Source organism: Akkermansia sp. RCC_12PD, from assembly GCF_036417355.1.
Lineage (GTDB): Bacteria > Verrucomicrobiota > Verrucomicrobiia > Verrucomicrobiales > Akkermansiaceae > Akkermansia.
In genome coordinates, this window is sequence record NZ_CP143889.1 from 634,386 (window position 1) to 749,728 (window position 115,343).

Consider the following 115,343-nt stretch of genomic DNA (forward strand, 5'->3'; position numbering starts at 1 on the left):
CCCTCCGCTACATGCTCGTCACGGTGCATGTCCACGCCGCAGACATCGCATAGGGCCTCCCTGGTCACATCGTCGCTCGTCGGTCCCAAGCCCCCGCTCACAATCACGATATCCGCCCTGCGGGCACTCTCCCTCATCGCCTCGCTAATGGCATAGCCGTCGGGAACCACAGTCTCCCTCTCCACGCGGAAGCCCGCTTCAAACAGCCTGTTCCCCAGCCATGCCGCATTGGTATTCACAATGCTTCCCAGCAAAATTTCCGTACCGGTATTAATCAGCTCAACCCTCACACTCTTCATGTCTCCATTATGCGCCCGTCCCCCCCACTCTGGCATGCAACAATCCTGCCATGTACTACAAAAAACTTCATTTGAACGCTCCGTAGGATAAAGTAGGGGCACTGACATAGACCATGAGTACGCCTCCCAGGCTTCGCGCCACAAAAATCATCTGCACCATTGGACCGGCAACGGATACCTCCGACATGCTGGGCAGCCTTATCCAGGCCGGAGCCAACGTCTTCCGGCTCAACATGAGCCATTCCAAGCACGACTGGGTCCGGGAAGTCGTCTTCCGCATCCGCCGGAAGGCCGCGGAACTCCAGGCAAACGTAGCCATTCTCTTCGACCTCCAGGGACCGTCCATCCGCACTGGTGATCTTTCTGAGCCCTATAACCTGAAAGCCGGAGACATCATGGAAATCCGCCTCAGCACAGCGGAACCGGAACTGCCCTTCTCCACCACGGTCAACTATGACGGCCTTCTTCAGGACGTCCAGGCAGGCCATACCATGGTCGTGGACAATGGCGGCATTCTGATGCGCATTGAAGAAGTACGCCCGGACCGGCTCATCTGCAAGGTGCTTACGGAAGGCGTATTCGGCTCCCGCCGCCACATCAACCTGCCGGGCGTGGCCCTGCGGCTCCCGGCCCTGACGGAAAAAGACCTGAAGGACCTGAAAGTAGCCGTGGAATGTGAAACGGACTACGTCGCCATGTCCTTCGTTCGTGACGCCGCCCATATCGCGGAACTCCGGGAACATATAGACAACCTGGGAGGGCGCGCCCAGATCATCGCTAAAATTGAAGACCAGCAGGCCATCCGCCATATCGATGATATCATTCTGGCGGCGGACGTCATTATGGTGGCCCGCGGCGACCTGGGCATTGAAGTCAGCATTGAGGAACTGCCCATCATCCAGCGCCGCATCATCCGTCACTGCCACAGGCTGGGCCGCCGCTGCATCGTCGCCACGCACATGCTGGAATCCATGATCACCCAACCTACCCCCACCCGTGCGGAAGTAACGGATGTATCCAACGCCATCTTTGAACAGGCGGACGCCGTCATGCTCTCCGGAGAAACCTCCGTAGGCCACTACCCCGTACGCTGCGTGGAAGTCCTAGACTCCATCGCCCAGCGCATGGAACGCTCCGGAAACCTCAACTTTGCGGCGGCGGCTATCCTGAACGGTGACCGGCAAAAAGCCACGAAAGCGGCCATCTCCCTGGCGGACTCCGTGGAAAACGCCTGCCTCATCGTCTTCACCCGCCGCGGGCTGGCGGCCACACAGGCGGCCGTGCTCCGTCCGGAGCGGGCCCCCATCTACGCTTTCAGCAATGATCCCGTCGTCGTCCGCCAATTGGCCCTGGCCCGCGATGTCACCGCCTTTGAATCCCCCTTCCTCAAGGACCCGTCACGCATGATATCCACGGCTCTGGATCTGTTGAAGGAAAAGGGGCTGGTCGCTTCCGGGCAGCCTGTCGTCATCCAGGGGGACAGCCTTCAGGGAGAACTCCTGGCGGACTCCATCATCTTCATGCGTACCGAATGAGCCCCGAGCAGATTCAGATATCACGAGAGGCGGGGGACTATCCTCCGTCCCCATCCATTCTCGCCCTGCTGCTGGACGCTGACCCGGACGAACGCCAGGTGGCCGCCCACCTGGCGCATGGAGAACTCCATGTAGCCCGCAAAAATGGAATCCCCGTAGGGGTTGCCGTCATCTGCCAGACGGCGGCGGACACCTGGGAAATCATGAACTGCTCCGTCTCTCCGGACTGCAGGCGCCAGGGATATGGAATGGCCCTGGTCCGCCACGTTCTGGACGTGATCGGCAGCAAGGGGGCGCGGTATGCGGAACTGGGAACGTCGGATACTTCTCCCGGCCCGATGGCATTGTACCGCAGCTGCGGGTTTTACGTTACGGGCACCATTAAAAACCACTTCACGGACAACTATCCGGAACCGGTTTGGGATAACGGAGTCCAGTGCATTGACATGATCCGCATGCGGGCGGATACTCCCCATAGGGATCAGAAAGAATAAACCAGGCTGACTCCGGTCACCCAGCGGTTGCCTTTCACCAAAATTTTTCCATACGCACGGTTCACTCCATGCGCCCCTCTCCCCAGCCAGTGCAATCCCACAAAGGGCTCCACAAACACGTCCCCGAAAAGGCGGTAACTGGCCGTTACCCTGAAATATAGAGACTGCCAGCCATTGCTGCCGGACGGCCAGTAGGAGGAACTCAGCACGGCTCCGAACTTGAACCCCATGTACAAATTCTCCGTCAGCCGGGAATCGGAGCCCGTGCACATGTCAAACCACCATCCGGTAATGCCGTAAAAGGAATAGGCGGAGCTGCCCTGCACATAAAAGCCGGGAAGGATGTCCAGATCCCGGCGCAGAACAAGCGCGGCCTCGTAAGTCGTGCCGCTGTTGCCAAAGAGGCGTTCCGCAGCAAAGCCGGCAAGGCCTCCGTCATTGGCCCGTAGGGAAAACGCAGCGTACGCAGCCTTCCCCAGCTTGCGCTGAAAGCCCATATCCACCACCGTTTCATCATCAAAATCAATGGCCGGCCTCCCCAGAAACAACTCCTCCTTCAATGCAAGAATGAAGGAATAATGCTCATTCACATCACTTCGCCAATCCAGACGAAGAGGAGCCGTCTGGTTGCAGCCGGCGGGAATCAGGCCGCGGAACTCATAATTGGTGGAATACCCCGCTTTCAGTCTGCCGCTTGCCGGCCTGAGGGAAGTATCGGAAGGATGGTTCGGAATGCGGGACTCAGCCAGTGAAACGGAAAAGGAAACAGCCAGAGCCGCCACGGGGGCAAAAAGAAAGGAATAATTCATGGACAGGGAATTTCTGTGCGGTTCATTCTGAATCAAAACATCCACACTGGCAACAAACAAAAAAGTGCGGCGGATTCCTCCGCCGCACTGAAAACATGATTCAATCTCAAGCCGTCAGCTTAGAAGGAATAAACAAGGTTGGCCCCGGCTACCACGCCGAAGTTCTTGTAGGGCTTCCAGCCTTCCACGAACTGCTTGTTGGCCTTCAGAGCGCCATTGCCAGCCCAGTTGAAGCTGACAAAAGGCACCACGGTGAGGTTTTCCACGCCCACCTTGATCGGCAATTCGGCCTTCACCCACCAGGCTTGGGAGCCGTTGGCCATGAAAGCGGACTTGCTGTCAAAGTACCCTGCAGTGGCGGACATCCCGGCAGTAAGCACAATGTCCGTAGCGGGGCAGATGGTGGCCTTGTAGCCGACATACGGCTGGAACCACCATCCGGTCATTCCCTGAAAGCCGTAGCTTGTGGTAACGCCTGCGAACCAATTCTTGCACACGTCGTAGTTCAGGTTCACATAGAATTCCTGGGCTACGGAATGAGCATGACGCTTCCCGACGAAATCATTAGTGAAAACACCGCTGTAATCATACTTGGCAAAGTTGCCGAGCAGGCCGCCGTGAATCAGATTCCAACCGACGGTGGTGGACAGATTCTTCAGAAGGCCGTCCTGGTTTTTCCAGCCGAGGTTGAAATTGGTTTCATTATGGAATGCGATATCCTTTTCACCAAGCAATTCATGGCCGGAAGTCAGGGAGGTGTAGGAAGCGGCTCCGACGATGGAATTGGCGTCGTTCAGCTTGTAATTCAAATTAACACCGGCAGGGATAACGCTATCCCCTCCCACCAAGGCGTGGGATGCCACGATGCCGCGGCTGGTGTAATTGGAGGCGTAGCCGGCATAAAGATCGCCGGACCATGGGCTGACAGTCGGCACGGGCGGTACCGGTGTCGGAGCAACAACCTTGACGGGAGTTCCCGCAAAAGCGGCGCCGGCAAAGGATGCCACAACCGCCGCAACACTGATGATGTTCTTGGTTTGCATGACTATTATTTGGTTAGGGTATTAATTGTTGATTTGCTAACAAAGGTTTAAAGTATTCTTTTCCCCCTTGTTAGGTTTAGTGAAACATTTTCGTCACAAAAGTAAAGACTTTTCTCCTAAAATCACCATTACATGCTGATTATTCATCACTTAACCTAATCATCCCCATGACAAATAAAGCAATTTCCCATTTTTTCTCCAGCGAGTTTCTCCAGGGCGTGGAGGGATACAGGCATTCAGCTCCGTCCAATCTGGGATTCGTCTTCAATTTCCGGGATGGATTTACCAATACCTGGCGTCGGCAGGCAAGCAGCATGGGAATATCCGCGGTGCTGTCGCTGTAGGCAATGGAATCTTCCGGGATGCCATTCTCCGGCAGAATGCCCATGTTCCGCAAACGCTCCACCTTGACCTTCCCCTTGTTGTTTCCCAATGGAAGTTCTGGCATCAAGGGCATGCGGTCATCGAGCACCACGTCCGTTCCCAGAACGGCATCAAAACCCAGAAACCTCCCCAGGGGCTCCGCATAAAAGGATGGAGACGCGGATACCATAATGCATGCATCTCCCCTGTCCCGGTGCCTCTGGAGCCGTTCACGCAATTCGGGATAAACCCATGCATCCGCCAGCTCCGCGAATTCCCGTCCGTATTGGAGAACCGTTTCCGGGGGCAGCCTCCACAAATAACAAAGGAAGGCCCTCTTCATCCGGGTTTCATCCCATATCCCCAGAAAAAACAGCGGAAGACAGGCCAGATAAAACAGCAGCAGAAGCCGCCTCCAGGGATGCCGCTGAACCACAAAGCAGGAAAACACATACTGCGTATCCCACGGCAGGAGTGTGCCGTCCATGTCAAACAGGGCAAGCCCTCCTTTCTTCCTTCCATCCGTCATGCCACCATCCTATACTCTCAACTCTCAACTCTCAACTCTCAACTCTCAACTCTCAACTCCCCTGAACGCCTAAAACCCCGGCCGCCTTTCGGCACCCGGGGTTTTAAAGCAAATCCAGAAGAGACGGGATTAACGGGAATAGAATTCCACGATAAGCTGCTCGTTGACGATGGGAGCGATCTCTTCCTTGGAAGGCACGCGGGCAATTTTGCCCGTGAGCTTGTCGCGGTCGCATTCGAGCCAGTCCGGCACCACCGTGGCCTGGGTCAGGTCAAGGGAGCGGGTAACAAGCTGCTGGGAGGAGGGCTTGCCTCCTACAGCAACCACGTCTCCGGGGCGGCAGGAGAAGGAAGCAACGTTAGTTTTCTTGCCGTTCACGGTAATATGACCGTGGGAAACGAGCTGGCGGGCGCCGGCGCGGGTATTGCTGAACCCGAGACGGTACACGACGTTATCCAAACGGAGTTCAAGGAGCTGAAGCAGGATGTCGCCGGTAATGCCGCGGCGGCGGGCGGCTTCTGCATAATACTTGCGGAACTGGCCTTCAAGCACGCCGTACTGGAAGCGCAGCTTCTGCTTTTCAGCAAGCATCACGCCATAGTCGGACTTCTTTTTGCGGCCTGCACGCATCCCGTGCTGGCCGGGAGGGAAGGGGCGCTTTTCAAGAGCCTTGGTGGAACCGAAAAGGGCAACGCCGAAACGGCGGGACACTTTATCGCGGGGACCGGTATAACGAGCCATGATATATTAGATCTATAGGTAAAAAAGTTCAATTAGACGCGGCGGGCCTTCGGAGGACGGCAACCGTTGTGGGGGATGGGGGTCACATCCTTGATGGAGGTGATTTCAATACCGATCGACTGCACGGCACGTACCGCGGATTCACGACCGGAACCCGGACCTTTCACGCGCACTTCCACTTCACGCAGACCGTGGCCCATGGCCTGGCGGCAGGCGTCCTGGCATACCACCTGGCCGGCGTATGCAGTGCTCTTGCGGGACCCCTTGAAGCCCATCTTGCCGGCGGAAGACCAGCCGATCACGTTGCCGCGCTGATCCGTCACAGTCACAACGGTGTTGTTGAACGTGGAGGAAACATGAACCACGCCAGAGGAAACGTTCTTGCTGCCCTTGGCCTTCAGGATTTTGGGCTTGTCGTCATCACCGCCCAAGCCGAGTTCCGCGAAGATATCCTTGCGGGGTTCGTGCTTCTTGGTTTCTTCAGGAGCAGGTGCAGCGGCGACCGGAGCTTCAGCGGCGGGAGCGGGAGCAGGAGCGACGGCTTCCACGGGCTGTTCAGCGGTTTCGTTGGTAATTTCTTCGCTAGCCATAATAAAGCTATATAATAAGTTCAGGTTGGCGGATTACTTCTTCTTGGCCTGTGCGCCAACAGTCTTCTTCTTGCCTTTACGGGTGCGGGCATTCGTGCGGGTACGCTGACCGCGAACGGGAAGGCCGCGGCGGTGGCGCTGACCACGATAGCAGTTGATGGAGGTCAGACGCTTGAGAATGGATTGCTTTTCACGACGAAGGTCACCTTCAATCAAAATGCCGTCGGTGGTGATTACTTGAACAATCTTCGTCAGTTGTTCGTCGGTAAGCTGTCCCGTACGGATGTCGGGATTGATGCCTGCTTGTTCCAGGATTCTCTTAGAAGTCGAGTGGCCGATTCCGTAAATATACGGAAGGGAAGCCTCGATGCGCTTCTCGTTGGGTATTTCTGTACCGAAAAGGCGTGCCATAATGGATTGGATTTGCTAGCTGTTATTTTTCTCTGCCTCGCGCAGAGCTATTGCTTGGGGCAAGATGGATACCATAAATTGAGGTTTTGACAAGACCAAAACTTCATTTTTTCTATTTTTCATCTTCCGCGCCGTCGGGGCATCCCCCTGCCGCGTGCCTGTGCAGAATGCGCTCCATGGCCCATTCCGCATGCTCCGCTACCAGCGAGGACTCCCTGCAAAGTCTCTTCAGCAAACCAAAATCATCCGGTGTTCCGGCATTCCCCAGCACAATGCATCCGTTGCGTAAAAGGCCCTCCCTCCTGATTCTTTTCAACGGGGAATTCCGGAACATGGCGGTAAAACCGGCATCATCCAGGGAAAGAAGGTCCCGCAAGGAAATAGAGGCAAGCCGGAGAGGCATGCGGAAGCGTTCGTCCGCGTCCGGCAGAGGCTTTTTATTCCAGGGGCATGCGGTCACGCAGGTGTCGCACCCGTACAGGCGCGTGCCGATCAGGGGGCGGATATCCTCCGGAATGGCGCCCCGGTGTTCAATCGTCCAATAGGAAAGGCACCGGTTGGCATCCACCAGGCCATTCTCCATAATGGCCCCTGCCGGGCATGCCTCCACGCAGCGGCGGCAGCTTCCGCACGTACCGGAAGCCGGGGCGTCCGGTTCCAGCTCCAGCGTCGTCAGCAGCGTGGCAATAAAAAAACGGGAACCTCCCCTGCGGCGTACGATCAGGCCGCTGCGGCCGCGCCATCCCAGGCCGCACGCCTCCGCGTGATCCCTCTCCATGACCGGACCGGCGTCTACATACCCCTTCTGCTCCCCTCCGTAGATGGAAAGCAATTCTGAAAGATCGGCCAGCTTCTCTTCCAAAATGCCGTGATAATCCCTGCCGTGGGCGTACAGGCAGATGGAACCGCTCCCGGAAGGACGGCTCACGGAACTGTCATAATCATAGGACAGGCAGATCACGGAACGGCATCCGGGGAGTACCTCGACCGGATTCACCCGGCGTTCCGGAGAACGGGCCATCCATTCCATGCCTGCATGCCAGCCTCTCTCCAGCCAAAGAAACAACTCCTCCGCATAAAGGGCCCTCCCGGCACGGGCCACCCTGCAATCGGAAAAGCCCAAACTCCGTGAAACGGAGGACAGAGAATCTTTAATAAGTGAGGAATCCGGATTCGGCACGCCGCCATCATGGCGAAGAGCGCTCCTGGCACCAAGAATTTTCTTCGCTCCCGCGGAAATTGGATTGCCTGAACATCCTTGCCGTCCCATAATAGACACATATGAACATCCGGATTCTGAGCGACGGCAAACAGGGCCACCTCAACCAGTCTTTGGGGCTGGCTCAGGCCCTTGTCGCCAAAGCGGGAGGCGCTGTGGAAATTGTGGAGCTGCAGGGGCTCTCCACCCTCGGCAAAATCCGCAAGGTCGTCTCCGGGAACGACAAGCCGCGGCCCGATCTGTTCATTGCCGCCGGGCACGCCACGCATCTTCCGCTCATCTGCGCACGCCAGCACTTCAAAACAAAAACCGTGCTGTGCATGAAACCCACCCTCCCCTGCTCCTTCTTCGACCTCTGCCTCATTCCGCGCCACGATCTCCGCGCGGACCGCGACTATGCGGACACCAACATCTTCCCGACCTGGGGGGCTCTTCATCCCATGAGGCCGGACTTCTCCATACCCAAGAACATCACCCTCATCCTCCTCGGCGGCCCCAGCAAGGACTTTGACTGGGATGACGAATCCCTGCTCAACCAGCTCTCGGACATCAGCATCCATACGCCCGGCGACGTCGTCCTGACCACGTCGCGCCGTACGCCGCAGGGCTTTGCGGAAAAAATCAGAAAAGCCGTGCCGGAAATCATCGTCGTTCCCGTGGAGGAAACGGGCCCCGGCTGGGTAGCCAGACATCTGGCGCACGCCTCCGGCGCATGGGTGAGCCAGGACAGCGTCTCCATGGTATATGAAGCGCTGGGCTCAGGCGCTCCCGTAGGCATCATCACCGTCCCCCGCCGCCGCAACGGCGGGAAATCCCGCATCCTGGCCGGCCTGGAAATGCTGGAACGGGACGGACTCGTCACCAGCTACCGGGAATGGAAAAAACAGGGCTTCCGCCTCACCGCCCCCGGTACTCCTCTCCTTGAGGCGGACCGCGCCGCGGACCACATCCTTTCAAGACTCTTCCCCCAGCTCACAACCTTATGAAAGTAGTGCATCTCGTCCCCTCCATGGAATCCGGAGGCGTGGAACAAGTCGTTCTGGAGCTCGGCAGGGGATTCTCCGCCCAGGGTGTGGAAAACATTGTCATTTCCGGCGGAGGACGCATGGTAGAACAGCTGGAAAAGGAAGGTTCCCGCCATATCCTGATGCCAATCGGCAAAAAAAGCCTCTCCACCTTCTTCCGCATAGGGGCGCTCCGCGCTCTTCTGCAAGCCATCAGGCCGGACATCCTCCACCTCCATTCCCGCGTGCCCGCGTGGGCCGGCTACCTGGCCTGGAAAAAACTGCCGCCGGAAGACAGGCCCGGCCTGGTCACCAGCGTGCACGGCTTTTACTCCGTCAACTGGTACTCCGCCATCATGTGCAGGGGTGAGCGGATCATCGCCGTCTCCAACTGCATCCGGGACTACATCCTCAGGCATTATCCCTCCACGCCGGAGGAACATATCAGGATCATCCCCAACGCCATTTCCCCGGAACTGCACCATTCCGGATACTCCCCGGCCCGCGAATGGCTCACGGGCTGGTACATGGCCTATCCGGAACTCAGAAACAAATTCACCCTCTGCCTGCCGGGCCGCATCACGCGCCTGAAAGGCCAGCTGGACATGATACCTATTATCCGTGACCTTCTGGCCCAGGGAATCCCGGCCCACGCCGTCATTGTAGGAGAAGTAAAAAAGGGCAAGGACGAATATAAAAATGAAATTCTCCAAGAAATTGAACAGGCCGGCCTTGCCCATGCCTTCACGTGGACTGGCCACCGCAAGGACCTCCGGGAAATCCTCTCCGCCTGTTCCGTCACGCTCTCCCTGACTCAAAGCCCGGAAGCCTTCGGAAAATCCACGCTGGAAGCCCTGGCCCTGGGAAAACCCGTAGCCGGATACGCCCATGGCGGGGTCAAGGAACAGCTGGACATCTTCCTGCCGGAGGGAAACATCCCCGTTGGAGACACCGCCGCCATGACCGCCCTGCTCGCCCGCTGGCATGCCCAGCCTCCCCCCATTCCCCGGCAAATCCCCTCCCCTTATAAAATGAGCGACATGATCCAGGCCCACCTGGACGTATACCGGGAAATCAGTCCTTCGCCATGACACCGCAGGAAACCGCCGTCACCCTGAACCTGATACCGGGACTTGGCCCTGTCAGGATCATGCGCCTGATGCGCACCTTCGCCTCTCCGGAACTTGTTCTGGAAGCCCCCGCCGCCATGCTGGCGGCCGTGCCGGGCATCGGGCCGGAACTGGCCCGGTGCATCTCCTCATGGAAAAGCATCGTCAACCCGCACCGGGAACTGGAACTGGCGGCCAGGGCGGGCGTTTCCGTAACCACTCTGTTTGACGGGAATTACCCGGAATCCCTGCGGGAACTGCCGGACGCGCCGGTGGTTCTTTATTCCCGAGGAAGCTGGACCCCAGCGGACTCGGAACGTTCCATCGCCGTGGTGGGTTCGCGCATGGCCACCCATTACGGCAGGCTCTGCGCAAAAACCATATCCCATGACCTGGCGGAAGCGGGCGTCACCGTCATCTCCGGCCTGGCGCGCGGCGTGGACACGGAAGCCCATGCAGGCGCGCTGGATGCGGGCGGGCGCACCATTGCGGTCATCGGAGCCGGCCTCAACAAACTCTACCCCCGGGAAAACAGCGGACTTGCCCGCCGCATTGCAGACGGACACGGCGCCGTGGTTTCAGAACTTCCGATGGATATGCCCCCGTCCCGCACCACCTTTCCCATGCGCAACCGCATTGTCAGCGGCTGGAGCCGCGCCACGCTCGTCGTGGAAGCCCCCGCGCATAGCGGCGCCCTCATCACGGCCCGCATGGCGGGAGAACAGGGACGGGACGTTTTTTGCGTGCCGGGACCGGTCAACAGGCATTCTTCCGACGGCTGCCATGCCCTCATCCGGGACGGAGCCATACTTGCCACCAGTGCCGCAGACATCCTGCAGGACATGAAATGGCAAGCGCCGGAAGCGGGTCTTCCCCTCTTCTCGCCGTCCCCCAGCCCCGTTCCTGCGGACACCTTCCCCATCACCCGGGAAGAAGAAGACGTCCTGTACGCCATCAGGCAGGGATTCAACACCATTGACTCCCTATGTTCCTCTCTCGGGCTGCCGGCCCACGCCGTTACGGTCCACCTGGCCAGGCTCCAAATCGCCGGCAGGGTAACCCCGGACTCCGGAGGCTATTTCTCCATCAGCTGAACCATGAAAAACCGCCCCCGATAATGGGAACCGGCCGCAGTCTCCCCCCAGCAGCACACATTTCCCGGCCGCCCGAAAAACCAATGGTGCGGACCTATTGCTTAACTTCCTTCCGCAAGGAATCAATCCAGGCGGAGATGGTTTCCGCCTGCTCCCACTTGACTGGAGAAGCAAGTTTTTTCTTGGACACAGGATCGGAAATCTCGAAAATCACTCCATACACAAACTTGATGTCGCCCGGATTCCTCTTTTTTTGAAAGCGGCCTTCCTCTTGTGCCTTGAAATCAATTTTCTCATAAGACCCCAGACACAAATTAAGAACCATCCCGTCTTCCCCCTTCAGCACACCAAGCGGTACTACTGGACAAACCGCTTCCTTACCGCGGATGATGCTCTTCACAAGCCTGGGTTCCACTTTTTTCAGAACCTCCATTTTCTTGGAAATATTATCTCTGGCAAACGCCTTTTCAAAAACGGCAAGATTGCTGTAATGGTTCTTGTCGCGGAAAGGAATACTTATCTCCATCTTTTCCTCGCCGTCCTCCAGCGTCACATCCACGCTCGCCTCCTTCTGCTCCATGGAAAGGGAAGACTTCGCCTTGTCCGTACATCTCTTGGTATCGAAACACGGTGTTTTGAGCGGAAGAACTTCGGCACACGCCATGCAGGCAGCCGCGAGAGACAGAAATAAAACAGGTACCTTCATGATGTGTAAAATTTATAATAAAAAATCACAATAACCTATCCACTGCAATGACTATTTTCTTCCCTTTCATCTTCTCTTCCCCTTGAAAACCCTTTATCCACGACGCAAAAGAAACACTATCAACCACTTCAACCACCCCAAAGAGTCCATCTAACAAATTTCCGCATATCAGGATGCCCGAGCCAGTAAACCGGAATACGTTCATTCCACCCTCATGGCAGCATTTTCCGGGCCTGTCGGAATAAGAAGCGTGAAGGAAAATACATTCTTTCCTAATCAGTTAAAATAAATGAAACCATTTAAAAAATCATTAAAAAAAGTTTATTCTTGGACATACTTTGAACGATTTTTTCCGGGTCAAAGTCACACCTGCACGAGATCTATCCGGCGCATGAAGAAAATACCTTCAATACCGTCGAGGGTGGTTCTGGTTCCATAGGTAGTTAATAGAGAAAAAAGGCCGCGGACAGCCATCCCGCGGCCTTTTTTTATCCAACTCCCTGCCCAATACTGAGTTTGGGCTTGATGAAATAAACAACTTACTGTAGCAAAAGACATGCGTTTGTTCGCCATTCTCGCAGGAATTGCCCTTTGCCTGAGCTCCACGAGCTGCCAGTCATACGGAGACTCGAACGATTACATCCCCCTGGCGACGCCTGTCCCCCCCCAGCTCTCCCAGTCCGTATCCAACGCCCTCCCGCGCCCGGCCAACTTTCCCACCCGCCCCCTTGCCATCCCGCCCAGTGCTCCGCGTACCCCGCGCTGCGCGAGTGCCTGCGTCATGGACGCTCTTACGGGAAAAGTTCTCTTCTCGCACAACGGCATGCAGCGCCGCCAGGTGGCCAGCACCCAGAAACTTGTCACGGCCATGGTCGTGCTTGACCACGGCAACCTGGACAGGAAGGTAGTCATCCAGCCGTCCGATACCAAGGCGGATCCCACCAAGCTGGGCTTCCGTTCCGGGGAAGTCTACTCCCGCCGTGAACTGCTGAATGCCCTGATGATACGCAGTTTCAATGACGTGGCCCTCGCCCTGGCACGGGACACGGCGGGGTCCGTGCCCAGATTCGCCCAGATGATGAATGCCAAGGCCCGCCAAATGGGCATGTACAACTCCCGTTTCGTCAATCCCAACGGACTGCCTGCGGACCAGTACTCCACGGCCATTGACATGGCGCGCTGCGCCTATTACGTTTACCGGAACCCGGAACTGCGCAACATTATCTGCAAACGCCAATACGCCTTCACCCGCGCCAACGGCAAGACGCTTCTCCTGCGGAACACGAACAAACTGCTGGAACAGCACTCCTGGGTCACCGGCATGAAAACCGGCTATACGAATGCCGCCGGGCGCTGCCTGGTCTCTTCCGCCGGATTTAATGGACGCCACGTCATCGTGGTCGTGCTCGGCTGCCATCCATCCCGCATCTGGACAGAATCGGAAAATCTGCTCAAATGGGCTCTGAGCGGTGCGGCCTGAAGCTTCCCCGGAATTGGGGTTTGACTTTCACGGCCTGACCCGCTATCAGTCCTGCCTATGTTACAGGCAGGTATTGTAGGTCTCCCCAACGTGGGCAAATCCACCCTCTTCAACGCGGTCACCAGGACCCGCAAGGCCCAGGCGGCCAACTACCCCTTCTGCACCATTGACCCCAACGTGGGTATGGTCACCGTGCCGGACCCGCGCCTGCAGGTACTCTCCAACATCTCCGGCTCTGAAAAAATCATCCCTACGCTCATTGAATTCGTGGACATCGCCGGACTGGTCAAGGGAGCCTCGGAAGGAGCCGGACTGGGCAACCAATTCCTGGCGAACATTCGTGAAGTGGATGCCATCGTTCAAGTGGTGCGCTGCTTTGACAATGACGACATCATCCATGAACTGGGTTCCGTGGATCCTCTGCGCGACATTGAAATCATCAACTCGGAACTCATCCTGGCGGACATAGCCACCATGGACAAGCGGCTTTCCTCCCGGGAGCGCAAGGCCCGTAGCGGAGACAAGGAAGCCAAGGCGGAAGTAGCCCTCATCACCAAACTCCTTCCCCACTTGAACGAGGGACTCCCCGCCATCACCTTTGAAGAAAAGCTGGATGACGACGAACGCAAACTGCTCCGTTCCTTCCAGCTCCTTTCAGACAAAAAAAGCATCTTCGCCTGCAACGTCAATGAAGACGAACTGGCGGCCGCCATCAATGACCCGGATTCCCATCCTTACGTCTCCCAGGTAAGAAAATACGTGGCGGAACACCACAATGCGGAAGCCATCGTCATCTCCGCCAGAATTGAGGAGGAACTTATCGACGTATCGGAAGAAGAAGCCGCCGAATTCCTGGAATCCCTCGGCGTGCAGGACTCCGGCGTCTCCGACCTCATCCGCGCCGTGTACCATCTGCTGGGCCTGCGCACCTACCTGACCACCGGCGTCAAGGAAACACGCGCCTGGACCATCCCGGACGGAGCCAAGGCCCCCCAGGCGGCGGGCGTCATCCATACGGACTTTGAGCGCGGATTCATTGCCGCGGAAGTCGTCCATTATGACGATCTCGTTACGTGCGGCAGCAAGGCCGGAGCGCGCGAACACGGAAAGCTGCGCATTGAAGGCAAGGAATACATCGTGAAGGATGGGGACGTCATCGAATTCCGCTTTAACGTCTAGCCCTGAAGTCCCCGGAATTCCATTGACTTTTCAGAACGCAAAGAGCAGATTGCTCATAACTTCACATCACCTTATGCCTGATTCCGACGTCAAATCCACACCCCTGGCAACCAAACACATTGAACTTGGAGCTAAAATGGTTCCCTTCGCCGGCTGGAACATGCCCGTGCAGTACACCGGCATTCTGGACGAACACAAAGCGGTGCGCGAGACCTGCGGCATCTTTGACATCTCCCATATGGGCCAGTTCACGGTATCCGGCCCGAACGCGGCGGCATGGCTGAACTCCATGCTCACCAACGACATCAACAAGCTGGACATCGGCCAGGGCCAATACTCCATCATGCTTAACGAACAGGCTGGAGTCATCGACGATCTGATCCTGTACCGCATGGAACCGGAAACCTTCTTCGTGGTGGTGAACGCCTCCAAGATTGGTGAAGACTTCGCCTGGCTCTCCGCGCACAAACCCGCAGACGTAACGTTGGAAAACCATTCCGACGAATACGTGGGCCTGGCCGTTCAGGGACCTCTTTGCGGGGCAATCTTCGCCAAAGTCATTCCCGGAGTGGAACTCCCGCCCCGCAACGGCATCGCCCGCATCACGGTGGACGGCGCGGACCTCATCGTCTGCCGTACCGGCTACACCGGGGAAGACGGCTTCGAATTCTTCTGCCCTGCTACGGAAGGCGTCAAATGGTTTGAAGCCTTTCTGTCCGCCGGAGCCAAACCCTGCGGACTCGGCGCCCGCGACAGCCTGCGCCTGGAAATGTGTTATCCGCTGAACGGCTCCGACCTGGCGCCGGACAAAACTCCGCTGGAAGCCGGACTGGGCTTCTTCTGCGCGCTGGACACGGAATTCATCGGCTCCGGCATTCTCCGCGAACAAAAGGCCAATGGCCTCGCCCAGCGTCTGGCAGCCATTGAATACACGGGCAAGGGAGCGCCGCCCCGCGCCCATTACAAAGTTCATCTCCCCGGCGGCGAAGCCATTGGAGAACTCACCAGCGGCGTACTCTCACCCTCCCTGATGACAGGCATCGCTCTGGCGTACCTTCCTGCCGCCCATGCCAAGGTCGGCACAGAGCTGGAAATAGATGTCAGGGGGAAAAAATTCCCCGCCCTTGTGGTCAAAAAACCCTTTTATAAAAAAGGCTGACACTACAACGCAAAAATAAACTGACAAATCCTGTAAATTACTACACTCTTACCTCATACAACCAAATCTTATGCACGACGTACCAGAAAACCTGCTGTATTCCAAAGATCATGAATGGATCGAAATTGACGGAGACATCGGCACCATCGGTATTTCCGACCATGCCCAGGCGGAGCTCTCCGATGTAGTCTTTGTAGACCTCCCCGAAGTAGGAGCCACGGTCGCCGCCGGGGACCCCGTGGCCGTCGTTGAATCCGTCAAGGCCGCCAGCGACGTGTACACTCCCGTCTCCGGTGAAATCCTGGAAATCAATGAGGAACTTTCCAATGATCCCTCCCTCATCAACTCCGATCCCTACGGCGCGGGCTGGCTCTACAAGATCCGCCTGGACGTTCCTACGGAAACGGAAGACATGATGAACGCAACCGACTACGAGGAATACTGCTCCTGAACAGTTCCTCCTCTTCCGCCCCGGTGATTCCGTCCCGGGGCTTTTTGCTTTAGCCCGGCCCCTTCGGACCGGACGCCACACTGCCAAACACCACATGAACACCCACACAGACTTTGCCAGCCGGCACATTGGCCCCCAGGGGGAAAAACGCCGGGAAATGCTTGGAAGCCTCGGCTATGAAACGCTTGAAGAACTCATTGCGGACATCGTCCCTGCAGACATCCGCATGAAAGCCCCTCTGGACCTTCCTGCCGCCAAATCGGAAACGGAAGCATTGGAGGAACTCCGTTCCATCCTTGGAAAAAACAAGATCCTAAAATCCTTCATTGGCCAGGGATATTACGGCACCATTACTCCGTCCGTCATCCTGCGCAACGTTCTGGAAAACCCAGGCTGGTACACGGCCTATACGCCCTATCAGCCGGAAATCGCCCAGGGACGGCTGGAAATGCTTATGAACTTCCAGACTATGGTAGCCTCCCTGACGGGGTTGCCGGTCGCCAATGCCTCCCTGCTGGATGAAGGAACGGCTGCGGCAGAAGCCGTCTCCATGTGCCGGAACACCCGCCCCAAGGCCAACACCTTCTTTGTGGCGGACACCTGCCATCCCCAAACCATCAGTGTCATCCGTACCCGTGCCGCATGGCAGGGCGTCAACATCGTAGTAGGGGACTGGACCTCTTTTGATCCTGCTTCCGTCGGAGCAGACCTTGCCGGCGTCCTGGTCCAGTATCCGGACACCTTGGGCCGCATCAATGACTACACGGACTTCTTCTCCCGCGTACATGCTGCCGGAGCCCTCTGCGTCGTGGCTGCCGACCTGATGGCGCTCACTGTCATCAGGGAACCCGGCTCCTTCGGAGCGGACATCTGCGTGGGCAACACGCAGCGCTTCGGCGTCCCGATGGGCTTCGGGGGGCCGCACGCAGCCTACATGTCCTGCACGGACACCCTGAAGCGCCGCATGCCCGGCCGTCTCATCGGCATGTCCATAGACTCCCAGGGACGGCCGGCCTACCGCCTGGCACTCCAGACGCGGGAACAGCACATTCGCCGGGACAAGGCCACTTCCAACATCTGCACCGCCCAGGTCCTTCTGGCCGTCATGGCCGCCTTCTACGCCGTGTACCACGGACAGGAAGGCCTCAAGTGCATCGGCACGGAAATCCACCGGAAAACGAAAAGCCTGTACAAAGCTCTCACGGAAGCCGGCATCTCCATAGAAAACAAAAACTTCTTCGACACCCTGCTCCTGACGGTGCCGGGCCGGGCGGACGCACTCGTCAAACAGGCTTTGGATGCGGGATACAACATCCGCAAGGTGGATGCCGACCATGTCGCCATCTCACTGGATGAAACGGCTTCCTGCACGGACGTGGCCTCCGTGGCCTCCGCCCTCACAGGTACGGAGACTTCCGCCCCGTGCTGCTGTGAATCTCCGGCATGGACGCCCATCCATACGCGCAGGACCCCTTTCTGCACGGAAACGGCCTTCAACTCCTACCACTCGGAAACGGAAATGATGCGCTACATCCGCCGCCTGGAATCCCGCGACCTGGCTCTCAACGAAGCCATGATCCCGCTGGGTTCCTGCACGATGAAGCTCAATGCCGCCTCCGAAATGATCCCCATCACCTGGCCGGAAACCTGCTCCCTGCATCCCTTCGTCCCTGCAGAGCAGTCTGAAGGCATCCGGGAAATGCTCTCCATTCTGGCGAACCGTCTGGCTAAAATCACGGGTTTTGCCGCCGTCTCCCTCCAGCCCAACGCGGGCGCGGCAGGAGAATACGCAGGGCTTCTGGCCATCCGCCGCTACCAGCAGCATGCGGGAGAAGGCCACCGGAACGTCTGTCTCATCCCCACCTCCGCCCACGGCACGAACCCCGCCTCCTCCGCAATGGCCGGTCTCAAGGTAGTCCCCGTCAAATGTGACGAAGCGGGCAACATCGACATGGACGACCTGAAAACCCAGGCAGAAACCCACCGGGACAACCTCTCCTGCATCATGGTCACCTACCCCTCCACACACGGCGTCTATGAGCAAACCATCAAGGAACTCTGCGACATCGTGCACGCCAACGGCGGCCAGGTGTACATGGACGGTGCCAACATGAATGCCCAGGTGGGCCTCACCTGCCCCGGCTGCATCGGCGCGGACGTCTGCCACCTGAACCTTCATAAAACCTTTGCCATGCCCCATGGCGGAGGCGGACCCGGCATCGGCCCCATTGGCGTGGCGGAACATCTCGTGCCCTTCCTGCCCGGCCATCTCAGCCTGGACAGTGAAGAAGGAGCCGTAGCCTCCGCAGCATGGGGAAGCGCCTCCATCGCCGCCATCTGCTGGATGTACCTCTCCATGATGGGGCCGGACGGCCTCAAGGAAGCAACGGAAGTAGCCATCCTGAGCGCCAACTACATTGCCAAAAAACTTGACGGCCTCTTCCCGGTTCTCTACTCCGGCAACAAGGGTCTGGTGGCCCATGAATGCATCCTGGACCCGCGCCAGCTCACCCATGACGCCGGCCTCACCGTGGACGATATCGCCAAGCGGCTCATGGACTACGGATTCCACGGCCCCACCATGTCCTTCCCCGTACCCGGCACCCTGATGGTGGAGCCCACCGAATCGGAACCCAAGGAGGAACTGGACCGTTTCATTGAAGCCATGGAACACATTCATGCGGAAATCACGGCCATTATCAACGGAACAGCGGACAAGGAAGACAACATCCTTAAAAATGCCCCGCACACGGCGGAAATGGTCTCTGCCGACGAATGGAAGCATCCCTATTCCCGCAGCCAGGCGGCCTATCCGGTATCCGGACTGCGCGTCCACAAATTCTGGCCGTACATTGGCCGCGTGGACAACGTGTATGGAGACCGCAACCTGATCTGCACCTGTGACACGGTGGAGGAATTCTCCAAGGCTGTGGAAGCATAAAGTAAATACACCCTTAACCGCGAAAAGCCGTCCCCTGATCCGGGACGGCTTTTTTATTCTTCTCCGGCAGAATGAATTCGATCAGGCTGCATCTCCCTTCATGGGATATCAGCCCACAAAGGAACCATCCGGGGTTCCTTCAAATTGCTCCCACGGCAGGAATAATCACTTTTTCCAACTCATGCTGTTATTGATCGCATGAAACCTGCTTTCTACAAAAAACGATTAATCTAATGAATATATTACTTCTTCCCTGTGAATCGGATTATAAATTCGAAGTCAATATAAAAAGCCAGAATTTTCTTTTTCTCATGTTCATTTCCAAGGCATTATTTATAGCCTGCCTAGAAAGGAGGACCAGTCTATTACTGCTGCTTCTCAAGTTGCTGCAGATGTTATATAAAAAATGAAATGATTGATTATAAAAGATATATGATTTTTTTACATTAAAATGGATTTATCGAATTTTCAGCGAATTTATAATCCGCTATTGGCAAATGGAGTGGCGGCTAACTCGCGCCACCATTAACCCCATATTTTAGTCTGTCTATGAAGAAAACCTTATTCCTGGCGGCCCTCATCACACTCTCCTCCATCGCGGTTCAAGCGGCCACGGTGGTGATAACATTCGGCGTAAATTCCCTGGCTCAAGGTACATCCTCCATGGATGGCACCTATCTTGGGGAACAGGGCAAAGTAAATCTGATCAAAACCGGAAGTTCAGGGGGCAATTATACAAGCGGCGCCCTCAAAAACTTCGATGGTTCATCTACGGGTATCACTCTGGTAACAGGAGCAGGGGCCTGCGGTGCCCAAGGCGTCCTGACAGCGGACAACATCCAAAATTCCTACAATCCCGACAACTCCAACAAATTTTTTGACGTATTCGGTTCCGACATCACAACGGGCAACAATGGAGGAGGATGCATCAATAAAAATCCCGGCCCGTACACCATGCAAATGCGGGGGCTCTCCGCCGGAAGCTATACGCTGACCATGCTTGTAGGGCGCGGCAACTCTTTTGGAACCGCCTCTTCAACCTATGATTTGACCGGGAATATAGAAGGTCTCTCCGCCACCCTGCTTGACTACTCGGCCGGTTCCAATGCCTCACTTTCCAGCACGACGTTATTCTCGGAATCTGGAGCAGGAGAATGGGCTCTGGTGGAATACACCTTTACGGTCACGGAGGACAACACCACGCTGAGTCTGACCTCAAACGGTACCGGCAACATCAACGCTCTTGCATTATCCAGCATCCCGGAACCCGCCACGGCCTCTCTCGGCTTGCTGGGTCTCGCAGTCCTGGCGATGCGCCGCCGCCGGGCTTAATGCGACTCAAGCTCTCTCATCAATGGAGGCCGCAACAATGACGGTCTCCATTGATTTCTTTTTACGGAATCATCCGGTCGGAGGGATTCCCCATTGAGAATATACATTTTTTTGTTAGAATAAGGAATATGGAACGCAGGCGCTCCTTGAATCTCATGAAATTCCTCCGCGGCATATCGGCAACTCTCCTTCTATTCCTGGCCGGTACGGGCTCCCTGAATGCGGAAGAAATAGGTATCGGCGTCCTGAACGGAACCGTGGCTACGGAAGCGGCGTTTCTGAATGCCCAGCCCGGAACACTGGCGCAGGAAGGGGAAACATGGAACTTCATCACTCCGACGACGGCGGCCAAAACCTCGGCAACAGGCCTGAAAACTGTTCGTGGAACAGCCACACAGGCCTCCATATCCTTCAACAATCCCGGCTACTGCTTCAGCAACGGCACGTTTGCCGCCGACAAAAACCGTGACTACCTGCTCATGGACTCCTGGGCCGGAATCCGGGGCATGGAAAATGTAGTCATCTCCCAGCTCCCCGACTCCATGGCGGAATACTGCCATGTGGAAATCTACGGGGATTGCAACACCACAGACCGCGACATGCTCTATACGGTCAACGGCATGGTGAAAACCATCCAGGACAGGGAAAACTTCTCCGGCACATTTAACGAAGGAGCCAACAAGGTCACCCTGCGGTATGTTCCGGTCGTGAACGGCGTCATCACCATCACGGGCAACGGAGCGGACTCCACCCGCTCCGCCATCAACGCCGTGCGCCTGATCTCCCCTGCTCCCGGCATCATCTCCTTCACCGCTACACCGCCTGAAATCATGGAAGGAAGCGCCGCGGGCGCGGAACTAAGCTGGAAAACCTGGAAATGCGGAGAAGTCACCTTAAGCACAAAAGACGGTGAAAACATTCCCGTCACCACGGAAAACGGCACGGGAGCGATTACGGTCAATCCTGAACAAACAACTACCTATGTACTGAACGCTCGGGGAGAGGACGGAACGGAATCTGCGGCGGAAGTAATGGTAACCATCAAGAAGCAAGAACCGGAAATCCTTATATTTGAATCGGATAAAAAGAGGATTGTCCCCGGAGCGGATGAAGAAGCCACCTTGACCTGGAGCACCGTCAAGGCACAAAATCTGGAACTGACGGCCAACGGAAAAAACATCGCCATCACCAGTGAAAACGGAGCCGGCACTCTCCGGGTCAAACCGACGGAGACGACTCTCTACACATTGACGTTGACCGCTGCCGATGGAACACAGAAAAGCAAATCACTCATCATCTCCGTTCTGTCGGAAAATACGCCCAATGTCCTTCTATTTCTGGTAGACGACATGGGCTGGCAGGATACCTCCGTTCCTTTCTATTATCAAAACGGCCAGCCCGTTAAAACGGCCCTGAACAACTTCTACAAAACCCCATCTATGGAAAGGCTGGCGGCACAGGGCCTGAAATTCACGAACGCCTATTCATGCCCCGTATGTTCCCCGGGCCGTACGTCCCTGATGACGGGAAAAAATGCCGCCCGTCACCGGGTTACCAACTGGACATCTCCGAACAGCCCTGTGCTCAATGATTCCAACCCGCATGTGCTCATGCAGGCTCCGCAATGGAACATGGGCGGGATGAGCCAGCAGGAAATTCCGTTGCCACGCGTGCTACAGGAAGCCGGCTACCGGACTATCATGGTAGGGAAAGCCCACTTCGCCCCGGCCACAGAGCGTTATGCCAACCCCATCAACCTCGGGTTTGACGTCAATATCGGCGGGAGCTCCGCCGGACAGCCCGGTTCTTACACTCCCCAGTTCGGGTCCGGCGTCTACCACGTTGCCGGTCTGGAGGAATATTACAAATATACCACGACGGAAGAGAGGAAGAGGAACTTCCTGACCAATGCCCTGACTCAGGAAATGAAGAAACAGATCAAGGCGGCCGTGGATGAACAGAAGCCCTTCTTTGCGTACATGGCCCATTATGCCGTTCACCAGCGGCACGACCAGCCGGACCCCAATGGGGACACAGAATACTACCAGGCCCTCCAGCCCGGGCGTACCGATTTTGAAGGCAATGTAAACATCAATCAGAACATAGGCAACTTCGCCACCTTGATCCAAGGCATGGACAAATCCCTGGGCGATCTTATGGATTACCTCCAGGAACTGGGCGTTGCTGACAAAACGCTGGTCATCTTTATGTCCGACAACGGCGGGGACTCTCCCATCCAGCAAGGATCCAGCCGCAATATGCCCATGGTGGAGAAGGTCAGCGCTATCGCGCCGCTCAGGGGCCGCAAAGGCAACCGCTATGAAGGGGGCACCCGGATACCGATGATCGTGGGCTGGGCGAAGGTGAACGCCTCCGCCCCCATCCAACAGGAATACCCCATTCCGCAAAATGTCGCCAATCATGACATCGTAGCCATCTGGGACATCTATCCCACCCTTTTGAGCATGCTGAAGCTTCAGGTTCCGGTGGACCAGCAGGTGGACGGGGAGGACATCAGTCCCTACTTCAAGGGGGAAGCTTCCTTCCACCGCACTCAGAAGATCTACCACCATTACCCCCACTACCATGGCTACGGCCACTTCTATTCCACCTACCGGGAGGGAGACTGGAAAGTCATTTACGACTATCTGGACCAGTACCCTAATACGGATCTCTGGACCACCTATAACGAAGGGTATAAAACGGCGGGCCGCTTTCCATGGAAACTTTTCAACTTGAAGGACGATATCAGCGAAAGCAAGGACCAGGCCCGGGATCCGGCGCAGCAAGAACGCCTGATGCGCATGGCGCGCGCCCTGATGAGGGAACTCCACGGAGCCGACGCCCAATATCCCCTCCTTAAAAGAAACGGAAAAATCATCGGTACGGCCTATATCCGCATGCCGGACCTCCCGGATGTGGATTCTGACGGGGACGGCGTACCGGATCTAATTGAAGACGCCAATGGAAACGGGCTCATCGACCCCGGGGAAACGGACCCGGACGATCCTTCGTCCGTCGTGCCCATTCAGGAATAAACACTCCGACCAACAGGACAAGAATCATGAAGCAACCACGCCATTATTCCGCCGTTCCTGCCCGCATGCGGCTTGGCAGGCTGGTCATCTGCACTGGAATGTTCCTTTCAGGGGCTCTCCTCATGGGCGACACCGTCATCAATGCCGGAGGAGGCGTCAGTAATGTAAAAAAAACGGGCAATGGAGGAGGCACGCTGGACTACGGCCAAGTCACCATTTCCGGAACGGCCGTCTATGAAAACAACACGGTCAGCGGATTTTCCCAGGGCGGTGCGGTTTACGCCGGCTCCGTCATCCAGAATGAGGCCGTTTCCTTCTCCGGCAACCGGGCGGAATCCGGCAGCGGCGGCGCGCTCTACTGCCGCGGAAACGTAAAAATTGCGGCTGGCTCCTCTTTTTCCGGCAACATGGCATCCCACAACGGAGGAGCCCTGTGCCTGGATGCCAATGACGGAGAAGTTCTCCGCACCGCAAACATTGAAAGCGGCAGTACCTTCGCGAACAACAGTGCGGGCAAACTGGGGGGAGCCATCTACGCAGCCGGTAAAGGCGCCGCCTGCCAAACGGAACTGACGCTTCACTCCGCAGACTCCTCCCGCCCCATCTCCTTCAGCGGCAACTACCGTGGAAGGGCCGTCGGAACCTCTGCGGGCGGAAGCGCCAACTCCATTACGGTCATGGGCAACGTCAGCATGGTCATGCAGGCGGAGCAGGACTGCCTGATCAGCATGGAGGACCCCATCCACTCCTTTGAGGGATACTCCTCCACCTCAAGCCTGCGGAAAACGGGGCCCGGTACCCTCGGATTCGGTGGAGGCATTTCCCGGTGCCATTTTCCGGTAAGCGTGGAAGCCGGCACGGTGAAGCTGGGCGCGACAGCCTCCCTGCAGGGGATGACGGAACTGAGCATAGCCGGAGGAACACGGCTGGGCTTCACGCTGCCCGCAGAACCGGCGGCGGATGCCAAATGGAGCGCTCAAGGGCCTGTTGCCCTGAACGGAGCGGCGGAACTCCACGTGACCCTGCCGGAAATAACGGACACAAAACAAGGCAAAACATGGAAACTCGTGGAAGGCAGTGCCCTGTCCATGACGAGCCAGCCCTCCGTCTCCTATGACCCGGCAACAGCCGCTCCGTGGCAGCAGGCGGGCAGCTTCTCCCTGCACCGGGAGGAAACAATAGGAAAAAGCGCGCTGGTCTTAAGCTGGACTCCCACTCCTTCTCCCTATGAAAAATGGAAGAATGACCATTTTACAGACGACACTCCGGAAGACCAAACCGCTCCGGAAGCCGCCCCCGCCGGGGACGGCATCACCAACCTGATGAAATACGCCACGGGGCTGCCGCCCCTTCAACCCTGCGGCACCGTCACTACGCTGACGGTCAGGAATGTGGATGGCATGCCGCACCTGGTGCTGGAATGGCCGGTGAATCCGGATGCCACAGACGTCGTCTTCAATGTGGAAAGCTCAACAGACCTGAAAAAATGGAATGATGAAGGCGTGGTAACTCCGACGGGTTCACGGGGAGAGTATCAAGACCCGGCGGCGATTGACAGCAATGCGCCGGAACGCCGCTTTCTGCGTCTGAAAGTGACGCGGGAATAAAAGGAAAAGGCAGGAAAAACTCTCTCCCCGGTCTTAAAAATCCTCTTCTCTGCGTTTTGTGAAAGCAAGCCGACCCCGAAAGGAAGTAGCTCTCCATATTCCGGCTTTTCATGGATAAACCTTATCTGGAACAAATCGAAAACATTCCCGCCTGCACCTTATATCTTCCTCTCCGGAGAAACCCTTTCCTGACCCTAAGACGCCTCTCCCCATGAATAGACGTCTTAAACATGGGAACACATCAATTCCACGGAGGATCTCCGTACTTATTCTCACCCAGCTGGCTCTCCCCATAGGACAAATACCACAGCAGCAGCCATCCCAGCGCGGGCAGCCCCAGGCACACCAGCCAAATACCGCTTCTCCCCACATCATGCAGACGGCGTACCATGGTAGCCGCCAGCGGAATGGCCAGGAGGGACAAAACCAGATAAAACAGCCCCAAAAAGACGCTTTCCATCCACGGTGCCGGATAGGAGAAAAAACCGTACTTTTCCAGGGCCGGAAGACAGGCCGCAGCCAACCACACCGACCCCAGAGTGGCATATACCTCCCGCATCTCACCCTTGCCTGCACGCCCCCGGAAACTGCACCATTCCCTGGCCACCCTGCGCCAATACTTCTGCCGTGACCAGTCGGGAGCAAGAGACCTTTCGCAGGTATCTGCCTCTCCTTCCGCCACCTCCATGTCCCCATCCTCGTCCAAGACAGTCATGGGCGGAATATAGGAAGACAAAGGCCTCCAAGCCCCGTCGGGCAACTTTCTCACCAGAGCCTGGTTGGACAACCGCCCCTGGTTCCTGGCCTGCAACAGAAGCACCAGGGCAACTGGTCCTTTGGAAGAACCGTCAATTGCCTGGTACTCGTAAAGATCGCTCATGGATTGGCTTTACTTGCCATCCGGGGAATGGCTGAATGCGGAAACGGGAATCTCCTGCTTGGGCAGATTGGGCCCTTTCCACTTCAGAGTCACTGCGGAACCGGAACCGGCCGTCCCCACATAGCCGATGCGGATGGGATGCTGGCCCGCCTTCAAATACACGGGATTGTTTTCTTCCCCCAGGTCGGAGGATACTTCCGTTCCGGGATGATACACCTTGTCCGCATCAATCAGCTCCATCCCGTGCAGGCGCACAAAAGCCTTGCTCCCCTTGTTGGCGTCCGTAGTCAGATAAAAGGTATAGGCGCCGTCTGCGGGAACATTCACGTAACCCGTCAGTTCCACGCCCCGCTTCCTGGGACCGTTCATCTTGACGGACGGGGCTTGCGTCACGCCGTGGGAGACAGCCGGAGCCTTCATCTGGCGGAAATCGGGCACCCAGGGGAATTCCCCTTCATACAGGGACCACTTCAGGCCGGGAACTCCCTTGGCTTCCACGGCAGGCACCAGAGCCGTATCAAACACCGTCTTGGAAGGATGGGATGCCCGGCGATTGGACAATGCGGCAGCCTTCATGCGAGCCTGCAGTTCCGGTTTGGACGCGGCCAGATCCTTGCTTTCCTGCGGGTCCTTCAAGGTATCGAAAATCATGAAATCCTTGTCCGCATCCTTCACCCCCATGCGCAGCCCCTTCAAACCGTCCACAAAGACGATCTGCTGCTGGCCGCGCTGGGCACCCTTGTGCTCACCCAGGAAATCCTTGTAACCGGGGGTTTTGCTTCCGTGGTTGTACTCGGTGTAAACAATGCCCGGCTTCTGCTTGTCCGCGTGCCCTGTCAGCGTCGGCATCAGGGAAACACCGTCGCTGCGGGCCGGAACAGGCACGCCGGCGGCATCCGCCAGGGTAGCCAGCCAGTCATGGAATTGACCGGGCTGAAGACTGACCTGACCCTTGGGAATGCGGGCAGGCCAGCGTACCAGCGTGGGAACACGCATGCCGCCTTCCCAGCAATCCCGCTTGATCCCGTCCATCATCCCGTAACTCTTGAAAAACTGCGGATTCTGCGCTCCGTGCTGATGCTTCATATCGGCGCCGCCTTCATTGTGGGGGCCATTGTCGGACGTGAAAACAATCATCGTATTGTTGTCTATCTTCAAATCCTTCAGCAAATGAATCAAATCCGCCACTACATCATCCACTCGGCGGATCATGGTGGAATGACGCTTGGCCACCTCATTCGGAAAACGGGAATTGTCCGGATAAATATAAGTATCCTTGTCCTTCTCCGCCTTGGGGCCAAAAGCCGTATTGGCGGATTCCGTGCCGTTCTTCTTTACCCATTGCAGGCCGCCTTTCACACCGCCGCCGGAAGGATAGGGCGTACCGGGAACCGTCAGGCTCCCGTGGGGAGCCGGAAAAGCCAGATACAGGAAAAACGGCTTGCCGGTCTTGCGGGCGGACTTGCGCTGGTCCATGATCCACTGCTTGGCACGGGCGCCAAACAAATCCGTGGAATAGGCGGTCAGGGGAACCTGCTCCTTGATATTCTTCCATTCCGGATTCGGGGCGTAACCGTTGTATTCAAAAAGATCGCGGGATTCGGAAGGATAGTGGAAATGTCCGGCCAAATGGTCCAGAATGCCGTAAAAATAATTGAATCCGCGCTGGTGGGGGCCGCCCGTCACCGGGCCATGGCTCTGCCCGCCCCCGCCTACGCCCCATTTGCCGATGGCGGCGGTATCATATCCGGCTTCCTTCAAGACGGAACCCAGCGTATGGGAATCTTCAATGGGATGGTCAAACCGGTTGTTCCTCACCACACGGGAAGTTCCCTGGTGCACGCCCAGCAGCAGGGAGGCGCGTGCCGGAGCACACACGGGCGCGGCGGAATAATGGCGGCGCAGCTGAATCCCTTCACGGGCCATGGCTGACAAGGCCGGAGTTTTAAACTCGTTCTTCCTGCCCACCGTGCGTCCATTCAAATTCTCCTGGCTCCAGTTGGAATCCAGATCGCCCCACCCCATGTCATCCACCAGAATGAAAATGATATTGGGCCGCGCAGTTTTTCCCGGTTTGGCGGAAGGGTTCACGGCGTTTCCAGGAACGGCCATGCAGGGAATGGCGGCAGTTAGCAAAACGGTCAGGAAAGGCAGCAATTTCATCTTGAAAATGGAAATGTGATTAACATGTAAACGTTGCAGGGACGATCAATCTTACAGAAAACCTGACTCCCCTCAAGCAAATTAAACAGCGCCGCCGAATTGACCATGGAGCCACACGAATTATTGTGGAGAGTGTCATGAAACCTCCTCCCTGTTCTCATTGGCATTCTCCTCCTCCGTTCAGCCCTTCTTTATCACATACAAGAGGAATCCCTGAAATCCTGGACAATACGGTACTCCGAAAGCATGTTTGCATGTGAAAGCGTCAAAGAATACTTGAAGAACCATTTTATCCTGCTGATTCAGGACAGCCCCCGATATATTCGGAAAAACAATTGTTTTCTTTCACCCCCTTGAGGAAGAGGAGAACCGGCGGACGGAAAGACCAGTACCGGCTGCGGTACCGCAAAAGATCACCCCGTACCGATCGTTCCGGTGCGCCGCAGCCCACCCTCCGCCCCGTCAGGGCTTCTCTTCCGGTCCATCGGAAAGAAATTGGCGGGCAGAAGGAATAAATGGATATTTTCTTCATTTGGAGAACATTGCGTAGAAAAAAAAGAAGAAAAAATCATGTTTGTGCACGGCCCAGCGGCGGATTGCAAATCCGCGCTTACTCTCCTCTTTTTTTATATGACCGGATAACTGATTCATAGTCAGCAGGAAACACATTTCAGCGAAAGACCAGAGCAAACGTAGTTTTCTAAAAAAGAATAACTTGAGGTCAATTAAGGATTTGTTCTCCAATATTCGGCATTGTTTGCGGATTTGCAATCCGGTAAAGAACCCATATCGCTGTCCGTACAGCCTTTCCAACCCTCACATATTATACTGCATGAAGATTAAATCTATATCCGCCCTGCTTGCCGTCCTGGGATGTTCCGTCTCCCTGGGGGCAACCACCACCATTACGGATTTCTCCGGCCTTCTCGGCGGAACCCGCCAGGACGGTATTTCCCTGAGCGGAACAAATGCCACCGCAACAGGTACCGGAGGCCTTTCCCTGAACAACGGTTCCCTGGACTTTACCATGACCGGAGCAACGAATCGCCCGAATGTTAATGCAGGCCAGTCTTTCAGCGTAGCCCTGACCTTCGATCTCTCCACTCTTGATTCTGCAACAGGCTCCACGCTGTTTTCCGCCCAATTTGGAACTGGCGCTGACGCCTTCGCCGGCCTTTTCGGAGCCCAGTACAAGGACGGGGGAGTTCATTTCGGCTATTGGGGTACCAGCCAAACCAACGGGAAATACGGGACAACAGATCCCACCATCTCCGTAACGGGAAATACGGGCAATCTGTCTGTTGTATGGACAAAAACCTCTGATAACAATGTCAATCTGGATGTCTACCTGGACAGTGGTAAAATTGGAAGCATCACATCCAATGGCGGAGGAATCAACTTCAGCAGACAATTGGAACATCTTTTCGTAGGAGGCAAAGGAACAACCAACAGCGGAAGCATCACCAACAGCTTCACTACCTCCAGCGACCTGACCCTCGAAGGCATGCAAATCGTGACGGGCGGAGTCATGGATGAAGAAGCCTTCAAGAATTACTATAACCAGCTGGTCCCTGAACCGGCCACGGCATCCCTTAGCCTGCTGGGCTTGAGCGTGCTGATGCTGCGCCGCCGCAGATCCTGACCGGAATTCATCCCTGACAACCTTTCACGGCCATCCGGCCCGACCCGGATGGCCGTTCTTTACCTGAAATTCAAATACCCGTTTCATTCTCTTCTCCATTTCCATGAAAACCAGGCTTCCCCTTTCCCTGCTCGCCGCGCTGCTGGCGGTCGCCGCCCCCTCAACCACCATCGCCTCGGGAACGGATTTGGGCAATGTCATGTTCGTGGGGGATTCCATCACCCACGGCGTCAATAGCGGGTCCTACCGCTGGGCCTTGCACAAGATCTTTGCGGACAATGGCATTTCCTGCAACGCGGAAGGCGTGAACACCGGCAACAACTCCGGCGGCGTCACGGCTGGAACTTCCTATGGGGGTCAGGTTTTCAACAACAAGCACTCCTCCCAGTCCAGCGCCAGGGCATGGGAAATTTCAGGACAAAGATACGGAGGCCGCTTTAACGGCTCCAACATCGACAACTGGCTGGGCCATTCCGGCACCAAGACAAACGGAGCCGCCTATACGGGGCCGACTTTTACCGGAGCCGACACGCCGGACACTTTTTTCCTGATGATCGGCACCAATGACCTTTTGTCCGACGGGAACAACGCAACCCTGGGCGACCGCATCGAGAACGCCACGAACGCATTGCTGGGCAACATGGATTCCATCGTGAACAGCATGCTCACTGCCAACAGAAGTGCGAACGTCATCGTGATGACTCTTCCCTGCTGGACGACACACGGCAATGCCAACTCCGACGCCACCCACGCGGCCGTGAACACCTATAATGATTCCCTGAAATCCTGGGGACAGAACAAGCAGGGAGTCTCCGTCATCGACGTCAACAAGGGGATGATCGACGTGGCTTCCAAAACCCCGTTCTACGGCGTCGGCTCCATGTTCAACGCCCCCGGAAAAGACGGCCTGCACCCCAACGCGCAGGGAGACCTCATCATGGCGGGCAACATCGCCAAGGCCATGGGCTACGCAGGGCGTTCCGCGGGACAACAGAGAAAAGCCGTCTCCGATCTGGCCGTCAATTTCCACCAGGGAGGCCAGGCCCCCGCATGGACCGGGGTGCAGGATCTGACGGATGTCGGCTTTGCCGTGTCCAACGTCACGGTGTCTTCCGCCGGCATCAGCCTGGGACAGCCCGGTAGCAGCATGATCAGCCATACATGGACGGAAGGGACCGACCTGTCCGGCGGATTCACCTTTGACTTCACGCTGAGCCTGGGAGACGGAGCGGCCAGCGGCTGGAACGTCTCCGACCAGTTCAGCGTCAGCCTGGGCAACGGCTCCTTTTACGGAACGCTCAATATTTGCGAGGCCTACATCAAATGGGGGGACACCATCCTGTATTCCATGGACATGTCCGCCAACACGGACAGCCTGCGCATGGCCTATGTGAACGGCAATGAACAGGAAGGCCTGAAGGGAGGCTATTACATCTGGCTTGGGGACATGCTGATCGGGGAGGCCCTTTCCGTCACCTCCGGTTCCGGCCTCAACGGCGTCATCATTCAGTATGACGGCAGCGGAAACGCCATTCTGAAAGATATGGCCCTGGACGGGACCGGCTCCTACGCCCCCACCACCTCCGGTCTGGTCAACAAGGACAACGCGTTCATCTCCTCCGGTTCCGGCAACGCGGCCAGCCCGCCTCAAGGAAACATCGTCTGGCCGGAAAAAGGCTTCACCCACGTCAAGGACGGCCTGGCCTGCTCCGGGGGCTTCAACGCGCGCTCCATGGCGGATTCTTCCACCGGGAAGGCGGGAAACTCCGTCTCCGCAACCATCACTTCCGGCAGCGCCTCCTATATTTTCGCGAATAAAGGCAATTACACGGGCGACGTCTGGCTAACCATCTCCGGAGAAGGGGAGGCCTCATCCTGGTACGGAGCCCACGGCGCCGAATACGGGCAGAACGGAGGCACGCTCGACGGCAGCGCCTATCTGCGCTTCACGGGTTCAGCCAAGGGAGGAAGCACCGTCTTCGGCGCCGTGAATTCCACCCGGGTGGCCGGAAACGTTTATCTGGAATTCTCCGCGGAAAAGGCATTCTTCGGCACCTTCACAACCACCAACGCTTCTTCCGTGGCAGGTTCCTACGGCTCCGACATTGGGGGAAATGTGGACATCGTGATCAATTCAGGCACGTTTTCCAGCCAGGTCATGGGCGGCATTTTCTCCGGAAACGATAAAACCATCGGCGGGGGCGTGCACGTCTACGTCAACGGCGGCAGCGTGAACGGGGACGTAATGGGCGGCGGCCTGACCGGAACCATTGACGGCGGCACGAACGCCACGGTTACGGGCGGCGACATCTCCGGCTCCGTGTACGGGGCGGGTAAAGGGGGCAGCATCATGCAGGGAAGTTCCGTGAACGTGACGGGCGGCCTCATCAGGGGGAACGTTTACGCGGGAGGGACCAGCGGCGCCGTACGGGGCAATACGTCCGTCACCGTGACGGGCAACTCCGCCGTGCTTCACAACGGTTCTTCCTGGGGCTCCATCTCCGGGGGAGGCTCCGGAGGCACCGTCGGCGGGAATTCCGAGGTCCGCATCAAAGACCTCGCTTCCGGCACGGCGGCCTACGGCTTTGACAAATACGCGGGAGCCATCAGCGGCGGCACGAACGTCAGCGGCAACCGGACCCTGGTTCTGGACCACGTAACCGTGAACAGCTTCCAGGCCTCCCTGAGTGATTTTACCCACGTCTCCGTGGTCAACCGCACCAATACCGCGCTGGATTCCCTGGGCGGTGCCCTCACCCTGACCATTGAATCCGGAAGCGCCCTGACGCTGGCCGGAGCTTCGGACCTGACATCCCTGGTGCTGGGGGAAAACGCGGCCTTGACGCTTCAGGCGCTTACTGCGGGCTCCGTCATCGTGGACATCACCGGAACAAGCAGCTACACGCTTTCCCTGACGGAAATTCCCGCCAACCTGGCCAATATCAAATTCCTGAGCAACGGCGTCCTCTATGACGCGCAGATGACGACGGACCCCCAGGCCAACACCGCCATGATCTTCGCCCAGGTTCCGGAACCGGGAACCGCAACCCTCAGCCTGCTGGGACTGGCTGCCCTGCTGTGGAGAAGGAGCAGAACAATTCCCCATTGACGGCCCTTTGTTTTCTTCAGGCTTCAATGGGAACTGAAGGGGCTGTCCCGCCAGACGCGGAACAGCCCCGATTTTTTTCAGATACGGCGTCAGGCAACAAGACAGCCGGGCTTCATGACCATGCGATTCAAACGGCAGCATTCCGTGCCGGAAAAACGGATGATTTAACCGCCACGAAGGCGGCCCATGGCGATCGTGAAGGGGGGAAAACACTCTTCCTTGCAGAAAGGGAACAGGCGTCAGAACCTCTTCTTCCTGTCATCCCTGCGGGGCCGGTCGCCCCAGCGCTCTCCCCGGTCACTGCGGAACCCGCCGCGGGGTCCTCTGAAGCCCCCGCGGTCATTGCGGTCCCGGTCACCACGGTAGCCACCGCGGAACCCGCCGTTTCTGCGCGGGGGACGCGGACCATCGGAATATTCCGGCGTGCCCTTGTCCTCGCGAACATTGACCTCATAGCCGCAAATCGTAGCGTTCGCCAGAGCGTTCAGAAGCTGGGGAGCCACGGAGGCGTCCACTTCAATCAGGGAATGCTTGGCAAAAATTCGTATATCGCCCACGGCGCCTTTCTCCATCTCCACCGTATTGTAAAACAGCCCGGCAATATCCTTGGGCCGCAGGCCAATCATACGGCCGCCATTCATGAACAGCGTAACCGTATCATCCTTGTTCATCCAGGAATCCCCTTTCTGTGGGCTTTCCCCATCCTCTCCGGACTGCTGCGTATGGCGCGGCCGGCGAGCGGGCTTATCTTCCGGAATAGGCTGCACTTCCCGGTGGGTACGCTCCCTGAGCAAATCAAACAAGGCCGCCGCCAGGGATTCCGGGGCCGCTTCCACATCCTTCAATTCTTCCGGGAGAATAGCATCCGGTTTCAGGCGTTCCAGAATATCATCCACCAGGGATTCCGTCCGCAGCTGGTCCACCTGGACGGCGGTCATCACCGGTTCTGGAGTCAGCTTGACGCCTATGAACCGTTCAATCCGGCTCATCAGCGAAAAATCGCGGCGCCCTACAAACGTAATGGCTTTTCCCTTGCGCCCGGCGCGCGCAGTGCGGCCGATGCGGTGCACGTAATCCTCAGGATCGCGCGGCAATTCAAAATTCACCACGGCATCCACATCGTCCACGTCCAGGCCCCGGGCGGCAATATCCGTAGCCACCAGCAGGCGGAGGCTCCCCTTGCGGAAAGAGTCCATCACACGCTCCCGCATGATCTGGGGCATGTCACCGTGAAGACGGTCAACGGCATACCCCCGGGCCGTCAGGCCGTCCACGATGTCATCCACCACTTTCTTGGTATTGGCGAACACCAGCCCCATCTTGATCTTTCCCGTATCCAGCAGGCGGCTGAGCACCTCAATCCTGGAAGAAAACACCACCTCGTAATAAAGCTGCTCGATCGTGGGTACCGTCAGCGTAGGCCGTTCAATCGTAATCTGAACGGGATCCTTCATAAAACGGCTCACCAGCCGGTTGATCTCCGGAGACATGGTGGCGGAGAAAAACAGGGTCTGCTTCGTTTCCGGCATGGCCTCCGCAATGCGCTCAATATCCTCCAGGAATCCCATGTCCAGCATCTCGTCCGCTTCATCCAGGATCAGCATGCGGAGATGGTCCAGACGCAGGGCGCCGGACTCCATCAGGTCCATCACGCGGCCCGGGGTGCCTACCACGAACTGCACGCCGCGGCGCAGGGCGTCCAACTGGGGGCGGAAGGAAGAGCCGCCGTAAATGGGTACCGCGGAAACGCCGTCCATGAACAGGGCCAGCTTGTCCACCTCCCGGCAAATCTGCACGGCCAGTTCCCGCGTGGGGCACAGGGCCAGCACCTGGACGGCGCGTTCATCCGGATCAATGCATTCCAACGCCGGAATGGCAAACGCAAGCGTCTTGCCGGAACCCGTATGGGAAAGTCCCACGATATCAGACCCTCCTATGGCTGCGGGAATGGCTTGCTCCTGAATGGCGGACGGCGTGTCGAAGCCGAGAACCTCGATGGCCTCCAGAACTTCCGGTGAAATACCAAGCGTCGAAAATGAAGATGTCTGAGTCATGGGGAAAAAGGCTCTTTCAGGGCCACGGGAGAAGCTGAACGTTATTACCCGCCGTGTCCAGACAAAAGAACGAAACATACAGCCACATGCCACGATTTCCGCAGAGCGCCATTCTCCCGGAAAAAGGCCGCTTCTGCCTCTTCTGGTCTTTACGTTCGCACACGGGCTTGCAACTTGCGGGGAAACCTGTACGTATGTTACGAACTTATATCGCTCAATTCATGGATAAAACGCAATCCGGCTCCCGTTCCTCCCTTCTCGGCATCTTCATCAATATCCTTCTTCCGGTGTTGATCCTGGACTACTGCAGCGCAGGCCCCGCCAACCCCCTCGAACGGGCCGCCGGAGAAAGCTTCTGGCATATCGGCCCGGTCTGGGCTCTCGTAATTGCTCTGTCTCTTCCGTTAGTGTACGGAATCCGTTCCCTGGTCGTCACCAAAAAATTCGACCTCATGTCCGGCGTGGGCATGGCCGGCGTGCTTCTCACCGGCATCATCAGCATCTTCGTCATCGGGCCGGGAGGCCGCATCCACGGCGCCACTCCCTGGCTCTTTGCCGGCAAGGAAGCGCTGATCCCCCTCATTTTGGCGGCGGCCGTCATCGTCTCCCGCTCCACAAGCGTCCCCCTGCTCAACATGTTCATTTACACACCGGAGCTGTTCGACGTCCCCAGAATAGAACAGGCAGTGGCGTCCAGCGGCAGGGAACGGGACTATCAGCGCCTGCTGGCCGGCTCCTCCTGGATTCTGGCGGGAACGCTCGTGGCGTCCTCCATAGGCAATTTCTTCCTGAGTCTCTCCTTCATGTCCTCCGTCATGCGCCTGCCCGCAGAAGAACAGCAGGTGGCCTACAACGTAGCCATCGGCAGCATTACCTGGTGGGGTTTCCTGATCATCGGGGTGCCCATCCTGGTCGCCCTCGTCTTGATCATGATACGCCTCATCAAACGGCTCGGACAGTTGACCGGTCTCACACGGGACGAACTTCTTCTTAAATAACTCCAAACCATGCACATCCATACTCCATGCATCCTGGCTGCCGTCATTGCTCTGAATGCGGCGTGGGCAGCCGCTCCGCAATTCGACCGCATCTACGGTTCCCACATGGTTATTCCCCATGGAAAAAACGTGCCCGTCTCCGGCACGGCTGATCCCAACAAGGAAGTAACCGTCACCTTCGGCAGCGTCACCCTGAAAACAAAAGCTGATCCCCAGGGAAAATGGAGCGTCACACTGCCTCCCATGCAGCCTAATGCCACGGGCCGGACCCTGACAGCCTCCCAAAACGGAGACTCCTCTCAACTGGACGACCTGCTAGTGGGCGAAGTGTGGCTGGCTTCCGGGCAATCCAACATGCTGTTTCGCCTGAACCAGACCTCCACGGCCAAAGAAGACATAGCCGCCTCCGGCGACGAACAGCTCCGGCTGCTCAACAACGTTCCCCAGGCCCATACGAATAACGCCCCCTATTCCGACAAAGACTTTAATGCCGTCACCACGGACAAGTTCTACCAAGGAAAATGGGTCGTCAGCTCGCCCTCCACCTCCGGTCCGATGGCGGCCGTCGGCTACTACTTCGGCAAAAAACTCCGCGAGGGCCTGAGCATCCCGGTAGGCATCATCCACTCATCCCTGGGCGGCTCGGAAATAGCGGCGTGGATTCCCCAGCAGGTTATCAACACCAACAGCAGCTTCCGCACCCTGCGCGGCAACAACTGGCTGGATTCCCCTCTCATCTCCGGCTGGGTGAAGGGACGCGCCAGAAAGAACATCTCCCCGCGGCTCAACCAGGGTTCCCCGAACCACCCCTACAAGCCAGCGTTCCTGTATGAATCCGGCATCGCGTGGACAACGGCCCTCCCCATCACGGGTGTCCTCTGGTATCAGGGGGAATCCGATGCGGAGATCATTGACAACGAACAAAACGGCAAGCTGCTGAAAACCATGATCTCTTCCTGGAGAAAGGCCTTCCGGAATCCGGACATGCCGTTTGTGATGATTCAGCTCCCCCGCATCAACGATCCGTCAAAAACCCGGGCCGGATGGCCCGAATTCCGTGAAATGCAGGATGCGGTAGCCAAAACCGTCCCGCACGTCTATAGCGTCAATACCATTGACCTGGGATCCACCAACGCAGACGTGCATCCCCCGTTCAAGCGTCCCGTAGGGGAACGCGCGGGCAACACGGCTCTGAACAAGATCTACGGCAAAAAGGTTCCCTGTGAAGGCCCCGCCCTCAGGACCTTCAAGCCCTCTGGCTCCAGCATCCTGATCCAAATGGAACATGCCGCCGGACTGACCACGACGGACGGCAGGGAACCGGCCCAGTTTGAAATTGCCGGAGCGGACGGCGTCTACCATCCCGCCTCGGCGGAAATCACGAACAGGAAAGGCCATACCGCCGTCATCCGCCTCACCTCCCCGGAAGTCAAATCCCCAAAGCATGCCCGGTACTGCTGGAATCGTTTTGTAACGCCCAACCTGGTCAACGGCGACCAGCTCCCCGCCCGCCCTTTCCGGACGGATACACCTTCCTCTAAAAAATAACCCGCCTTACTCCTTCACACCATGAACCTTCATCTTCTCTTCGCCTCCCTCGCAGCAACCCTTTCCCTGGGATTCGCGGTGCAGGCCGCCCCCACCAAAATAGCCTGTGTAGGGGACAGCATCACCTTCGGTTCCGGCCTCAAGCCGGGAGATGCCCGCTATCCCGAGGTGCTCGCCACCCTGATGGGGCCGGGCTATGACGTCAAAGGATTCGGCAATCCGGGAAAAACGGCGGGAGACTACCCGGGGCAGGCAGGCCGCTGGTTCGGAAGCACCCCCCAGCACAAGCAGGCCCTGGACTTCAAGGCTGACATTTATATCAGCAACCTGGGCATCAACGATACGGGCCGCTGGTGGAACTCCGGCCTGTTCGTCAAGGGCTATGAGGACCTGTTCAAAGCTTGGAAATCCGCCAGCCCGAAAGCTAAATTCTTTGCCTGGGGCATGCTGGGACCTGACTACCGCGGACCTCTCGGCAAAAAAGCCTTTCCCGGCAACTGCTATCCGGACGTACGCAAATACGCATTATCGGACAACGGTTCCGCCGCCAACCGGCCGGAAGCGGAAAAACTGATCGCCTCCGTGGCACGCAAACACAAAATCGCCCTCTTTGATGCCCTCACTCCCCTTTCCGGCCATCCGGAATGGTATGTGGACGGTCTGCACCCCACGGCGGAAGGCGCCAGGCGCATTGCGGAAATCACCTTCGCCAAGCTAATGAAAAGCATGAAAATCAAACAGCCGGTTCCCCAGTTGGAAGAAGGTGCGGACAGTCTCATCATCAACAACAAGGGAGACTCCGGCATCCTGCTGGACGGATGGAGGCTCACGGATGGAGCCGGCACGCTTGTCTTTGAAAACGCCACGGTCGTTCATCCCGGAGACAGGATCATCATCAGCATTGGAACGGAAACGCAGACGGACCCGACCAAGCCCCTGACAATCAAATCCTCCAAATCCCCTTCCGTATTTAGATTGCTGCCGCCAAAAAAATAACGTCTTTCATCCTCTTTTTCCAAGGCCATTCCCAAGGGGAACGGTCTTTTTCTTTGCCAGACGGCACTGGCCGTCAAAGGAAATGGAGGAGTGGAAATTATATTGCGTTTTATTTGAGCATTTTTGCTTCCGGCAAGGTCATATAGTGCATGGAACAGAATCAATGCAAATCTTCCGCATGCTGCCTGCTGGGATCTCTTGCCACAAACACCAGCATGGACTTCGGCATTCTGCTGTTGCGTCTGGGCGTGGGCGCGATGATGCTGGTGCACGGCATCCCGAAGCTGAACATGCTCCTCAGCGGAAACTGGGCCATGTTTGAAGATCCGCTGGGCATCGGCTCCTTTCTTTCTCTGCTGCTCTGCGTAAGCGCGGAAGTAGGGTGCTCCGTCCTCCTGTTCTTCGGCTTCCTGACGCGCCTGTCTTCCCTCATCCTCATCATCAACATGTGCGTGGCGCTATTCCTTTACCTTGGCCTGTCCGGATGGGGCGCCCAGGAACTGGCGGCCATCTACCTCCTGATTTACCTGACCCTCTTTTATACGGGACCCGGCAAATTCTCCTTGGATGCATGGTGGCTCCGGAAGGACTGCAAAATAGAGGTGGAATAAACGCCCCTTAAAAGCCTCCGGCCCGCGCGGCCTCATGGCAAAAATACTTCTTTTTTCACTCGCCGCGGCAGGAGCCTTCCTTTAGGATGTGGCCACACCCAGTCCATCCGTTCATGTCCGGCAAATTAACCTATAAGCAATCGGGGGTCGATACCAAGGAAGCGGCAGCTTTTGTATCCGACATTAGTTCTCACGTTAAAAGAACACAGAAAAAACGCTCTCTGCATCAAGCTTTCGGTCTCTTTGCCGCCGCTTATGACCTGAGTTCCTATCAAGAACCCGTCATCGTCACCGGATGCGACGGCGTTGGCACCAAGACGGAAATCCTTTTTGAACTGGACATGGTGGAAACCGCCGGCAAGGACCTCGTGGCCATGAACGTCAACGACATCCTTACTACCGGAGGCGATCCCCTTCTCTTCCTGGACTATCTGGGCATCTCCAATCTGGAAGCGGAACGCACGCGCATCACGCGCCTGGTCGCCGGCATGTGCGACTATCTGGAATCCTGCAACTGCATCCTGGCCGGCGGAGAAACGGCTGAAATGCCCGGAGTCGTTCCGGAATCCATCGTGGAGCTTTCCGGCTTCTGCATCGGGTGTTGTGAAAAAAGCAAGATGATCGATCCCACGACCGTGTGCTCCGGAGATATCTTCATCGGCTACAAATCCGACAGTTTCCACGCCAACGGCTGGAGCCTCATCCGCCGCGTTCTGGAAGAAAACCCGGATGTCGTCAACGAAGAGGAACTCCGCTCCCTGCTGCTACCCACCCGCCTGTACCACGACGTGGTGGAAGACATGCGGCGTTCCAACGTCATACCCAAGGCATACGCCCACATCACCGGAGGCGGCCTTCCGGAAAACCTGGAACGCTTCCTGGGAGACTATGGCGCGGACCTGTCCATTCCGTACTGGGACAATGAGGCGGCCCAGAAAATACTGAAGCACGTGGACGCAGCAGACCGCTTCAACACGTTCAACATGGGCATCGGCTGGGTAGCTATCGTAAAACCGGAAGACGTGGAGGCCGCACTCAAGGCAGGCCCGGGCGGCGTAGTGATCGGCACATTGAGAGAAGGCCGCGGGATCCATGTAAAAGTAGAGGGCGAATAGAGAACATCATTTTTCCGCGTCGGTTACGCCACACTTGCAGGACAATCCTTTCATATCAATCCCATGAGCGATTTTCTTAAACACGAGTGCGGCGTAGCCGCCATTCGCCTGCTTAAGCCTCTCTCTTATTTTCAGGACAAATACGGCAGCACCCTCTGGGCGTTCAACAAACTGCTCATCCTGATGGAAAAGCAGCACAACCGCGGCCAGGACGGCGCGGGCATCGGCTGCGTAAAGCTCAACATGCCCCTGGGCCAGCCCTACCTGTTCCGTACCCGGGACGCCAGCAAGGACGCCCTTACTACCATCTTCAACGGCCAGATCAAGAAGCTCAACAAGAAAATCCGCCGCGGCCAGGTCAACCTGAAAGATGCGGAAGACATCAAAAACAACTTTGACTACGGCGGAGAAATCCTGATGGGGCATCTGCGCTACGGCACCTCCGGCCTCTTTGACGAAGGCTCCTGCCATCCCTACCTGCGCCGCACCAACTGGCCCACGCGCACGCTGATGGTGCTGGGCAACTTCAACATGACCAATACGCCGGAACTCAACCAGCGCATGATTGAACGCGGCCAGCATCCCGTCTTCGGCACGGACACGCAAACCGTTCTGGAAGAAATCGGCTACCATCTGGATGAAGCCCACACGGACCTTTACCGCGCTTTGCGTGACAGCGGCATGCCTGGCCCGGAAATTCCCCACGCCATCTCCTCCCGTCTCAACATTCAGGAAATCATCCATAACTCCGCCCAGCGCTGGGACGGCGGCTATGCCATCATGGGAGCCATTGGCAACGGAGACTACTTCTGCCTGCGCGACCCCCACGGTATCCGTCCCTGCCACTACCTGATTACGGACGAATTCATCGCCGTGGCCTCCGAACGCGTCCCCCTGATGACCGTATTTGAAGTGGAAAGCGAACAAGTGCATGAGCTTCCTCCCGCCAACATGCTTTCCATCAAGGCGGACGGCACGCACGCCATCACGGAATTCACCACGCCGCTGGCCCCCACTCCCTGCTCCTTTGAAAAAATCTACTTCTCCCGCGGCAACGACCCCATCGTTTACCGGGAACGCAAGGCTCTTGGCGCAGCCCTGACACCGCAAATTGTGGACTCCCTGGAAGACCGTTTTGACAAATCCGCCATCACCTACATCCCCAACACGGCGGAAACCGCCTACTACGGACTGCTGGAAGGATTGCGGGTGTACCGCCGCAAGCGCGTTCACGCCCAGCTACTGGAAGCCCTCCGGAACGGGACGCTGGATGAAAAAATGCTGGACAGCGCCATCCTGAAACGCTGGCCGCGCGGTGAAAAAATCGCGCACAAGGACATCAAGATGCGTACCTTTATCACGCAGGAAAAAAGCCGCGCCCAGCTCGTCTCCCACGTATACGACCTTACGTACGGAGCCGTAGGGCCGGAAGACGTCCTCGTCGCCATTGACGACTCCATCGTCCGCGGTACCACGCTGAAAAGGTCCATCCTGCGCATCCTGGGACGCACCAATCCCCGGAAAATCGTCGTCGCTTCCACTGCTCCGCAAATCCGGTATCCGGACTGCTATGGAATCGACATGTCTGAACTGGGCAACTTCATCGCCTTCCAGGCCGCAGTCTCCCTGATCAAGCAGCACGGAAAAGCCCGCCTGCTGGAAGAAGTGTTCCAGGCATGCAAGGCGGAACTGGCCAAACCCAGGGAAGAACGCCGCAACTGCGTCAAAGCCATTTACGACGGCCTGACGGATGCGGAAATCTCACGGGAAATCACCCGCCTGGTTACGCCGCACGACGCACCGTGCCCGGTGGAAGTCATCTTCCAGACCATCGAAAACCTCCATGCCTCCATTGAAGGCCCTTGCGGAGACTGGTATTTCACGGGCGACTATCCCACGCCGGGCGGCTACACCACAGTTAATGTGGCATACATGCGCTGGTTTGAGGGTAAAGGGGGCCGTGCATACGATTTGCCCTTGTAGGCCCCCCCGATTTTTAGGTAATCTACGCCTAATATGTCGGGCCCCATTGATTATACGACCCTGGAAGACACTGAACTGGTCGCCAGAGCTCGGGAAGGAGATTCTCGTGCTTTTGACGAGCTTGTGATCCGCCACAGCCGTAAGCTTCATGCCACGCTGTACCAAATGACGGATAACTACGACGATGCCTATGACATCGCGCAAGAAGCGTTTTCCAAAGCCTACAGGGCCTTGCGCTACTTCAACGGTCAAAGCGCGTTTTACACATGGCTTCATTCCATTGCCGTCAACCACGCCAGGAACTTCCTGAAAAAGCGCAACCGCAGAATGACCTACAGTCTGGACGACGACGAATACGGCGACCATACGGAAAAGGATATGAACATGGCGGATGAAACGGACGGGGCGGACCCCGAACGCCGCACTCATTTAAACGAACTTCAGCTCAAGATCAATGAAGCACTCAAAAAGCTCTCCACGAAACACCGTGAAGTTGTGGTTCTGCACGATGTCAAAGGCCTTAATCATACGGAGATTTCCGCCCTTCTCGGCATCTCGGAAGGAACACTCAGATCCCGATTGCATTACGCCCACAAGGAACTCCAGGGATTGCTGGCGGAATATCTGAGCTAATGCGTTAAAAAATATTGAACACTGCATCCTGCTGGCCTGTCAAACGCTTAGTCCTAGAATCAGGACCAAACACCCTAACCCATATCATACACAAAATCAACGACGATGGATAAACAATCCACAGAACAAAAAGAGGAAACTCTGGTTGCCATGCTGGCGTCCTTCCGTAAGGAAGCTTGTTATCATGACAATTTTGAAGAAGATTTCCTCCGCAATTTTCATCTGAGAAAGGAAACCGATCAGGCTACTCAATCTACTTGGAAATTGTTGCTCGAACGCCTGGACAACTATCTGCAAAACTTTAGAGGTTGGCAGTGGATATACGCGTCCATGTCCATCGTGACATTGGCGGCCGTAGGCGTTATCATAGCGTCTGGGGACATGGAACCGGCGGACGCTTACGTATCTGCCCCCCGTATCCCCGACGGGAAACTTCAACCCGTTAGCGAGGAAGAAGTAGAAACAACCTCAACTGACGGAGCGGCCGGAGCGACAACAACGCTCACCACGGAGGTCCCGTCTAACGAAACATCGATCAAAGAAAATCAGCTACAGACTGATTCCAATACCGATGACAAACCGGTATCCCGAGTTCTCATTGAGATGTAATGCTCATTATGAACTTGGTGGTTCCCATATTAGCAGGCATAGCCGTCGCAGGCATTATTCAGCAAGCGGCGGCCGTGCCTGCTCCTTTTAAAGTAACGGCTGTTCCGCAGCAGGCAAACGGGGAATCATACACGACCCTGGCCGCACAGACAAGCAACGGCTTTATTGCCGCCCTGATCCCTTACAGGGTTTTTAAAAACGGAGCTGTAACCTATCACCTGGACGGCAAGGAGACACCGCCCCTCCAAGTATGGGCGCAGGAAAAGCTTACGGGATTGACGCTGTTCAAGGTAAATCCCTCCCTTCTCTCCGGCACATCCCCTTCCATCGCCGCAAACGCCACCCTCAGACGGGGAGCCAGGCTTGCCTTCACCAACAGCGAGAATGAACCCACGCTAGGTATTTATGTGGGCATGGAGCACTCCATAGGGGACATCAGCTTTCCCTTGCGCCTTATCCGCGCTCAATTCCCCAAACTGGCAGCACCGCCGATCGGCCAGCCGTGCTATGATGCAGACAACCGTCTTGTCGGCATCGTCCTGGGCGTCTCCCGCAAAGGCACCTGCCATCTTCTGCCGGCCCAGGCCATCTCTTTCCTGGCAGAAAATCCCAAAGCCAAACGGGTGCGGCTGGGCTGCCTGCTGGACATCAACTCATCCACCCCCGTCATTGAAGGAATTATCAATGGTGGCCCACTGGCACGCGGCGGCATCCAGACCGGAGACATTCTCATGAGCATCAACAACGTTCCCATCCGCAACTATGGAGACATGCTGGACGCCACCTACTACCTGACAGGGGAAAAAACCCTGACCATCCAGGTCATCCGCGGAACCCAGATTGTGGAAAGCAAAGGCATCATCCCCACGCAGGATCCCCGCTGATACGGACCCGGCATCCCGGAGGAATGAAAGGAGCGCCTTTCCCTCCCAAAATCGGCTTCTTGCCTTGTTTCAGGCTTGAACTTGACTGCCGTCCCACTTAAAAAGGGGCGTGCTTCAAATCGTCTTCAATAAAATCAGTGCCGCGGAAATATCCCGTATTCCCACGCTGGAACAACTGGACCTGCTGGGAGAATTCCAGGTTTCCGAATCCATGCTTCAAACGCTGGATGACACCCGTTTCGGCAAAATGGAAAAAGACGGCAAAACGCTTTACCGTTACGTGGCCAAGGACTACCGAATCTATTTTGAAGTCATTGACGGAAAAGTGGTCGTTCACCGCGTACTGCATGCCAACAGCCTGAACGACTTTTTATTCCGCACGAACATCTCTCCTACGGCGGGAGAAGATGAAATCCTCAGCCAGTCCAAGCATTTCTGGAAGCTGATCGACGAAGGCAAAAACTCCTCCAAAGCCTGAACTCCCCTTTCCATGGCCTGCATCATCCTAGGCGTCACCGGCTCCATTGCCGCGTACAAGGCGGCGGACATCGCTTCCGCCCTCGTCAAGCACGGACATGACGTGCATTGCGTCTGCACGGCCAAGGCCTTGGAATTCGTCACGCCCCTCACTCTCCACACCATCTCCCGCAACCCCGTTTTCTCCTCCTTTGACGATGAAAAAGGGGAATGGATTCCCCCCCATATCCAGCTGGCTCAAAACGCCGACCTCCTGGTTGTGGCGCCCGCCACGGCAAACACCATGGCAAACTTTGCCCACGGCATGGCGCCGGACATGCTCAGCTCCCTCTACCTGGCCTGCAAGGCCCCCGTGTTAATTTGCCCCGCCATGAACGTCCACATGTGGGAGCATCCCGCCACCCGGAAAAACGCGGAAATCCTGAAACAGCGGGAACGTCACCACATCTTCGGCCCTGCCGAGGCCGGCATCCTTGCGTGCGGAGCGGCCGGGACGGGCAAGCTGATGCCCGTGGAATTGATTGTGAAAAAAACTCTTTCCCTGCTGCCATAAAGGCTGTGGAAAAATCGCCTCATGCCTTTTTATTGGTTTGCCCCCGGAGGGATAAATCTTTTATCATTCCGGGCATGAAGCTGCTCACTCTTTTCCTTGGAACCCTGTTGCTTTGTTCCTGCGGGTCTGACAAATATCCCGTCAGCTTCCATATGCAGACAGGCGCCTCCGACAGTCAGAAATTCTCCTTCCGGAATGAAGATGACGGTTACTACTACTCCAAAGTACCCTTCATCTCCCAGAATGACATTGACTCCTACTACTCCTTCCGGGCGGCGGACAATACTTACGGAGCCGTATTCAACATTAAAAAAGGCCTGCACAGCAGGGTGGAAGGGGTAACCGCATTAAATCTCGGCAAACAGATACTGCCCATCGTCAACGGCCACCGCATGCAGCCCATGCGTCTCTACAACAACCCCATCAAGGGAGGCAAACTGGCCGTTCTGGGGGGCTTCTCCCCAGCGGACCTTGCCGCCATGGCGGAATTCATCCCTCCGGCGGACCCTAAAAGGGAAGAAGCCATCAACAAGCTCGCTCCCGTCACCAAGCCTCTGCTTCCTGCAATAGACCCCACCAAGGAAAAGAAAGAAGCCAAGGACCCTGAAGACCACAAAGACCGCACCGTGATCAGCACCCGCCGCGGACGGCTCTGATCCCGCACGTTTTATGAACATGCACAGCAAGTTCCTCCTGTTCCTGTCCGGATGCTTCCTGTTCCTGTGGAGCGCCTCTTATCTGGCGGCGGACATTGCCGTGCGCTTCCCCACCTCAAACACGGCCCTTCTGAACGACCGTCCGCAGGACTTTTACATGTACGTGGACCGGAACTTCGAGGGGCAGAAATCCCAGCCCTGGCAGGCCGGTGCCTACGGCTTTACCCGCACCCTAGTCAGAACCCAGGCAGGCCCGGTAGCCACCAAATTTCATGAAGGCATTGACATCAAGCCCCTCAAAAGGGATGCCGCAGGCGTCCCTCTGGACGATGTCCACCCGGTGGCTGGCGGCATCGTGGTCCATGCTTCCGCAAACCCTGCGCACAGCAACTACGGCCGCTACGTCGTCATTGAACACCGGCTGAAAGACGGACCGCTCTATAGCCTTTACGCCCACCTCGCCTCCGTCAACTGCCGGGAGGGGGACCAGGTAGGCACCGGAAACGTCATCGGACGCCTGGGCTATTCCGGCGCAGGGCTGAATAAAACACGGGCCCACCTGCATCTGGAGCTCTGTCTCAAGCTCCAGGACAACTTTCAACCCTGGTATGACAGCCTGAAAATGGGCACGCCCAACCGCCACGGCAATTACAACGGCCTGAACCTGGCGGGCTTTGATGCGGCGCCTGTCCTCATCCACTGCAAGGACGGGGAGGAATTCTCCCTGTCCCGCCATATCTCTTCCCTCCCGGTGCAATACGTAGTGCGCGTTCCCTCCACCGGAAAAATACCCAGCCTGGTCAAAAACTATCCCTTCCTGCTGAAACCGGGTCCGTCACAGCCCAAATCCTGGGAAATCAGTTTCACCGGACCCGGAGTTCCCACCTCCGTCACTCCTTCTGCGGAACCCTGCAGTGAACCTGCCGTCATCCGGGCTGTTCCCCATCCCTTCTCCCAACTGTACAGAACCTGCAACCGCGTTTCCGGTTCCAGCAAGGAACCCAGGCTGACGGCTTCCGGAAAACGCTACATCCGGCTCATTTTCATGGGAACGGAACCATAAGCCCCTTATTGATCATGCAAATACCCTCCACCAGGCACCACACCATCCCCGCCGCCATGGCGGCATGCGCCGCGTTCCTGCTGTCCCTGGGGGGCCTCTCCTCTGCGGCGTCAGGCAACACTCCTCCCCCCGCTTCCGCCCTGTCGCAGGACGAACAGGCGCTATTGAAAAACAAAAAATACCAGCAGGGCCTGAAGGACCTGGCTGCACACCTCCCGCTGGAAGCCAGCAAAAACTTTCAGGAAAGCCTGAAAACGAAAAACCTCCCGGAATCTCAAAAGGCCATCATCAGGCCGTTCCTTGCGGAAGCCCTGATCCGCGCCCACAAGACGGATGAAGGCCTCGCCCTGTGGGAACAACTGCCGGACTCCGTTCTGAAATCCTATTGGACGGCCATGGGCCTGTTCAACAAGGGATACTTCACCAGGGCTCTGGAAAAACTCTCCTCCATCCCGGACTCCGATCCCCTCTCCGTTTACGCCTTCCAGTTGAAAGCCCAGCTGGCCCGGCAGCTCGGAGACCAGCAGCTTCTCGTGGAATCCTTGACCAGGCTGGGCCGCTCGGACTCTCCCTCCGTTTCACACACCGCCAACATCCTGCTGGCGGACACCCTAGCCGGCATGCAGAACTATACGGAGGCGCAATCCATCCTCGAACAGGTAAAAAACAGTCTGTCCGGCACGGAAAAGCCGCCCATCCTGCTTCCCTATGCAGAACTGGTGGACGGAAAAATATCGGTCATCCAGGGCAATGTAGATCAGGCCATTAAAACATTTGCTTCCATTGCGGACAACACCTCCTACCCTGCAAAAATCCGTGATCTGGCACGGGTGGCACTGGCGGAAGGGGAAATTCTCCGGGAAAAACGCAATCCGGGGCAGGCGGAGGAAGAAGCGCGCGCGCAGCAGCCGGAAGAGGAAAACATCCACACCGCCGGAACGGGAGAAGACCGGCTCATCACCTTCATCGGCGGAAAGGCGGACTCCCCCCTGCTGATGGACGCCTTCAACATCCTTCTGAGAGAAAACACCTTCCGTACCGACCCTCAGGCACTGGAAAAACTCACAGGCTGGGTGAACTCCAAAGACGCCACACGGCAGCCTGCGGCCATGTACGCCATGGGCAGCCTTCTTCTGGAAAAGGGAGACCTGGCGGGAGCCATCAAGCTTGCCGGAGACAGCCTTGCCAAATATCCGCAGAACGTTCCTGTCCAGACTCTCTGTCTGAACGTCATCACGGCCCTCCTTGACAAAGGACGCACGGAAGATGCGGAACGTCTCATCTCCAAATATCCGGGCACATCTGCCGGCATCGTCTTCCAGCAAGGCGCCCTGGCCTTCCAGAAAGGGGATTACTCCCTGGCTCAAAAACTCTTCCGTGAAGCCTCCCGGCGCGGTACGGAAAAAACGGCGGAAGCCGCGCTCTTCAATGAAAACCTCTCCGCCCTGCATGCCAACGATGCGAAAGGCGCGGCCGCGCTGGTCCGGGAAGCCGCAGGCTCTGCAAGGCTGCGGGAACATATCCTCTTTGAACAGGCCCATTATGCGGCTAAAAGGATGAACCCGGAGGCCACGGAACTCCTGGCTGCCTTCGTAGCCCTGGCGGAAGACCCGGCTCTGAAAACCCAGGCGCGGCTGGACCAGGCGGAAGTGGCTCTGAACCTCAATCCGCCGGACATCCAGACCGTGCAATCCATCCTCCCTCTGCTGGAAAAGGAACAGCTCACCCCGGACCAGTCCATGCAGCTCGGCCGCTTGAAAATCCTGCTGGCGGAAAACCTCCAGGAATGGACGGAGGCCATCCAGGCATGCCGGCAAACCATTGCCCTGAACAAGGACGGGAAGCAGGCCGACGCCCTGTACCTCAAACTTGGGGAACTCTTGTACAAAAACGGCGACTTCCACGAAGCCCAGCTCGTACTCCAGCCCTTCCCCTCCAAATATCCGGACAGCCCCCTGAAAGCGGCGGCTCTCTTCCTGGCAGGAAAGGCGGCGCAGCAAAGCAACACTGTCAACACGCTGGAAGCGGCCCTTAACATCTTCCAGACTCTGGGGGCGGGAACAACGCAATTTGCCCAGGCCGCCAAAATAGAAGAAGCCTCCGTCCTGCTGCGCATGGGAAAAGCGGACCAGTGCATCGCCGTGCTTGACGAACTGCTTTCCAAGCCGCTGCCGCGCTACATGCGGCTGCTGGCCCTCTCCATCCAGGCGGATGCGTGGGTAACCAAGGAAGACACCCACTCAGACACCCTCCGCAAGGCCATCAACCTGTGCACGGAAATCCTGAATACTCCCAATCTGGGACTGGCATGGAAATTCAAAACCCTTACCCAGCGGGCCCAATTTTACGAACGGCTGAACGACCAGGAAAAAGCTCTGGATGACTATGCCTCCATCCTAGTCCATACGCCCAGCGGCAGTTCCGCCAACAAGCGCCGGGACTGGCACTGGTTCTATAATGCAGGATTTGCGTCCATACGCCTCATGGGGCAGGCACAGAACTGGGACGGCGCCCTGGCCCTGGCCAGAAAGCTGGCGCAAACGTCCGGCCCCAGGGCCAGAGAAGCGGCGGCCTATGCACGCCGCATCCAACTGGAGCACTTCATCTGGCAGGAAGACCCGGTTGAAACGGAACAGCCGCCGGAAATGCAGCCTGTACCAAAACAGGCCCCCCAGTAAGCAGATTTGCCCCGTTATGGACACTCCTTCACCAGCCAGAACATGGAGAATCAACGCGGCTGCCATCATCATGGATGCCGACGGCTACATCCTGCTGGGCAAGGACCACGGCCGCAATCCCTACTGGCATTTCCCCCAGGGAGGCGTCATCAAGAATGAAAGCATTGAACGCGCCCTGGCACGGGAAGTCTGGGAGGAAGTGGGACTGCGCCCCTCGGACTACACCATTGTGGCGCGCCTGCCCGGACTGCGGTACAAATATCCTGCCAACCACCGTAAAATCACCCGCTGGGTGGGCCAGGAACAAACCTACTTTCTGGTGCGCTGTAAAACGAGCCGCCCGAAGACGGACCTGCACCGCAGCCCGGAATTTGCAAAAATAAAATGGGTGCTTCTCCAGGACATCAAGCTGGAAATGTTCCCCAAATTCAAAAGAAAAGTCATTAAGGACGCCCTCACTCAATTTTTCGGCCCCCCCCCTGCCGCCAACCGCTCCTCTGCGGAAAAGCGAGTCGACCGGCTCGCTTCCTCTTCAACACTAACTTCTCATACTATGAACCGTTACCTGGTGCCTCCGGGCAAAAAACTGCGTTTAAAGGACTACCCCACGGATGACAGATCTCTCTTCTCTGGAACCAAGGAAGAATCACTGGTCGAATTTGACAAGCTGAGGGAGGAACTGCAGGAACTGCAGAAAAAACTCTTTGCCCAGCACAAGCACAAAATACTTGTCATCCTCCAAGCGATGGATGCCGGCGGCAAGGATGGCTGCGTCAAGCACGTCTTCTCTCGCGTGGACCCGCAGGGGCTGCATGTGGTGCCCTTCAAAAAACCTACCCCGGAGGAACTGGACCATGACTTCCTCTGGCGCGTGCACAAGGAAGTGCCCACCAAGGGCCAGATTGCCATCTTCAACCGTTCCCATTATGAAGACATCATCGCCGTACGTGTAAAGAAAATCTTCCCGGACCCCGTCTGGAAGCGCCGCTATAAACACGTGCTGGATTTTGAATCCATGCTTGCGGAGGAAGGCACCACCATCATCAAGCTCTTCCTGAATATCTCCAAGGCGGAACAGAAAAAGCGCCTGGAATCACGGCTTCAGGATCCGGACAAGCTCTGGAAATTCTGCATGGATGACCTTGACGACCGCAATCGCTGGGATGAATTCCAAGCTGCCTACCAGGACCTCATTGAAAAAACATCCACTCCGGAAGCCCCCTGGTATATTATCCCCGGAGACCGGAAATGGTACAGAAACCTTGTCATTGCACGCCTGATCGTGGAAAAGCTCCGGCATCTCCAGCTTGCCTTTCCCACCCCTAACTTTGATCCGGCCACCATATCCATACCCGATTGACAAATCTCTGTCATAATAATAACTAATTTGTGCATTGAGTAAATATTTTTGTACATTTATCGTTATCACGCTGTCTTAGTATTACAAAATCGGCATTATTCACAATAACAGTCAAAAGTTAATATTTCTAACGCTTGACTGACACCGTGAAAAACTGTTAGAAAACAACTTAACACGTAGAACGTGTAAACATTCTATATAGAAAAACAGAACCCAATGTACTTAGCATCCCAACGTAAAGAGTTCATTCTGAAAACCCTGGCCGAACATGGAGCCGCAAGGACAATCGCTCTGGCCAAGCAGATGAAGGTCACAGATGAGACTGTCCGCAACGATTTAATTAATCTTGAAAAAAGGGGATTCCTCAAGCGTGTTCACGGCGGCGCACTGGCGCTCACTCACAAATCTCTTCATGAAGACATTGTCACTCAGGACCATGTCTCCATCCAGATTGCCAAAAAAACCGTTCAGAACATCCCGACCTCTGTCGTCATGTTCATTGACAGCAGCACCATGGGTTACCAGATCTGCAACCATGTCAACTCCAGGGATACGCATATCGTCTCCAACAACCCCACCCTTCTGACCCGGCTGGAAGGCATCCCGAGCCTCAGTTTCTACTGCACGGGCGGCCGTTTCGACCGTGAAGCCCAAGTGTACGTGGGCCAGGATGCGGCACACGCGGCCGGTTCCCTGAACATTGAACTGGTAGTACTCACCCCGGACTGCTACTCCCCCAAACATGGCGCCGGATACAAAAACATGCTTCAATCTGAATTCATCAGAAGCGTCATCCCCCAGGATGCCAAGGTAATCATCGCCATGCCTTCTACAAGCATCGCAAACAGCCCCGCATTCTATACGGTCGCGCCCAACTTGGTGAACATGCTCATCACGGACGACTCCATTGCTCCGGAAATGGTGGAGCAGATCGAAAAGAGCGGCGTCAAGGTGGAAATCGCCTAAACGTCTGCCGGCATCCTAAAAATCAACTCGGGCGGAGGTTCTTCAGGAGCCTCCGCCCTTTCTTATGACGGACGCGGCCTTTTCCACTCCAGACGGTATTCCCGGCTGCCGGTAAGTTCATCCTCAAGGGAGCCGATCTCTTCAAACCCGCTGCGCTTGTAAAACTGCAATGCACGCGGATTCTCCTCATAAACTCCTACGGTCAGCAGTCCCTTGCTGTGATCCTTGGCCCAATTCAGCAACTCCGTCCCTATTCCCTCGCACTGGCGTTCCGGGTCCACGAACAAGGCGGCTAATTCTCCTTCCCCCACCAGGCAGGCAAACCCTACCACGCGGTCACCGTCACGGCATATCCAGGTCCGCGCCTTAGGCAAATACACCTGCCTCATATCCTCCACCAGGCCGCACCAGAAACCAACCCCGGCAAACGCGTGGGCCTGTTCGGACGCCTTTAGCCAAATATCCAGGACCGCCGCCTCATCCTTGCTTTGATAATGTTCTATATTCATAAGCATCTACTAGAAAAACCGCTGTTTTCCACAATCTATAAACCGTAGCATGAACCATGCACGGCGGCAAGAATGAAAGAGAAGAGGGCAATTTGCCCAAAGCACCAGCCCTTGGCGTCTTGACGGACGATCCACCGCCATAAAGTGCTTATCAGGCGGTCTCCCGCTCACGGCCTGTAAACAAACACGGGACCGGTACGGGAAGACTGGACGCAGCGCACTTTCCCGACAGCCTCCGCCACCAGCTGCACGGCCTCCCGCACCTCATCCTCTGTTGTGGTGAAAGACAGGGAAAAACGCAGGGAGGAACGCACCTCCCCGTCGGACAGCCCCATAGCCGTCAGCACGTGGGACGGCATGGGCTGCACGGTATGGCAGGCGGACCCGGCGGAACACAGCAATCCGGCGGGTTCCAGCAAAAGCATCAGGGCTTCGGCCGTGCACCCGGAAAAAGCCAGATTGGACGTATTCGGAATCCTCTCCGCAGCGCCGGAATGCACCGTCACTCCGTCTATGGCCTGCGCCAGGGAAGACTCAAAACTATCCCGCAGGCGTCTCACGCGCCCTGCTTCCTCCAGATGCCGGAGAGCTACACGGGCCGCGGCTCCAAAACCGATGATTCCCGGCACATTCTCCGTACCGGACCTCAGCCCGCACTCCTGGCCGCCTCCAAACAGGACAGGCTCTAGGGGAGCGCCGGAGCGCCTGTACAGGCATCCTATGCCCTTCGGACCATGCAATTTATGGGCGGAAACGGATGCATAATCCACATCCATCCCATGCAGAGATACGGGAATCTTTCCGGCACACTGCACCGCATCCAGATGCACGGGCAGCCCATGCCGCCGGGCGGCGGCGCACAAAGCCGCAGCATCCTGAAGCACGCCCGTCTCATTATTGGCCCAGGCAAAGGAAACGCCGCTCACCTCCCCGGCGCACAGGGCTTCCCATTCTTCCGGTAAGGCCCTTCCTTCCCGGTCCACGGAACAAATGCGTCCATTCCCCAGGGTAATGGATGTTTTCAGGGAAGCATCATGATCCGTGGACAGGACGGCCACGCCCTTTCCTTTACGGGCCATCTGGCGAAAGGCCGCATTGGTGGCCTCCGTTCCTCCGGAAGTAAACACAATTTCCGCCGGAGACACGTCCAGCAGGGCCGCCACTCCGGCACGGGCTTCCTCCACGGCCTCCCGCACGCGCCGGGCTTCCCCATACCCGGCGGAAGGATTGAAAAACCGTTCTTTCAGGAACGGCTCCATGGCGGCGTAAACTTCCGGAAGAAGGGGAGTGGTGGCGTTATTGTCCCAATAAATCACGCCTTCATAACTCGCCCAATCACGGACAGGAGTCAAGCCGGAACATAATACCCCGCTGAACAAGATCACTCTTCACTTTTCCCCACGATTCCGCATAATGCTGCCCATGCGTTTCCTCATCACGGCCGGTCCCACCAGAGAAGCCATTGACCCCGTAAGATACATCACCAACCGTTCTTCTGGCAAAATGGGATACTGCCTGGCGGAGGCGGCGGCCCACGACGGCCACCGCGTCCTGCTCGTCTCCGGCCCCACTTTCCTCGACATTCCGCACGGCGTTGACTTCCTCCCCGTGGAGACCGCGCAGGAAATGTATGACGCCGTGCAGAACCAGGCGTCCTATACGGACATAGCCATTCTCAGTGCCGCCGTCGCAGACTACAGGCCGGTTTCCGTACCGGACCGCAAGATCAAAAAAACAGGGGAACGCATGGTTCTGGAACTGGAGCGCACGAAAGACATTCTAGGTTCCATGCGCTCGGAATTCGGCTTCCGCGGCATTCTGGTCGGCTTTGCGGCGGAAACCCACGATGTGGAATCCTATGCGCGCGGCAAGCTGGAGCGCAAGCAATGCGACATGATCATAGCCAATGATGTTTCCCGCCGGGACATCGGTTTCGACGCATCGGAAAACGAAGTGCTACTCATCTATCCAGATCGGACGGACCTGCTGGAAAAAGCCGCCAAAACCCACATCGCCCACCAGATAGTAGAACGCGCGTGCCGCTTGTACGCCGGAAAGACCTGCCATCCCGGCCAGCATACCTTTTCCGGGCTTGAACCCAGCTGGAATTGAGCCATCATAAAATATTAGCCGCAGCATACCGCTTCTCTCAAACAATACCTCTCCTCCTTCATGCCCGTTACCCTTCAGGACCTAGGCTGGAACGACCACTTTCAAAACGCCTTTGACGCCATTGCCAAATCCGGCTGGATTCCTGGACGCCTGATCCGGGAAACGAAGATCAACTTCACAGCCCTGCTGGACGGAGGGGAGGATATAGACGTGGTCGTGAGCGGCAAACTCTGGCATGACGCCGCTACAGACGCGGAACTGCCCGCCGTCGGAGACTGGGTGGCGATCGCTCCCGGAGAAGCGGAGGATGAAGCCGTGATACGCGCCATTCTTCCCCGCCAGACCTGTTTTTCCCGCAAGGCGCCGGGAAAAAGCAGCGCGGAACAGGTGCTGGGCGCCAATGTGGACATCGTGGCCGTCGTCACGGAACCGGGAACCGACTTCAACCCCAGGCGCATGGAACGCTACTTCACGCTCATCCGCCGTAGCGGGGCCATGCCCCTCATCCTGCTCAACAAGGTGGACCTCTTCTCCAGGAAAGAAGTGGAGGAAGCCACGCACATCCTCCGGGAACTCTGCCCGGAATGCGGCATTATCTGCATCAGCGCCCTCCGCAACAAGGGCATCAAGGAATTCCGCAAATGTCTGGAACGGGGAAAAACCATCTCCATTGTAGGTTCATCGGGAGTGGGGAAATCCACGCTGGTCAACACCCTGCTGGGGGATGAATGGCTCTGGACGGGGGAAGTAAACGAGGTCACCGGCAAAGGGAGGCATACCACGGTGGCGCGAGAACTGGTGCTTCTCAAGCATGGCGGCCTTCTGATCGACAATCCGGGCATCCGGGAAATCCAGATGTGGACGGACGAGCACACGCTCCGGGAAAGTTTTGCGGACCTCACGGAACTGGCGCATGAATGCAGGTTTGCGGACTGCAGCCACGGCAAGGACGCCGGGTGCGCCATCAGAAAAGCCGTGGAAGAGGGACGTCTGGACAAGGAACGCTACCTGAACTTCCTGAATCTGGAAAACGAAATTTCCCAGCTTGCCAAGCGCCAGAAAAAACGGCAGATGAACGTGGAAAGGGCCGGGAAAAGGGATAGAAAAGTCCAGGCCCGTAATTACGAAGACCGCGTGGAGCTGGAACGCCGTCACAGGCCCAACCACCGGGCTCATGACTAACTCACCGTCAAATTGACTTGCCAGGCCACGGATGCTCGCTTACCTGTAAGGGATGCTTTCCGTACACAGCTTGCCACTTGCCGCTGCAGGCCTTCTGATGCTGTCCTTGCTTCCGCTCTCCTTCGCGGAAGAAGAGGCTTCCCTTCCGGACAGGGCCACCGCATTCCTGACCGGCATGGAGCCGATCAAACTGGCAAGGGACCCCAACAGCAAACTGCTTATTGCGGAATGCCGCATCAACGGCATCCCGTGCAATCTCATCGTGGATACGGCTGCCTCCCATACTACGTTCGACGTCAAATTCATCCAGAAGCACTTTCCAAACCTGACCCTGCAGGAAGTGCAAATTGCCCCCGGTTCCAATGTCCATACCGCGCCCCGGGTATTTCCCATGGAATCCTTTTCCATCGGCGGCCTTCTGATCAAAAACTTTTATGGATGCACCATGGACCTGGACTCTCTTCAAAAAAGCACTCACATCCGCGTGGACGGCATCCTGGGCATCAATTATCTGGGCTTCTGCCCCTTCCTGCTCTCCGTCAGCAACGCCACCCTGCAATTTCTCGAACGTTCCAGCTTCCCCCTTAAAGACATGAAACCGCTGGACGTCGAACGCCATGCCTCTGGCATCCTCTATATCCGGTGCACCCGGGACGGTGCGCCCTTTCTCCTGGCGCTCGACTCCGGTTCCACGCTCTCTCTGGCCCCTGTGGAGCAATGGCCGGCGGCCCCGGACGGCAGTCATGTCAAAGCCATGACATCAGACATCAACGGAAGCAGCGGCAGCCATTCCGTCATGAAGCTGGGCGTTCCGTCCACGCTCCACATGGGACCGGACTTCCAAATGGAGGGCCTTTCATTTGTCGTGACGGGAACCGGCGGCAGATGCCAGATCGGCGTGGACACCCTCCGGCACTTCGACATCATCGTTGATGCACCCCAGGGGGAAGTCTATGCCCTGCCTCTCCATTCAATACCGGAGGAGAACAAAAAAACGACGGACGCCCCTCCGGTCAAACGGGAATCTTGAGCATGATGCAAATCATGCGGATGGTGCGAGCCGTAGCGCCATAATGGGCTTTCAACGCCACCTGGGCGCGCGAAGCCTGCGCATGCGCCAGCAAGGGGTTGTCCAGCATTTCCTTGAGGACGTCCGGCAACTGTTCTTCTCCGCATCTGGTGATGCCATCCACCCCTTCCAGAAGCTGGACAAGAGCATCAAAATTCTCCATGTGCGGTCCCGTCAGCACGGGCACGCCGCAGGCAACGGCTTCTGCCGGATTCTGTCCGCCGTCCGCCAGAAAACTCTTGCCGATCACGGCCACGTCGGCCAGGGCCGTCCAGTCCCTCAACTCCCCGGTCGTATCCACGACATAGCAGACGTTCTCCTTGAGGGTTTCAGGAATTTCCCCTTCCGTCCGCAAAATGCACTGCCAGCTGCGAGCGGACAAATCCTTCACCACGGCATGGCGGCGTTCCGCATGGCGGGGAACGATCAGGGGAAAACCTCCAGCTTTCCTGGCAGCCTCCGCAATCAGGACTTCCTCCCCGTCATGAGTGCTGGCGGCCAGCACCACGGGCTTGCCGCGCTTCAACTTCTCCAGAATGGCGGAAAACTCGGGATTTGCATCACGGCGGTCCGCTGTCTGCTGGTCAAACTTGATGCTTCCGGTCACATGGATGACAGAGGGGGGGACCCCCACGGACTCAAACCGCTGCACATCCCCCTTATCTTGGACGCCCATGGCATCCAGAAAGGAAAAATAATATTTGGAAAGCCACTTGAACGCGCGGTACCGGCTCTCCGACCTGGCAGACATGCGGGCATTAATCATCGCCATGGGAATACCGCGCACCTTGGCCGCGCGCGCAAAATTGGGCCACAGCTCCGCTTCCACCAGCACAATGGCTTCCGGTTCAAAGCGGTCAAAGCACCTGCCAGGCAGCCCCAGCAAGTCAAAGGGGGCGTAAATCACACGTACTCCGGGCATCTGGGCATTCATGGCCGTGGCATGCCCCGTAGCTGTACTGGTGGCCAGCACGGCGGAACCTCCGCGCTCCCGGAGCCATGCACGCAGGAATTTGAGGGCTATCACTACTTCCCCCACGCTCACGGCATGCACATACAGCACGCCTTTCGGCTCCCGGTTGTAGGAAACGCGGTACAGGCCAAAACGTTCCATCAATCCCGTCCCGAATCCCCCCCGACGTTTCTGCTTGAGCAGATAGGAAGGCAGCGTCACCAGCCAGCCGACGGTGTACAGGATATTATAACAACAGGACAATAAAAGGGCTTTCATCTTACTTCTCCGGCAATCGATAGAACAGCAGCATATTTTTCCCGTATCTGCGGGTATCCACCAGGCGCAGTCCGTCAAAATCGGCGGAACCTTCGCTTCCGGTTCCCCATCCTTCCTGGACCTCCGCAATGAACACGCCTTCATCCTTCAGCAGACCGGCCGCCCCGGCTTCCACCAATTCCACGACAAAATCCCGGTCCAAGGGCCCCTTGCAATAGGGAGGATCCGCGAACACCACATCGTACTTTCTGCCGGCCGTCAATTCCCTCTTCACAAACTGGACGGCATCCCCCTGGATTACCGTGCCGCCCTCAAGCCCGGTCTTGGACAAATTAGCCTTGACGGTGATGCAGGAAGACCTGGAAGCGTCTACCATGCGCGCGGTCCTTGCACCCCGGCTCAGGGCTTCCAGCCCGAACGCCCCCGAGCCGGTGAACAGGTCCAGTACGTCAGCATGCTTGATCAGAGGATGCAGAATGGAAAAAAGGGCTTCCCTCACCCGGTCCGTAGTGGGCCGAACCTCCCCCTTGGGAACGGACAAGGATATTCCACCGGCTAATCCACTGATAATACGCATCTTTATAACCGGAAGTAAGAAAAAACATCAGCCATTACTGACGGGCGCGGGCCTTGGCCTTCTCCAGAAGGGGATCTCCCACGATGCTGGTCATGGGAACGCGCAGCACGATGGACTGATTGGCAATAACAAAATTGTCCGGATTCTTCTCGGACATGTTGTACACAAAGTAGGCATACTTTCCATCCTTTGTCTTGCCGAGGATGACGGTTTCCGTCAGTGTGGAGAGAATGGTCTTCTTTTCCAGCGTCCATTCCTTGCCGCTCCACGCCCCGTACACGTTCATATCGTCATAGGATACGTCACCTTTCAGGGCCAGGGCACCGTTGGGGGAAATCCATGACTTGGTATTAGAATCATACTTGAGCGTGCTCATCGGCAGGGGACCCTGCTGAACCACCGTTGCCAGATTCCAGATGCCCTGATCCCCATCCGGGAAAATCCCCATCGCCACGGGAGCCACTTCCTGAATCTGCTTCTTTTTCCAGCACTCCAGATATTTGGCATAATCTTCCTTGGTCCAGCCCAGGCGTTCGTCATACGGGACAGGCTGTCCGGGGACAATCTGAGACACCAGTTCCTTCTTGTCTTTTTCAGGCAGGCTGCCGAAAACGCTGTCAATCTTTTCCATGAATGGCTGAAGGCCTTCGTCAAGCAAAACGCTGACGGCAGAGCCTTCCACCATCTTGCCGACCGGAAGATACTCATTGATAATTTCCGGTTTTCCTGCTGCAGACAGGGAGGAAACCAGACCCGGGACCATCAGTAATAAGGCCAGATTGCGGAACGCTTTCATAACTTGTCAGTTCATTTTACTCAACAAAAGACCCTTGGCAAGAGTCAAAGTGAGTGTTATCCGTATGCATATCATGAACTGGAAGTTACTTTTCACCACCTTGGCCGCTGCTTTGAGCCTTGCTTCCTGCGTGTCCACCCCAGCCTCCCGTATTCAGAAAAATCCCGTTTTATTCAATTCGCTTCCGCCTGCTCAAAAGGCGCTGGTGGAAACCGGCCAAATTGTGGAAGGTATGACGCCGCCCGCCGTATTCCTGGCATGGGGAGACCCCTCCGCCGTGGCGGAAGGCAACCTCAACGGCAAGCCGGCCACCCGCTGGATCTACTCTTCCCTGCAGCCCGTTTACACGCCGCCACCCTCCTTCTGGTACGGTCCGTACTGGGGCGGCCCTTATTGGGGAGGAGCGGGCTTCTATAGCCCGTATTATCCTTATTACAATGACGTAACCTACGTACCGGTAAACACGGGATACGTTCTGTTTATCAACGGCAAGGTAAAATCCTGGGAACGCAGGCGCTGATTACAGGGTGCTCCCTCTTTCCCCAGACGCTGACTTCCATGGCCCCATTACGGGCGTATCCCCTTCATCCTGCCCCCAGGCACGGTGATTATCCCGGAACAGAACCGGCCACGCGCCATTCACTCCTTGTTCCTGTCGCGGGGATATTCCAGTTCTTCCCGGAATCTGGGGAAGAAAGACTTCAATTCCCCGGACACTTGCGGATATTTCAGCTTCATATCCGTCAGGGCGCCTGCAATCGCACACAGGCAGACCAGCCGGGAATACCACTTGTTATCCGCCGGAACCACATACCAGGGAGCATCCGGAGTAGCCGTATTCCGGATCATCTCTTCAAAAGCCTTCTGATAACCGTCCCAGTATTCGCGCTCATGGATATCTCCTTCTGAAAACTTCCAATTCTTGTCGGGAGTATCCAGGCGCACCAGAAGGCGCTTCCTCTGCTCCTCATAGGAAAGATGGAGAAAGATTTTGACAAACCGCGTTTTATTGGCATGCAAATGGCGTTCCAGGTTATTGATGGACCTGTATCTCTCCTTCCAGAAAGCCTTGCCTGCCTGGCCCGGATCATACCCTTCCCCCGCAAGGTATTCCGGATGCACGCGGACGCTCAGCACCTCCTCGTAATAGGAACGGTTGAAAATGCCGATCATGCCTCTCTGCGGCAGGCGCATCACACACCTCCATAAAAAATCGTGGCTCCGTTCCACAGTGGAAGGATACTTGAAACTGCTCACCACACATCCCTGGGGATTGATGCCTCCCATCACATGCTTGACAATCCCGTCCTTGCCGGCACTGTCCATCGCCTGCAAAATCACCAGCAGGGCATAGGACTCGCTGGCGTAAAGCACCTCCTGCAACTGTCCCAGCAATTCGATGCCTTTTTCAAGCTTCTCAACGGCTTCCTTCTTGCTGTCCTTGTCCAGCTTGCCCAAATCCCCCGGATCATGATGGGACAATTTAAATCCCTTGCCGTCCGTCACACGGTAAGGCTCAATGAACTTCTTGCAGCGTTTGATCAAATGGGAAGGAATTTCCATAATCCTTGTAAGACATCTCTCTGACGCAAGACGTTGAAACAATCGGGGAAAGCGTCAATCCTTCCTTGCCGGCGGCAAAACCTTTCCATTGAAATAAACGGTAAATCTCTGGCACAGGGCGGAGCGTTGATACAAACCCGAATCCTCCATCGCTTTTAATACGAGAGCATACCGGCCCGGGCGGGAAACGACAATGGCATCATAATCTGACCAATAATTCGCCAGAGGCTGAAAACGCCATCCATAAAATTCCCCTCTAAACTTATTGCAAAGGAGAAGAACCTTCATTCCTTTCTGCTGCAATGATTTGCAATAGGAAACAGCCTCCCGGTAATTTTCCCGGCTATAAATACCGCAAAAACGAATACGGAAATCGCTTGCCAGCCAGACAATCATCATCAGGATAAACAGAACAACCCGGCACCGGTCGGAAAACTTCCAGTTCTGGGGCCATACCTTGGACCAAATCAGGCACAATACAGGCAGCAGAGGAGCGCAATGTCTGCCGGAAAACCGGAAATCCATGGCTTCCGTTCCATAAAGAAACACAATTCCGGGAACCAGCACAAGAGCAAAGAGCGCCCATGGCAATGATCTGGAGGATTGCCTGCTCCACAATACAACTCCATAAATCAGGGTGCCAATCATGACTAGAGCGACAATACCTCCAAAAAACAATCCTTCCATCTTCCATAAGGAATCCAGGGTCGTACACAGTCTTAACTCGGCGCGCGGAGGCCCCAGCCCTGCCAGTCCCATGAGTTCATACAAGGATGCGGCCACATTAACAACCCAGCTGGAAGATATCACAACGGAACGGGCCCCGAGGGAAAGGGTATAGACATAATACGCGGCTAGCCCTGCAAACGGAAAAATCCAGCAAAATACGGCCTTCCAAAAACTCCGTCCTTTGAACTGCCGGAATGACAAGATGAAAAATGCAGCCATAAAGCCGAAACCCCATACAACCCCCGTCAGGCTTGTCAGGCACAGAAAAAACAAGGACCCAAAAATGGCATGGAACCTTGGCGAATGCCCTCTGCTGGCTTGATAAAGCAGCATGGTTACCCCCGCAGGAAGCAGCAATTTGTAAAATATAAGGGCGCAGTTCTTCAGTATAATAAATAAAAAACGGGGAAAGCAGTAGAATGACCAGGACTTTCGGCTCCTTTCTGAAGAACCAAGCTGCCAGAAAAACCCAGACCCCATTGAACAGGCGAAGAGCCAGCTCGGATTCGGCTCCCGTCACCTGATGCCACAAAAACAAAAGATAGTAATAAAAAGCAATCTGGGCATCACTTCCCCCAATTCGGCAAATTTGCCGCCAGCATTCTTCCAGGCTCGGCTGTACAGCACACAATGCTGTACAGCATTCATCAATCCAAAAACTCTGGTTATGAAATGAAAAACAGCACGACAGGAAAGATAAAACCAGCCAATTGTACTTTGCCCACCAGCCGCTACATTCCTTCTGCATTGCACAAGGAACATAGTAGATTGCCAAATTGGTTCAAACTAAACAAAAAAATTAGAGAGAACCAACGACAACCGGAATGGCAACAGTAATGAAAATCTTTTCAGTCCATTTCCGACCAGCTCCGCAATCCTTCCCTGCTTGCGTCCATTTGCGGTACCTCTCCATGGCAGGCCCCCGCACGCATGACATCCGGAATCGGCCATCCGTAAAAAACCGGTAGGTATTGTAAAGACAGGCAGGAGAATATTACTCATCCATGTGCACCTGGATTGCCGGCGTATTCTCCAGTTTGCAGTCGGCTATGGTCCACGTGTGCGGCGGTTCCACACGGTTGCCCTTGATCAGAATATTGGCGCATCTTCTGAACTGGAAGGGCTTCTGTCCCCATCCCCTGTAATCGTTGTTGTAAATAATCCTGTTGTTAATGAACTTGATATTTTCCGCGGAAATGGCAAACAGCAAGGGAACATCGAAGGTTTTAAACACGTTGTCCTCAATAAGAATGTTGCGGTGGTAATAGTCCTTCTGGTTGTTCAGCTGCTTGACCTCCGGATAAATGGAAATGATCGCGTTGGTGAACTGGTAGCGGGAGGTCAGGTTGTTGATGAACGTATTCCTGCGGATCACCACCTCGTGGCAGGCGCCGCTTTCGTACCAGCCCTGGGCATCTCCGGCCAGCAGAATGGCCGCTCCGGAGGAATGGTCAAACAGATTGCCTTCCACCAGCACCTTTTCAGGAGTGGTGAACAAGGTGCCTCGCGCCCGGTTGTTGCGGACAATATTGTTCCGGAACACGACAGACGGATAAAAATCAGCATTTTCAACGGCATCACCCGCCTTTACCCCGCCGGGAAGAGGTTCCTCCAGAGTGATCAGCAATTCCTTTTCATTCGTTTTGACGGCTGATTTTACGGTGCCCGTTTCTCGCGGTTCCAAGGTGGGGCCGTTGATAAAACGGATTTTTTCACCGGGAAGGAATACTTCAAAGCCTACGGCCTGGCGGTGCATATACCTGCATCTCAGAGTGTGGCTGTCCACCACCTCTTGAATTCCCAGGCAGGTGGAATGGACATTGATGGCGTCATCCATCATTCCTTCAAACAAAGCTTTTTCCACAATGATTTCACCACGGGTATTGGAAAAATGCGTAGCGTCCGCTCCGGACGTGTGCACGCGTTTCGTCCCCTTTCTGATGAAAACTCCCCCTCCCTTGATGCTGATATCCTCCGATCGCTGCGCCAGCAGCGCCATGCCGGTGCTTTGATGCAGGGCCACGTCATTCAAATGCGTCTTCCGCGCCCGGTAAATCACGCATCCCGGATGGGGGCGGTTGTAATTCCGGAATACCAGCGTATCGCCGGGCTTGATCCCTTTTTTCTTGAGGTTCCATTTCAGCTTGAGGCGGTTTCCTCCCACGGGCTCCACATGGCCATTCCATCCGATGTCCGCCGTATTGGCAATGATATGCCCCGTTCCCTTCTCAAAAGCCATGCAGCTGGCCATACCTTCCCGCCAGCCCTCCCCGATAAAGACAAATTTGTTGTTCTTGATTTCGTATGGGTAGGTTTTCTTGTCTATCTCCACTTCCGTGAACTGGTCATCCACACTGGTCACGCTCCCTTCGGAATAATAGGGGCGTTCATAATCGACCGCCAGGCGCTCCACAGTGACGTTCTCGCTATCCATGATCAGCAGCGGAATCACCTTCCCGTGAAACAGGAACAGGGAACCATTCCCTTCAACCCTGACATCGTTCAGGTCCGTCAAAGGCACGCACACCGGATGAACGAGGGGCTGGTCGTGATTGGAAATGTAAAAACTCATGTCCAGTGCTCCATCCGGATAAAAATGATACACCCCTCTGGGAATGCTCAAAACGCCTCCGCCCCTTCTTCTCAGGGCGGAAATGGCGGCGCGCAAAGCCGGTCCCTGGTCCTTCCTGACACCGGAAATCATTCCGAACTTGGCTGCGTTCACTACGGCCGCCTGCATGGTACCTCCTTCCTTTCCGATTCTCCAGGCCAGATCCACCCAATCCGCGTGGTCATAGGAATTGTTCTCCACCCTGTCCGCCATCAAATACAGGTTCTTCAGGCCGTTGGCCGCCACCTTCACGGAAAATTTCTTGGCAGGCATCCCTCGTTTCATGACTCCGGAACTCCACAGTACCTCTGAGCCGCTCATCACACGAAACTCAACGCTTCCCTCCCCGTCAGTACCGTCATCCACGCCGCACGCGCCTTCAAAGCTCACCACTCTTCCTCCCTGAATACTCGGCACCGGAAGGGGAATCATGGAAGTGGCATGCGTGCCAATGCCCCTTGCATACTTCTTGCCGCCTATGCTCAGTTCGGCATCTTTAAAAGACCTGTCCAGCCTGGTCTGCCCAGTCTCTTGCCGCGCCATCAGCAGGCTGGCGGCAGGCACTTCCACGGCCATCCGAGCAGGAGGGGGGACTTCTTCAGCACTCCGGCACGTCTCAAAAGACATGCCGGTCATGCAGGCCGCCGCAAAACACCAGGAGAACATTCTGTAAGACATGACGGTTATCATACTGCCGAATCACCCCTGTCCTATCAAACATTTTTTTGGAAAACGAATCCGCTACGAATGAACCTCCTGAAAACGGAGATTGCCTTTCCGCCGGAATTGATGGACACTGTCTTCATGAGACTAGGATTCATCATCTTGCCGGGCGTCCTTCTCACTCTCTCAGCCTGCGGCCGTGGGGGAGCTACCCTGGAGACGGACAATGTACAGGCGGAATGGTTCCCCAAAGGCAGCAGAACAGCCATTATTCTGGAGAATGAAACAGAACCGGGCGCCGATAAAGCGGCCCGGAACGCCCCCGCCGCATTCACTCTGCTTTATACGTCCCACGGGGACGGTCAGGGGGTGCTCAGTGTCAACGGAAATTCACCGGAAACAGCCACTGTGCGCCGTCAGGAGGCGAACATCAGTGCCACCTTTCATTTTAAAACACCCTCGCGGGAAATCAGCCTCCATGAAGTCCGCCGCTCATCCGCGGATGGAAACGCAGCACGGCTGTCCGGCTGGACTTATCAGGAACAGCCCAGTGCGGTACCTCGCACCGGAGCGGCTGGCTCCCTTGCCATCACGGACAACTCACCCCGGTAGCCAGACATGCCCCTGATGAGACGGAAAGGATGGAAAATCTGGACAACGGTTCTGCTGACTGCTGGCATGGTGCTGGCGTGCCCCCATTGTTCCGTCCGTTCCCTGGTCTATCTGCCTCCCCAGCCCAAGGACAAGACCGCCTATCTGCAAAAACGCGCCGAGTGGGAACCCCACAGGCGCACCTTCCACCGGGAAGGAGCCAGCCTCAGCGGATGGCTCATTGAAAAAAAAGGACAGCCCCTTCTTGTTTACTACGGTGGCAACGCCATGGACATCTCCATGATGCTGCCCTATCTGGATCAATTCCCCCACGCCAAGCTTCTTGTCAACTATCGCGGCTACGGCCTCAGTACCGGCAGTCCCACGGAACAGGCCATCATGGGAGATTCCTTGGCCATCCTGGACGACGTGCTGAAGGAAACGGGAAGAACCCCGGACGACGTTATTCTGGTAGGCCAGAGCCTCGGCTCCGGAGTAGCCACCCAGATAGCCTCCGTCCGGAACGTGAAAAAACTTGTGCTGCTGGTCCCATTTGACAGTCTGCTGGACACCGCCAGGGACCTCTTCCCCTATCTGCCTGTCAGGCACATCCTGCCCGACCACTTCCGTTCCGACCTGGCGGCCCCCAAAGTCTCCTGCCCCGTCAGCATCCTGGCGGCGGGATCGGATGAAGTCATTCCTCCGGCCCATGCCAAGCGGCTGCGCGACTGCTTCTCCACTCCCGTCAACTATCAGGAATTCCCCGGAGCCATGCACAACACCATCTGGCACAGTCCCGGATTTGACAAGGCGTTCGCCAAAAGCATCGATTACTGAACCGGCTTATGAATGGGGAGCCAGGGAAACCCTGCGCAAACATTCCCCCGCATGCTCCAGCAGCAGCCAGGAAGCGTCCTCCGGCAATGCGTCCGGAAACAGGTTGGCCCATTCCACAACCAGCACGGTGTCTCCGTCCAGATACTCATCCCAGCCTATCCCGAAAAGCTCGGACTCGTCCCGCAGCCGGTAGAAATCAAAATGGCAGGCCCTCAACCGTCCGTCCCGGTGCTCATGCACTAGGGAAAACGTGGGACTGGCGGCAGCATCCGTGCTCCCCAGTCCTTCCATAATCCCCTGAGTCAGATGCGTTTTTCCCGCTCCAAGCTCTCCTACCACTCCTAGAACCTCGCCAGGCATTAAAATTTTACCTATTTCCCGTCCGAGAGCCTGCATTTCTTCCGGAGAATGCGTTAAAACAGCTCCATTTTTAAAAATTTTATGCCACTCGCTCATTTTTTTATGAAATTTTGCTTGTCTAAAGAAAAGTGATATGGTTTAGTGCGGCTCCCGCAACCGCGGGCGAACCTTAACAGTGATAGTAATGGCATACGCAATTTTCAAAACAGGTGGCAAGCAGTACCGCGTCCAGAAGGGCGACGTGATCGACGTTGAATGCATCAATACTCTTGAAGAGGGTGCCGAAGCAAGCTTCGATCAGGTGCTTATGGTGGAAAATGACGGAAACGTGACCCTCGGCTCCCCGACGGTGGAAGGCGCTACCGTCTCCGCCAAGGTAGTCAGCCAATTCCGCAACAAGAAGATTATCGCCTTCAAATTCAAGCGCCGCAAGGGCTTCCACAAGAAAAAAGGTTCCCGCCGCGCCATGACGAAGCTGGAAATCACCGACATTAAAGCCTAATTTCAACCTCTAATTTCATCTTACTCTTATGGCTCACAAGAAAGGTCAGGGTTCTGTCAAGAACGGTCGCGACTCCCGCAGCAAGCGCCTCGGCGTGAAAAAATTCGGCGGCCAGGAAGTAATCGCGGGCAACATCATCATCCGCCAGCGCGGCACCAAGTGGCACCCCGGCAAGGGCGTGGGCATGGGCCGTGACTACACCATTTTCTCCCTGGTGGACGGCCGCGTATTCTTCGACCGTGAAGGCCGCCGCGTCAATGTAGCTCCGGAAACCGAGTCCGCCAACTAATCGTTGCGGTTCACAGCTATTTCCCTGCAAGGGCGGCCATCCACAAGGTGACCGCCCTTCTTTTTCCCTGCCGTTCAAAACAAAGAACAGGAATTGTTCTTGCAAAATGATAGTACCTTCTCCACTATTCCCCGCAGAGCATGAAATATAAAACGAGTTCCAAAACAGATACCTCGGACGCCGTAAAAACGGCTTCTACCCTTCCAGTCATTTCCGGCTTGAGGCTCACCAAGCAACGGCAGGAAGTATACCAGGTCCTTCTGGAACAGCGCGACCACCCCACGGCCAATGAAGTCTACCACCGGGTCCGCAAAAAACTCCCCAGCATCTCCCTGGCTACGGTCTACAACTGCCTGGAGGCCCTGGTAAACCACGGCTTGGTCAATCAGGTCAACTTTGAACGCAGCTCCTCCCGCTTTTGTCCCAACCTCGTCGACCACGGCCACTTCCAGGATACCCGGACCGGCCGGATTTACGACATTACCATCAAGGAAGGCGTGGACCTGAGGGAATTCATCAATCTGCCCGACGACGTATGCGTGGAAGAGGCCCAAATCACCTTGAGGGGCTCCATCATCACGCCGCAGGGTTAATTCCTCCTTTTACATCATGAGCTTGGTCATTAAAAATTTGCACGCCAGCGTGCAAGGCACGGAAATTCTTAAAGGCATCAATCTTGAAATCCCCAAGGGGGAAGTACACGCCATCATGGGGCCGAACGGCTCCGGAAAAAGCACGCTTTCCAAAGTTCTCTGCGGCCACCCGGATTATGAGGTAACGAGCGGGGAAGTCTGGCTGGACGGACAGAACCTGCTGGACATGAGTATTGACGAACGCAGCCGTGCCGGTCTTTTTCTTGCCTTCCAATACCCCATGGAAGTTCCCGGCGTGTCCAACGCCAACTTCCTGCGCGCGGCCATGCAGGCGCGCATGCCTCAGGGAGAGGAACTTGACGCCGTCACATTCTACAAGACGCTGTACGCGAAGATGGACCAGCTTGGCATGTCCCGCCAATTCACTTCACGAGCCGTGAATGAAGGCTTTTCCGGCGGGGAGAAAAAACGCAACGAAGTCCTTCAAATGCTCCTGCTGGATCCCCTTTACGCCATTCTGGACGAAACAGACTCCGGCCTGGATATCGACGCCCTCCGCATCGTCTCCGAAGGGGTCAACTCCATGCGTTCCCCTTTCCGCAGCTTCCTGGTAATCACCCACTACAAACGCCTGCTGGACTACATCAAACCGGACGTGGTCCACGTGCTGGCCGGCGGACGGATTGTCCGCACCGGGGGCGGAGAACTGGTGGACGAACTGGAAAGCAGAGGATATGAATTCCTGAAGGAGACCGAAGGAGTAGCCAACGCATAACCCGGCAATCCGGCAGTCATCATGAGCGAAACATCTGACACACCTGCGAACGACAGCACGCAAAACCCGTTTGACTTCGACAGGAGCAAGGGAAACTTCTCCTTCCCGGAACGCCACAAATTTGACGCAGGCTACGGCCTTACGGAAGCCACCATTGACTATATCTCCGACGTCAAGGACGAGCCGGACTGGATACGCCATTTCCGCAAAAACGCCCTGGCCGTCTTTGAAAGCAAGCCCATGCCCACACATTGGGCCTCCCCGGAAATTGAAAAAATAGACTTCTCCCAGATACGCTACTACCTGTCTGACGGAGAGCGGCCCAAAAGAAGCTGGGAAGACGTTCCGGAAGACGTCAAGCGAACCTTTGAGCGCCTGGGAGTGCCGGAACAGGAGCGGCAATTCCTGGCAGGCGTGGAAGCCCAGTACGACTCCGAATCCGCCTATTCCAACATGAAGGAGGAATTGCGTAGCCAGGGCGTCATCTTCGTCAACTCGACGGAAGGCCTCAAAAACCATGAAGAAATCTTCCGCCAGTGGTTCGGAAAAGTCATCCCTACGGGAGACAACAAATTCTCTGCCCTGAACAGCGCGGTATTCTCTGGCGGTTCCTTCATCTACGTGCCCAAGGGCGTAAAACTCAAGCACCCTCTTCAGGCATACTTTCGCATCAACTCGGAAAACTTCGGCCAGTTCGAACGTACCCTCATCATCGCGGACGAAGACGCGGAGCTCATGTATATGGAAGGCTGCACGGCGCCCCAGTTTGAAACGTCAACCCTCCACTCCGCCGTCGTGGAGCTGGTGGCCCTGAAAGGAGCGAAAATCCAGTACGTCACCGTGCAGAACTGGTCCTCCAACGTATTCAACATGGTTACCAAGCGCGGCCTTGCCATGGAGGACGCGGAAATCCGCTGGATTGACTGCAACATCGGCTCCGGCCTCACCATGAAATACCCCGCCGTGGTCCTCAAGGGCAAAAGGGCCAGAGGGGAAGTCATCTCCATCGCACTGGCCAATACGGGCCAGCACCAGGACACCGGCGCCAAAATGATCCACGCGGCGGACGACACTACGTCCAACATTGTCTCCAAATCCATCAGCATCGGAGAAGGCCGCGCCAGCTACCGCGGCCAGGTCGTCATGGGCAAGGGGCTCAAGGGCTGCAAGAACAATACGGAATGCGACGCTCTGCTGCTGGCGTCCAACAGCCGCACGGATACCTATCCCGCCATCACGGTGAAGGGAGACCGGAACATGGTACAGCATGAAGCGTCCGTCTCTCAGGTCTCGGAGGAAATGCTCTTTTACATGCAGCAGCGCGGCATTCCGAAAGCGGCGGCCATGTCCCTGGCGGTCAACGGCTTCATCAACGATCTCGTACAGGAATTCCCGATGGAATATTCCGTGGAGCTGCGCAGGCTCATTGACTTGGAAATGGAAGACAGCATCGGATAAAGGAGGAAATGATGAATCAATTGCTCAACGACGAACAATTTCCGGCAGGCTTCCTCCCCGAATGGTTTGAAGCGCGGCACACGCAGATGAAGGAACGGGCCGCACAGCTACCCGAACCTTCCCGCCGCGTGGAATCATGGCGGTTCGGGGCGCCTGCCAACGAATCCCTGGAAGGATTTGAAGCGGCATCCCCCCTGGACCCGGAAACCCTGGCAGCCATCATCAGGGACCATGCCTCCATGCCGGACGCCCTCCGGGTGGTGTATGCCAACGGACTGCCCGTTTCCATGCCGGAGGAACTCCCCGAAGGGCTTTCCGTGATGGATCTGGAAGACTTTGTTCTCCAATACCCGGACCTGGCGCGGAAACATTTGGAAAACATGCCGGAACTGCTCGGCTCCGACCGCCTGGCGGCCATGAACATGGCCCTCCAGCACAACGGACTGGTCATCATGGCGGACCGGGAAATCCCCCGGCCTCTGGAAATCTTCCACTTCATCTCCGGAGACAACGTGGCTGTCTTCCCCTACACACTGGTCATCACGGGAACCGGCGGCCGCCTCCGCATTCTGGAACGCCATGTCAGCGCGGATCACGGCATGCAGTTCTGCGGCGCCCTGCAACAACACCATCTTTCTTCCGTTTCCTCCGTCAAATACGCCCTGGTTCAGGAACTCAATGCCCGGTCACGGGTTGTGGAACTCAGCCACATCACGGCAGACGATTCCGCGGAAATGGAACACCTCACCAGCCATCCCGGCGCGGCATGGGCCAGGCAGGAAACGGTCTGCATCCTTACGGGAGACGAAGCCAACGTGCGCCTGCTCTCCGCCAATCATCTGAAGGAACGCAAGGAACTGGACCAAAGAACCTACCAAAAGCACCGCTACCGCGGAGCCTCCAGCAACCTGTTTTACGCCAGCGTGCTGGACGACGACGCCGCCAGCGTTTTCAGCGGCATGATCCTGGTGGAAGAGGGAGCGCACGATACCAGCGCCTACCAAAGCAACCGCAACCTGATCCTCAGCCCGCAGGCGGAAGCCAACTCCATTCCCGGCCTGGAAATTCTTGCAGACCGGGTGCAATGCTCCCACGGTTCCGCCACATCGTCCATCTCCCCGGAAGAAATCTTCTATCTTCTTTCACGCGGCATTCCGGAACAAACGGCGCGCAGCATGATCGCCCAGGGCTTCCTGAAACACGCGCTGAACCAGTTCGGAGACGAAACCATACGCACCGCCGTAGAAGGCATTGTCCTGTCCTGATTCTTCATTCCTCATGCCGCCTGAAAAAAGGCGGCTTATTGCCCAACCTGTTTTTTCCAGACAGGAAAGCCTCGGGCAGCGAAAACTCCGCCGTCTCCCGTCAATAATGCCAGGGGACTTCTACCCATCCGGCCAGCCATTCTCCGCAAACAGTTTTTCTTTATGGCCACATTCTCATATACACAGAACTGCGGCAGGGGGGACTCCAATTTGAATTCCAGGAATACGGGACATGATCATTTTTGTTTTAAATGAAACACGCCCAGGCAACTTCCTCCATCTCCTTCCATATGCTTGCGGGCCGGGCTGATTCCAAGCAGGAGACATCATATCCACCCTAAAAAAATAACATTCATCATCGGATTATCAATCCGGAGCATCCTGATTTTAGCAAAGGAACGGTTCTTTTCCGATTAAACCGGAACTTCATATCTCGAAGAATCAGCACATTCATCTTGTTTTTATAAGGTCATAATATACTGATAATAAGCAACTATCACTCCTTGCAAAACATTAGACGCTAAAAAGGCGAAGAAAAACCTTCGCTTAGGAAATCATTCATCCACGAAAGCCTTCCGGCTTTCGTTCCCAAGGGCCGGTTTTCGCAAAAACCAGAAAAAAAATTTATCTTAAATGGTTTTATCTTAAAATTGTTAAATTGACTTCGGATTGATAATCCGTAAAATGTTCTCTTGCAAACGCCTTTTCCTTTGAAAGAAAACATTTGTGGAAGCTTCATTTTACTTTTAAGCCGGCACCCTTTTCTTTTAAATATTTTCCTACTGGGGTGCTCTTTTCTGTTCATTCCGCGGTTTTCAACCAATGACGACCCTATCCTGGCCTACCTGATCTATTCAGGCTCCCATCATCTTGCTCTCTGCATGCATCCATTAATGTCATGGATTCTGCATACTGTCAGCCTGGCTTCTCCAGAACTCCCCGTTCTTTTTCTGATGGAAACACTCATTAATTTCGTTTCCATCTACCTTCTTCTGAAAAGCGTCATCCACCATTTGTCTGCCAAAACGCCTCCTATACTGTTCATTTTTACCATTTTCACCATCAGTTTTTACGCTTTATACAACTATATCCAGCCTCAATTCACACAATGTGCAGGGCTGGCCATGGCGTCTGCAATATGTTTTTATACCGTTTCTCAAACTTGGAAAAACCGTTTATTTTGCACTCTATGGTTTCTTGCGGGCTGTACTGTACGGCTTGACATGATTTACGCCATCATCCCGTTCACAGGCTTTCTGGCCTTACAGGAGTGGATCCGGCTGATTCAACATAAAAAAAACCGTGCCAGCCATCACTCCTTCTCATGGAGCCTATTTCTGGTAATTACCCTAGCAGCTATTCCTTTACTGAGCATGGGAGAAAAACTCGCGTACAACCTTTCTCCCGGTTGGGAAAACGGTCTCCATTTCAACCACCAAAGAGCCTTGATCTGTGATTACCCGGATTATTCAGGCATGGATAAATCCCTGGAAATCTCCGCCCAGACAGGTCTTTCCACCGTTGAATGGAATATGCTCAAGAATTTTGAATACGTTCCACAACTGGCACAACAAACAAACATGATTGACCAGCTGGCCTCTATTCACCGGGAAGGCAATACCATGGAAACAAAAATGATTCATGCAAAAGATCATTTCCCGGCGGTCGGAAACGCCATTCCTCTTCTTTTTCCCATCATCGGCTTGCTGCTGACTGGAATGATCTGCATCCGCAGGGTCAATTATTCCTTTTGGTCATATCCATGCATAGCATTCTCCCTCATCATTCTTTTTCTTTTCATGGGAAGAGTTTACAACAGAGTGCTGTACGCTCCACTTCTGCTGTGCTTCGTCCTAATGGCCATCTCCCTGAATAATAATATACAATGGAAAAAAATCCCGGGGAAAGTGTGCATATTCCTGTCCATGCTCATCATGGCAGGACTGTTCCTGAATAGTCAGGGGAAAATTCTTGGGGGCGTCATTAAAAGGACATTCACTAAAGAGCAGAGGGAAAGCAAAGTCGTTTTCGATTACCTCACCATGCATCCTGAAAAAATATTTATCTCTTTTGACGCCTTTTCCACCTTTGAGGAGGCGCTTGCCGTAAGCCGCCGGAATTTCCTCCGAACCGACCATGTTATCAATTGCACGGGCTGGCATATGTGGAATCCGACTTTTCAGGAGCAATTGGACAGGAATTCCATCACGGATCCCTACCTTGCCTTGTATCAGGATCACGTCAGATTTATACAAAAAGGGGTGGAAACTCCCGCAATCCTGCCCTATTTGGAACATCATCTGGGAATTAAAACAAAAGCAATCTTATGCGATTCATTGGGCTCTTACCGAATTTACCGAATACAGAAGGATACTGAGTTTTCCCTTATTAAATCGAACTAAACTCTCCAGACGACAAATTTCAGGATGATGAAAACCACAGGTTAATGGTGCGTCCGTTTCATGACGGGGTTCATGAAAGTAGACGGAATTTTTTTAAAATATAAGCCAAAAATTTTAGCTATTATATTGCAGGTCATTTCTTACAGAAACATATTCTCCATTGACCTTTTCCCTTCCCTGACCTATCTGTGACAAAGCCAACGCAGCTTAATGTGGTATTATCATCAACGCCCTCGGTTGGGCGAAAATCCTAAAGACAGAAGAAACCCCATTCACAAAGCCACTGCTATTCTGGACAACGAATCCAAACCAGCCTCCGAATTTCCCGGCCTTGCTCTACAAGGCACCAAAACAGCCTGCCCAACAGGAAAGAACAGCCGGAGTTCCGACCATCCATACCCCCTGGCATTCTACCCTTGACGTGAAACGCGCCGGAGGTAGTCTTTCACGCATGAGTCTGACATCTTCCCTCCTTTCCAGGGTGCTCCATGGAGCGTCCTGCACCAGAGAAGAACTGATAGCCCTGCGCCGGGAACCGCTGGAAGAATTGTGCCGGTCAGCCAATACCATCCGGAAACATTTCTGCGGAAACGTCTTCGACCTCTGCACCATCATCAACGGACGCAGCGGCAGATGCTCGGAAAACTGCAAGTACTGCGCCCAGTCTGCGCACTATTCCACGGCTGTGGAGGAATACCCCCTGCTGAGCGACGAAGCGTTGCTGGCGGGGGCCAGATATAATGAAAACAAGGGAATCCTCCGCTACTCCATTGTCACCTCCGGAAAAAGGCTGACGGATGCGGACGTGGACCAGCTCTGCGCCAGCTACAAAAACATTGCCGCCCGATGCGGCATTTCCCTGTGCGCCTCCCACGGTCTTCTCTCCAAAAAGCACTGCGAGCAATTGAAAGCGGCGGGCGTCACCCGTTACCATAACAATCTGGAAACCTCCCGCCGCAACTTCCCGAACATCTGCACCACCCACACGTACGACGACAAGATACAGACGATCAAGTGGGCCATGGAAGCCGGTCTGGAAGTATGCAGCGGCGGCATCATGGGGCTGGGAGAAACATGGGAAGACAGAATTGACATGTACATGGACATTGCCGCCCTGGGCATCAAATCCGCTCCCATCAACTTCCTGACCCCCATTCCCGGCACCCCCTATGCGGACATGACTCCGCTGGGGGAAGAAGAACAATTGCGCATCGTGGCACTTGTGCGCTTCATCATGCCGGACGGGTTCGTCCGCATTGCCGCGGGGCGGAACACCATGCAGGACCATGGCCGGAAAATCTTCATGTCCGGGGCCAACGCCGCCATTTCCGGCGACATGCTCACCACCTCCGGAGTAACGATCAGGGAGGATCTGGCCATGCTCGCGGAACTGGGATACGAAGTCCGCATGAAATAAGCTTTCCCGGCTTACTGCCCCTCCCCCCTTCATCATGAATCACGCTGACTGGTCAAAAAAAGATCTGGAATACATCTGGCACCCCTGTTCCCAGATGAAGGACTATGAAACGCTGCCCCCCATCGTCATCGACCACGGCCGGGGAATCAGCCTGTACGACGTAGACGGCAAACGCTACATGGACGTCGTCAGTTCCTGGTGGTGCAACCTGCTGGGCCATTGCCATCCCAAAATCAGCCAGGCCATCAAGAACCAGCTTGATTCCTTGGAACACGTCATCTTTGCCAACTTCTCGCACAAGCCCGCCATCACCTTGTGCGAGGAATTGATGAAAAAAATTCCGCCAGGACTTTGCAAATTCAATTTTTCCGACAACGGCTCAGCTTCCATTGAATCGGCGATGAAGATGAGCTTCCAGTACCATTACCAGACAGGCAACCGCCGGAAAGTGCGTTTCATGTCCCTGAGCGACGGCTACCACGGGGAAACCCTGGGCGCCCTGTCCGTCGGTGGCCTGGATCTGTACTCTGAACTCTACAAGCCGCTTCTGCTCGACATCGTGCGCATTCCCGCTCCGGACTGCTACCGCTGTCCCAAAGAAAAAAAACGCGGATGCTGCCAGGCGGAATGCATTGACGCGGCGCAGGAAGTATTCGCGCGCCACGGTGAAGAATGCGCTGCCCTGCTGGTGGAACCCCTGCTCCAGGGATCGGCCGGCATGAGAATGTACCCCCCTTCCTATCTTGCCAAGCTCCGCACCCTGTGCGATTCCTACGGCGTCCATCTCATTGCGGATGAAATCGCCACGGGATTTGGCCGTACAGGCAGCATGTTCGCATGCGACCAAGCGGGAATCACCCCGGACATCATGTGCATCTCCAAGGGGCTGACGGGCGGTTACATGCCCATGTCCATTGCCATCACCACGCAAAAAATCTACGATGCCTTTTATGCGGACTATCGGGAGGGCAAAGCCTTCATGCACAGCCACACCTATGCCGGCAACCCGTTGGGCTGTTCCGCCGCGCTGGCCGTTCTGAAGGTGCTGGATGAAGAACAAATTATTCCCCGTGCACAGGAAAAGGCCCCCTTCTTCCATCAATTGATCGTGGATGCCCTGGGAGATCATCCCCATGTGGGGGAAATCCGCTACTTGGGGCTCGTCAACGCTATCGAACTGGTGGAAGACCGGAAAAGCAGGAAAAGCTTCCCGTCCGAACGGCGTCTGGGTTACCAGATTTACAAGGAAGCCCTCAAACAGGGACTGCTGCTCCGCCCGCTGGGCGACGTGCTGTACTTCAACCCGCCCCTCGTTATCTCTCCGGAAGAGATGCAGGAGGCTGTTTCCATCTGCGCCGGCTGCATCCGGAAAGTGCTGGGATAAACATTCTCCGCGGGAAAACAATATGCCCGTCATTTTTTTTGAGGATAAATGAAACTTTTTTTCACGCACGGTGTTTGTTAAAATACCCTGTAAACCCTCCGCACCGTTATGATACACTTCAATCCCCTGCATAAACGTCCGGCGCTTTCCGCGCTCATCCTCCTTGTCATGGGTTCCGGCTTTTGCCAGGCCCAGGAACTGCTTTCCGATTCCGCCAGAAAAGAAGCGACGGAATGGCTCAAGGAAGTCAAAACCGGGCATCTGAACACCAGTTCGGCCCGTCTTCAAAAAGCCATGGCCGCTCTGACAACCGCCATTGCCACGGAAAACGCCGCCATGAAACTTTACGTGGACGCCATGAAAGACAGATTCCTGAATCCTACCAGCATGATGTCCCGCATGCTGAACCGCGGCGGCGGCGGTTACCGGATGATGCGCATGCCCGCCATGAACGGCGGCAGAGGCGGCAACAATGGCCGCAACGGCAGCCAGAATGAAAGCCCAAGCTCCGCCTTCTCCAACTGGCGGAAGCAAAACACGGGCAACAATGTAGCTCCCGGCTTTAAAAAGGCCCTCCAGCTCCAGTGCAAATGGATGCTGCTCTGCCTGAAAAAAGCGGAGGCGGAAAAAAATGAGCGCGAGATCAACGTTTCCGCCAACGTGCTGTCCATGCTGGATGAAGTGGCCGCCAACGCCAAGGACGTGGGCGAACAGCTAGCCATGGTAGGCGGAGCCAGCGACGTCATCCGCACTTATCTGAACATCAGTGATTACCGTTCGGAAACCCTGCCGGACAACCTAATGGACCTCAATGGCATCTTCGAGCGCGTGCTTCTGGCCCCGTACAAGGAAAACAAGGATGTGGAAAACTTCCGCAAGCTCTGGAACAAACGCATCAGCCTGGAACTGGCTCTGCTGATGAACAACACCGCCAGCGACAAGAAGACGGCTGAAGTGGAAAAGGCCAACTTCCTCCTTAAAAGGCAGTGGGAACGGGAAAAAGCCTGTTTTGAACTCGGCGACCAGGTTGCTTCTCTGGACAAGATGAAGAGCCTGCTTCCCGGCATCAAGGACCCCAACGACAAGCAGCGGGCCATCCGGGATCTGGAATACCTGCTTCTAAGCCCGGCGGAAAAGGAAAAACTCCGTGAAGACCGTACCAACCGCCGCATGCCGCCGGGAGGTCCGCGCTTCTAAAGGGGCCAACAGACTGCTCCTTTTTTCATCCCCCGGTCCGTCAACCGGGGGATTTTTATTATCCGGACCGGACTCCATTTATAAAACCGGAGAACGTTCCCTGCCGGGCTGGAACCAGGTCTTCCGAAGGCGGTAAATGCGCACCCCCTCAATATTCTCATCCAGGTGCCACGCCGTGCGGATACCGTGGTGTTCCCATATGTGGCGGCAAAGCATCGTAAAAAATTTCCTGTCCATATCGGAAAGATCTCCCTGGGGCGTCAGACAGACGATATAGACGTTATCCCGGCAAAGATTCAGGGCAGTCTGTCCGTCCCAGCCCATTTCCTGCAACTTTTTCTGCACGGGCTTCAGCGGGAAATTCCATCCGCCCAGCGTCACCACATTCTTCCGGGAACAGCTCCACGCCTTGCGGAAAACGGATTGCCCGGGAGCCAGGTCATCAATAGTTCCGCCGGACATCTGCACACAAAACAGGGAATCCGGCTCCCGGTCCACCCGTTCGCAAAGCAGCCGTCCGGCCTCCGGCGAAAACGACTCCATATTGGCCTCCCAAACGGCGGCGCACGCCTGAGAGAGGGAGACGGCAAACGCGCAGAATATGGGCAAGCCGCCCGTCAAAGCCCCCTTCCCCGTCCACTTGACGTGGACGGACTGGAAATGCTCCGGTCTGAGCAGGCATAACCCGGCAATCAGGAATGTGGGATACACCACCCGGAAATACAGGCGGTCTATGCTGGCCATGTACAATAAAACAAGCACCAAAAGGCCGCCTACGCACCACAGGAGCGCCGGAGAATCCCCACGGCGGAAAGATGCGCGGCAGGCCAGTCCAAACAGAATCCAGCAAGGCAGGAGATCCACAATGGAATCCCAGGAAAACAAATGCAGGGCCTTTTTTCCGCGAATCCACATCCTGGGCCAGAAATCATTCCCGTCCCGCGCCAGCCTGAGTCTTCTCAGATAATCGGTGTTGAACACTTCCATGTCGCAATTCGTGAACATTTGCACCATTTTGATATCGTTGGCAAACACCCTGTAGGAAGCGCATTCGTACTCGTTCTCGGAACGGATGGGAGACGTGTCGGACAACAGGGCGCGGGCCTCATTCCAGGCAGCCACGTCACATCCCTCAAACACGCTGCGGTGGGCATGCCTGTTGTATCCGTTCAACCCGTAGGAAAAAGCAAACACGCATGCCAGGGCTCCCCACAGGCGTCCCCGGGAACGCAGCTTTTCCCAGGAGGGACGGAACCCGTCCATACTCCCCGCCACCAGCACCGCCCCGAAAAAAGCATCACACACCAGAGCAGCATCCAGCCTGATCATGCTCCCCAAGACACACAAAAAGACACCTGCAGCCAGCTTCCACCAAGATGAGGAACCATGCTTCAGGCAGATAAGCACACCGGTGAACCCCACGAGAAATGCGGCATGGCTGAACTGCAGGGCGGCATAAAAACCGGGCATGATCAGCAACCATACCAGCAACAGCACAAGCGTCGTGAAATCATAGCTGCGCGCCTTGCGGGCATGCGCCGTAAGCATCGTGAAAATGGCGGCTCCGCTGGACAACGTGGCAACAGCCAGAAACACCGGCCAGACGGACAATCCACCCAGAACGGGGGCGGCCACCAGAAGGGACCTCGTCAGAAGGGGATTGACAAAAATGACGTGCGCATCGGCATAGGAAGGATCGCCCCACCCGTCCAGCACGGAAGCGATCACCAAATCGTCATTGGACTGATAAGCAACCCCGGCAATACTCCAGGCAAGAACCAGCAGAATGATATTAAACCATACCGGATGAAGCAGGGGCAAAAACGATATCCATCTCCAAACCTGTTTCATCATAAGCAAATTCCCTGACTGCCCGATCATGGATGCTGGCCGGGGCACGCATACTAGAAACGGGAAAAACGAAAGTCAAGAGCCGTATCCGTTCCATCCTTTGGCCTTTCGTCCATCAACCGCCCTCGCGCCTCAACGGTTCAGGCAGACAATAATGCCGGTAATGATCAGCAGGTTTCCTACCACCTTGCGCAGCGTCACCGACTTTCCGAAAAAAATGCGGTCAAAAAAAAGGATATACACGTAAGCGGAGCATTCCAACACATTGACCGTAACCATCGGCAGATGGGAAAGGCAGTAAAATGTCAGCAGGCTGCACGCCAAGAAAATGGCATACGCAGACACAGTAGCCCGGTTCACGAAATAGGAAAAACCGGACAGCCGCTCATTCATGGCGGACTTTTTCAAAATCACCTGGGAACAGGACGCCATAAAGACGGAAAACAAGGTCAGGCCGATATAACCCCCCTCATTCATGAAGCATCCTCCTCCATGGATACCAGAATAATTCCACCGATGATCATGGCCGCGCCCAGAGCCAGTGTCCAGGAAAGAGGTTCCCCCAGGCACAGCCATGCCAGCAAAATCCCCCATATCACGACTGAGGAGCGGTTGGCGTACGCCACGCCCAGATTAAACCTCTTCAGCATGACTTGCCATCCTATGGCGTAAATGCCCAACAGAAACAGCACGCCGCACAGCAGGACATATCTGTGCCAATCCAGCCAGCCATAGGGGGCGGCCATGCGCCCCATCATCGTATTGAAGGCATAGACAATGAAAAGAAAATGTAAAACCAGATAATTGATCATGAAAGAGAGAAAAAGACAATGGACGGGAGATCATTCATAACGCCGGGCCACAATCACGGAAGGCCTGTGCTTGGTTTCCGTGTAAATTTTGGAAATGTAGATGCCAATGACGCCCAGACTCATCAGAATAAAGCCGCCAACCAGCCAGACGGAAGCCACGGAGGATGCCCAGCCCGTTGGCGCCACATTATACAGCAACTGCCGCCCCAGAATCCATGCAACATACAGCATGGCTACCAAAGTCACCGCCAGCCCGAAATAGGAAATATACACCAGAGGCTTGGCACTGTAGGAAACCACGGAATTGATCGCCAGCGCCATCTTCTTGCGGAACGTATAAGTCGTAGGGGAGGAGGAAGCCTTCTTCACCGTGCACGGCACCTGCCGGAATCCGGTGGCAACGCACAGACCGAAAAAGAAAGGTTCCCTGTCCTGAAACTTCAACATCTCACGCACGAACTGGGCACTCATCAGACGCGCTGTAACCATATTCTTCGTGATCTGCTGGTCGGAAAGCAGATTGAACAAGGTATAAAACAATTCACCGGACACGGCCTCAAAAAAGCCTCCCTTCCTTCTCTCCTGCACGCCATACACTACATCCGCCCCCGTGTCGTCCATTTCCCTGGAAAAATCCGCCAGCCATTCGGGCGATTCCTCCAGATCGCTGTCAATCAGGAATATCCTCTCCCCACGGGCTTCCTCGCAAGCCACATACATGGCCAGATGATGCCCAAAATTGCGGGACAAATCCACCACCCGCACCCTCCGGTCCTTCTCGCGCTCCGCCAGAGCCCGTTCCAGCCCGTCCCTGGGGCAGCCATCATTCACCAGCACCACTTCCGTCCGGTCCGGATCGTAACCAGCCGCACGGGCGGCAGAAAAACAGCGGGAACAGAACTCCGCCAAATACTCCCCCGTGCAGTACACGGTGGCCGCCATGGACAATTGAATCTGCGGATCAGTCATAAATCTTTCACATACATCAGAACATGTTTCCTCTCCCCGTTCTTGACGCATTCACCCGTATCTTCCGGGGAAAACTCAAAACCCATGCGCTCATGAAAATGAATGGACTTGGCGTTATTCTCCAGAATCCGGGCACACAGGCGTTTCAAACCGAGTTCTTTTGCGGCAAACCCAATCATCCCTTCATAGGCAAAGGAAGCAGGCCGCAATTCCTGAAAATCCCGGTTATAAATATAAATACCGATTTCGCCCTGACGGGAATCCCGGTCAAACCACGGCAAATACACCAACCCGAGCGGGACCTGGTCCGCATAAATCACGCAGGCGCAGGCATTCTCCCCGCGGATGTTTTTCTTCAGCCATGCATGGTGCTGTTCTTCTGTTACCTGGTCCAGCAGAAAAAAAGGGCTGACCACATCGGAATTGCGCCATGCACGGAGTTGTGCGTGCATGGCTTCGTCCACGTCGGACACATTGACCAGGCGCAGCTTCATGACTCCGGCGCTCCTTCCATGCCGAAACCGGCTTTCAACACGCGGCGGCAGCCCTCCGCGCCCAAGTCATAATACAAGGGCAGCCTGAGCAGGGTATCACTGGTACGGTCCGTGCACTCCATGCTGCCGGAGGTACGCCCGAATTTAACGCCTGCCGGAGCGGAATGAAGCGGAATATAATGGAACACGGCCTTGATGCCCCCCTCCGCCAGTTTGGCGATCAGGCTGGTGCGCTCCTCCAGGGAATTGAGGAGAACGTAATACATATGAGCGTTATGCACGCAATCCTCCGGAATGCGGGGGCGTTTCAGCATACCCGCCTTTTCCAGCGGCTCCAGGGCCTGATGGTACATGTTCCACCATTTCAGCCGCTCACCGTTGATCTCCCGTCCATGTTCCAGCTGGGCATACAGATAGGCGGCCGTCATCTCTCCGGGAAGATAGGAGGACCCTACGTCCACCCAGGTGTACTTGTCCACCTGTCCCCGGAAAAACTTGGAACGGTTCGTTCCTTTCTCCCGGATAATCTCCGCCCGTTCCATGAATGCGGAATCATTCACCAGCAGGGCTCCACCCTCGCCGCAAATGACGTTTTTGGTCTCGTGGAAGCTATAACACCCCAAATGTCCGATAGACCCCAGCTTGCGCCCCTTGTAGGAGGAACCCACGCCCTGGGCCGCATCTTCAATCACGTACAGATGATGCCTATGGGCGATATCCATGATGGTATCCATCTCGCACGCCACGCCCGCGTAGTGAACCACGCAAATGGCCCGCGTCCGCTCCGTAATGGCCGCTTCAATCAGCGTCTCGTCAATATTCTGGGTATCCGGCCTGATATCCACGAACACCGGCACCGCGCCGCGCAGAACGAAGGCGTTTGCGGTGGACACAAACGTATAGGAGGGCATGATGATCTCGTCTCCGGGCCTGCAGCCAATCAGCAGGGCGGCCATTTCCAAGGCGGCGGTTCCGGAATGGACGAGAAGCGCTTTTTTGGCGCCTGTGCGCTCTACGAGTAACTCATGGCACTTCCGGGTGTATTTGCCATCTCCGGACAAATGGGCACAATGGATGGCATCCCGAATATAATCCAGCTCGGGACCGTGCTCATGAGGTTGGTTAAAAGGAATATTCATGGCTCCAAAAGAAATCTGCGGGCATCTCACCCCGGGACGAACGGCTCCGTCCGCATGAAGCAGACCCTACTATGGATGAAGGACTGAAAACAAGCCTATACCTTGATGAACGTCCGGTTTTTATACAGATAATACAGGACGCCCCAGATCAGGGCGTAATTGCATAAATAAAAAACGAACTGCCGCCCGTCGCCGAAACACTCGCTGAATCCGGTAAAAAGCACGCGCGAAAAATTGCGCGTGGGCGGGCACACCTCCGTCCACATGTACACGAAAATGGCATTGCTCCCTATAACGGAGAAAAAGAACGTCAGCCAGTTAAGCCTCAGAACATCCGTCAGCACGTAAAACAGGGCCAGAAACAGATAGCACCAGCCGGCGGCCCACAAAACCATGGAACTGGTGAACAACTTCTTGATCATGGGGAAATCAAGGCTCCAGAAATACCCCAGCGCCAGACAGGCCAGCCCGGCGGCAGCCAGACAGAGCAGCTTTTTCCCGTGCCCCTGGATCTGCTTTAACATCTGGCCGCCCAGCAATCCAAGCATGGTCATGGCCCCAAAACCGAACTGTCCCAGAATCCACGCGTAATTCGTGCCGTCCTGCCAGGGCCCCATTAGGTACTTGTCCACAAGCAGGGCCACATTCCTGTCGGGTTCCAGAACTCCCGCTGCGCACGACCCAACGGCAGGATCGGAGAAAGGAACAAACTTCATCACCAGCCAGTAGGCGGCCAGCAGAATGGCCGTGGCCGCCACCTGCCAGCGTATGGACAAATTCAGCAGGCAGATGGCCGCAATCAGATAGCCTGAAGCAATGGCCTGAAGAGTATTGCAGTACAGCGACATCTTGTCCGGCTCAAAACTCAGCAGGTTGCCCTGCACCACCATTCCCAGCAAAAACAGCACCACCACCCGTTTAATTACCTTGAAATAAATCTTCCATACGGGTTCCGAACCGATGCGCCGACCAAAGGAAAACGGCATGGCCGTACCCACAATGAACAGGAAAAGCGGCATCACCAGATCCCAGGCCGCAAACCCCTCCCACTGGACGTGCGCGGCATGTTTCAGCAGCCATGCGGGGCTCTTCTCATAAAACAGGTTGATGCCGGCAACGACAAGAGCCAGCCCCCCGGTTAAAAAAAACATGTCGAAACCTCGCAGTGCATCAATGGCGGCGATCCTCTGCGGCCGGGTATCAGGTGCTGAATCCATGGCAATATTCCCAATACGGAAATCAGGCGTCCAATCTTTCCCTCTTCCGGAAAGAAAAAACGGCTTTCTCTTTTCCTGTTTTCCGCGGAAACCAAGCAACTCTGTCATGATCTCCTTGTGCGTATCCTTCCCGGAAACAAACGTGGTACCATAGACTTCACATGACCACGGGGAATGAACAAGCCGGCGGACCATCCTGCTTCCGGGAGATAGAAGCCTATGCCCGTTTGAAACTGGATGAATACGGGCTGCATGACTGGCAATTCGGGTGGGACCGGGCACGGAGGAGGCTGGGCGTATGCCGCCTTCAGGAAAAAAGCATTACTCTTTCCATCCATTTCGTCCGTGCCAACCTGGAGGCGCCTCATGAAATCCGGGACACCGTCCTGCATGAAATAGCTCATGCCCTGGCGTGGGTCCGCCATGGGGAACGTACCCATGGCCCGTTGTGGAAACGCATCTGCCGGGAAATAGGAGCCGTTCCGCGCGCCGCGGCCAGACAGGACGCCATCCGCGTCACCACGTACAAATACATTCTTCGTCTGAAAACAACGGGGGAAATCGTAGCCAAATACCATCGCCGCCCTGCCTTCGCCAAACACCTCAAGCGCCTGGCGTTGAAAAACCGCCCGGAAACGCTGGGACAACTGGCTTTGGAACCTTATGAAAACGAATAAGCTCAGTCAGGGAGAAAAAACCATTCCTCTACTGTAATTCCATTATAAATACAGTTGCTACACAGCATAAGAAACCAAAATAAAGAACTCCGTTAATCAGTATAAGAAAATGTGTATAATATAAAAAATTCTCGATAGATATTCTAATTATCTGCTACATGCTCGCTGCAGCTTCTTCAGACACATATAAGGAACCATGGTAATAAACCTGTGATTCCCGATTGCTGAAATATAATTCTCCATACCAGCCTTCTACACGGTATGTGATGAATATCAATGTCCGCCCGTCTTCATATTCATGAAACCAGGAATACATATCATAAAGACCAAACGATAGCATGCTTGAGCGTCCTTGTTGAATTGTCCCTACTGCTAGATTGCATGGTATTATTTTTTCTCCCAATTTTATAGAGTAGCCTTTCTGATTTTTAGTGGTGAACAAATCCAATACATGTTCTTTTCCATCTTTCATATATCCCACACGCCATTGATGCGCGTACCCCGATTGAGCATTGCGTTTTAATAATACCCTTGTTTGAGAGCAAAGGGCCGGAGGGGAAATAACTTCGGTATATACTCCGGGAAGTGAATCGCATTCCCACGTCACTAGAGAAGTCCAATGGGGAATAATGGAAAAAACATGTTTTGATGCCTGCTTTGCGGTCAGCGTTTTTACTCCTTTATTGTAAGGTAAGGGCAAAGGCGAAGGTCTGGAACCAAAAATCACAGGATCATTGTCTATTTCTTTTATCACCTCATCTTCATTTTCCTGCATAGGAGGCAACAAACCGTCCTCTTCTAATGATTTGAATGGAGAAACCCGACTGTCTTCCTCTGCCATAACATTGCCACATATGCCGGAAAAAATTAGCACCATTGCCCCAATAAAAGAGGCCAAATGAATTGCCTTTTTAATAAAATATTCGCAATCAGGACATCTTTGATTCAAATACTGTTGCCACCTTTCAAAATAAAAATCACGTAATCCCAATCCAACTCCCATTAAATCCTCTCTTCCATTTACCAAGCGCTCTTTCAAGTCTTTCCCTTCATAAACATAAGGAGCTTGAACAGTTCTGTTTCCCCATAAAAGTACTTTAACACCATAAGAAGATTTTCCTTCACCAGGATGACAAAGTCCCAATCCATGTCCAAATTCATGAGCTGGGACAAAACCTGGCGAAGGAGCAAAAAGATGTGAATTAGAGTCTTGAGGATAATATTTCATATGACCATTATCACACGGGAAAATTCTATGTCCGTACCCAGGGAAAGGTCGGGCTGAACTTCTTCCATCTCCTTTATATATATGTAAATATAAATCATAATCATCCAACGATCCATTAATAAAATTGACAAGAGGCTTCATTCCATTACAGCAAGGACATTTTGCAGGATCGAGTTTCTTGGGAAAAATCATATAAGGATCTGTGGTATAAACTTGGTTCCACACTTCCTTGATGTGGCCCACCATTTGATTACGTATTTCTACACTTTGATCAACAGTTAATCCCGATCCAGGTATTGCTCTCGCAATTAACTTTACTTGCATAGTTAAAGAGCATTGACGTTTTTCAAATTTAAATTGGGGTTTCATTCCAAGAAAATCTATGGCATTATTACTATTATTAACAAATCTATACAAATTATAATCCGCCTGTTCCGCAATAGGATCTCTGTTAATCCACCTGCCGTCCATAAGGTTGAGGTGGCGGTAATTGTAGTAGACAAGTCCCAGTTCATCGTCCATGCATTCACAGGAAAATCTGAACCTGTTGTCCTGAGCCATGTCTCCCTGTGCCGTGATGAGGACACCAAAGGGGGCATACTCATAGCGGGCCCTTTGTGCCTGCTGTTCATCGAAAATGGAGGTGACATTCTTCAATGCGTCATGGGTAAAATAAAGATTTTTCTCCACTTCTTTTCCATTTTGCTTCCAACGTGTCATCATCAGGATGCGCGTGGCTGTCGGTTCCGTCGGGTCCCACCAATAGCTTTTTTCCAGCACGGGCATGGGATGCATCATGTTTAGCTCGGCAACTTGCAGATAACCCCGATACAAGTAATAAACGTGGCTCGTAATGGCTCCGCTGACAGCAACTTTTTTCTCAAAGCGACGTCCTTGATAGTCGTAGCCGCAGGTGACGGTGATCCGGCCATCTTCGCTGGTGAAGGAAACAGGCCTGTCATTGGCATCGTAGCAAACATTCCAAATCCCCATTGAGGTTCTAATTCTTGTCTGGTTGCCGTCCGCATCATAGAGAGGGTCAAAGGAAACATCCGCCTGAATTATGTTTGTGTACTGGTTGAGCTCGTTGGCTCCGTAGGATATTTCTTTTTCCAGCTCACGGGATATCTTGCGGTTGCCGATGTTGTCGTACTGGTAGGCAAAGTTGTTTCTTTGCTGTATCTGATCCCCTGTCAATTCACTTCTGCCGTTGTAGGTGAAGTTTCTCGTGGCTCCCGCTGTAGGATCATCCCAAGAGTCCCGGCGCTGGATCGGGCGCATTAGGTTATCGTACTGGTACACATGTCCGGCCAACATGTCGCCAGTTCCGGCGTCCTCATAGCCGATGGAGGCCAGGAGATTGAGCCTGGGATGATAAGTGTTCCTGCGAACCATGCCGTTGGGATAGGATAATTGCTTGAGGAAGCTGCTGGTTTCATCATACTCCCACGTAAAAGGAGTATCCAAGCCTTCCAGATTCACCCTAATAATGGCATCTTTGTGGTCATAGTCAAGATGGGAGTATTGCACGGTGCGGGTTCCGATCATCAGGCGGTATCCGCAGGGACGCCCAAAGGAATCGTACTTCTCCTGGATGCTGCTTTCCACCGTTCCAAAGGAAGTGTCCTGCTGGCTTCTCCCATAGGCGTCATAAGAGAACTCTCGAGTACCTAAAGCGTCGGAAACGGTGATCATCTGTCCCAGGTGGTTGTAGGAGTAGAGCCATGGCTGGGTGTTGTCACTGTGAGAGACGGAGACTAATTCCCCGGTGGCCGGAGCGTACTGATAAGTTGTTACAATACCCCTGGCTCTGGTAAGAGTTTTCAGGCGGTTGAGTCTGTCGTAGGTTTTGGAAACACAGGAGCCGTCGGCATAGGTCTTCTTGAGTTCCAGTCCCGTGGCCGTGTCGTAGAGCCAGGTGGTGGTGTCTCCGTCGGTACGGTTGGAAGGATCGGTGGTAATATCGCCTTCATTCGCCCTGAAGGTGGTTAACGATGTCAAGCGGCCTGCTTCATCGTAAGCAAAGCAGGAGGGCTGGACGGCTGTACCGTACTCGGCAATCTTTCTGCCTCGGATATCGTAGGAATAGCAGGTGGTGCCTCCCAGAGCATTCGTGATGCAGGAAGGAGCGTCACAGCAGGGAGAGTAGGCGGTTAAAGTGATATTGCCCTGTGCGTCCGTTGTCCTGATAGGGCGTCCGGCCAGGTCGGTTTCGATGGCAGTAACATTACCTCTGGCATCGGCCTCCTGCTGAATCATGCCTGCAGAGGTGTAGGAACGCTCCTGTGAAGAACAAATTCCTGCGTGATCGGTCTGACTCACACCAAATCCGTCCACTACGAGGGATTCAGCAACAATATCCGAAGTGGGAATACGGCTGAACCGGGTGCGTTTGGTGGGAGCTGTGTATTCCGTCCATTGAACACTCTGCTGGCCGTACACATCAGTGGCAATAGTCTTGCTTTCCAGTACAGGATTCAACTGCGAAACCATGGTTTCTGCAGTTTGGGTGAGAGGCAGCCCCTCGGCATTATAAGTTATGGAGGTTTGTACCTGATAAATACCGTCTTCCCGTATCTGGTAGCAGGAAGAACTTTCCGATATCCTGTTTTTAGCGGGATCACCCGGATGCAATTGATCCAGAAGAACAGTCTGTTTTACAGTTTGGCCCAATTCATTGTACTCCGTTACGGCAGGTGCCATGTCTTCTGTCCGCGTGCATATGAGTTGCCCTTTGCTATTATAAGTGTTACTGGTGACAATAAATCCTTCCAAAGTATTGGGCTGTTCCTGTCGGATAGTTTGACCGAATCCATTTTGAAGAGTTCGGGAAAAAACGACTCCCCGGGACAGGGTTGTGGTGAGGATGCCCTCTTGTGTCAACTCAAGTTGAGTTTCGATTTCTCGCTGACCGGTTCCTGTCTGGAGAAGAATAAAGTCGTCATAATAGGTTTTGGTAATCAAGGTAGACCCTGAAGGAGTGGTAACAGTAGTGGTGAGTTGATCATCACTGTATTGAGTCCTGGTTACACGTCCAAGGATATCCGTTGCAGAAATAACCCTTCCCAAATCGTCGTACTCCGTGCTTTCAACCGTGGTCATTGAACCGACATCTCGGCGCGTGGAAAGAATATGTCCTTTCGCATCTCTCATGTAGGAAGTGATGGTTTCGGGAGTGGTTTCGGTTGCCGATCGGATGGTTTCCACCAGTTGCTTGGCCGAGTTGTATGCGTAGCTGGTTGTGATGCCATCTTCGTCGGTTTCTCTCAAGGGCCCGCAGCACATCCATTCTGTGGTACTGGTTCTGCCATTGGCCTTCGTAGTTTTGACAAGTTTGAGCTCGGCGTCGTATTGGTAGTCTTCGGAAGAAATCAGAGACCAATTTTCACCTGTGTGGACATATTGTTCCATCCGTGTGGTGGTGCCGTTTTGAGCAATGTACTCAACACTCCGGGTACTTTGACCGGGAACAATGCTCCCCTTTGCCTGAACAGTGGAGGTCACCTTGTGGAGAGCACCATGATCCGTGGTGGCTTCATAGGTATAGACGGTCTGAACGCCGTTGATACCCTGGCTCATCTTCTGTCTTCCCCGGGCGTAGGGGTACTGTGCTGCTTCCCCATAAGTCTCCGAGACGCTTGTGTGAACCTGGTCGGAGCCCAAAGCTGTTTCGGTCACTGTCGTGCGGTTGACTTCGGGGCTGTCTTCATAAGTGTAGCTCCTTTGGTTCAGAACGGTTTCCGTTCCGTCCTGGGCAATGATGATTTCCCTTTCCGTTGCCGGCCTGAAATCATTGAAACGCAGGTCGGCATAGGTGGTACGTGTTCCTTTTTCTCCTCCTCCTGCCCACGGTGTTGCTTCCAGAACCACCCGGCCCTGGTCGTCGTACTCATAGCGCGTGTAGCCTCCGTCGGGCTTGATTTCCAATGACACGCGGAACTGGTCGTTATACGTGTAGAGTGTTGTTTGGGCCAGGGGAGTATCGTAGCCTTCCGTGCTGCTGATGGTCAGCCAGCCGCCGTCCGTGCTCTTCTGGACGGTGCGTACGCAGGATACGGGCGTTTCCTCGTTGATCTTGCGGTAGCTCTCAATCATTTCCCACTTGGAGCCGGGCAGGAAATTGCGCTCAATCCGCCGTACGATGCGCTCGTCCCCTTCACCCTGGGTGATAGTTACATGGTTGCCTTCCACTTTCCGCTCCGTGCGGAAGGCGGGCATGCCCTGCCTCTGCTCGGTGATGAGCATCACGGGTTCTCCATCCTTGACAGTATTTTCATAGCTGACCGTCTTGTAGGGAGTCCCGGAAGCAGTTACGCTCCGGGCGGTTTTGTTCACCTGGGAGGGGGAGTACCACTCCAGGGTGAGTTTGTTGCCTTCAGGCACTGCCTGGAGAAGACCCTGCGACTGGGACCAGATGCTTTGGATGGCGCCGGTGGAGGGATGGCGGTTGACCTGGAGTTTGGCAGCATAGGCTTCCGCCGTGGTTTCCACCCCGGAAGAAGAAATCAGGGAAACAACCTTGCCGGTGGAAGCCGAGAAGCGCAGGGTACTTCCATTGCTCTGGACCATGTCCAGATAAATGGGATTTCCGTCAGTGCAGGGAGACTTGTCCCGGTTGAGCAGCCGGACCCTGTAGTTGAGTTTGCGTGAGCCTCCGGAAACGGGAGCGTCGGCGCTTCCGGCGGCGGCGCGGAAAGAGATGGAGCTGCCGGTTGGGCGCTTGACAGTTGCCTGGCGGGAAGCGGAGTCCCAGGAGCAGGTCCATTCGAGGGGATGCTTGTAGCGCAGTCCAATGGAGCATTGAGGATTGGCCCGGAAACTGAAGGAAGCTGCGCCGCCTCCTTCACCCCCGCCTCCGGAGTTTTCCCCGCCGACTTCCAGCATGCCTTCACAGTCGTCGGCATCATCCGGGTTGCCGCCGAAGGAGTGGCCTCCGGCAGAGTTGGGTCCTCCATTCTTGTCACACTCGGATTGAGCGCTTTCTTCCTCGCATTTGCAGGAACAGGGGCATGGGCAGCCTTCTTCTTCCGGTCCGCTGGAGGAGGAAGAGGAATTGCTGCTGGAGCTGGAGCTGGAGCTGGAGCTGGAACTGGAACTGGAACTGGAACTGGAACTGGAACTGGAACTGGAACTGGAACTGGAGCTGGAGCTGGAGCTGGAGCTGGAGCTGGAACTGGAACTGGAACTGGAACTGGAACTGGAACTGGAACTGGAACTGGAACTGGAACTGGAACTGGAACTGGAGCTGGAGCTGGAGCTGGAGCTGGAACTGGAACTGGAACTGGAACTGGAACTGGAGCTGGAACTGGAACTGGAACTGGAACTGGAACTGGAGCTGGAACTGGAGCTGGAGCTGGAGCTGGAGCTGGAACTGGAGCTGGAACTGGAACTGCTTGACTTGGGATCAAACTCAAAATCATCCCCTCCCCCTTCCGAAGAGCTGCTGGAGGTGGTCTCTTCTTCCTCGTCCCGATAAAGATTGACCAGGGTGATGACTTCCTCCCCTTCCCTATCCGGCGGAGTTATATTGGAATTGAGATAGGAATTAATATCGGGCGCCTCCGCCTTGTCGGAAAGAACGGCAATGCAGAACTCCTGTCCGGAGCCCAGGGCGGGGTGGTATTCATGGACGATTCGGCACCAGTAATACCCCTGTTCCAGCACGACGCTCTCCGGCTTCACGGAAAGGTCCTTTGCTTCCTTCGTGAACTCTACATTCTTGAATGGGATGGCCAGGGAGATGGAGGAATCGGCGTCCAGGGAAAGGAAATAGGTACCGCGTTTCATGATCTTGAGGTACCCGGTCCATTCATGGCGTGTGTCGCCGGAAGCGGAACGTGGGGAGATGAGAACGGGGGCGGTGATGCCGTTGACGTAGAAGTCGGCCTGCGGGAGGCCGTTGGCGAACATGGGAACGAAGGGATAGCGGGGTTCCAGGGTTTTATCGGTATTGTTCATTGTCTTGTAAATCAGGTTGGTTCAAATGATTTGCGGACAATGTAGAACTTTCTGTCACCCAAATGAAAGACGCCTGAAACGTTAGGATTCATTTCATTTTTGAAATGGAAGGTAATACACAAGAAAAGACCTTATCCCTTCCGATAAATTTCTTAGAAATACCAGAATAAAAATGAAAATTGCGCTAGAATCAACGCCTTAATTATAGCCGATTGCCGGAACAGGAATTTATTCCATTCAAAAAATCCTATTTCTGAAAAACAGAAACCAAGGAATACCTGCCTCAGCTACTCTTCCTCCACGGGCTTTGCCGCAGAGCTCAGGGCGCACTGGCGCACATAGTCGTAAATCTTTGGATCGCTGTCCCCGGCGGCCCAGACTACGCGCAGAAAATCGGCAGGATGAATGTGGCCGTGGTCCCGGAAAAAACGGCGGTCGTTTTCACAGCAGTAAATGATATCGTCTCCCATGGACCCGGCCAGCTTGGCTCTCGCCTTGGCAATCAGACGCGGCAGGTAGGGAAGGCCGCTGAGCTCATCTCCGAATCCGGGCAAATCATACCCGATCACGGGTTTTCCCTGGTAAAACTGGCCATGCTGGATAATCAGGAAAAAATCCCGGCGCGCCGCGGCTATCAGCAGTACCGTCGTAGGAGACGGAGCTCCCGTGCGGGCATAGGATTCCACAAAGTCAAACAATTCCCTCGTGCGGCAGCCGATGGAAGACAGAAACATGATCTCCTGGTCCGTGAAGAAGCCGTCCACATTCCGGTGGCCTTCATGGTAGCGCCCCACCGCTTCGCGGAAAAGGTCGTAAAACGTATCGTTCCAATCTTCCTCCATCACCGTCCGGGGGTTCTGTGCTTGCGTTTGAAATTCAGCATCATGATCTGCTTGGTCAGGCTGGCCTCAAACCGCGCCTGTTCCTCGCGGGACATTTCAGAACGGGCCTTCAGCACTTCCTGCGCTTCCTCAATGGCGCGCTCCACGCTGCTTTCATCAATCTGGGAGGAGTCCAGCGCCAAATCCGTCACCATGAGTACATGGTCGTCGTTGATCTGCACAAATCCGGTTCCCACCACCATGCTTTCCTCCGGTCCGTCCACAGGCTTGTAGCGGAGTTCCCCCGGTTCCAGGGAAGTGATCATGGCCGTGTGGTGGTCCAGCACCCCCATTTCACCAAGGCTGCCGGGCAGGTACACATACTCCACATTGGCGGAGACCACCACTTCATCCGGGGTAATGACTTTGAACTCCATGCTCATGGTACGGAATGATCGGGAAAAGGGTTATTTGGCCTCCTTGAGAACGTCTTCTATGCTGCCGCGCATGAAGAAGGCGTCTTCCGAGACCATGTCCAGCTTGCCTTCCAGAATCTCCTTGAACCCGCGGACCGTTTCGGACACGGGCACATAGGCGCCGGGAATGCTGGAGAAGACTTCCGCCACATGGAAGGGCTGGGTCAGGAAGCGCTGGATCTTGCGGGCCCGGCTGACGATGAGCTTGTCTTCTTCGGAAAGCTCGTCCATGCCCAGAATGGCAATCATGTCCTGAAGGTCCTTGTAGCGCTGCAGGACCATCTGCACGCCGCGCGCCACCTGGTAGTGCTCCTCGCCCACGGTTTCCGGGGCAAGAGCCTTGGAAGTGGAGGCCAGCGGGTCCACCGCGGGGAACAGGCCCTGGGCGGCCAGCGCACGTTCCAGCACCACCGTGGAATCCAGGTGGGCGAAGGTGGTGGCGGGAGCGGGGTCCGTCAAGTCGTCCGCAGGGACATAAACAGCCTGCATGGACGTGATGGAACCGTTCCGGGTGGATGTGATGCGTTCCTGAAGGTCCGCCATTTCCTCCGCCAGATTCGGCTGGTAGCCCACGGCCGACGGGGTGCGGCCCAGCAGGGCGGACACTTCCGACCCCGCCTGGGAGAAACGAAAAATGTTGTCGATGAACAGGAGCACGTCCTTATGCTCTTCATCGCGGAAATATTCCGCCATGGTCAGGGCGGAAAGGGCCACGCGCAGGCGCGCCCCCGGCGGCTCGTTCATCTGGCCGTACACCAGGGCCACCTTGGACTCCTCCGGCTTTTCCAGATTAATGACGCCGGATTCAATCATTTCATTGTACAGGTCGTTCCCTTCGCGGGTGCGTTCCCCCACCCCGGCAAAAACGGAAAGGCCGCTGCGCGCCTTGGCGATGTTGTTGATCAGCTCCATGATGAGCACGGTCTTGCCCACGCCGGCACCGCCGAACGCGCCGACCTTGCCGCCTTTCAGGAAGGGGCAGATCAGGTCGATCACCTTGATGCCCGTTTCCAGTACCTCCGTACTGGTGGACTGTTCGTCCAGGGGGGGAGCGCTGCGGTGGATGCTTCTCACCCCGGCGCAGTCAGGCTTGCCCCGCTCGTCCACGGCTTCACCCAGAACATTGAAAATGCGGCCCAGAACGCACGGTCCCACCGGCACTTCAATGGGGTGGCCCAGATCGCGCACGGGCATGCCGCGGCGCAGGCCGTCCGTGGAACTCATGGCCACGGCGCGCACCCAGCCGTCGCCGATGTGCTGCTGGACTTCCAGCACCAGGGTCTTGCGCTGCCCGTTGATCTCATAATCCACTTCCAGGGCATTGAGCAGGGCGGGAAGCGTTTCGGACCGGGAAAAATCGGCATCGACCACGGCGCCGATGATTTGAACGAGAGTGCCTGTGTTATTCATAATGAGAAAATGTTAATATTGAAATATGATGAAGGGAAAAGTTGCTTGGGGGATGGGTGAAAGCTGGCGGTATCCTTATTCCATGGCGCGCATGGCGGTGGTGATTTCCAGCAATTCGTTGGTAATCTGCGTCTGACGCGCCTTGTTGTAATCCAGCGTAAGTCCGTTAATGATGTTTTTGGCGTTTTCCGTGGCGCCCTTCATGGCGACCATGCGGGCGGAATGCTCGGAAGCGCGGGCCTCCAGCACGATCTGCACCAGCCCGTGGAAGACGTACAGCGGCAGAATCGTATTCAGCAAGTCCGTGGGGTTCGGTTCCAGCAGGAACTGCTTGTGGGCCTCCGCCCCGTCCAGAGAGGCGCCCCCGGCCTTGGCCATCTTCATCAGGGGGTCCTGCTCAATAGGCAGCAACTGGCGGAAAAGGGGCTTCTGCACCATTGTGTTCACAAAGCCGGAGAAGGCCACAAATACGCGGCTGTATTCCCCCTCCTTGAATTTTTTCAGCAGGAAGTCAAAGATGGGCTTCAGCTCTAACAGGGAAAGAGGGTCCGTCAAGCTCCAGGTGGCATCCAATTGATCCCCCAGCCTGGCCAGCGTGGCATTCAGCTTGCGGCCGATGGTGACATAATGGGCGCCTTCCGGCGCGGCCTCCCGCGTCACCTTGATGAGGTTGGCGTTCAGGCCGCCGCACAAGCCGCGGTCCGTGTTCACCAGAAGCACCAGGTCCACGCCGCCGTGGCTCTGCATCAGGGGGCTGGAATTGGTATCTATTTCATCCTGGAGATGGTAGAGCACTTCCGCCAGAGCGCGGATGTAGGCACGGCCCTTCACAGCCTGCTCCTGGGCGCGGCGCATCTTGGCGGAAGCCACCATCTGCATCGCCCTGGTGATCTGGGACGTGTTTTTGACGGACTTGATCCGGCGTCTGATGTCTCTCAGGTTGCCCATGGTTCAGTGCTCCGGTAATCGTTAGTTCCAGCTGAGCTTGAAGGATTCGATGGCGGCCTTGAGCCCGGCGTCTATCTCAGGGGTCAGGTCCTTCACTTGCAGGATGCTTTCCAGCAGATCCGGATGCTGGTCCTGCAGGTAGGCCTCCCAGGCGTTCTGGCACTGCTTGATGCGGTCCACCGGCACGTCGTCAAAATATCCCTTCTGCATCGCGTACAGGTCGGCGGCCTCCAGCCCCAGGGACTTGGGTTCGTACTGGTTCTGCTTGAACAACTCCACGATGCGCTGGCCGCGCGCCAGCTTGGCCTTGGTGTTCGCGTCCAGATCGGAACCGAACTGGGCGAAGGCCTGCAATTCCGTAAACTGGGCCAGGTCCAGCTTCACGGAGCCGGCCAGCTTCTTGATGATCTTCGTCTGGGCGGAGGAACCCACGCGGGATACGGAAATACCCACGTTGATGGCAGGCCGCACCCCCTGGTAGAACAAATCCGTCTCCAGGAATATCTGGCCGTCCGTGATGGAAATGACGTTCGTGGGAATATACGCGGAAACGTCGCCCGCCTGCGTCTCGATGATGGGGAGAGCCGTCAGGGAACCGCCGCCGTGCTCCTTGTTGATGCGGGCGGCGCGCTCCAGAAGGCGGCTGTGCAGGTAAAACACGTCGCCGGGATACGCTTCCCGCCCGGACGGACGGCGCAGAATCAGGGAAATCTGGCGGTAGGCCACGGCGTGCTTGGAAAGGTCGTCGTACACGATCAGGGCGTCTTCCCCCTTGTCCATGAAATATTCACCCATCGCGCACCCGGCGTACGGCGCCAGATACAGCATGGCGGCGGGATCGGACGCGGAAGCGGCCACCACGATGGAATATTTCATGGTCCCGGTTTCCTCCAGCTTGGCCACCAGGCGGCTGATGTTGGAACGCTTCTGGCCGATGGCCACATAAATATTGTACAGGGGCTGGTGATCGGGCAGCTTGCCTTCCTCCGCCAGGCGGTTCTGTTCCGCCTGGGCGATCATCGTGTCCACCGCAATGGCGGTCTTGCCCGTGGCGCGGTCGCCGATGATCAGCTCGCGCTGGCCGCGGCCAATGGGAATCATCGCGTCAATGGGGAGAATGCCCGTCTGCACCGGAACGGAAACGGACTGGCGGGAAATAATGCCGGAGGCGATCTTCTCCACGGGATAATAGGCTTCCGCCTCAATCGGCCCCTTGCCGTCAATCGGTTCGCCCAGCGTATTCACCACGCGGCCAAGCAGGGAGCGGCCCACGGGAACGGAAAGAAGACGGCCCGTGCATTTGACGATGTCCCCTTCCTTCAGGTCGGAATCGTCACCCAGGATGACGGCGCCCACTTCGTGCTCTTCCAGGTTCATCGCCAGGCCCATTACGCCGCCGGGGAATTCAAGCATTTCATTGAGCATCACGCCGCTCAGCCCTTCGATCTTGGCGACGCCGTCCCCCACGGAACGAATGACGCCCACGTTTTCCTGGCTGACGGCAGCCGTGGCTTTCTTAATTTCTGCTTCGAGTTCTTGAAGTATGTTGCTCATGGGAAAAATGGTTCATTGGTTAATTGGAAAGGGAGCGGGCCAGATCGGCCAGCCGGTCTATTTTGGAGCGTACGGAACCGTTGCGCACATCGTCGCCCACCTGGATGCGGATGCCGCCCAGCAGTTCCGGGGCAACCTCCCAGTGGTAATAAAGGCCCTCGCCGTATTTCGCGGCCAGCTTCTGCTGGATTTGGGAGCGTTCCTCGTCCGTCAGGGGCACGGCGCTCCGGATGGTGGCGGTCCGGCTTTTCACGGCGTATTCCACCATGCGGGAAAAAGCGGTCAGCAGGGCCTCATAATTGCGGGGCTTGCGTTCCACGATTCTCCGGGCAACCAGGCGAACCCGGTCTTCCACCACGGAATTGCCGTCCATGCAGAGCCGGAAAAGCCTGCGCGCGGCGTTTTGCGTGTCCTTGCCGATCTTCATAAAAACATTCAGGAATCCAGGCTGTCAATGGCCTCCCGGTTGATGCGCCGCTGGTCTTCCTCCGTCAACACCTTTCCGGTAACCCGGGCCGTGGCAAGCGCCACCAGCTGGCCAAACTGCTCCTTGAGGGCGTCGCGCTCCTTCTGCTGTTCCAGAGCGGAAAGCTCATGCGCCTTCTTGATGATTTCCGCCGCCTTTTCGGAAGCGGCGGCTTCCTGCTCTTCCAGCAAACGGGCGGCCGCGGCCTTGGCGGCGTCTATCTTCTCCTGCCCCTTTTCACCAGCTTCCACCAGCATTTCCCGCGTCTGTTCCTTCACGGTCGCCAGCTGGCGTTCGCTTTCCTCCCGCATTTCCTCGCCTTCCTCAATGCGCTGGCGCCTTTTTTCCAGAATATTCTGGATGGGCTTGAATGCCACGTAACGCAGAATCACCACCATCAGGATGAAGGCGATCAGGTTGGCTAGAAACGGCTCCCAGCTTGTCACGCCAAAGGGCGCGAAAGGGTTCCAGGACTGGTCGGCTATGATTTGCAGCATAAAAATGAATTGGTTGGAACATGCCGGAGAAAATACTCCGGAAAAGGGGAAGGCCGTTCCCGGCCGGGCCACGCCGCCCGGGAACGGAGCAAATTCATGACTACATGAAAATGGAAATCAGGGCCACCCCTTCAATCAGGGCCGCCAGCGTGATGGCAATCACCATGATGGAGGAGGAAGCGCCGGGATTGCGCCCGGTGGATTCAGCGGCCTTCGCGCCAATCATGCCAATGCCCAGGCCGGCGCCGATGGTAACGAGGCCGAACCCCACATTGCCGGACAGTTCGGCAAGGGAAGCCATTGCGGTAGGATCAATCATATTGTCTGTTGGTTATGTTTTTTGTTGTTGGAACGTTCCCCCACGGTTTGCCCATGGTCGGAAACGGAAATTCTGCACCCGGTTCAGGGCTTGTTCCCGGCTCCGGGTTCCGGCAGGGATTCCGGAGGAGTGTCGTGCCTCTGGGAATCTTCATCGCCTATCTGGAGCTTCAGGAAAATGGCGGTAAGGAGAAGGAATACGAGTGCCTGGATGAAGCCGACCAGCAGTTCAATGGCCAGGAATGGAAGTACGCACAAGGCGCTTCCCAGGGGGCCGAACATGTGGGACATCGTTTCAATGATCGTCTCACCAGCGTAAATGTTTCCGAACAAACGGGCGGCCAGCGCAATGGGCCGGATGGCAATGCTGAGGCACTCCACAATCCCCACGAAAATGAAAATGGGCACCAGCACCGCCCCCATGAACCCCTTCATCCCCCCCTTGGGACCAAACAGATGGAGGAAGAAATGCTTCAGCCCCTGCTCCCGAATGCTCCAGTACAGCCACATCACGGCATAAAACAGTCCCAGGAACATGGTCACGTTCAGGTCGGCGTTCGCCCCGCGGAAAAGGGGGACCCCATGATAGGTAATGGTGCCGACGCCGGGCAAAAGCCCCATGTAATTACTGACCAGGATGATGGTGAAAATGGTGCCGAAGTACCAGAAATACTTACGGGTGAGCCGCGGCCCCAGAAGGGACTCCACAAAATTGTACAGGGTTTCAAAAAAATACTCCACCATGTTCTGGAACCTGGAGGGAAGAATCTTCATGGCACGCGTAGCCAGCCATACCACTACGCTGATGAGGAGAATAGCCAGGAAAAGCATCAGCATGGAATTGGAAACCGGCAACTCGATTCCTCCAGGAAGAGGCAGGGAAAACAGGTGGGGGGCCGCCTGGTCCAGCCCATGGCCTCCGCTTTCCTCCGCTGCCTGGGCAGTGCCGCCCAGCATTCCGGACACCATTGCCACCGCCAACCACAGGAACTGGAAAAATCTGCTCATTGTCTCTCTAGCCATTGCTTGTGTCCATTCCGTCAAATAAAAGGTATCTCCTTTATTTGACAGTGATGATTGTGGACTTTCGCCCTACCCTTGGCAAGTCCAAAACTTGCCACGTGAATAAAATGTATACATTTGTTCATAATTTCATACTCCCCAGGAGAATTGTCCTGTTCCTGCACCCTCTCCGCCATGAAAGAAGGGGTTGGGAACACCCCTGAACTTTCCGAAAAGGCGGAGCTTTCTTCCGCACCGCATAAAAAAGAGGGCCGCTCCACGTATGGTGAAGCGGCCCCCGCAAAACGTCATGGCAGATTTACTTGCCGGCGGAAAGAATATGAATGTGGTACACGTCCCTGCCGTCTCCAGCCTTGTAGCCCGTAGCATGAATGCCCGTAATGTCGGAGGTGATCACGTCCAGGGCCTTGGTGGCTTTCTGGATGTCCTTGTTTCCGTCAGCGGCGCTCTTCAAGGCATCCCGGACCGGAACCAAGTTCAACTGGAACTCCATCGGAGCCACCTGACCGGGAGCCTTCATGGACTCCTTGAGGACTTCGTCACCGAACGCCTTGGGCATGCTGAGAGCCCAGCGGCTATCGGACACGCTCACCACCGGATTCAGATCAGGACCCATCGGGCATTGATAATCGTACGTCGTAACATCTCCCTCCGTAGTGGCTTTGGGAGCGGGCAGTTCCGTCATCTTGCCCTGGCTGACCAGCGGAACAATCGTCTTGGAAGCATCGATCACCTTTTGCCAGGCCTGCGCCAGAGCGGCGCGGTCCTTGATCTCATACACCAGGGAGAAGCGCGGGGACGGAACATTCTGAAGCATGGGATTGGGAGCTCCCTTCATGTCCACCACATAAGCCCCTGCGCCGGTCATCCCGTTCCAGGCCAGTTTCTGGGCCTTCCAGAGTTCTTCAATAGTGGGACGGGCCATCTGGATCATAGGAGCAGCCATGCGCACCTGGTCGCTCACCTTATTCTTGGGATCGGCAATGTAGGCGTTGGCGTAGTCCCACACGATCTGGGAAACATCCCCAATCAGGGAATAATACATGTCCACCGTCTCATGGTTGACGGCGCCGGACCAGTAAAGAACGGTATCCGCCCCCGGACGCACGGAATTCATGGCCGTGGGGGCATCCAGCTTGTAGCAGTCCATCGGGTACATGGCTATTTCCAGATGAACCCCCTGGTTCTGCCAGGAATACCAGGAAACGGGCGTGGCGTTACGCGCTATCTTATCATAGAAGCCGAGAATATTTCCCTGAATGGAATCCAGAGAGGACAGGGCCGGAGCCATATCCGCAACCTTCCATTCCTTGCCGAGGAATTCCATCACCTGCTTCAAGCCGGTCAGATAGCCCTTGTACATGGCTATATCGGACTTCAGCGTGGCCTGCATCAAAGCCTTGTCCACAAAGCACAATCCGTAGGCGGGATACTGAAGCTGGCCGTCCGCCATGTTGAAATCCGGACGGGCAACGACGGAATCTTGCGGAGAAGCGGCCACATGCACCTGCAATTCGGGATTCGCGGTCACAAAGCCTACAAGCGTGTCATTGACGAAACCGACGACCGCATACAGCTTGGAATCATCAAGGCGCTTCAATGCCTCGTTGATCTGCTCCCTGGTTTCGGGAGTAATGGAATTCTCTGAGTAAACATCCTTCAGGTGTTCTTCTATCTTGGCGCGCAATTTCTTGCAGTCCACTTCCGCCACCTTGCACGCAAGGCCGTTGTATGTCTTGTCATACAGAGACACAATGCCGTGCAGCTCCATATCTTCCGGCAGATTGGCATCCTTCAGGGCAGACTGGACCTGGGCCAGGGCATCGGGAGTCAGCTTGGCGGCGACCATCACCGGAGCCGTCTTGTCCTGTGAAGGCCGCAGATCGACCAGAGCAGCCCATTGAGCGAGCGTTTTGAAAGTCCTGTTCATCATTACCGAAGTTCTGGCGGACAGAGCCTCAGGAGTTCCTTGCACTCCGGAACTGACGGAGGAAAAGAGGGTGTACATGTCCAGCATCGACTCCATCTGGTTCTGCCCCATACTGCCAAAGGCCCCCTGGGCGCTGTCCAGCCAGGCCGCCCATCCGGGTCCGAAGCCGACCATGGCGTCAATAACCGGACTGTCCACCTTTTTGACGGTAATTTCGGAAAGATCTTCCTTCACGACAACCTCGTCCCCGTCCTCTCCAGAAATAGCGATACTTTCATCCTCCTCTTCCACATCCACTTCGCACGCTCCCCATGTCTTGAACATATTCAGGCCCTGGAAGCCTTTGATCATGCCGGGAATATCATAAACACCCGTCACCATGCTCATTTCCCTGGGAAACAGGGCGGCTATGCCCAGGCGTTCGGCGCGTTTCGCCACCAGATCGGCAGTGACCGGCTTGCTCAGGTCAATCGCGGCAGCCGGGGCGGACGCCGCGGCATCCTGGCCCGGCTTACCGGAAGAATTCTTATTGTCGTCGGAACATCCGGCAAGGGCACAAGTCAGCGCCACACAGGGTATCGAGTAAAGATAATGGGTTTTCATTGTCTTGCAACATGGGGTCTTAATGCACCTCTCAGGGCAGCCGGATATCCGGCCACAACAGCCTTATCGACATGCAACATTGACAGTATATAGGCATTCTCCCCGTGTGACGCAAGCATAATGAGGAACAGCAGCGGCATCAACGAGGCGCCTCACCCTCTGCCACCACGGGACAACACCTCTCCCCTCCCTCACACTCGTAGCCGCGGCAGCCTGCGTGTCATTCCCTTCCGTACAGGGAAGTCACAATGCATTCGCAGTCACAGTCAATTATTCTTAAAGAGTTTCCGCCATCGGTATATCATCCGCCGGCATAGGGGCCCGCGGAGCGGGAGACGTCACGGGAACGGTATGATTGAGATGACGCGGAATCTGGCGGGGCAAACCCGGTATGTAGTCGGAATCCCCGCGCCGCGGAGCCAGCGGAGCCGCAGAAGGGTCCTCCGAAAGCGGAGGAGCCGTCCGCCGGGCACTCCGCTGAACGCCGCCCACGGGAGTCGCCTTGATTTCGGCATCGGAAGAATCGTCCAGATCAGCGGGAATTTCATGAACCTTGATAGGCTCCATTCCTTCCGGATCATACAGGCCGGGAGGCAGGTTGTCCGGGACTACGGCGGGAACGCGGCCCTGCTCACGGATGGCGGCCGCTTCCGTAGCGGAAGTTTCCTCCACCGGTTCCGCTACCGGAATGTCATCCTTGGGCGGGTCGATGATGGCCTTGATATCCTTCTTTTCCAGTTCAAAAAACTCTTTCACGATGGGCGCGGCAACAGCTCCCCCGCCCAGGGTTTCATGCGGCCGCCCTTCGTGCAGCACCACATACGCAAAACGGGGATTTTCATAGGGCATGAACCCGGCAAACCAGGCCAGGCGCTTGTCTTCCCGCTCCGGCCCCCACTGGGCCGTTCCGGACTTGCCCGCAATGCTGGAATAGGAGAGGCGGGCGCGGCCGCCCGTACCGCCTTCAATGACGGCCTTCATCCCCTTGCGCACGCTGGCCAAGGCTTTTTCATAGTCGGGCAGCGGCCGCTGCACCTCCTGGGGCCTGGGAGCGTAAACCACATTGGAATTGCCGTCCTGGATCTGCTTGATCAATTGAAGCCTGGGGAGATAGCCGTTGGCCACGCCCGCCATCATGTGGGCCACCTGGAGAGGCGTCGCCAGCAGGGGACCCTGGCCTATGGACAGGTTGGCGGCATCCCCCGGCATGAAATCGCGCTTGTAATTGCGGATCATGTACTCGCTGGTAGGAACAAGGCCGGGATCATCCGGAAGAGGAAGCCCCGTGCGCTCGCCCAGGCCGAAAGCCCGTGCGGTATCCATCAGCGCTTCCGCTCCCAGCCTCAGTCCCATCTGGTACATGAACGGATTGTTGGACATCGCCAGGGCACGGACACAATTGGCGGGCCCCAGAGGCACCTTGCTCCAGTTCTTGAACACGTGGTTGCCGATCGTAACGGAAGCGGGACAGTCAATCACGTCATTCTCCGTAATTTTCCCGTTTTTGAGAGCACTGGCGACAGTCAGCACCTTGAACGTGGAAGCGGGAGGGTAGCGTCCCTGGAATGCACGAGCGCCCAGCGGACCGGCAGGGTCATTGCGCAGGGCATCGTAATCCTTCTGGGAAATATTCGGAATAAACAGGTTCGGATCGTAGGAGGGAGTAGAGGCCATCACCAGTATTTCACCCGTCACGCAATCCAGAACCACCATGGCGCCGCGTCTCTTGCCGCGGGAAAGGATGCGTTCCGCATCCCGCTGCCATTTCAGGTTCAGGGTGGTCACCACGGCGCCGCCCGGTTTGGGGCGTATCTGCAGTTCGTCCAGAATCTTGTTGCCGTCCTCGTCAAACATCAGGCGCCATACGCCCGGCGTTCCGGTCAGGGCCTTGTTGAATTCCTTCTCCAGTCCGGCGCGCCCCTCCACCTGCTGAAACAGGGGATCCATGTGGTTGATAGGCCCCGTAGGCAGCTTGTCGCGGGAACCTACATAGCCGCCAATATGTACTGCAACGGACTTTTCCGGATAATACCGGATGTAAATGGGCATCAGTTGAAGGCCGCGAATGTTCTTCACCTTGTCCTTCAGCTTCTCCGCATCTTCCGCGCGGATCACGTTGGTCAGCGGCAGGGGGAGCCAGCGGCGGTGTTCATAATGCTTCCAGAACTGGTCATCGGAAAAAGTCCATGCCTTCCCGGATATTTTCTCTGCCTGCTCCAGGCAGTTGCGCGCAAACTCCACGACGCGGGACCTGTCCGGATTCTCAAAAATCTCAAACCTCAAGGCCAGCTGGTAGGCCACCTGCGTTACGGCCAGCGGCTCTCCATGGCGGTCCAGAATGGGACCGCGAGGAGCGGGAATCAGGAGAGCCATCGTCCTAGCGGAAGGCCGCGTACTGGTGTGGGCCTCGCGCGCGGCATCCAGGCGGCCGCCGTTCAAGGAAGGAATCAGGGAAAGGGAATCCAGCCCGCTCTGCTCCGTGTCCGTTTCCCTGGGCATTTCCGGAACATCACCCAGCCCTTCCCTCTCCCCGGAAGCGGTGCCCTCAGAAGTCTTCCTGCCACCCAGGTCAACGGTTTTTACGGTGTCATCCTCTCCAGACACCTGTGCCGGAGCCGCCGCGGAGACCGCCCTGCGTGAAGAACTGCCCCTGCGGGTGCCCTGGCCGCAGGCCGTGTCCGCAGCAAAGGCGCCCAAACTTGCCAGCAATACCAGGGAACGTATCAAAGCCATCATTTTCATGAACTTGCGGAAGTGTGTCAAATGTACGGGCAGGAATCAACGATTATTCGCGCTTGCACTTACTCCTGAACTACTACGGCCGTTCCCAGGCCGCATTTGTCAAACAAAATGCGGCATGCCTCCACAGGCACCCGGATGCACCCGTGGGAATTGGCATCCCGGTACACGGTCCCCACATGCAGGCCGATTCCTCCGTGAATGCGCATCCACAGCGGCATTTTGGCTCCGATGAACTTGCCGCCGCGCGGAACGGGAGAGGAGGAAGTCGCGTCCGAATTCACGCACTTGCCGCTCACGTCAAATACGCTGCCGTAGGACCGGGAACGGTAATCCTCATCCTTCTGGATGATGGTGAACCTGCCCCGCGGCGTTTCATGGGTGGACCTTCCGGTGCAGACGGGGAAATCCATGGCCACCTGGTCATCGACCCACAGCACGCCGCGCTGGTTCTTCAGATGAATGACAATTTTGCTGTTCTTCGTCCCGGCCCGGCTGATGCGGGCGTCGTGATACCAGACGTCCCGCGTATGGCGGTAATTCGGGTCCGCCACAAAGGCATTGTAGGAAGAGGCATACCTGCCGTCCTTCATCAGCGGCCTGCCGTTGGGAGCCTTCGTGGAGGAGGAGCACCCCGCCAGCAGCACGGACACACACAGGAAAAGGAGGAGGGTAATGGGCGCGCGCGGCATGCGGCTTGCTTACCCTCTCCAACTGCGGAAATCAAGCACGATTCCCTCCCGCTCCGGCATGTTTTCACGGAATGATAAAGAAAAGCCCTTTCTCGCGTATATATCCCTGTTCCACCTCTCTCCCGGCCTGCCGTGAATCATCTCTCTCCCACTTCCGAACGTCCCCCCAGACTGGCATCCCTGGATGCCCTGCGGGGTTTGGACATGTTCGTCATTCTGGGGCTGGACGCGCTTATCCTGCTACTGGCTTCCAAAGCGCCGGACAACGAACTGCTCAAAATCGCCGCCATCCAGATGACTCATGCCGGTTGGCAGGGACTGCGCCTGTATGACCTCGTCTTCCCCGTCTTCGTCTTCATTGCGGGCGTTTCCATGTCTTTCTCACTGTCACGGCATGAGGATGAAAAAACCGGACCGGGGCCGGGCCTGCTCAAAATCTGGAAGAGGGCCTCTCTCCTGGTCCTCCTGGGAATGCTTGTCAACGGCCCCCTTACCTGGACGGAAGACATGAGGTATGCGTCCGTGCTGGGGCTCATCGGCCTTTCCTGCGCCATGGGGGGCACCTGCGTGCTCCTGCTCAGGTGCCGGAAAGCCATAGCCGCCGCGACAGGCGGCATTCTGGCCCTGGTCGCCCTGCTCCAATTCTTCGGAGGGGACTTCACTCCTTCCGGCTCCGTCAATTCATGGCTGGACGCGCACATGCTTCCGGGGAGCCTGCACGGCGGGACATTTGATCCGGAAGGCCCCCTCTGCATCATCTCTGCAGCCGCCCTGTGCCTGGGAGGCTGGCTGGCCGGAACCTTCCTGCAGGACGGGCGCGTGCCGCCAGTCCGCCGCATCCTGCTGATGCTGGCCGCGGGAACATGCCTGTTCGGAATGGCGTGGGGACTGGACGGCATCTACCCCATCATCAAGAAAATGTGGACCGGTACATTCGTGCTGGCCGCGGCAGGCGTCTCCCTGATACTGCTGGCTTTTTTCCATCTGGTCATAGACGTCTGGAAATTTCGGATATGGTCGTTCCCCCTGCGCATTATCGGCCTGAACGCGCTGGCGGCCTACCTGATTTACCAGCTTCTCAACATCCACTCCCTCAACCAGCGCATCTTCAGCGGGGCGGCAGACCTGTTCCCGCCCTTCCAGCCCGTTTTTCTGGCCGTCACCCTGCTCCTGCTGCAATGGCTGATTCTTTTTTTCTTCTACAAACGCAGCATTTTTATCAAACTGTAGCCTACTGAACATGATGACAACCGCACGCCTGATCATGCCATTGCTGATGGCACTCACTGCCTGGACGGCCGTTGCCCAGCCGCAAACCTCCCTGCTGCGTCCCGTACCGGGAAAAACCGCACTCCCCCTTCCCGTACCGCCCTACCAATCCTTCTGCTGGTTTGCGGCGGACCGGGGCCGATGGCCCGGCGACGGCAACCGCGTGCTGCCCTGGTTTGGCAAAACGGACCCCGGCAAGCTGATGGACGACAAGCCGAACCCCACCGTCGCGAAGCCGGGCGTGCACGCCATGTTTGCCCTGTTCCATCTCAAGGACGGCCGGTACATGGCCGTACTGCCCGTTGCCGAACCGGATTCCCTGGCCTGGCTGAACATTGACGGAAAGGGAAACTTCATGGTGGAATACGGCACCCTGGGGAAAAACCTCGCCAAACCCCAGTCCGTCCTCGCCGTCATGGCCGTGGACGGCAATATTTACAACACCTGCTCCGCCGTATGGGAAAAAGCCCTGTCCCTCCCCTTTTTGAAAGGCAGAACCCTTCCCCGTGAAAAAAAGGCCTACCCGGAACCCTTCAAATATCTCGGCTGGTGCAGTTGGGAACAATACAAGAAAAACATCACTTCCGCCCTTCTTGAAAAAACGGCGCGCCATCTGGAGGAATCCCCCGTACCCGTCCGGTGGCTGCTGGTGGACGACGGCTTCCAGGTCCAGGAAGGGCTCAAGCTGATCAGCTTTCAGCCCCGGCAGGATAAATTCCCGGAGGGCTGGAAACCCCTCATGAAGCACAAAAGCGCCAAGCTGAAATGGATGGGCCTGTGGCACTGCTATTATGGCCTTTGGAAGGGCATCCACCCCGAACACCGGCTCGGCCCTCAGGCCGCGCGCGGACTGGTCTCCACCCCCAAGGGCTGCATCCTGCCCGGCGATGGTCCCGGCGGAGCCGGGGCATTCTACAAGCCCTTTCTCCAGTCAGTCAGGGATGCCGGATTCGATTTCGTGAAGATCGACGTCCAGGCGGAATACCTGAAACAGGCGGACGGCCTGGACAATCCGGTCCACCACAACACCAAATGCTCCGAAGCGCTGGAAAAGGCATGCCGCCAGACGGGCCTAGAACTGATCAACTGCATGGCCCAGGGAACCGTCAACATCCAGAACACGCGGCACAGCGCCGTCACCCGGTGCAGCATCGACTACAAGATGGGAGACGAGGCCATGGGCAAATCCCACCTACTCCAGTCCTACGCCAACACGCTGTGGCTGGGGCAGACTGCATGGCCGGACCACGACATGTTCCATTCCACGGACCCCGCCAGCGCCCGCCTGATGGCCGTCTCCAAGGCCGTATCCGGCGGCCCCGTCTATCTCTCGGACCCGGCGGACAAGCTCAACCCGGAACACATCATGCCCCTCGTCTGGTCGGACGGACTGCTGCTTCGGCCCCTGGCCCCCGCCGTCCCCCTGCCGGACTCCGTCTTTCTGGACGCCCTGAATGAAAACCGCCTTTACCGGGTCATCGCCCCGTTGCCCGGCCAAAGCGCCGCCATAGTTCTGTACAATCTGAAACACCCCTCCCCGGAAGCGGCCGTCCGCGGAAAAATCTCCCTGAACGACTACCGTTACGCCGCCGCCCTGCTGAAAGGAAAGCAGGCGCTAAACTACTACGGGACACCCGTGGAAGGCATCGCCGCCTATTCGGCGGAAGGGGGACGCGCCCTCACGGCATCCCGGCCGGAGCTGGACGTGGAGATCACGGGCTTCCAGGACCGCCTGTTCATCCTGGCTCCGATTGTCGGCGGCTGGGCCGTCATCGGCAGAGGGGACAAATTCCTCTCCCCCTGTGCCGTCGAAGGCAGCACGGAATATGCGGAAACCTCTCTTCGCTTCCGCATCAGGGAATCGGGACCGGTCGTCATCTGGCATGGAAAAGGCCCGGTCAAGGCAGGCGGCACGCCCGTCAAAAACCTGGGGAACGGATTCTATGAACTTCAATTCCCCGTCTCCTCCCGGCCCTTGGACGTCACGGTAACGGCGGAATGAATTTGCTCGCCACCGGAAAACGGGCCTGTCATGATAAACCCATGTGCATTCTCCGTATCACGCTGGTTTCCGTGGTCCTGCTGACGTGCTCGCTGCCCCCTGCGGCATCCGGAAACACGGCGGCGCAGCCCGTGGCGACGCCAAATGCCCAGGAACCGAAAAAAGCCATTGAACAATTCCTGAGTCTGACCGCCATCTGGATGCTGGAACTGGAATGGACTCACGCCTATGTCAACAAGACGCCCAAGGCGGAAGACTTCCGTAAGGCCATGCTGGCCGCGGGCTTGCAAGACTGCCCTGCGGACTTCCAGGAGGCTTGGCTCAAGCAGGCGGCCAAACCGGGCCGCAACTACGCCGCCCCGGTGCTGCGCAAATACGGCATCAGCCTGAAAGATCTGCGGGAACGGCTCCAGGGAAGCCTGTTCAAAATAAATCCCAGCGTCCGTCCCCCCATCCCGCTTTACGACGAAGAGGAAAAAATCCCCCGCATGGACCCCCGTACCTGCGGAAATCCCAAAGACATCCTGAAGGCGCTGGCGGCTCTGCGGGCCCAGGTCATGGGCCTCACACCAGCCCAGTTGGAAAAAGCCGCCCGATCAATTGAACGGGTCATGCTGGAATTCACGCTCGCCTACGTGGAAACCTCCATCTGCATGAACACCGGAGGCATCAGGGAAAGCCAGGTCCGGGAGCTCTTTTCCCCCATCAATACGGAACAATGCCCGGAAGACTTCCGCCGCGCATGGCGGCATGACCTGCCGTTCTTTCTGAAGGGCCGCTTTACGGGTAGCGAACTGGCCCTGTCCCCCCTGTGTAAAAAATACGGCGTGGACGAACAGGAACTGCTCCTCCGCGTGCGTAAAAAACTGGCGGAATGGGATGTCAAGCCTCCCACGCCCCGGACGCAGGCCGAATTCCGCCGCGACATGCAGGAAATCAGGGAAAACATGCTGGGCGGCAGGAAATAACGCCCTCCGTACCCGCAAAAACGGTCCTTCCACGCGCCGGGCTCAGCCCAGCAGGCCCGCATCCATCCCCTCGTTATACTCCCACAGGCCCTGCTCCACCATGAAAGAGCTCCAACTGTTGAGAAGCTGCTCAAAATAGGCGGCATTCACATTAAAATGGTAAAACGTGTGATCGGCCACGTCCAGAAGCTCGAACCTGGCCTTATTCCTCTTCTTCATCCACAATTCCGCCAAGCGTTCGCTGGTCCGCCACGGCAGCAACCTGTCCCGTCCCCCATGACTGGCGAACAAGGGGGGAAGCCCCTTTTGCAGACGCTTCAGCGGATTCAGGGAATCCCTTTGTTCCGGAGTCATCGTGTCCGTCAGCTTGAACACGGAATCCGCAGAAAGGTCGCATACGCCCCGGAACAGGGCCACCGCCGCAGGTCCGGGCGGCAAAGGAGCTTTTTTACGGAAAAGGGACCAGCGGGCGGGCTGGTCCGGCAGCGCCGCATGCAGGGCCATCAGCCCACCGGCGTCGCTGCCCGCTACGGTAATGCGGGCCGGGTCCAGCCCCAGCAGGGAGGCATTCTCATACACCCAGGCCCAAGCCTCGCGCGCTTCTTCCAGAATATCCAGCGGCTCCACTTCATACGCGCCGCGCGTGCGGAACATTGGAATAATGCCCGCAATGCCCTGCTGGGCCAGATGAAGGGCCCACGGCACAAAATCCCCCAGGCTCTTGCCCACCCACATGCCGCCATGAAAAAACAGGACGGAGGGAATGGAAGCGGACGCCTCATGGCCCGGAGGAAAAAACACGTAGGCCATCAGTTCCTCTCCGTCGGAAAAGCGCCTCCATGCAAAGCCGGGCTGTTCCCGCAACAGTTTCCTGTAGCGGGCTTCCGCCAGATGATCGGCTTCCGTGAACAATTCCATGAGAACGGCTTCATGATGCAATTGTGTTGCACTCCGCGCAAGTTTGATGTCTAAATAATCGTGTAATGACCTTCCGCTCCTTCCTTGCCCTTGCCTGCTGCACCGCAGCCCTCGTGAATTCCGCTCTCGCGGCACCGCGCCCTGGAGACTCCCAATTGAGGGACGATCTGGACGTGGCCTACAACACCTGGCGCCTGCACATGCTCCGCGGCAACTATGACGGATGGAGGGCCACTACCTCCGCCTACCGCCAGGTAAAAGTCCGCAATCTGGCCGTTTCCGAAAAGCGCCCTTTCCCCGCCTCCCTGTTCAGGCAGCCCATGGCGCCTCCGGCCCTGTCTCCGCTCATGTACGTGGGTTCCGTGGTGGACGGCCCTACGGCGGCGGCCACCTATTACGGAAAAGTGGACCTGGGACTGGGCGAGGAGCCCACAGACGCCAATGCTCTGGTCCTGCTGTTCACCAATGAACGCGGCAAATGGAAATACGACCAGGCCCGCTTCTTCAACCTCTCCCGCCTCCCCGCCGTCAGGGACCGCCTGAAGCGCGGAGACGCCACCGTGCTCATGGAGCAGGACGGATTCCAGCCTCTTGGAAAAATCCCGCCCGTGCCTCCTCTCTGCCCTCCGGCCAAATACATCGCCAAAATCCTGGTGGACTGCCCCGGCCGCACCGTAAAGGCCAATATCAACAACATCTCCCAGCATGAATTTGACAACACCAGGCAGGCGGAAGTCATCTCCGGCGGCCTCAGAGACGGGGGCAACTCCATCACGCTGAACTTTGCAGACAGCCCCAGCGGCGAAAAAGGAGCCGTGCTGGTGGAAGTGTACATCATGCCGGAAATTCCAGGCCACCTCCCCGCACGCGCCTTCTCCTACTTCGTTCCGCCCAAGGAACTCCCAAGAAACGGGCCTTCGCTGATCAACGTCACCCCGGAATTATTAAAGACCATGGCCCCTAAAAGCGCACCCGCCGTACCGGGCGCCGCTAAATAAAATCGTCATTCTTCAACGTTTCCTGCGCGGGTCCGGTCATACCGCCATATGACAACTCAACCTCAAGTCAACAGCACCTCGGTGTCCGGCGGTTCATGGTGGATGGGCATCCTTGGCGTCATTGAGCTATTTCTTGGATTTATTGCTCTGGCGTCCCCTTGGCTCGTAGGAGCCAGCTTCATCTGGGTCATCGGCATCATGCTGATGGTACTGGCCGTCATCCGGCTGGTGCAGGTATTTACCGTACCGGCCTCCAGAGGGTGGAACCTAGTGATGGCCATCCTGTACGCCATCGTCGGCTGGTTCCTGTTCCGTGACCCGAACATCTCCCTGGCCATCACCACGCTCATCATCGGATGGGGCCTGGTCATCGCAGCCGTCTTCCAGGGCGCCTTATGGCTCCAGACCCGCTCCCTTCCTGCCAGCGGATGGCGCCTGTTCAATGTAATCATTACGCTGATTCTTGGTCTCATGGTCATCTTCGGCTGGCCGGAATCCTCCGCCTGGTTCATCGGCACGCTGGTTGCAGTGGAACTCATCTTCTCCGGATGGACGCTGCTCCTGTACGCCTTCAGCGGCCGCTCCGGCCGTCTCCGCGAATCACTTTAATCATTCATGCCCCTCACCCAGGAAGAAACGGAACGCTACGCAAGGCATCTTTCCCTGCCGGAACTGGGCGAGGAAGGGCAGCAAAAACTCAAACGGGCGCACATCGCCCTGGTGGGCCTCGGGGGGCTTGGTTCCCCCGCGGCCCTTTACCTTGCCGCCGCCGGAGTGGGCAGGCTCACCCTCATTGATCCGGACGCGGTCACCCTCTCCAATCTCCAGCGCCAGATCCTGCACGCCACGGACTCCGCCGGAACCGCCAAGACGGACAGCGCGTCCTGCCGCCTGAAAGCCCTGAACCCCGCCGTGGAAATCACCACGGCCACGGAACGCCTCACGCCGGACAATGCCCTGGCCCTGCTGGAAAAATGCGACTTGGCCGTGGACGCTTCAGACAACTACGCGGCACGCTTTGCCCTGGCGGATGCCTGCGCCGCCCTCCGCATCCCGCTGGTGCACGGCGCCGTGAAAGGCTTCATCGGCCAGGCGACCGTGTTCGCCCCCCACGAAGGCACGGCCTGCTACCGCTGCCTCTTTCCGGAGGAAACGCCCATGCAGGAGGAAGACATCGCCTCCGCGGCAGGCATCCTGGGCGCGCATGCGGGAATCATCGGGTGCATCCAGGCGCTGGAAGCCCTGAAAGCCCTTGCCGGCATCCCCTCTCCGCTCAGGGGAGGGCTGCTCTCCGCGGACACCCTGCGCATGCGATTCACGGTCATTCCCCTGCATCCCAGCCCCACCTGCAAATGCAGGAACGGAGGGGAGGAGGAGCCGCAATGAAAAATTGACGGAAGAAGGGGCCTCTGGCATCATTCCCGCCAGATATGAACCATTTAACACGCGCCAGATCCGTTTTTGAAATGGAGATTGAAGAACTGCGTGGCGTCCTGTCCCGGCTGGATGAAAACTTCAACAAGGCCGTGGACCTCATGTCCCGGGCCCTGGACCGCGGCAACAAGATCGTCATCGCCGGCGTCGGAAAATCCGGCAACGTCGGGGCCAAAATCGTAGCCACCCTGAACTCCACGGGCACGCCCACCGTCATGCTGGACTCCCTGAACGCCCTGCACGGGGACCTGGGCATCGTCCAGGACGGAGACGTCTGCATCGCCATGTCCTTCTCCGGGGAAACCACGGAACTCCTGACCCTCCTTCCCTTCATCAAGCGCTTTGAACTTCCCGTCATCTCCATGACGGGAAACATCCATTCTTCTCTGGCCAAATACTCGGACGTCGTCCTGGACACGGGAGTTTCTCGCGAGGCCTGCCCGCTGAACCTGGCCCCCACATCCAGCACCACGGCCATGCTCGTCATGGGGGACGCCCTCGCCATGGCCCTGGTGGAAGCGCGCCACTTCACCGCAAGAGACTTTGCCAAACGCCACCCGGGCGGCTCCCTGGGCCGCGCCCTCCTTACCAGGGTGAGCGACATCATGCGCCAGGGGGATGAAATGGCCATTCTTCCGGAAACGGCCACCGTCAACGACTGCCTGAAAGCAATGACCACCGCCCACACGGGAGCCTGCATCCTGCTCACGGCGGACGGCAAACTGGCCGGCATCTTCACCCACGGCGACTTCGTCAGGGCCTACGGCGCCAACCCTCTCATCGGCCAGCAGCCCGTCGGCGGCCTCATGACCCGCAACCCCATCTACGTGATGGAAGACGACCTGGCGGCGGAAGCCGTGAAAGCCGTCAGCAACCGCCACATTGACGACCTGGTGGTACTCAACAAGGACATGGCGCCCGTCGGCATCATCGACCTCCAGGACCTGGCACGGATGAAGCTGGTCTAACCTCCGCATCCGTCCGACACTCTCCGGCATCCGTGGTAGAAAAGTAACAAATCCATCACGGATGCCTTTTTCATTGAACGGAACCCGTTCCTTCTCCAATCTAAAAAAAATCGGCATGTCTCTCAAATTCCTTATACCCCTCATCACCTGCGCCTGGGGCTTCTCCCATGCCCAGGACATCTCCGTTGCCCAGGAAACCCCGGCACAGCAGAAACAGGAGGAAACCTCCCCGGAAGTCCCCCTGCCGGACGGCAAGACGGTACCCAAATTCGAACCGCTGGACGACCACCGCATCAAGATAGGTAACGTCATCGTCAACCACAAGGAGCGCACCGTCAGCTTCAATGCCCAGGTCAACATGAAAGAGGGCATTCTGGAATACGTCTGCTGCATGCCCAACGGCAAGCTTCATGAATCGCTGCTGGTGTCCGAGGCGGACCCCCTGCACATCAGTCTGGGCATGACCCTTCTCAAATTTCACCGTTTTGAAAAATTCTTCCCGGTCCGGGATGAAAACTTTGAATGGCTTCCTTTCACGGAGCCCAAACCGGCGGACTATGCGGACGCCTATGTCCAGATTGTCATGACCTACACGCAGGACGGCAAGGAACAGAAAAGCGACTTTTCCGACTTCGTCGTCAACTCCCAAACCCGCAAGGGGATTGATCCCAAGGACTGGCTCTACACCAACTCCTTCTTCTACGAAGGGGCCTACCAGGCCAGCCTGAGCGGGGAAATCAT

Annotated in this window: 101 protein-coding genes (2 of these 101 cut by a window edge); 58 read left to right on the top strand and 43 right to left on the bottom strand. The window is 56.2% G+C overall.

Features of this window, described 5'->3' with window-relative positions; genetic code table 11:
• Positions 1 to 299, bottom strand: the 5' end (the start) of a protein-coding gene (locus tag V3C20_RS02625) for a competence/damage-inducible protein A (RefSeq protein WP_161981305.1). It extends 946 nt beyond the left edge of the window; only the first 299 of its 1,245 coding nucleotides appear in the window; its start codon is at positions 297 to 299; its stop codon lies off the left edge, out of view.
• Positions 300 to 412: 113 nt separating this feature from the next.
• Here V3C20_RS02625 and pyk point away from each other — a divergent pair, with 113 nt between their 5' ends.
• Positions 413 to 1,834 carry a pyruvate kinase gene (gene pyk, locus V3C20_RS02630; protein ID WP_130083947.1) on the top strand — a complete coding sequence of 474 codons (1,422 nt, stop codon included), beginning with the start codon at positions 413 to 415 and terminating at the stop codon, positions 1,832 to 1,834.
• Positions 1,831 to 2,328, top strand: coding sequence for a GNAT family N-acetyltransferase (locus tag V3C20_RS02635; protein WP_130083948.1), 498 nt, complete (start codon positions 1,831 to 1,833; stop codon positions 2,326 to 2,328). Before pyk ends, V3C20_RS02635 begins: the two co-directional genes overlap by 4 nt.
• On the opposite strand, the gene V3C20_RS02640 is transcribed toward V3C20_RS02635, so the two are convergent.
• The 7 genes from V3C20_RS02640 to queG all read right to left on the bottom strand — a co-directional run bounded on the left by V3C20_RS02640 (position 2,316) and on the right by queG (position 8,084).
• Positions 2,316 to 3,137 (bottom strand): hypothetical protein, encoded by an 822-nt coding sequence (locus V3C20_RS02640; RefSeq protein ID WP_130083949.1) that lies wholly within the window; start codon positions 3,135 to 3,137, stop codon positions 2,316 to 2,318. The two genes, V3C20_RS02635 and V3C20_RS02640, sit on opposite strands and share 13 nt — an antisense overlap.
• A 119-nt stretch (positions 3,138 to 3,256) precedes the next feature.
• Positions 3,257 to 4,180: a hypothetical protein gene (locus V3C20_RS02645; RefSeq protein WP_130083950.1), complete on the bottom strand. Its 924-nt coding sequence runs from the start codon at positions 4,178 to 4,180 to the stop codon at positions 3,257 to 3,259.
• 139 nt (positions 4,181 to 4,319) lie between these two features.
• Positions 4,320 to 5,072 carry an HAD family hydrolase gene (locus V3C20_RS02650; RefSeq protein ID WP_130083951.1) on the bottom strand — a complete coding sequence of 251 codons (753 nt, stop codon included), beginning with the start codon at positions 5,070 to 5,072 and terminating at the stop codon, positions 4,320 to 4,322.
• 129 nt (positions 5,073 to 5,201) lie between these two features.
• Positions 5,202 to 5,813 carry a 30S ribosomal protein S4 gene (gene rpsD, locus V3C20_RS02655; RefSeq protein ID WP_130083952.1) on the bottom strand — a complete coding sequence of 204 codons (612 nt, stop codon included), beginning with the start codon at positions 5,811 to 5,813 and terminating at the stop codon, positions 5,202 to 5,204.
• 32 nt (positions 5,814 to 5,845) lie between these two features.
• Complete coding sequence (gene rpsK / locus V3C20_RS02660) at positions 5,846 to 6,403, bottom strand: 30S ribosomal protein S11 (RefSeq protein ID WP_082770175.1); 558 nt, start codon at positions 6,401 to 6,403, stop codon at positions 5,846 to 5,848.
• Between the two features lie 33 nt (positions 6,404 to 6,436).
• The gene (gene rpsM, locus V3C20_RS02665; RefSeq protein WP_022396508.1) at positions 6,437 to 6,814 is read right to left on the bottom strand and encodes a 30S ribosomal protein S13; all 378 of its coding nucleotides are present in this window, start codon (positions 6,812 to 6,814) and stop codon (positions 6,437 to 6,439) included.
• A 112-nt stretch (positions 6,815 to 6,926) separates the two neighbouring features.
• Positions 6,927 to 8,084, bottom strand: a complete 1,158-nt coding sequence (gene queG, locus V3C20_RS02670; protein WP_130083953.1) for a tRNA epoxyqueuosine(34) reductase QueG — start codon at positions 8,082 to 8,084, stop codon at positions 6,927 to 6,929.
• A gap of 11 nt (positions 8,085 to 8,095) precedes the next feature.
• Between queG and V3C20_RS02675 the strand changes: the two genes are divergently transcribed.
• Genes V3C20_RS02675 through dprA form a run of 3 tightly spaced genes read left to right on the top strand, consistent with a single transcriptional unit; the run spans position 8,096 to position 11,240 of the window.
• Positions 8,096 to 9,019 carry an ELM1/GtrOC1 family putative glycosyltransferase gene (locus tag V3C20_RS02675; RefSeq protein WP_130083954.1) on the top strand — a complete coding sequence of 308 codons (924 nt, stop codon included), beginning with the start codon at positions 8,096 to 8,098 and terminating at the stop codon, positions 9,017 to 9,019.
• Positions 9,016 to 10,128 carry a glycosyltransferase gene (locus V3C20_RS02680; protein ID WP_130083955.1) on the top strand — a complete coding sequence of 371 codons (1,113 nt, stop codon included), beginning with the start codon at positions 9,016 to 9,018 and terminating at the stop codon, positions 10,126 to 10,128. Before V3C20_RS02675 ends, V3C20_RS02680 begins: the two co-directional genes overlap by 4 nt.
• Entirely contained in the window at positions 10,125 to 11,240 is a 1,116-nt protein-coding gene (gene dprA, locus V3C20_RS02685; protein ID WP_130083956.1) for a DNA-processing protein DprA, read from the top strand. Before V3C20_RS02680 ends, dprA begins: the two co-directional genes overlap by 4 nt.
• A gap of 94 nt (positions 11,241 to 11,334) precedes the next feature.
• On the opposite strand, the gene V3C20_RS02690 is transcribed toward dprA, so the two are convergent.
• Complete coding sequence (locus V3C20_RS02690) at positions 11,335 to 11,799, bottom strand: hypothetical protein (RefSeq protein ID WP_130083957.1); 465 nt, start codon at positions 11,797 to 11,799, stop codon at positions 11,335 to 11,337.
• A 703-nt stretch (positions 11,800 to 12,502) separates the two neighbouring features.
• Here V3C20_RS02690 and V3C20_RS02695 point away from each other — a divergent pair.
• The 8 genes from V3C20_RS02695 to V3C20_RS02730 all read left to right on the top strand — a co-directional run bounded on the left by V3C20_RS02695 (position 12,503) and on the right by V3C20_RS02730 (position 25,133).
• On the top strand, positions 12,503 to 13,426 hold the full coding sequence (locus tag V3C20_RS02695) for a D-alanyl-D-alanine carboxypeptidase family protein (RefSeq protein ID WP_130083958.1): 924 nt from the start codon (positions 12,503 to 12,505) through the stop codon (positions 13,424 to 13,426).
• Positions 13,427 to 13,483: 57 nt separating this feature from the next.
• Positions 13,484 to 14,605, top strand: coding sequence for a redox-regulated ATPase YchF (gene ychF, locus V3C20_RS02700; RefSeq protein WP_130083959.1), 1,122 nt, complete (start codon positions 13,484 to 13,486; stop codon positions 14,603 to 14,605).
• A 73-nt stretch (positions 14,606 to 14,678) separates the two neighbouring features.
• Positions 14,679 to 15,764 (top strand): glycine cleavage system aminomethyltransferase GcvT, encoded by a 1,086-nt coding sequence (gene gcvT, locus V3C20_RS02705; RefSeq protein WP_130083960.1) that lies wholly within the window; start codon positions 14,679 to 14,681, stop codon positions 15,762 to 15,764.
• 70 nt (positions 15,765 to 15,834) lie between these two features.
• Positions 15,835 to 16,215: a glycine cleavage system protein GcvH gene (gene gcvH / locus V3C20_RS02710; RefSeq protein ID WP_067573971.1), complete on the top strand. Its 381-nt coding sequence runs from the start codon at positions 15,835 to 15,837 to the stop codon at positions 16,213 to 16,215.
• A gap of 94 nt (positions 16,216 to 16,309) precedes the next feature.
• Entirely contained in the window at positions 16,310 to 19,156 is a 2,847-nt protein-coding gene (gene gcvP, locus V3C20_RS02715; protein WP_130083961.1) for an aminomethyl-transferring glycine dehydrogenase, read from the top strand.
• Positions 19,157 to 19,705: 549 nt separating this feature from the next.
• Entirely contained in the window at positions 19,706 to 20,488 is a 783-nt protein-coding gene (locus tag V3C20_RS02720) for a PEP-CTERM sorting domain-containing protein (protein WP_130083962.1), read from the top strand.
• Positions 20,489 to 20,643: 155 nt separating this feature from the next.
• Positions 20,644 to 23,526, top strand: coding sequence for a sulfatase-like hydrolase/transferase (locus V3C20_RS02725; RefSeq protein WP_161981307.1), 2,883 nt, complete (start codon positions 20,644 to 20,646; stop codon positions 23,524 to 23,526).
• Positions 23,527 to 23,552: 26 nt separating this feature from the next.
• Positions 23,553 to 25,133, top strand: a complete 1,581-nt coding sequence (locus V3C20_RS02730; RefSeq protein ID WP_130083964.1) for a hypothetical protein — start codon at positions 23,553 to 23,555, stop codon at positions 25,131 to 25,133.
• Between the two features lie 241 nt (positions 25,134 to 25,374).
• Here V3C20_RS02730 and V3C20_RS02735 read toward each other — a convergent pair whose 3' ends face one another.
• Positions 25,375 to 26,013, bottom strand: a complete 639-nt coding sequence (locus tag V3C20_RS02735) for a DUF805 domain-containing protein (protein WP_130083965.1) — start codon at positions 26,011 to 26,013, stop codon at positions 25,375 to 25,377.
• Positions 26,014 to 26,022: 9 nt separating this feature from the next.
• Positions 26,023 to 28,176: a sulfatase-like hydrolase/transferase gene (locus tag V3C20_RS02740; protein WP_130083966.1), complete on the bottom strand. Its 2,154-nt coding sequence runs from the start codon at positions 28,174 to 28,176 to the stop codon at positions 26,023 to 26,025.
• Positions 28,177 to 29,008: 832 nt separating this feature from the next.
• On the opposite strand from V3C20_RS02740, the gene V3C20_RS02745 reads away from it, so the two are divergent.
• Complete coding sequence (locus V3C20_RS02745; protein ID WP_130083967.1) at positions 29,009 to 29,818, top strand: PEP-CTERM sorting domain-containing protein; 810 nt, start codon at positions 29,009 to 29,011, stop codon at positions 29,816 to 29,818.
• Between the two features lie 103 nt (positions 29,819 to 29,921).
• Entirely contained in the window at positions 29,922 to 32,927 is a 3,006-nt protein-coding gene (locus tag V3C20_RS02750; RefSeq protein ID WP_130083968.1) for a GDSL-type esterase/lipase family protein, read from the top strand.
• Positions 32,928 to 33,166: 239 nt separating this feature from the next.
• Here the strand turns inward: V3C20_RS02750 and V3C20_RS02755 are convergent, their stop codons facing one another.
• Positions 33,167 to 34,981, bottom strand: a complete 1,815-nt coding sequence (locus V3C20_RS02755; RefSeq protein WP_161981308.1) for a DEAD/DEAH box helicase — start codon at positions 34,979 to 34,981, stop codon at positions 33,167 to 33,169.
• Positions 34,982 to 35,202: 221 nt separating this feature from the next.
• Here V3C20_RS02755 and V3C20_RS02760 point away from each other — a divergent pair, with 221 nt between their 5' ends.
• From V3C20_RS02760 to V3C20_RS02835, 16 genes are all read left to right on the top strand, one after another.
• Positions 35,203 to 35,979: a VC0807 family protein gene (locus tag V3C20_RS02760; protein WP_130083970.1), complete on the top strand. Its 777-nt coding sequence runs from the start codon at positions 35,203 to 35,205 to the stop codon at positions 35,977 to 35,979.
• Positions 35,980 to 35,988: 9 nt separating this feature from the next.
• On the top strand, positions 35,989 to 37,527 hold the full coding sequence (locus V3C20_RS02765) for a sialate O-acetylesterase (RefSeq protein ID WP_130083971.1): 1,539 nt from the start codon (positions 35,989 to 35,991) through the stop codon (positions 37,525 to 37,527).
• Between the two features lie 21 nt (positions 37,528 to 37,548).
• A complete protein-coding gene (locus V3C20_RS02770; RefSeq protein ID WP_130083972.1) occupies positions 37,549 to 38,523 on the top strand; it encodes a GDSL-type esterase/lipase family protein in 975 nt (324 codons plus the stop codon).
• A 149-nt stretch (positions 38,524 to 38,672) separates the two neighbouring features.
• Entirely contained in the window at positions 38,673 to 39,134 is a 462-nt protein-coding gene (locus V3C20_RS02775; RefSeq protein ID WP_130083973.1) for a DoxX family protein, read from the top strand.
• 113 nt (positions 39,135 to 39,247) lie between these two features.
• Complete coding sequence (gene purM / locus V3C20_RS02780; protein ID WP_130083974.1) at positions 39,248 to 40,249, top strand: phosphoribosylformylglycinamidine cyclo-ligase; 1,002 nt, start codon at positions 39,248 to 39,250, stop codon at positions 40,247 to 40,249.
• Between the two features lie 63 nt (positions 40,250 to 40,312).
• The gene (locus V3C20_RS02785; protein WP_130083975.1) at positions 40,313 to 42,232 is read left to right on the top strand and encodes an amidophosphoribosyltransferase; all 1,920 of its coding nucleotides are present in this window, start codon (positions 40,313 to 40,315) and stop codon (positions 42,230 to 42,232) included.
• Between the two features lie 33 nt (positions 42,233 to 42,265).
• Positions 42,266 to 42,865: a sigma-70 family RNA polymerase sigma factor gene (locus V3C20_RS02790; RefSeq protein ID WP_067574002.1), complete on the top strand. Its 600-nt coding sequence runs from the start codon at positions 42,266 to 42,268 to the stop codon at positions 42,863 to 42,865.
• A 105-nt stretch (positions 42,866 to 42,970) separates the two neighbouring features.
• Positions 42,971 to 43,474, top strand: a complete 504-nt coding sequence (locus V3C20_RS02795; protein ID WP_130083976.1) for a hypothetical protein — start codon at positions 42,971 to 42,973, stop codon at positions 43,472 to 43,474.
• A gap of 8 nt (positions 43,475 to 43,482) precedes the next feature.
• Complete coding sequence (locus V3C20_RS02800; RefSeq protein ID WP_161981309.1) at positions 43,483 to 44,358, top strand: PDZ domain-containing protein; 876 nt, start codon at positions 43,483 to 43,485, stop codon at positions 44,356 to 44,358.
• A 109-nt stretch (positions 44,359 to 44,467) separates the two neighbouring features.
• Complete coding sequence (locus tag V3C20_RS02805) at positions 44,468 to 44,836, top strand: hypothetical protein (protein ID WP_130083978.1); 369 nt, start codon at positions 44,468 to 44,470, stop codon at positions 44,834 to 44,836.
• Between the two features lie 12 nt (positions 44,837 to 44,848).
• The gene (locus V3C20_RS02810) at positions 44,849 to 45,388 is read left to right on the top strand and encodes a flavoprotein (RefSeq protein ID WP_130083979.1); all 540 of its coding nucleotides are present in this window, start codon (positions 44,849 to 44,851) and stop codon (positions 45,386 to 45,388) included.
• Positions 45,389 to 45,462: 74 nt separating this feature from the next.
• Positions 45,463 to 46,044 (top strand): hypothetical protein, encoded by a 582-nt coding sequence (locus V3C20_RS02815; protein WP_067574012.1) that lies wholly within the window; start codon positions 45,463 to 45,465, stop codon positions 46,042 to 46,044.
• A 19-nt stretch (positions 46,045 to 46,063) separates the two neighbouring features.
• Complete coding sequence (locus V3C20_RS02820; RefSeq protein WP_161981310.1) at positions 46,064 to 47,107, top strand: M23 family metallopeptidase; 1,044 nt, start codon at positions 46,064 to 46,066, stop codon at positions 47,105 to 47,107.
• A 14-nt stretch (positions 47,108 to 47,121) separates the two neighbouring features.
• Positions 47,122 to 49,785 carry a tetratricopeptide repeat protein gene (locus tag V3C20_RS02825; RefSeq protein WP_130083981.1) on the top strand — a complete coding sequence of 888 codons (2,664 nt, stop codon included), beginning with the start codon at positions 47,122 to 47,124 and terminating at the stop codon, positions 49,783 to 49,785.
• 16 nt (positions 49,786 to 49,801) lie between these two features.
• Positions 49,802 to 51,145 carry a PPK2 family polyphosphate kinase gene (locus tag V3C20_RS02830; RefSeq protein WP_161981311.1) on the top strand — a complete coding sequence of 448 codons (1,344 nt, stop codon included), beginning with the start codon at positions 49,802 to 49,804 and terminating at the stop codon, positions 51,143 to 51,145.
• Between the two features lie 216 nt (positions 51,146 to 51,361).
• On the top strand, positions 51,362 to 52,111 hold the full coding sequence (locus tag V3C20_RS02835) for a DeoR/GlpR family DNA-binding transcription regulator (RefSeq protein ID WP_130083983.1): 750 nt from the start codon (positions 51,362 to 51,364) through the stop codon (positions 52,109 to 52,111).
• Between the two features lie 62 nt (positions 52,112 to 52,173).
• Here V3C20_RS02835 and V3C20_RS02840 read toward each other — a convergent pair whose 3' ends face one another.
• Both V3C20_RS02840 and V3C20_RS02845 read right to left on the bottom strand, forming a co-directional pair.
• Entirely contained in the window at positions 52,174 to 52,620 is a 447-nt protein-coding gene (locus V3C20_RS02840; protein ID WP_161981312.1) for a GNAT family N-acetyltransferase, read from the bottom strand.
• 167 nt (positions 52,621 to 52,787) lie between these two features.
• On the bottom strand, positions 52,788 to 53,972 hold the full coding sequence (locus V3C20_RS02845) for a cysteine desulfurase family protein (RefSeq protein WP_161981644.1): 1,185 nt from the start codon (positions 53,970 to 53,972) through the stop codon (positions 52,788 to 52,790).
• Positions 53,973 to 54,042: 70 nt separating this feature from the next.
• On the opposite strand from V3C20_RS02845, the gene V3C20_RS02850 reads away from it, so the two are divergent.
• The 3 genes from V3C20_RS02850 (at position 54,043) to V3C20_RS02860 (ending at position 56,944) form a co-directional block, all read left to right on the top strand.
• Positions 54,043 to 54,732, top strand: a complete 690-nt coding sequence (locus tag V3C20_RS02850) for a phosphopantothenoylcysteine decarboxylase (protein WP_238623820.1) — start codon at positions 54,043 to 54,045, stop codon at positions 54,730 to 54,732.
• A 60-nt stretch (positions 54,733 to 54,792) separates the two neighbouring features.
• Positions 54,793 to 55,914 (top strand): ribosome small subunit-dependent GTPase A, encoded by a 1,122-nt coding sequence (gene rsgA, locus V3C20_RS02855; RefSeq protein ID WP_130083987.1) that lies wholly within the window; start codon positions 54,793 to 54,795, stop codon positions 55,912 to 55,914.
• 97 nt (positions 55,915 to 56,011) lie between these two features.
• Positions 56,012 to 56,944, top strand: a complete 933-nt coding sequence (locus V3C20_RS02860) for a retropepsin-like aspartic protease (RefSeq protein ID WP_161981314.1) — start codon at positions 56,012 to 56,014, stop codon at positions 56,942 to 56,944.
• Here V3C20_RS02860 and V3C20_RS02865 read toward each other — a convergent pair.
• The 3 genes from V3C20_RS02865 to V3C20_RS02875 are packed head-to-tail and all read right to left on the bottom strand — an operon-like array spanning position 56,928 to position 59,587.
• Entirely contained in the window at positions 56,928 to 58,214 is a 1,287-nt protein-coding gene (locus V3C20_RS02865; RefSeq protein ID WP_130083989.1) for a glycosyltransferase N-terminal domain-containing protein, read from the bottom strand. The genes V3C20_RS02860 and V3C20_RS02865 overlap by 17 nt on opposite strands.
• 1 nt (position 58,215) lies before the next feature.
• A complete protein-coding gene (rsmD, locus tag V3C20_RS02870; RefSeq protein ID WP_130083990.1) occupies positions 58,216 to 58,791 on the bottom strand; it encodes a 16S rRNA (guanine(966)-N(2))-methyltransferase RsmD in 576 nt (191 codons plus the stop codon).
• A 34-nt stretch (positions 58,792 to 58,825) separates the two neighbouring features.
• Positions 58,826 to 59,587, bottom strand: a complete 762-nt coding sequence (locus tag V3C20_RS02875; RefSeq protein WP_130083991.1) for a hypothetical protein — start codon at positions 59,585 to 59,587, stop codon at positions 58,826 to 58,828.
• 73 nt (positions 59,588 to 59,660) lie between these two features.
• On the opposite strand from V3C20_RS02875, the gene V3C20_RS02880 reads away from it, so the two are divergent.
• Positions 59,661 to 60,107, top strand: a complete 447-nt coding sequence (locus tag V3C20_RS02880; RefSeq protein WP_130083992.1) for a hypothetical protein — start codon at positions 59,661 to 59,663, stop codon at positions 60,105 to 60,107.
• Positions 60,108 to 60,226: 119 nt separating this feature from the next.
• Here V3C20_RS02880 and V3C20_RS02885 read toward each other — a convergent pair whose 3' ends face one another.
• The 4 genes from V3C20_RS02885 to V3C20_RS02900 form a co-directional block, all read right to left on the bottom strand.
• On the bottom strand, positions 60,227 to 61,150 hold the full coding sequence (locus V3C20_RS02885; protein WP_130083993.1) for a polyphosphate kinase 2 family protein: 924 nt from the start codon (positions 61,148 to 61,150) through the stop codon (positions 60,227 to 60,229).
• A 54-nt stretch (positions 61,151 to 61,204) separates the two neighbouring features.
• Positions 61,205 to 61,909 (bottom strand): hypothetical protein, encoded by a 705-nt coding sequence (locus tag V3C20_RS02890; RefSeq protein ID WP_149875019.1) that lies wholly within the window; start codon positions 61,907 to 61,909, stop codon positions 61,205 to 61,207.
• Positions 61,910 to 61,934: 25 nt separating this feature from the next.
• On the bottom strand, positions 61,935 to 62,627 hold the full coding sequence (locus V3C20_RS02895) for a hypothetical protein (protein ID WP_149874175.1): 693 nt from the start codon (positions 62,625 to 62,627) through the stop codon (positions 61,935 to 61,937).
• A 246-nt stretch (positions 62,628 to 62,873) separates the two neighbouring features.
• The gene (locus tag V3C20_RS02900; protein WP_161981315.1) at positions 62,874 to 65,168 is read right to left on the bottom strand and encodes an NPCBM/NEW2 domain-containing protein; all 2,295 of its coding nucleotides are present in this window, start codon (positions 65,166 to 65,168) and stop codon (positions 62,874 to 62,876) included.
• A 69-nt stretch (positions 65,169 to 65,237) separates the two neighbouring features.
• Here V3C20_RS02900 and V3C20_RS02905 point away from each other — a divergent pair, with 69 nt between their 5' ends.
• On the top strand, positions 65,238 to 65,765 hold the full coding sequence (locus V3C20_RS02905; protein WP_130083997.1) for a hypothetical protein: 528 nt from the start codon (positions 65,238 to 65,240) through the stop codon (positions 65,763 to 65,765).
• 6 nt (positions 65,766 to 65,771) lie between these two features.
• Positions 65,772 to 66,581 (top strand): alpha/beta fold hydrolase, encoded by an 810-nt coding sequence (locus V3C20_RS02910; RefSeq protein ID WP_130083998.1) that lies wholly within the window; start codon positions 65,772 to 65,774, stop codon positions 66,579 to 66,581.
• A gap of 6 nt (positions 66,582 to 66,587) precedes the next feature.
• Here V3C20_RS02910 and tsaE read toward each other — a convergent pair whose 3' ends face one another.
• Positions 66,588 to 67,037 carry a tRNA (adenosine(37)-N6)-threonylcarbamoyltransferase complex ATPase subunit type 1 TsaE gene (gene tsaE / locus V3C20_RS02915; RefSeq protein ID WP_130083999.1) on the bottom strand — a complete coding sequence of 150 codons (450 nt, stop codon included), beginning with the start codon at positions 67,035 to 67,037 and terminating at the stop codon, positions 66,588 to 66,590.
• Between the two features lie 88 nt (positions 67,038 to 67,125).
• Here tsaE and rplU point away from each other — a divergent pair, with 88 nt between their 5' ends.
• The 10 genes from rplU to V3C20_RS02965 all read left to right on the top strand — a co-directional run bounded on the left by rplU (position 67,126) and on the right by V3C20_RS02965 (position 78,223).
• On the top strand, positions 67,126 to 67,443 hold the full coding sequence (rplU, locus tag V3C20_RS02920) for a 50S ribosomal protein L21 (protein WP_130084000.1): 318 nt from the start codon (positions 67,126 to 67,128) through the stop codon (positions 67,441 to 67,443).
• Between the two features lie 28 nt (positions 67,444 to 67,471).
• Positions 67,472 to 67,732 (top strand): 50S ribosomal protein L27, encoded by a 261-nt coding sequence (gene rpmA, locus V3C20_RS02925; protein ID WP_067574044.1) that lies wholly within the window; start codon positions 67,472 to 67,474, stop codon positions 67,730 to 67,732.
• Between the two features lie 140 nt (positions 67,733 to 67,872).
• Complete coding sequence (locus V3C20_RS02930; RefSeq protein ID WP_082770183.1) at positions 67,873 to 68,325, top strand: transcriptional repressor; 453 nt, start codon at positions 67,873 to 67,875, stop codon at positions 68,323 to 68,325.
• A gap of 16 nt (positions 68,326 to 68,341) precedes the next feature.
• Positions 68,342 to 69,100 (top strand): Fe-S cluster assembly ATPase SufC, encoded by a 759-nt coding sequence (gene sufC, locus V3C20_RS02935; protein WP_130084001.1) that lies wholly within the window; start codon positions 68,342 to 68,344, stop codon positions 69,098 to 69,100.
• 21 nt (positions 69,101 to 69,121) lie between these two features.
• Positions 69,122 to 70,558 (top strand): Fe-S cluster assembly protein SufB, encoded by a 1,437-nt coding sequence (gene sufB / locus V3C20_RS02940; protein WP_130084002.1) that lies wholly within the window; start codon positions 69,122 to 69,124, stop codon positions 70,556 to 70,558.
• A gap of 8 nt (positions 70,559 to 70,566) precedes the next feature.
• The gene (locus V3C20_RS02945; RefSeq protein WP_130084003.1) at positions 70,567 to 71,823 is read left to right on the top strand and encodes a SufD family Fe-S cluster assembly protein; all 1,257 of its coding nucleotides are present in this window, start codon (positions 70,567 to 70,569) and stop codon (positions 71,821 to 71,823) included.
• An 893-nt stretch (positions 71,824 to 72,716) separates the two neighbouring features.
• Positions 72,717 to 74,225 (top strand): hypothetical protein, encoded by a 1,509-nt coding sequence (locus V3C20_RS02950; protein WP_154301986.1) that lies wholly within the window; start codon positions 72,717 to 72,719, stop codon positions 74,223 to 74,225.
• A 451-nt stretch (positions 74,226 to 74,676) separates the two neighbouring features.
• Positions 74,677 to 75,642, top strand: coding sequence for a biotin synthase BioB (bioB, locus tag V3C20_RS02955; RefSeq protein ID WP_130084005.1), 966 nt, complete (start codon positions 74,677 to 74,679; stop codon positions 75,640 to 75,642).
• Between the two features lie 34 nt (positions 75,643 to 75,676).
• On the top strand, positions 75,677 to 77,026 hold the full coding sequence (bioA, locus tag V3C20_RS02960; protein WP_130084006.1) for an adenosylmethionine--8-amino-7-oxononanoate transaminase: 1,350 nt from the start codon (positions 75,677 to 75,679) through the stop codon (positions 77,024 to 77,026).
• 108 nt (positions 77,027 to 77,134) lie between these two features.
• On the top strand, positions 77,135 to 78,223 hold the full coding sequence (locus V3C20_RS02965) for a hypothetical protein (RefSeq protein ID WP_130084007.1): 1,089 nt from the start codon (positions 77,135 to 77,137) through the stop codon (positions 78,221 to 78,223).
• A 78-nt stretch (positions 78,224 to 78,301) separates the two neighbouring features.
• Here V3C20_RS02965 and V3C20_RS02970 read toward each other — a convergent pair whose 3' ends face one another.
• The 7 genes from V3C20_RS02970 to V3C20_RS03000 form a co-directional block, all read right to left on the bottom strand.
• On the bottom strand, positions 78,302 to 80,077 hold the full coding sequence (locus tag V3C20_RS02970; RefSeq protein WP_130084008.1) for a hypothetical protein: 1,776 nt from the start codon (positions 80,075 to 80,077) through the stop codon (positions 78,302 to 78,304).
• Between the two features lie 129 nt (positions 80,078 to 80,206).
• Complete coding sequence (locus V3C20_RS02975) at positions 80,207 to 80,551, bottom strand: EamA family transporter (protein WP_130084009.1); 345 nt, start codon at positions 80,549 to 80,551, stop codon at positions 80,207 to 80,209.
• Positions 80,548 to 80,886, bottom strand: coding sequence for a hypothetical protein (locus tag V3C20_RS02980; RefSeq protein ID WP_130084010.1), 339 nt, complete (start codon positions 80,884 to 80,886; stop codon positions 80,548 to 80,550). The genes V3C20_RS02975 and V3C20_RS02980 overlap by 4 nt, the downstream gene beginning before the upstream one ends.
• Before the next feature lie 30 nt (positions 80,887 to 80,916).
• Entirely contained in the window at positions 80,917 to 81,855 is a 939-nt protein-coding gene (locus V3C20_RS02985) for a glycosyltransferase family 2 protein (RefSeq protein WP_130084011.1), read from the bottom strand.
• Positions 81,852 to 82,349, bottom strand: a complete 498-nt coding sequence (locus tag V3C20_RS02990) for a GNAT family N-acetyltransferase (protein WP_130084012.1) — start codon at positions 82,347 to 82,349, stop codon at positions 81,852 to 81,854. Before V3C20_RS02990 ends, V3C20_RS02985 begins: the two co-directional genes overlap by 4 nt.
• Positions 82,346 to 83,488, bottom strand: coding sequence for a dTDP-4-amino-4,6-dideoxygalactose transaminase (gene rffA / locus V3C20_RS02995; protein ID WP_130084013.1), 1,143 nt, complete (start codon positions 83,486 to 83,488; stop codon positions 82,346 to 82,348). Before rffA ends, V3C20_RS02990 begins: the two co-directional genes overlap by 4 nt.
• 95 nt (positions 83,489 to 83,583) lie before the next feature.
• Positions 83,584 to 84,900, bottom strand: coding sequence for a DUF5009 domain-containing protein (locus V3C20_RS03000; RefSeq protein ID WP_130084014.1), 1,317 nt, complete (start codon positions 84,898 to 84,900; stop codon positions 83,584 to 83,586).
• Here V3C20_RS03000 and V3C20_RS03005 point away from each other — a divergent pair.
• A complete protein-coding gene (locus V3C20_RS03005; RefSeq protein WP_130084015.1) occupies positions 84,867 to 85,382 on the top strand; it encodes a SprT-like domain-containing protein in 516 nt (171 codons plus the stop codon). The two genes, V3C20_RS03000 and V3C20_RS03005, sit on opposite strands and share 34 nt — an antisense overlap.
• A 154-nt stretch (positions 85,383 to 85,536) precedes the next feature.
• Here V3C20_RS03005 and V3C20_RS03010 read toward each other — a convergent pair whose 3' ends face one another.
• Complete coding sequence (locus V3C20_RS03010) at positions 85,537 to 91,494, bottom strand: RHS repeat-associated core domain-containing protein (protein WP_330935416.1); 5,958 nt, start codon at positions 91,492 to 91,494, stop codon at positions 85,537 to 85,539.
• 109 nt (positions 91,495 to 91,603) lie between these two features.
• Between V3C20_RS03010 and V3C20_RS03015 the strand changes: the two genes are divergently transcribed.
• Both V3C20_RS03015 and V3C20_RS03020 read left to right on the top strand, forming a co-directional pair.
• Positions 91,604 to 92,086 carry a hypothetical protein gene (locus V3C20_RS03015; RefSeq protein ID WP_330935417.1) on the top strand — a complete coding sequence of 161 codons (483 nt, stop codon included), beginning with the start codon at positions 91,604 to 91,606 and terminating at the stop codon, positions 92,084 to 92,086.
• Positions 92,087 to 92,235: 149 nt separating this feature from the next.
• Positions 92,236 to 92,613, top strand: coding sequence for a hypothetical protein (locus V3C20_RS03020; protein ID WP_149875355.1), 378 nt, complete (start codon positions 92,236 to 92,238; stop codon positions 92,611 to 92,613).
• Positions 92,614 to 92,855: 242 nt separating this feature from the next.
• On the opposite strand, the gene V3C20_RS03025 is transcribed toward V3C20_RS03020, so the two are convergent.
• The 12 genes from V3C20_RS03025 to V3C20_RS03080 form a co-directional block, all read right to left on the bottom strand.
• Positions 92,856 to 93,410: a DUF5069 domain-containing protein gene (locus tag V3C20_RS03025; RefSeq protein ID WP_149874555.1), complete on the bottom strand. Its 555-nt coding sequence runs from the start codon at positions 93,408 to 93,410 to the stop codon at positions 92,856 to 92,858.
• Positions 93,410 to 93,832, bottom strand: a complete 423-nt coding sequence (gene atpC / locus V3C20_RS03030) for an ATP synthase F1 subunit epsilon (protein ID WP_130083541.1) — start codon at positions 93,830 to 93,832, stop codon at positions 93,410 to 93,412. The genes V3C20_RS03025 and atpC overlap by 1 nt, the downstream gene beginning before the upstream one ends.
• 24 nt (positions 93,833 to 93,856) lie before the next feature.
• Positions 93,857 to 95,275 (bottom strand): F0F1 ATP synthase subunit beta, encoded by a 1,419-nt coding sequence (gene atpD, locus V3C20_RS03035; protein ID WP_067572814.1) that lies wholly within the window; start codon positions 95,273 to 95,275, stop codon positions 93,857 to 93,859.
• A gap of 75 nt (positions 95,276 to 95,350) precedes the next feature.
• Positions 95,351 to 96,223, bottom strand: a complete 873-nt coding sequence (gene atpG / locus V3C20_RS03040; RefSeq protein WP_130083542.1) for an ATP synthase F1 subunit gamma — start codon at positions 96,221 to 96,223, stop codon at positions 95,351 to 95,353.
• A gap of 21 nt (positions 96,224 to 96,244) precedes the next feature.
• Positions 96,245 to 97,777, bottom strand: coding sequence for a F0F1 ATP synthase subunit alpha (gene atpA, locus V3C20_RS03045; RefSeq protein WP_130083543.1), 1,533 nt, complete (start codon positions 97,775 to 97,777; stop codon positions 96,245 to 96,247).
• Positions 97,778 to 97,796: 19 nt separating this feature from the next.
• The gene (locus tag V3C20_RS03050) at positions 97,797 to 98,204 is read right to left on the bottom strand and encodes a F0F1 ATP synthase subunit delta (protein WP_130083544.1); all 408 of its coding nucleotides are present in this window, start codon (positions 98,202 to 98,204) and stop codon (positions 97,797 to 97,799) included.
• Between the two features lie 8 nt (positions 98,205 to 98,212).
• Positions 98,213 to 98,740, bottom strand: a complete 528-nt coding sequence (locus V3C20_RS03055) for an ATP synthase F0 subunit B (RefSeq protein ID WP_130083545.1) — start codon at positions 98,738 to 98,740, stop codon at positions 98,213 to 98,215.
• A 100-nt stretch (positions 98,741 to 98,840) separates the two neighbouring features.
• Positions 98,841 to 99,059, bottom strand: a complete 219-nt coding sequence (locus tag V3C20_RS03060; RefSeq protein ID WP_067572806.1) for an ATP synthase F0 subunit C — start codon at positions 99,057 to 99,059, stop codon at positions 98,841 to 98,843.
• A gap of 83 nt (positions 99,060 to 99,142) precedes the next feature.
• Complete coding sequence (gene atpB, locus V3C20_RS03065; RefSeq protein WP_161981323.1) at positions 99,143 to 100,066, bottom strand: F0F1 ATP synthase subunit A; 924 nt, start codon at positions 100,064 to 100,066, stop codon at positions 99,143 to 99,145.
• Between the two features lie 313 nt (positions 100,067 to 100,379).
• Positions 100,380 to 102,614, bottom strand: a complete 2,235-nt coding sequence (locus V3C20_RS03070; protein ID WP_130083547.1) for a hypothetical protein — start codon at positions 102,612 to 102,614, stop codon at positions 100,380 to 100,382.
• A 276-nt stretch (positions 102,615 to 102,890) separates the two neighbouring features.
• A complete protein-coding gene (locus V3C20_RS03075; RefSeq protein ID WP_330935418.1) occupies positions 102,891 to 105,356 on the bottom strand; it encodes a penicillin-binding transpeptidase domain-containing protein in 2,466 nt (821 codons plus the stop codon).
• Positions 105,357 to 105,415: 59 nt separating this feature from the next.
• Positions 105,416 to 106,045, bottom strand: a complete 630-nt coding sequence (locus V3C20_RS03080; RefSeq protein ID WP_130083549.1) for a L,D-transpeptidase — start codon at positions 106,043 to 106,045, stop codon at positions 105,416 to 105,418.
• A 132-nt stretch (positions 106,046 to 106,177) separates the two neighbouring features.
• Here V3C20_RS03080 and V3C20_RS03085 point away from each other — a divergent pair, with 132 nt between their 5' ends.
• Genes V3C20_RS03085 through V3C20_RS03095 form a run of 3 tightly spaced genes read left to right on the top strand, consistent with a single transcriptional unit; the run spans position 106,178 to position 110,284 of the window.
• Complete coding sequence (locus tag V3C20_RS03085) at positions 106,178 to 107,275, top strand: heparan-alpha-glucosaminide N-acetyltransferase domain-containing protein (RefSeq protein ID WP_130083550.1); 1,098 nt, start codon at positions 106,178 to 106,180, stop codon at positions 107,273 to 107,275.
• A 10-nt stretch (positions 107,276 to 107,285) separates the two neighbouring features.
• Positions 107,286 to 109,316, top strand: coding sequence for a Sip1-related alpha-galactosidase (locus tag V3C20_RS03090; protein WP_130083551.1), 2,031 nt, complete (start codon positions 107,286 to 107,288; stop codon positions 109,314 to 109,316).
• Between the two features lie 41 nt (positions 109,317 to 109,357).
• A complete protein-coding gene (locus V3C20_RS03095) occupies positions 109,358 to 110,284 on the top strand; it encodes a hypothetical protein (protein WP_130083552.1) in 927 nt (308 codons plus the stop codon).
• A gap of 42 nt (positions 110,285 to 110,326) precedes the next feature.
• Here the strand turns inward: V3C20_RS03095 and V3C20_RS03100 are convergent, their stop codons facing one another.
• Positions 110,327 to 111,202: an alpha/beta hydrolase gene (locus V3C20_RS03100; RefSeq protein ID WP_130083553.1), complete on the bottom strand. Its 876-nt coding sequence runs from the start codon at positions 111,200 to 111,202 to the stop codon at positions 110,327 to 110,329.
• 65 nt (positions 111,203 to 111,267) lie between these two features.
• Here V3C20_RS03100 and V3C20_RS03105 point away from each other — a divergent pair, with 65 nt between their 5' ends.
• The 5 genes from V3C20_RS03105 to V3C20_RS03125 all read left to right on the top strand — a co-directional run.
• A complete protein-coding gene (locus V3C20_RS03105) occupies positions 111,268 to 112,200 on the top strand; it encodes a hypothetical protein (protein ID WP_130083554.1) in 933 nt (310 codons plus the stop codon).
• Between the two features lie 48 nt (positions 112,201 to 112,248).
• The gene (locus V3C20_RS03110) at positions 112,249 to 112,809 is read left to right on the top strand and encodes a DUF308 domain-containing protein (protein ID WP_082770231.1); all 561 of its coding nucleotides are present in this window, start codon (positions 112,249 to 112,251) and stop codon (positions 112,807 to 112,809) included.
• Positions 112,810 to 112,815: 6 nt separating this feature from the next.
• Positions 112,816 to 113,586 carry a HesA/MoeB/ThiF family protein gene (locus V3C20_RS03115; protein WP_130083555.1) on the top strand — a complete coding sequence of 257 codons (771 nt, stop codon included), beginning with the start codon at positions 112,816 to 112,818 and terminating at the stop codon, positions 113,584 to 113,586.
• A 44-nt stretch (positions 113,587 to 113,630) separates the two neighbouring features.
• Positions 113,631 to 114,602, top strand: coding sequence for a KpsF/GutQ family sugar-phosphate isomerase (locus V3C20_RS03120; protein ID WP_130083556.1), 972 nt, complete (start codon positions 113,631 to 113,633; stop codon positions 114,600 to 114,602).
• A 115-nt stretch (positions 114,603 to 114,717) separates the two neighbouring features.
• Positions 114,718 to 115,343, top strand: the 5' portion of a protein-coding gene (locus tag V3C20_RS03125; protein ID WP_130083557.1) for a YdjY domain-containing protein. It continues 160 nt past the right edge of the window; the window shows 626 of its 786 coding nt (coding positions 1–626); it begins with the start codon at positions 114,718 to 114,720; the stop codon falls past the right edge of the window.

Bases quoted from the DNA above. Each gene is read 5' to 3' on its own strand.
- V3C20_RS02990 (WP_130084012.1), bottom strand. From the start codon at position 82,349: ATGAAGCTGCGCCTGGTCAATGTGTCCGACGTGGACGAAGCCATGCAC.
- V3C20_RS02910 (WP_130083998.1), top strand. From the start codon at position 65,772: ATGCCCCTGATGAGACGGAAAGGATGGAAAATCTGGACAACGGTTCTG.
- V3C20_RS02645 (WP_130083950.1), bottom strand. From the start codon at position 4,180: ATGCAAACCAAGAACATCATCAGTGTTGCGGCGGTTGTGGCATCCTTT.
- V3C20_RS02905 (WP_130083997.1), top strand. From the start codon at position 65,238: ATGAACCTCCTGAAAACGGAGATTGCCTTTCCGCCGGAATTGATGGAC.
- V3C20_RS03120 (WP_130083556.1), top strand. From the start codon at position 113,631: ATGAACCATTTAACACGCGCCAGATCCGTTTTTGAAATGGAGATTGAA.
- V3C20_RS02895 (WP_149874175.1), bottom strand. From the start codon at position 62,627: ATGCAGAAGGAATGTAGCGGCTGGTGGGCAAAGTACAATTGGCTGGTT.
- sufB (WP_130084002.1), top strand. From the start codon at position 69,122: ATGAGCGAAACATCTGACACACCTGCGAACGACAGCACGCAAAACCCG.
- V3C20_RS02850 (WP_238623820.1), top strand. From the start codon at position 54,043: ATGCGTTTCCTCATCACGGCCGGTCCCACCAGAGAAGCCATTGACCCC.
- rpsK (WP_082770175.1), bottom strand. From the start codon at position 6,403: ATGGCTAGCGAAGAAATTACCAACGAAACCGCTGAACAGCCCGTGGAA.
- V3C20_RS03115 (WP_130083555.1), top strand. From the start codon at position 112,816: ATGCCCCTCACCCAGGAAGAAACGGAACGCTACGCAAGGCATCTTTCC.
- V3C20_RS02900 (WP_161981315.1), bottom strand. From the start codon at position 65,168: ATGTCTTACAGAATGTTCTCCTGGTGTTTTGCGGCGGCCTGCATGACC.
- atpG (WP_130083542.1), bottom strand. From the start codon at position 96,223: ATGGGCAACCTGAGAGACATCAGACGCCGGATCAAGTCCGTCAAAAAC.
- V3C20_RS02965 (WP_130084007.1), top strand. From the start codon at position 77,135: ATGATACACTTCAATCCCCTGCATAAACGTCCGGCGCTTTCCGCGCTC.
- atpA (WP_130083543.1), bottom strand. From the start codon at position 97,777: ATGAGCAACATACTTCAAGAACTCGAAGCAGAAATTAAGAAAGCCACG.
- V3C20_RS02945 (WP_130084003.1), top strand. From the start codon at position 70,567: ATGATGAATCAATTGCTCAACGACGAACAATTTCCGGCAGGCTTCCTC.
- V3C20_RS02790 (WP_067574002.1), top strand. From the start codon at position 42,266: ATGTCGGGCCCCATTGATTATACGACCCTGGAAGACACTGAACTGGTC.
- ychF (WP_130083959.1), top strand. From the start codon at position 13,484: ATGTTACAGGCAGGTATTGTAGGTCTCCCCAACGTGGGCAAATCCACC.
- V3C20_RS03090 (WP_130083551.1), top strand. From the start codon at position 107,286: ATGATGACAACCGCACGCCTGATCATGCCATTGCTGATGGCACTCACT.
- V3C20_RS02980 (WP_130084010.1), bottom strand. From the start codon at position 80,886: ATGATCAATTATCTGGTTTTACATTTTCTTTTCATTGTCTATGCCTTC.
- pyk (WP_130083947.1), top strand. From the start codon at position 413: ATGAGTACGCCTCCCAGGCTTCGCGCCACAAAAATCATCTGCACCATT.
- V3C20_RS02860 (WP_161981314.1), top strand. From the start codon at position 56,012: ATGCTGTCCTTGCTTCCGCTCTCCTTCGCGGAAGAAGAGGCTTCCCTT.
- V3C20_RS02815 (WP_067574012.1), top strand. From the start codon at position 45,463: ATGAAGCTGCTCACTCTTTTCCTTGGAACCCTGTTGCTTTGTTCCTGC.
- V3C20_RS02720 (WP_130083962.1), top strand. From the start codon at position 19,706: ATGAAGAAAACCTTATTCCTGGCGGCCCTCATCACACTCTCCTCCATC.
- V3C20_RS03050 (WP_130083544.1), bottom strand. From the start codon at position 98,204: ATGAAGATCGGCAAGGACACGCAAAACGCCGCGCGCAGGCTTTTCCGG.
- V3C20_RS02985 (WP_130084011.1), bottom strand. From the start codon at position 81,855: ATGACTGATCCGCAGATTCAATTGTCCATGGCGGCCACCGTGTACTGC.
- V3C20_RS02950 (WP_154301986.1), top strand. From the start codon at position 72,717: ATGTCATGGATTCTGCATACTGTCAGCCTGGCTTCTCCAGAACTCCCC.
- V3C20_RS02675 (WP_130083954.1), top strand. From the start codon at position 8,096: ATGAACATCCGGATTCTGAGCGACGGCAAACAGGGCCACCTCAACCAG.
- rpsM (WP_022396508.1), bottom strand. From the start codon at position 6,814: ATGGCACGCCTTTTCGGTACAGAAATACCCAACGAGAAGCGCATCGAG.
- V3C20_RS02890 (WP_149875019.1), bottom strand. From the start codon at position 61,909: ATGGGACTGGCAGGGCTGGGGCCTCCGCGCGCCGAGTTAAGACTGTGT.
- gcvP (WP_130083961.1), top strand. From the start codon at position 16,310: ATGAACACCCACACAGACTTTGCCAGCCGGCACATTGGCCCCCAGGGG.
- V3C20_RS03105 (WP_130083554.1), top strand. From the start codon at position 111,268: ATGACCTTCCGCTCCTTCCTTGCCCTTGCCTGCTGCACCGCAGCCCTC.
- V3C20_RS02785 (WP_130083975.1), top strand. From the start codon at position 40,313: ATGAGCGATTTTCTTAAACACGAGTGCGGCGTAGCCGCCATTCGCCTG.
- V3C20_RS03000 (WP_130084014.1), bottom strand. From the start codon at position 84,900: ATGGTCCGCCGGCTTGTTCATTCCCCGTGGTCATGTGAAGTCTATGGT.
- V3C20_RS02880 (WP_130083992.1), top strand. From the start codon at position 59,661: ATGAACTGGAAGTTACTTTTCACCACCTTGGCCGCTGCTTTGAGCCTT.
- V3C20_RS02825 (WP_130083981.1), top strand. From the start codon at position 47,122: ATGCAAATACCCTCCACCAGGCACCACACCATCCCCGCCGCCATGGCG.
- rplU (WP_130084000.1), top strand. From the start codon at position 67,126: ATGGCATACGCAATTTTCAAAACAGGTGGCAAGCAGTACCGCGTCCAG.
- V3C20_RS02975 (WP_130084009.1), bottom strand. From the start codon at position 80,551: ATGAATGAGGGGGGTTATATCGGCCTGACCTTGTTTTCCGTCTTTATG.
- V3C20_RS03055 (WP_130083545.1), bottom strand. From the start codon at position 98,740: ATGCTGCAAATCATAGCCGACCAGTCCTGGAACCCTTTCGCGCCCTTT.
- V3C20_RS03100 (WP_130083553.1), bottom strand. From the start codon at position 111,202: ATGGAATTGTTCACGGAAGCCGATCATCTGGCGGAAGCCCGCTACAGG.
- rsgA (WP_130083987.1), top strand. From the start codon at position 54,793: ATGCCCGTTACCCTTCAGGACCTAGGCTGGAACGACCACTTTCAAAAC.
- V3C20_RS02835 (WP_130083983.1), top strand. From the start codon at position 51,362: ATGTACTTAGCATCCCAACGTAAAGAGTTCATTCTGAAAACCCTGGCC.
- V3C20_RS02885 (WP_130083993.1), bottom strand. From the start codon at position 61,150: ATGGAAATTCCTTCCCATTTGATCAAACGCTGCAAGAAGTTCATTGAG.
- rpmA (WP_067574044.1), top strand. From the start codon at position 67,472: ATGGCTCACAAGAAAGGTCAGGGTTCTGTCAAGAACGGTCGCGACTCC.
- V3C20_RS02830 (WP_161981311.1), top strand. From the start codon at position 49,802: ATGGACACTCCTTCACCAGCCAGAACATGGAGAATCAACGCGGCTGCC.
- V3C20_RS03110 (WP_082770231.1), top strand. From the start codon at position 112,249: ATGACAACTCAACCTCAAGTCAACAGCACCTCGGTGTCCGGCGGTTCA.
- V3C20_RS02740 (WP_130083966.1), bottom strand. From the start codon at position 28,176: ATGAAATTGCTGCCTTTCCTGACCGTTTTGCTAACTGCCGCCATTCCC.
- dprA (WP_130083956.1), top strand. From the start codon at position 10,125: ATGACACCGCAGGAAACCGCCGTCACCCTGAACCTGATACCGGGACTT.
- V3C20_RS02970 (WP_130084008.1), bottom strand. From the start codon at position 80,077: ATGATGAAACAGGTTTGGAGATGGATATCGTTTTTGCCCCTGCTTCAT.
- V3C20_RS02695 (WP_130083958.1), top strand. From the start codon at position 12,503: ATGCGTTTGTTCGCCATTCTCGCAGGAATTGCCCTTTGCCTGAGCTCC.
- V3C20_RS03020 (WP_149875355.1), top strand. From the start codon at position 92,236: ATGGACGATTCGGCACCAGTAATACCCCTGTTCCAGCACGACGCTCTC.
- V3C20_RS03080 (WP_130083549.1), bottom strand. From the start codon at position 106,045: ATGCCGCGCGCGCCCATTACCCTCCTCCTTTTCCTGTGTGTGTCCGTG.
- V3C20_RS02770 (WP_130083972.1), top strand. From the start codon at position 37,549: ATGAACCTTCATCTTCTCTTCGCCTCCCTCGCAGCAACCCTTTCCCTG.
- rsmD (WP_130083990.1), bottom strand. From the start codon at position 58,791: ATGCGTATTATCAGTGGATTAGCCGGTGGAATATCCTTGTCCGTTCCC.
- bioB (WP_130084005.1), top strand. From the start codon at position 74,677: ATGAGTCTGACATCTTCCCTCCTTTCCAGGGTGCTCCATGGAGCGTCC.
- purM (WP_130083974.1), top strand. From the start codon at position 39,248: ATGTCCGGCAAATTAACCTATAAGCAATCGGGGGTCGATACCAAGGAA.
- V3C20_RS02820 (WP_161981310.1), top strand. From the start codon at position 46,064: ATGCACAGCAAGTTCCTCCTGTTCCTGTCCGGATGCTTCCTGTTCCTG.
- V3C20_RS02750 (WP_130083968.1), top strand. From the start codon at position 29,922: ATGAAAACCAGGCTTCCCCTTTCCCTGCTCGCCGCGCTGCTGGCGGTC.
- gcvH (WP_067573971.1), top strand. From the start codon at position 15,835: ATGCACGACGTACCAGAAAACCTGCTGTATTCCAAAGATCATGAATGG.
- rffA (WP_130084013.1), bottom strand. From the start codon at position 83,488: ATGAATATTCCTTTTAACCAACCTCATGAGCACGGTCCCGAGCTGGAT.
- tsaE (WP_130083999.1), bottom strand. From the start codon at position 67,037: ATGAGCGAGTGGCATAAAATTTTTAAAAATGGAGCTGTTTTAACGCAT.
- V3C20_RS02810 (WP_130083979.1), top strand. From the start codon at position 44,849: ATGGCCTGCATCATCCTAGGCGTCACCGGCTCCATTGCCGCGTACAAG.
- gcvT (WP_130083960.1), top strand. From the start codon at position 14,679: ATGCCTGATTCCGACGTCAAATCCACACCCCTGGCAACCAAACACATT.
- V3C20_RS02650 (WP_130083951.1), bottom strand. From the start codon at position 5,072: ATGACGGATGGAAGGAAGAAAGGAGGGCTTGCCCTGTTTGACATGGAC.
- V3C20_RS02730 (WP_130083964.1), top strand. From the start codon at position 23,553: ATGAAGCAACCACGCCATTATTCCGCCGTTCCTGCCCGCATGCGGCTT.
- V3C20_RS03060 (WP_067572806.1), bottom strand. From the start codon at position 99,059: ATGATTGATCCTACCGCAATGGCTTCCCTTGCCGAACTGTCCGGCAAT.
- V3C20_RS03005 (WP_130084015.1), top strand. From the start codon at position 84,867: ATGACCACGGGGAATGAACAAGCCGGCGGACCATCCTGCTTCCGGGAG.
- V3C20_RS02800 (WP_161981309.1), top strand. From the start codon at position 43,483: ATGAACTTGGTGGTTCCCATATTAGCAGGCATAGCCGTCGCAGGCATT.
- V3C20_RS02755 (WP_161981308.1), bottom strand. From the start codon at position 34,981: ATGACTCAGACATCTTCATTTTCGACGCTTGGTATTTCACCGGAAGTT.
- V3C20_RS03095 (WP_130083552.1), top strand. From the start codon at position 109,358: ATGTGCATTCTCCGTATCACGCTGGTTTCCGTGGTCCTGCTGACGTGC.
- atpC (WP_130083541.1), bottom strand. From the start codon at position 93,832: ATGAGCATGGAGTTCAAAGTCATTACCCCGGATGAAGTGGTGGTCTCC.
- V3C20_RS02640 (WP_130083949.1), bottom strand. From the start codon at position 3,137: ATGAATTATTCCTTTCTTTTTGCCCCCGTGGCGGCTCTGGCTGTTTCC.
- V3C20_RS02680 (WP_130083955.1), top strand. From the start codon at position 9,016: ATGAAAGTAGTGCATCTCGTCCCCTCCATGGAATCCGGAGGCGTGGAA.
- V3C20_RS02635 (WP_130083948.1), top strand. From the start codon at position 1,831: ATGAGCCCCGAGCAGATTCAGATATCACGAGAGGCGGGGGACTATCCT.
- atpD (WP_067572814.1), bottom strand. From the start codon at position 95,275: ATGAATAACACAGGCACTCTCGTTCAAATCATCGGCGCCGTGGTCGAT.
- V3C20_RS02930 (WP_082770183.1), top strand. From the start codon at position 67,873: ATGAAATATAAAACGAGTTCCAAAACAGATACCTCGGACGCCGTAAAA.
- V3C20_RS03010 (WP_330935416.1), bottom strand. From the start codon at position 91,494: ATGCTGGAAGTCGGCGGGGAAAACTCCGGAGGCGGGGGTGAAGGAGGC.
- V3C20_RS02875 (WP_130083991.1), bottom strand. From the start codon at position 59,587: ATGAAAGCGTTCCGCAATCTGGCCTTATTACTGATGGTCCCGGGTCTG.
- V3C20_RS02760 (WP_130083970.1), top strand. From the start codon at position 35,203: ATGGATAAAACGCAATCCGGCTCCCGTTCCTCCCTTCTCGGCATCTTC.
- V3C20_RS02745 (WP_130083967.1), top strand. From the start codon at position 29,009: ATGAAGATTAAATCTATATCCGCCCTGCTTGCCGTCCTGGGATGTTCC.
- bioA (WP_130084006.1), top strand. From the start codon at position 75,677: ATGAATCACGCTGACTGGTCAAAAAAAGATCTGGAATACATCTGGCAC.
- V3C20_RS02775 (WP_130083973.1), top strand. From the start codon at position 38,673: ATGGAACAGAATCAATGCAAATCTTCCGCATGCTGCCTGCTGGGATCT.
- V3C20_RS02840 (WP_161981312.1), bottom strand. From the start codon at position 52,620: ATGAATATAGAACATTATCAAAGCAAGGATGAGGCGGCGGTCCTGGAT.
- atpB (WP_161981323.1), bottom strand. From the start codon at position 100,066: ATGAGCAGATTTTTCCAGTTCCTGTGGTTGGCGGTGGCAATGGTGTCC.
- V3C20_RS03070 (WP_130083547.1), bottom strand. From the start codon at position 102,614: ATGAAAACCCATTATCTTTACTCGATACCCTGTGTGGCGCTGACTTGT.
- V3C20_RS02725 (WP_161981307.1), top strand. From the start codon at position 20,644: ATGAAATTCCTCCGCGGCATATCGGCAACTCTCCTTCTATTCCTGGCC.
- sufC (WP_130084001.1), top strand. From the start codon at position 68,342: ATGAGCTTGGTCATTAAAAATTTGCACGCCAGCGTGCAAGGCACGGAA.
- V3C20_RS02765 (WP_130083971.1), top strand. From the start codon at position 35,989: ATGCACATCCATACTCCATGCATCCTGGCTGCCGTCATTGCTCTGAAT.
- V3C20_RS03025 (WP_149874555.1), bottom strand. From the start codon at position 93,410: ATGGAGGAAGATTGGAACGATACGTTTTACGACCTTTTCCGCGAAGCG.
- V3C20_RS02865 (WP_130083989.1), bottom strand. From the start codon at position 58,214: ATGAAAGCCCTTTTATTGTCCTGTTGTTATAATATCCTGTACACCGTC.
- rpsD (WP_130083952.1), bottom strand. From the start codon at position 5,813: ATGGCTCGTTATACCGGTCCCCGCGATAAAGTGTCCCGCCGTTTCGGC.
- queG (WP_130083953.1), bottom strand. From the start codon at position 8,084: ATGGGACGGCAAGGATGTTCAGGCAATCCAATTTCCGCGGGAGCGAAG.
- V3C20_RS02795 (WP_130083976.1), top strand. From the start codon at position 42,971: ATGGATAAACAATCCACAGAACAAAAAGAGGAAACTCTGGTTGCCATG.
- V3C20_RS02735 (WP_130083965.1), bottom strand. From the start codon at position 26,013: ATGAGCGATCTTTACGAGTACCAGGCAATTGACGGTTCTTCCAAAGGA.
- V3C20_RS03075 (WP_330935418.1), bottom strand. From the start codon at position 105,356: ATGAAAATGATGGCTTTGATACGTTCCCTGGTATTGCTGGCAAGTTTG.